Origin of the sequence: Ancrocorticia populi (assembly GCF_003123745.1) — a bacterium.
GTDB classification, from domain to species: domain Bacteria; phylum Actinomycetota; class Actinomycetes; order Actinomycetales; family Actinomycetaceae; genus Ancrocorticia; species Ancrocorticia populi.
This window is the reverse complement of record NZ_QETB01000004.1, coordinates 230686-346028: the sequence shown is the minus strand read 5'-3', so window position 1 is coordinate 346028 and position 115343 is coordinate 230686. Positions and strand designations below refer to the sequence as shown.

The window sequence follows — 115343 nt, the reverse complement described above, 5'->3', positions numbered from 1 at the left end:
AAGACGTCTTTGCCGGCGCACGCGTGTGAAGTGGGCCCGGTTCATGTTGATTCGCCATTCGATGTTGCCATCAACCATCACCGCAGGTGACTACAGTGGGGCGGGCAAATGCCCGGCCCCACTGTAGTGCGCCGCTCACGCATCCTCGTTCAATGCCTTAGAGCGGAAGATCCTTCTCCTTGAACACCTTGATTCCGATCCCGTACAGAACCAATCCGGTGGCTCCGAGGATCGCAAACTGTGGCCAGAACGTTCCAGAATGGATGATGTCTGTTGGCGAATACAAGGTATTGAGGGACACGTACTTCAGCTTCTCTAGCGAGTCCGAGGTTCCGGACATGATGTAGAAGATCAGGCTCGCAACCGGGATGCCAGCACCCAATGCAAGGGAGTTCTTCGACAAATTGAAAATGCAGGAGAACATGAAGGCGATGCCGCTATAGGCAACCATGAGCAGGAATGCACCAAGATTGATTTCTAGGTACTGCGGAACGTTGAAATCAACCGCCGCGTCTGCTGATACTTCGCTCGATGCAATTTCCTGATTCACGAGTCCAGTGAACGTATCTTCATCCATCCCTGATGCCTCAACGGCCGCCGACATTGCATCGGGATTATCCTTGAGAACACTGAGATCTGAAGATACATCCGCAGCGTCCATATCAAGAACCTCGGCCGCTGCGCTCATACCGGTGAGCATCTGCTCTTGGACCTGCTCAGCTTGATCCGCGCTGGCGGCCTGCTGTTCAAGTTGCTCGGTCAGCGTGGCCGAGAACGTGGCTGAGTCCATCCCAGTGGCATCGGCGGCAGCCTCAGTGGCCGCATCGCTGTTCAAGATGACGGAGGGATCGCTGCGTACATCATCCGCGTCCACATCAAGCTCATCTGCTGCCGCCACGTAGGCGTTGTCCATTGTCTTGAGCTGTAGGTAGGTGGCGTAGACGTCAGTATCAACGTCACGCTCTTCTGCCCCGGCAGCGAGCGCGTCTGGATCTTCGAGGATCTGATCAAGGTTCTCGTTGAGATCCTCAGGAGCAACGTCGAGCGTAGTGGCAGCTGCTTCGACGTCGTCGGTGTACTCATTCCCCCAAAGTGCGCTGTGGGAAATCTGTGCTACGGCCAAACCCGCCCCGACTACCACCGCGAACATGGCGAACAGGCTGAGGATCATGTAGATCGCCTGTGTGAAGACAACCTTGGTGCGCTTGATAGGTGTGGACAGGGTGTAGGCCATGGAGCCACGATCTACCTGTGAGGCAATGAGGCTGTTGGCCGTCATGATCACGAAGATCAACGGCAGGATGGCGCCGAGCAGACCGCCGTAGAAGTTCTCGCCGAGCATCCCCAAGATACTCGTGGCGTCGTCGAGGCGGTCACCGGCCATATCCGCGATCTCCGTATCGCCGATTGAATCCGTGAGCGTCTTGATTAGTTGAGGATCGAATACGGCAATAAACACGGCAGCGATCGCCGCGGTCAGGGCAGTGAAGATTGCCCAGAGCTTCCAGTTTTGCTTAAGAGTTTGCTTGAAAATCGTGCTACTGAACATTGTTTTCCTCGGTGTTGAGGTCTTTGAAGTACTGCTCGAGCGAGTATTTGACCTCTGTTATGAACTTGACGTTAACGGTGCCCAGCGCCGCCATAAATTGGTTGATCGCGTTGTCGTGGACGCGAATGAAGGCTTGATTCTGGTCTGGGCGTAACTGTTCGATGTACAGGGCCCCCTGCTGGGCCTGAAGCTGCCGTGCTTTGGTGCCAGGCTGGTCACCAGATTGAGTTTGTTGCGTCCCCTCCGCATCTCTACTCGCTGGAACTTGCGAGGTGAAGCGCTCGTAATCGGAGGCGGTTGAGAACTCCGCTTTATACAACTTGTTGGTGTTGTGCGCGATCTCCACGGTCCGTTTGATATCCATAATGGAGCCGTCGCGAATGAAGGCCACACGGTCGCAGCATTCCTCTACTTCTTCGAACATGTGGCTGGACATGAAGACGGTAGTGCCTTTGGCCTTTTCTTCGGCGATGAGATCGATGAAGTCACGGCGCATGAGTGGATCAAGGCCGGTGGTGGGCTCGTCAAGGAGAAGAATGGATGGAGAAGCCATGAAGGCCGCCACGATGGCGGTTTTCTGCTTCATTCCCTTACTCATGCGTTTGAGATTGGCCGTCGGATCAAGTTGAAGGAGCTTGGTGATCTCATCGGCGCGGCTCATATCCTTCAAATTGAGGAGATCTGCCTGCTTCTTGAGGAAGGCGGTACCGGTTGGAGAATCGGGAAACGCTATCTCACCGGGAACATAGCCAACATGGCGTTTGATAACTGAAGATTCGCCCCAGGCGTCTCGCCCTTCAATCGTGATCGAGCCAGAATCGGACTTGAGGAATCCCATCATCTGGCGGATAAGAGTGGTTTTACCCGCCCCATTAACGCCTACGAATCCGAACACTTCGCCTTCGTCCACGTCCAACTTCACGTCGAAATTGCCGCGGCCGTGGCCGTAGTCCTTCGTTACGGAATCGACACTAATTAGTGGCATCTTCCGCCTCCCTGTCATAGAACTTCATGAAATAGTCCTCGAGCGTGAAGGGGACTTCGCTGAAGAACTTGAGATCATAATCCGTCAGTGTGCGGATCAAATCGTTGACGGCGGCATCGTTGGCCACCACCTTGGCCTGGTTGTAATGGCGCTTAACCGAGGAAATCCCGAAGCCTTCGATAGCATCTGGCCCGGGGGCCGCTCCTTCGTTGGCTTCCACCTGCGGCACAGCGTCCCGGAATCGCGCGAGGCCCTCCGGATCCGTGAACTCGATCTTGAACGTCTTGTTTTCGTTATGCCGTAGGTCATCGGCCACGAACGTTGAGACGAGGCGGCCATCTTTAATGATGGCGATGCGATCACACGTGGCATCAACCTCTGTGAAGATGTGAGACGAGAGCAGGATGGTTTTCCCACGGGCCTTCTCTTCTTGGACGAACTCAATGAAGGTTTCTTGCATTACGGGATCCAGACCGCTCGTGGGTTCGTCTAGTACGAGGATTCGAGGATCGTGCATGAAAGCGGTCACCACCGCGAGCTTCCGCTTTATCCCGAGGCTCATACGCTTGAGTCCACCGCGAGGTTCTAGCTCAAACCGGTCTATGAGTCCTTCGGTGTAGGTCATATCTTTCATGCCCCGCAGGTCAGCCATCATTTGGATGAACTCGGTTCCCGTGAGGTTTTCGGGAAGGGCGATTTCCCCTGGCAGATATCCGATATCCTTCTGGTTCTCGTAGTAGGAGCTCCAGCTCGACTTACCGAGAACCTTGGCAGTTCCCTTCTGCGGCCGCGAAAAGCCCATGATGTGGCGAATTGTTGTTGTTTTGCCCGCTCCGTTTGGCCCAAGGAATCCGAAGACTTCGCCTTCCCGCACGCCAAAATCAACGTCAAAGACGCCTCGGCCGTGGCCGTAATCTTTGGTCAGGTTCTCAACTTCAATTAAGTCCATTGAACACCCCGCTCTCGTTTGTTTCGGAGGAATCGACGGCTGGTTCGCGCCGCCTCAATAACCGAACAGTTGATAATTAATTGACATATGTACGGCTTCATACAATAGTGAGCGGGGACCCCGTTCGCAAGGGCCCGTGTCCGGAAACACGTATAGTAATGGCGTGGGCCGCTGTTGGTCACAACGCCTTGGAATTATGAGAGAGATACAGTGGATCTTCGAACCCAAAAAACGTACGACGCGCTATTCAACGCGTTCACGGAGCTACTTTCGCAGAAGCCGTTCGAGGACATCACTGTGCATGAGCTGTGCGAGCGCGCGCGGATCCGCCGTGCCACCTTCTACAATCATTTCGCGGATAAGTACGCCTTCCTCGATTTCGTGATCCAGACGATTCGGAGGAAGCGGACGGCCGTGCTTCAGGAGCAAACAGCCGATGACGGGCCGGTAGTTTTCTTTACATCTCTGCTCAGCACAGCCCTCACATTCCTTGAGTCCAATGCGCCAACCGTCAAGAATCTGCGCACGTCCAACGTTGCCTTTCTTCTCACGAACCTAGGCCCTGAGGATCTCGTACAGCAGCTCCAGGAGAGTCTTGAGGGTTACCAAGAAGCGGGCTACCTCATGACCGGCGATCCGGAGATTCTGGCGGAGTTCCTGCTCGGTGGGATTGGGCAGATCGGCCGCTGGTGGCTTGAGCAGGACGGCCGCGTTTCGAAAGAAGAGGCGGTGGCCCGTTTAGAGCCGATTCTTGAGTCCGTTTTTCCGGACTAGTTTTTTTCCGACGACGACGAACCCCTAAACCAACACCAGCACGCCGGAGCGGAGGAGCTCAGGGAGCGCGCCCGCAATCTCTGCGCGCACCGATTCCTCGTCTTGCTCCAAAAGCTGGGCGATCGCGGGAATGACCTGCGCGGGGGCAATCTCCCCGTCGGACACTCCGATGAGGGCGGCCACCGCGGAGGTGACGGAGCGCTCGCGGCCTCCGGCTCGGCCTTGTGTTATTCGGATGAGTTCGGGATTTCCGCTGCCGGGTACGAAATAGCGAACTTCGCGAACGTCGGGCGCGCATAGGAATGGCTGTGATTCCCAATCCTCGGGAACGGCCAGATTATCTAGGGCCGTTTGGACGGCGAAGGCGTCCGCTGCTTTGCCCTCAGGAAGATATTCGCAGCACAGGTTGAGGGTGCTGGTAGCACCGGAAGACGCCGTGTTACTACCCACGCGGATCGCAAGAGATCCAAGCCCTACAAACCGCGTTCCGGCAAACGTGAAGTCCTCGATCCACCTCCGATACTCGGCCCGCCACTCGGCGGGTGTCACCTGCGCTCCAAGACCATCGCGGATCCACCATTCTGCATACTGAGAGATGTCCAGAAGATCGCGTTGGACAAGCCAGGCGTTCACGCTTTGCCCAGTTTCCACCGCGGGCTCGACCGCGCGCTTGATCCACTCGCTCGGCCGAGCGGCCCAGTCGGATTCTTCGCCCTTCACCTCCCAGTTCGCGAGCATCTGCAAAGTTCCGCCCGGCGCTAGGTGGCCAATACTCTCACGGATAATCCATGGGATCAGCTGGTCACGATCCATCCCGCCGTCCCGATACTCCAAGACACCCGTGCTGCGGGCGGCCCGCGGAGTAATGACGAACGGGGGGTTCGTGGTGATAAGGTCAAAGCGTTCGCCAGCCACCGGCTCAAAGAAACTACCTTGACGAACGTCAATTGGCGCCTCGTTGAGCAGTGCGTTGAAGCGGGTGAAGGCGCAGGCTCGCTCGGAGATATCAGTGGCCACCACCCGATCTGCGTGCCGCGTTAGCCCCAACGAAAGGATGCCGCAGCCGCAGCCAAGGTCCAGCGCGCTATCCACGGAATCCCTGAGCGTCAAGCTCTCAAGATTTGCGGAGGCCGATGCGATCCCAAGAACGTAATCCTCGCGCGGGGCCCGCCCGGTCTGAACTTGGGTGAGGTCGGAAGCCACCCACCATTCGTCGTGTGGGCGCAAGCTTACTGTCGCTCGGATGGGGGCGGCCTCAGTTGCCGCGGATTCCCGTATTAGGCCCAACGCTACGGCTCCTGCCACCGTTAGTTGCGGCAGTGCCGAATCGGCTTCGGAACGCTCCACGGCTTCTCCCAGCACGAAAAGGCGGGTCAGCACGGCGGCTGGTGCAGCGTTGCTTTCCAGCTCCATCGCGGCAGGCACAAACTGATCCCGGTCCAGCGCAGCCCGTGCCATGGGAGAAAGCATCCCCTCAATTGCCGAGGCGCTCCAGCCAGCCGCCGCGAGATCGGCGCGGAGCCTGCCGATCAGTACATCATCGAGCAACAGCGAGGGCGATTCTTGCGGTGAAGTCATTCCACGAGTTTATCGCGCCGCACCTTGCACCCTCACTCACTAGGGGTTACTCTTAAGTAACCTACTAACCACGTAGGTTACTACATTCGGTATGAATTACAGGAGCCCGCATGAATCGCGCATTCAAGGCCATGCCAGCCGCAGTCACTGCTGCCGCCTGCATGTGTATGATGCGCTGTCCGGGCATGGATCGATAAAGCTCCCGCGCAACGCATAAAGACGATGCGCTCAGGCCAATACTCGGCCAACCCGCGCTGATAGCGCAAGATCTAGGAAAATGACGCGCGAAAGCACTGCCGTTCGTCGCTGTCCCGAACAAAAATCCACTGAAGGATACTCATGTCTGAAAAAACAAAGGAAACTGTAGAGAAGCGTCGGCTGAGGCTGCCGTCGTTTTCTGTGCAGGTGATTATTGGTCTGGTGGCGGGCGTGCTGCTGGGCTGGCTCGCGCTGTCGATTGGGCCGGTGGGCGCGGAAGGTGCTGAAGAGCCCAATTGGCTCACCACCACGCTCGATACGATCGGGACGGCATTTGTCACCTTGCTGAAGGCCGTGGTGCCGCCGCTGGTGTTTACCGCGGTTGTGGCGTCTGTTGCGAATCTTCGTGGCGTGGCCAATGGTGCGCGGCTGGCCGCGAAGACGCTTATTTGGTTTGCGATTACGGCGCTCATTGCTGTGGTGATAGGTATTGTGCTGGGCGTTGTTCTCAAGCCCGGTGCCAACACGGGGGTGACGATTGATGCCGCGGCCGATCCGGGGAGTAGCGGATCGTGGCTGGACTTCCTCAATGGGATCATTCCGGCGAACTTCCTTGGCACGGGAGTTGGCGTGGAGACCGTGACGGACGCGGATGGCTTGATCACGGGTGCCACCGGGTCGCTGAGCCCCAACGTCCTCCAGATCATCGTGATCTCGCTGGCGATCGGCATCGCGGCGCTCAAGGTGGGGGGCAAAGCCGAACCGTTCCTGACATTCAACGCCTCCCTCCTGGCGATTGTTCAGAAGGTTCTGTGGTGGATCATTCGGCTGGCGCCGCTGGGCACCGTTGGGCTGATCGGCTACGCGATCGCGGATTACGGGTGGGGATCGCTCTCCTCGCTCGCATGGTTCGCCGCGGCGGTTTACATCGGGCTAGCGCTCGTGTTGTTCGTGGTGTATCCGATTCTGCTGCGAGTCAACGGCCTGTCCGTCAGCCGCTACTTCCGGGGCGCCTGGCCGGCGATTCAGCTCGGTTTCGTCTCCCGCTCCTCAATCGGGACGATGCCCGTGACCGAGCGCGTCACCAGCCGTAACCTCGGCGTCCCATCCTCATATGCCGGATTCGCCGTACCGTTGGGCGCTACCACCAAGATGGACGGCTGCGCATCCATTTACCCCGCTATCTCCGCGATCTTCGTGGCGCAGTTCTTCGGGGTGAACCTTGATATCACCGATTACCTGCTCATCGCGTTCGTCTCGGTGATCGGTTCAACCGCCACCGCTGGCATGACGGGCGCGGTCGTGATGCTCACCCTTACCCTGTCCACTCTGGGCCTGCCCCTCGAAGGCGTTGGCCTCCTGCTTGCGATCGATCCAATCCTCGATATGGGCCGCACCGCCGTGAACGTTGCCGGCCAGGCGCTGGTTCCGGTGATCGTGTCCAAGCGCGAGGGGATTTTGGATCAGGGCCAGTACGATTCGGCTACGGCTGAGAGTCTTTTTGCCAGCGACGACGTTGCCCACCCCGAACCCCAAACCTCCTCTCAGACCGGAGCGCAGGAGCCGGAGGCTGATCGCGAGCCCGCGGCAACGGGATTTATCTCCATTGATACCTCCGGGGAGGCGTGCCCTAAGTAGGACGTCAGCGGCCTAGGCTTTTGGCGTGAATATAAGGGCAGGTGCATTCCAATGCGGGATGCACCCGCCCTGTTGCATGAGTGCTTGGAGAGTTGAGCGTGTTACCGCATGCGTTGAGCGAGCACCATGGTCTCGCTGTGAGAGGTTTGAGGGAACATATCGAAGAGTCGGGCGGCGTGGGGCTGGTAACTCGGCATCGCCGTAAGGTCTTTCGCGAGTGTGTTCGCGTTGCAGCTTGAATATATGAGCCAGCGCGCGTCCGATTTCTCGATCCAATCTGACAGCGCACCGATTCCGCGGCGCGGTGGGTTAACGATGAGGATATCAAGCGAGCTCCCCTCCGCGCGTGCTGCAGCGTTCGCGTCTCCGACCATGAACCGTACTGTGGCGTTTTCGGGAGCTGTGGCCGCACCGAGCCTTGCGCTTTCCACTGCCTGTTCGCTGATCTCCACGCCAAGGACGTCGCGTCCCGAACCGGCGACGTTCAGTGCAAACCCGCCCACGCCGCAGTACAGATCCCAGATGTGAAGGGGTGCGATACCCACCGTGTTCGCAAGAGAGTTGACCCAATCGCGGGCCTGGCCATATAGGGCTTTGGCAACCGGGGTGTTCGTCTGGAAGAAGGACTGTGGGCGCAAGAAAAGCGTGACGTCATCCAGCTGCATCGGTAGGGAGTCCTGATCCGTCAGCACGATTTCTTCCCGCCCCTCGGGGACGGCCTTGCGCTCCGGGAGAAGATTGGCAGTTATTACTGCCGCCTGCGGTAGCTCCTCCTGAAGCCAGCCAAGATTCTTGCGGATTCGGGGGAGGGCCTCGGTTGAGCGCAACACGAAGCGGAGCATGAGGGTGCCGGAGGGTGACGTCGTTGCCAAAATGTTCTTCAACTCGCCACGGCCGGTGGCCACGTCAAACGGGGTGATCCTCGCGCGCTGGACAAACTGGGCAAGCGTCTCAAAGCTGGCAGCCAGGCACGGTTCGTACAGGCCACACTGGCGTAGGTCCACGCCGCGCATGTGTGAGTCGAGGATCCCTAGCGTCGGTTTGTCCGCCGTCCCGCCAACCACCAGCTTCGCCTTGTTCCGGAAATGGGACTGCCGTGAGCCGAACGCCGGCTCCCACACGAGATCAGGCCAATCGCTCAGGAGCGATGCGACCTGGCGCTGCTTGCGTGCGAGCTGATCCTCGTAGGGTTCGCCCATGAATGTGCACGAGTGGCACACACCAGCATCGAAATAGTCGCACTGCATGGGATAAGCCTACCTGCGTGGGATCTGGCCGAGCATACGTGGGGAGCGGGGACGTGCGAAGTGCGAGTGAGCAGAAGGGCGCGGCCGGGCCAAGGCGGCGATTCCTATGGCGGCGTGCCGCCCCATCACATAGGCTCGTGGCATGCATGATGGCGTACACAATGTTGTGGTGGTTCCGGATTCCTTCAAAGGAACACTGTCCGCGCGGGCTATCGCAAGTGCGATGCGGCGCGGTATTGAGCGAGCGGCAAGCGATTCCGGTGCTTTAGTCCAAGTCAACGAGCTGCCGTTTGCGGACGGGGGCGAGGGGACTCTCGAAGCGATACTCGATGCGTGGGGCACAAGCCCACGAGAGTGCGAAGCAACCGACTCCCTCGGGCGGCCAATCACATCCAGCTACGGCATTTCGCCGGATGGGAAGACCGGCCTGATCAAGGCGGCACAGGCCAACGGCCTTGATGCCGTATCGGACAAACCACTCCGGCCTCGTCAGGCAACGACCCGAGGAGTTGGTGAGATCGTTCGCAAGGCTCTCGATGACGGCGCCGAGCAAATCCTCCTGACCGCTGGGGGATCGGCCACCACGGATGGCGGTACGGGTATGCTCCGCCAGCTCGGAATGCGCTTCCTTGATTCCGAGGGTGCCGAGCTCCCAGACGGGGGAGGTGCGCTCAGTCAGCTCGATCGTATCGACCTCACCAATTTGGACCCGCGAGCCTACAAGATCACGTGGAAGATCGCCGCGGACGTCACAAATCCTCTGACCGGCCCCCACGGAGCTGCCGCGGTGTTCGGCCCGCAAAAGGGAGCAACGCCAGAGGACGTTGAGGTTCTCGATGAAGGTCTCGCCACGTTGGCCCGGGCCGCGGAGGCGGCTGGCGGCAAGCCCACTGAGGACATCCCGGGATTAGGCGCCGCAGGAGGCATCGCGGCTCTCCTCCATGCTTTCTTCACGGTGGAACTCGAGCCGGGCTGGCAGATGGTCTCCGAAGTGTTAGGGGCGACGGCCATTGTGGGTGAAGCCGATTTGGTTCTGACCGGCGAGGGCCGGTTTGATAGCCAATCCATTGACGGCAAGGTGATCTATGGAGTCCGCCAGCTCACGTCAGCTGATACTCCACTCGTTGTGCTCGCCGGCGAGGTTGGCGTCACGCCCGAGGATCTTGAGCGCAGTGGTGTGACGGCGGCGTTCACGATTTGTCGGGGGCCGTCGTCGTTAAAAGAAATCGCACCTCGTACCGCGGAGTATGTAGAACTAGCCGCGTACCAAGTAGCCCGTATCTATTTCCACCCGGGATTGCGTCGAGGCTTTGGGACGGGCGCCCGCTAAAACACCAATCCACCCAACACCTCAAAGGAGAGCTCATGTACGAGATTATTGTGTTGCTGCTACTCGTGATCGGCATCGTGCTGGTCACGGCGAAATGGAAGATCAATCCGTTCCTCGCTCTGATCGGTGCAGCGTTCATCGCAGCGTTCGCATACGGCGTGCCGATGGCAGAGGTGACAACGGCGATAGGCGAAGGATTCGGCGGGACGATCGGCAATATCGGCCTCGTGATCCTTGTGGGGACGATGCTGGGTGGCATCTTGGAGCGCTCGGGAGCAGCGATCTCTATGGCCGATTTCCTGGTGCGTGTTCTGGGGCCGAAGTTCCCGAATCTGACGATGTCGCTTGTAGGCTGGCTCGTGTCTATCCCAGTGTTCTGCGATTCGGGGTACGTGATTCTCAATTCGCTGCGTAAGGCGATCACGAAGCGCACGGGCGTTTCCCCGATCGGCACCGCGATCGCGCTGATGACCGGCCTGTACGCCACCCACACCCGGCCCGCTCGCAGCGGCCGAGAATATCGGGATCTCGCATAATCTCGGTTTCCTCATCGCAGTGGGCCTGCCGGTATCGCTGGTGGCGGCGTTCGCTGGCCTGCTGTACGCCCAGCGCTTCACGCACTCGGACTTGGAGCTCCTGCGGCCCACCACTGACGACGATCTGGACAATAAAACATACGAAGAACTCCGGGCCAGCTACGGCAAGCTCCCTTCCGCCGGTGCCTCGTTCCTGCCGATCGTGGTCCCGCTTCTTTTGATTTGTGTTTCCTCGATCGCGAACCTGCCGAGTCATCCGTTCGGCGAGGGAACCGCCACCGATCTGATCGCCTTCTTCGGCACGCCGCTCGTGGCCCTGTTTATCGGCCTCGCGGTGGCCGTGGCTCTCCTGCGTGGCAAGGGCAAGTTGGAGCAGTTCAACTCGGAAATCACCAGCGCGATTGAGATCGCTGGCCCGATCATCTTCATCACCGGTGCTGGCGCGGCGTTCGGCGGGATCCTCGGTGCCTCGGCCCTCACGGACATTCTGGCGGACTCGCTGAGCTCGCTCGGGCTAGGGCTGCTTGTGCCGTTCCTGATCTCCGCGGCCCTCAAGACGGCTCAAGGTTCCTCCACCGTGGCCCTTGTGACCACCTCGGCCATCCTCGCGCCGCTGCTCGATTCGATGGGGCTTGGTTCCGATATTGGCATGGTCCTGACCGTGCTGGCAATCGGCGCTGGCGCGATGGTGGTTTCCCACGCCAACGATTCCTTCTTCTGGGTGGTTTCGCGGCTGTCGCGCCTACCCGTGGGCGTTGCTTACCGCACGCTCACGGTGGCTTCCGGCATCGAGGGAGTGGCTGCCTTCGTGACCATTTGGATTATTGGCTTGGTCGTTTTGTAGGCGGGCGATCGGCTCATACTTCGCCCTTCCGCCGGCGAAGCCCCTTCCCACACCCTAAAGGTGACCTGCCCCGCGGCATGCCCAAGTGATTCCGAGTAGGCTGGCCGGGAGCTATTGGCGTACGTGGCCGGTACAACTGGCTGCAACCGCCACAAGCGGCACGCCGTAATGGGGAGAGGGGACGCATGAAGCAGCTGGGCCGGATTATGGCCTTCACCAAGAAGCTGACGCCGTACTACGTGATTATCCTAGTGACGTCGATATTCGTGACGGCTGCCAACATCGTGGTGCCGTTCATTATCGGCCAGGCCACGGACACCGCGGTAGCGGCTGCGAACGGTAACACCCCGGTTGGTCAGGCTGTCACAACGGCCCTCTGGCTAGCGGCAGCATTCCTCGCGATTGATGTCTTGTCCACGGTCACTTCCTCGATCGGCGGGTACTTCGGCGATGTGATGAGCCAAAAGATGCGGGCCATTCTCTCGGTGCGTTACTACGAGAAGTTGCTGACCCTCCCGCAGGGCTACTTTGATTCCGAGCTCACGGGCACGATCACCTCCCGCCTGAACCGCTCGATCGCGGAGGTCATTAACTTCGCAAAGTCCTTCGCAAACAGCTTCTTTACCACCCTCATGACGGTTGTAGCGGTCCTGATCGTCTCGGCGATCTATTCCCCGTGGCTCGCCCTTCTCCTGGCGATCGTGTTCCCGGTGTACCTCTGGCTCACAGCGCTGACGTCCAAGCGTTGGCAGCGCCTCGAAGGTGAAAAGAACGAGGAGATCGATCTGGCAGGCGGCCGTTTCACAGAGGTGGTCGGACAGATCCGCGTGGTGAAATCCTTCGTCCAGGAGCTGCGCGAGCTGAAGATTTTCTCCCATCGATACGTGAAGACGGTTGATGTCACGCGTGATCAGTCCAGGCATTGGCATTGGATGGATTTCATCCGACGCGCGTTCATGTCCCTCATCTTCTTCGCGATCTACGCGATCATCTTCGTGAACACGGCTCGCGGCAACTTCAGCGTGGGCGATATGGTCCTGCTTATTCAGCTGATTGCGCTGGCGCGCCAGCCGATCCAGTCGATGAGCTACATCGTGGATACGGCCCAGCACGCAATCGCTGGTTCGAAGGATTACTTCGATGTGATGGCGCTCGTTCCCTCCCGCCGTCCGGCGCTCGCGGACTCGATGAGTTCCGAGGGTGTGCCGGACGAGTTGGTGGATTTAATTTCCGACGACGACGAATCCCAACCTTCGCACCCCACCTCGCCAAGTTCCGTGGAGATCCGTGAGGAGGCTGCCGGGGATGTCGCGGTTTCGTTTGAGCACGTCACGTTCGGGTATGACGATGATCCCGACGTTCTTTCTGACGTGAGCTTCACGATTAGTCGGGGTGAGCGCGTCGCTTTCGTGGGTGAATCCGGCGGCGGGAAGACCACGCTCACATCGTTGCTCATGGGGCTCTACGCGCCGCGATCGGGTGAGATTCGCGTGTTCGGGCGGGATGTCTCGAACATGCATGTGGGAGACCTGCGCGAGGAAATCGGGGTGGTGTTTCAGGACGCCGCGTTGTTCTCGGGAACGATCCGCGAGAACATTTCCTACGCCCGCCCGCAGGCAACTGAGGAAGAAATCGTGGCCGCGGCGAAGCGCGCCAACGCACGGAAGTTTATCGAGGGCTTCCACTCTGGTTATGACACCTTGATCGGTGAACGCGGCCTCAAGCTGTCGGGTGGTCAGAAGCAGCGGATCTCGGTGGCCCGCGCCATCTTGAAGGATGCCCAGATCTTGGTGCTGGATGAGGCCACATCGGCGCTGGACACGCGCTCCGAACGTCAGGTTCAAGCCGGCCTCGAATCGCTGATGGAAGATCGCACCAGCCTCATCATCGCCCATAGGCTCTCCACGATTGCCACCGTAGACAGAATCATCACGCTCAAGGACGGGCGTATCGATGAGGTAGGAACGCCTGCTGAGCTGGCCCAAACCGACGGAATCTACGCCACCTTGCTTGCACTCCAGAACGAGGGGACGAAGAAGGCAAAGAAGAGCCTGAAGCGTTACGAGATCGAACACTAGATTTTCGGGTGGTTTCCGGGAGGTACCGGGTCTAAATCACGGAATATTCGTGGTTTTTAGGGGTGGTTTAGGGGGTGGTATACCCTGTTGGCCCCGATTAATAGTTGAAGCTGAAGGTACTCTGAAATTGGGCTCATTGAGAACAATATAATTCACGCAACTCTCAGTGAGCCCTTACAGCCGGTGCCCACCGAGCGTGCCGTGGCCCGGGCGATTGTATGGAGAGGGACGGGGCCGTGGGCGGTGTTCGGAGCTTTCAGCTTGAACGCCGGAATCTTGCTCAATTCCGGCGTCCAGTGATGCGATTTGAGACTCTTGATCGGCCACGATTGAACCATCAGGACGGCACGCCGCTGACAGTACTTCAGGCGCCTGCGGGCTACGGCAAGAGTGTGCTCCTCTCCCAGTGGGAAGAGAAGTGGCAGGCCCGGTCATTGAAATCCGTGTGGCTTGTCCTTTCTGGCGAGTATGTGTCGGAAGATGAGTTTTGGGGATTGCTAGCGTCGGCCCTCGGCATTCGTGAAGACGAAGATTCCCTCCAAACCATGGAGGATATTTCTGGGTTCCTCTCCGCGCTGACGGAACCATTGATAATTGTTATCGACAATTTTGAGTACGCGACAAAGCCGTCTCTGGATATTGAGTTGATGCAGTTGCTCGACTGTTCGCCGTTCGTACAGCTAGTGGTGAGCGGCCGCAGATCGAGCACAATGATGAGCCCGCTTGTGACAAGCCAGTACGCTGCATCAATCATGACGGCGGCTGATCTCTCCTTCACGTCAGAGGAGATGAGGGAGCTCGCTCAAGTTTATCGCCGTGACTCAAGTGGTGGAATCGAGAACTTTGGGCAATCTGTGGGCGGCTGGCCGCTTCCGATTCAAGTAGCATGCGCCAGCAGCGGGCCTGCCAGCGAAAAAATGTCCGCAATCGTAGCGGAGTACCTCGCATGGGCGGGTGAGGGTGCAGGCCTTAAGATCCTTCTGGAGATCGCCCTGTGTCCAGGGATCAGCCGGCGTGCGCTTGCGATCATCGAATGCGGTGGAGGTGAGGCGTCCCCGCAGGCGATCCGCGCCATGGACGCGAGCCTACGCGATGTGTGTGATGCGCTGGAAGATCAGGGCCTTCTCATTAAACTCACTACTCCCGATGCGGCGAGGTACACATGTCATCTAGGCCTCAAACAGCTTCTTATCAAGGTGGCAGAAGAGTACTTCTCGCAGTCGGAGCGGCAGCTCCTTCTGCGGACTTATGCGGCAAATGTTGAGGATCGCGATGCAATTTCATCCCTCCGGACTTGGCTCGCGCTTGACGCAATCCACGAGGCGGAGCAGGTTGCACGGCGGCATTTTGTGCAGCTAATTCTTGATACTGAGAAGATGCGGGAGGTCTTTGACGGTGTGCCGGACCGGGTGACGGAGAACTATGCGGCGTTGGATGGGCTTCGGTTCATGATCGATCAAGAGGACCCAAGGCTCGGGTGGGAGCTCAAGCGCGAACGCATGGCACGCCGCCGTATTTCAATGCGGGGACTCCTTAATAGCGATGATCCTGGTGGTGTGCTCATTGCGGAGGCTTCGCTGATGTCGGCCGAAGCGATGCTTGGAAACGTTGCTGAGGCCGGTCAACTGGCCCGCGATTTGGACCGTCGGATGTCTAACCTCGCGGAGAGTGGCGCATCGGAGCAGTTAGCGATGAGTGCGTTGCTGCGGACTCTGATCGCCTATGCCGCAACTGCTTGCGGCGATTTTGAGATCGCTGAGGAGAACAATCTCCACGCACTGGAACTAGCTAAGCGGGCGGGGAACCCATTTATGCACATGAGGGCGCTCCGCGGTTTGATTCTTATTCATGACTGCATAGGCAACGCCAAGCGCGCTCATTACTATCACGATCAACTGCGCGGCTTGCAGGAAGCTTGGGGAGATAACAGCGAGGATCGTTCCATCGTGATGCCCGACATGTATATTGCCGAGACCCTCATGCTCTATACGGCCTTCACTGGCTGGGGAGAAAGCATGGAAGCACAGCCAGTATCTCCGGAGCTCGTTAGGTCTGATGTCTGGACCGTCTCATACCCGATGTTGCTCATTACTGAAGCTGAGGGAGACCGGCGGCTCAATGGAGGCGAACACGCCCTGCGGCTGCTCAAACATCGGATTCGGATGTGGCCAGCTTTCGAGGAGGCGTCGGACGCGTACGCTTTGATGCTGCGGCGGTACATGGCAAAGCTGATGGCCGTTGCAGGTGACCTTGAGGGCTCTCGCAAGATAATAGACGCCATGCCCGATTCGGACGCGGGAACGAACACCGCTCTGGCGCGCATGTACCTGTTTCAGGGAGAAGGACAAAAGGCACTCAAGGAACTGCAATCCTGTGATCCTGATGATTTGATCCCCCGCCAGAAGTCGGAGCAAACTATCCTCTTGGCACTCACGTTGTGGCAGCAGGGATTGGAAGCTGAAGCCATGATGGCCGCGAGCGATGCCCTCCGGCAAATGGAGCAAGTATCTGGATATAGCGCACTGATATGGGTGCCCTATTCCGCCTTACTTGAACTGGCCGAGCACATGCGGGATCAAGGCGTGGATGCCCTTTACAAGATGGTTATCACCATGCCGGAGACTCTTCGCAGCAAACAATTTGGACACCTGAGCCGTGCGGAGCTGCGTTCTCTCGAAGAACTAGCGAATGGGGAGTCACTTGAGGCCACAGCCGATGCTCTCTTCATATCTATTAATACGCTGAAGTTCCATCTTCGGAGCATCTACAAGAAGCTCCAAGTCTCCCGCCGAAACGAGGCGATTCAACGCGCCTATACACTGGGGCTGATCAACTACTCCGCACGCAAAGCCAGAGTCTGAGGCAACTAATGTCTGATGGTTGGGTGCTGTTCCGGCCGGTACCGGTGCGAAGTAGTCTAATCACTCGCCCCCGCCTGCTGTCTCAAGAGCTGGTTCCACTTACCCTATTGGCTGCGCCGGCAGGCTTCGGCAAGAGTACTCTTCTGTCCGAGTGGGCCAGACAGTGGGAGAACCAGAGGATCGCCACATTCTGGCTCACGCTGGGTGAGCACCCCGTGAGCAAATCTGATTTATGGAGGCTCCTTTGCCGATCACTCTGCCTCGATCTCAGCAGCGATTCAGCTGTGAAGCCAACACCGCAGGCCATAAGTGATTATTTGTCGGAGTTGGAAAGGGAAGTCGTCGTCGTTATAGATAACTATGAAAACGCAACGTCCCCTTCGCTGGACTTCAAGCTAGCGGGTTTACTGGATTCGTCGCTCTACCTAAATCTTGTGATTAGTGGGCGGAGGCTGGCCTCGCTGGCTGGCCCACTGGTAACCAGCCGGTACACAACGCGGACAATAACGGCTGATGAGCTCGCCTTCACTGGACCCGAAGCGGGTGAACTGGCGCGTCTTCATAACCGTTCCGTGGCCCGAATATCCGAGTTTGCCGAAGCCGTTGCCGGGTGGCCCATCGCAGTTACCTCGGCCTGCGGGTCCCCGGACGATCCTCTCAAGACGCTTGCTTCCTTGGTAGCGCAACAGGTAGGTACCGCCGTGGAACAGGGAACCGCAGAGGTACTTTCGGTTATCGCACTCTGCCCAGGAATAAGCGTGACGGCGGTGAATGAGTATCTTTTGAACCACCCCGGAGCCAACCCGCTTTCGGCTCAGGAGGCATGCTCCAGCCTTGAGAGGCTAGGCCTCATCGTGAAACTCTCCACTCACGATGGAGATCGCTACGGATGCGAGCGTGGCGTTGCGCTAGCTATTGGGCGGCAGGCAAGAAGCTCTTTCACCGATGCTGAGATTGCGAGCTTACGCGGCCTCTACGCCCGCGACATTGAGCCCGACAATCCGATCCAAGCCTTCAAGGTGCTGCTGGATCTCGAGGATTTCGAGGCAGCGGAGCAACTTGCGCGCCGGAACTTCATCGGCCTGCTGACGGACGTCGGTGCAACTAGGACAGCACTGAACACCGTATCGCCAGATGCCACCAATACCTTTGTTGCTCTGGACGGATTGCGGCTCTTCGTGGATCAGAGTGATACCGCGATCAGCACGGATCTGCGTTGGGAGCGCATGCAAGAGCGCCGGGTCATGATGGCGCGATTGCTCAATGGTAGCGATACCGATTCGATGCTCTATATGGCGTGTTCACTTATGTCCGCGGACGTCATGCTGGGAAACGTTGATGCCGCCTACCGAATGGCCCAAGATCTGGATCGGCGATTGAATCAGCTGGGTGATGGCAGGCTGCCTGGGCAGAGGGAGCTGCGCGCCCTCGTACGCTCGCTCACTGGATTCAGTTGTGCCGCGGCTGGTGAATACACCACTGCTGAACACGATTATAGGGCCAGCCTGCAACTGGCCGAGCGAAGCGATGTCCTGCCCTTGAAGGTCCGCGCCCATCGGGGGTTAGCTCTGGTTGATTACTGCCTTGGGAAGCTCGCGGATGCGCAAGAGCACCTAACGGAGTGCCGAGAACTCGAGACTTCTTGGTTGGACAGCGGCGGAAGCGGGCCGCTAGACATCGCGGATGTGGATGTCCAGATGGAAGCGCTAATCGGCCCCCTATCCACCTCCGGGTGGCGGCCCGAGAGTGAGCTTCAGCCTGTATCCGGCGAGGTTATGGACTCTTTGAATCGAGCAGTCAGCTACCCGTTTCTTCTCATCGCCGAGGCGGAAGTGGATCGGCGGCTAAATGGGGACATTCATGCCTCCCGGCAACTCCTTCACCGTTTGCGCTACTGGCCCGATCGCAAGGCGGAAACGAGTGCCTTTCGCCGCCGGCTCCAGCGTTACACCGCGGATCTGTTAACCGTGATAGGCGACGTTGCTGGTGCAAAGCGGCAGTTGGCCGGGCTACCCGAGAATAGCCCGGCCAAACACCTTTCAGTGGCGCGGATAAACCTGTTCCAAGGAAACGCGCGCGCTGCCGTGGTTGAGCTAGGAATACACGAAGGGGAAAGCCTGATCCCTGGCTTGCAGTTGGATCGCCACTTATTGGCGGCCATCGCACTCTGGCAAATGGAGCAGCGTGATGCGGCGGCTGAAGTATTCCTCGAGGTGCAGCGCCGGATGCGTGACACGGCTGGGTTTAACTCACTCACGTGGGTTCCATACGCTCCGTTGCTTGCATTGGCTGAATTCACCCGCAGTGCCGGTGCCGAAGCCATCTACGAATGGGTGTGCGCGGTGCCTCAGAACCTCCGGTGCCTCCAATACGAGGCGCTCAGCAAGGCGGAACTGCGCTCGCTCGCGGGGCTTTCCGCCGGTAAGTCACTTGAGGAAACCGCGGGCACTCTGTACATCTCCATCAATACGCTAAAATTCCACCTCCGCAGCATCTACCGCAAGCTTCAGGTATCGAACCGCAATGAGGCAGTTCTACGTGGGCAAATGCTAGGGCTTATATCCTCGGTTCCACATCAGAATATATAGCTTATAGAGCTTTATCCTCTGGGTAGTTATAGGGGTGGGGAAAGGGTAGTTAAACCCATCCTCGATACATATTTCAGGGGGCTTGGGTGGCTAGTCGCAATTGTCTTAGCGCTAGTCAGCGCAAGATTCGCAAAAACGACCCCGCTTTTAGGAAGAGGAACCCTCAAAAAGCCGCGGTGTTCGCTGTGGCGTTATGAGGGCCTGATCCCTGATGTGCTGCCCGCCACCTTTCGGCGCCAAGATATCTAAACGCGGGTGGATTACCGGGCGGTAAAAGCGGCTATCGCATCTCGCTGATGATTTCCTGAACTAGATTCTGACTTAATCGCGCAGCAACTCTACTGAGCTATTTACGCCACCAAACGGGGGCTCAGTACTGCCTGTGCTGCAACACAGTCAAAGATGAAGTCAGATTTCGTTGGGGGCGTCGGTTCCATGCACGTTTCTAGATCAACGGCGCGACCACAGACGGTCGCGCAGCGGCGGGCCAAGCGGCGGCGCTTGGGCGGACGCCCGGCGTCCCTAATCGCTGCATTGGCGCTGATGTGTTCTAGCGCCGTGGCTTTGGCGCCGGCTTCTCTGGCAGAAGACGGCGATGATTCGGTCTCTGTTACGCAGGAAGCTACTCCCACGTCCACTCCAACGAAAGTAACGGAGTCAGTGGAATCAGTGGAGCCCACGGAGTCAGCGGAACCAACGGAATCTGAAGGTGGAGATTCTTCGCCGGTCATTACTCCTACTCTAACCGAGCAAACCGACACGGCAGCTGCTGAAGCAAGCGACGATGAGTCCGATAGTAGCGAGCAGTCGCACATGGCTGCGGAGCCACTTGATGCGGGTGTGCAGGCCCCGGTGTGTACCGCTGGCTATGTCTATGCGCTGAGTGCAAACGGCCAGATGCAACAGGTTGGCCCTAACGGAAGTGTGACTAATCTAGGATCTGCTGCTCCCCGCGTCTCGTCATTCAATGGACTCGGGATTGGCTCGGGTGGCGATTCTGTCTACGCATACGAGCGGTCTACAAGCTCTGGAAAAAGTGTCAGTAGTGCGGCAGTCTGGAAGTATGACACCGCGACAGGCACTTGGTCCTCAACTCGAGCGTCAGTCAACTCGAATAATTCCGGTGGAACGATTCAGTTTGTTGCTGGAGCCGTGAGTCTGGACAATGGCCGCTTCTATCTTGGTGGCTTTTCTTCGAACGGGAACCTATTCAGAATCTGGGAATACAATCCCAGCACGAACGGCATCACATACAAGGGCTATATCAACACGCCTGGGGGCAGCAGTAGAGGTACAAACAACGGTGATATGGCATTCGATTCAGCGGGCAACCTCTTCATCGTTCGAGGTGTCGATAACCAAACAACGGTATTCACGATCACCAAGAGCGATCTGGACGCGGCAAACGGCAGCGATAGAACCCCGATTACGTCGTCACAGTCTGCAACAGTCAGCACGACGTCGAACGTCAACGGCGTTGCGTTCGACGCCTCTGGTAAGGCTTACCTAGGTGCGAGTAGCGCCATCGAAAGTTTCAATATGCCCAATTGGACAGGGAAGCAGACCTTCACCACAGATGTCAGCAGTACCGACCTTGCGTCGTGTTCTTCCCCTCCAACGATTGAGATCGAGAAGGAAGTTATCGGTGGTCGAGTAAATTCTGGTGACCAGTTCAAGCTTGAGTTAAAGCAGGGCAATGCACTGATCGGCAATGCAACAACTACGGGTTCAGCAATTGGCGTTCAGGAGCAGAGGATCGGACCCTTGCCCACCGTCCGCAATGTTGAGTTGAGCTTTAGTGAAAGCGCAGCTGGCACGACGGACATGAGGAACTACGCTTCGGCGTACCAGTGCACGGTGACCCATCTTGATGGCACAGTTCAGAATTTGAACCAAGTCAACGGTACGTCGGGAACAATCACCATCCCAACCACAGGCGAAGCCGTAAAATGTGTGTTCCGAAACTCGCCACTGACTGCTCGTGTGACGATCCACAAGGATGTCACCGATCAGGAGGGTAAGAATCCTGTTGCTAAACAGGGATGGACAGTAGGTGAGTCCGCAACAGCCACAACAGGTACTGTGACCTCATCGCCTGCCAGTACAACACAACAGACTGATGTCGATGGAAATGCCTCTTGGAACCTGAACTTCTCCAAGTACACAGACCGGGCGACGATCAAGGTCAGCGAAGCGACGCAGGATGATTACGAGTTCCAGAGTGGTCAATGTACGGTGACCGGTTTAGACGGCGCTGTGAAGACAACGGAGCTGGAAGGCCCGGATTCCACGGACCTTAAGGGAATCGCTCCCGGTGATCAAGTGGATTGTAGTTACGTCAATAGGCTGCAGCCATCTGCAACGTTGACCCTCGTCAAAGAGGTCAACAACAAACATGGCGGACCTGCTGGTGTTAACGATTTCAACTTGGCTGCAACGCCTTCTGATGACGAGGCGATCAGCTTTAAGTCTGGCGAGAAACAAGATGTGGATCCTGGAACCTATGCGCTCAGCGAGGCCGATCTGGACGGTTACAAGCAAACGAGTCTGACTTGCGAAGCAGATGGCGAAGAACTGAACGTCACAGATGGCTCAATCAAGATAGCGAAGAGTCAGAACGTCACCTGCACATTCGTGAATGAAGATCAGCCAGGTTCCGTTGTTTGGAACAAGGTAGACGAAAACGGCAAGGCACTTGCTGGTTCGGAGTGGAAGATCACCGGACCTGAAGGCAGCGAATCGGCAGAGATCAAAGTCGAAGATTGCGTGGCTGATAACGCATCCGCCTGCACTGGAGACGATAAGGATCCCGTGGCAGGAGCGTTCAAGATCAATAACCTCGCCTGGGGCAGGCACACAGTGGTTGAAACAAAGGCTCCGGCCGGTTACAAGTTATCGACTACAGTGCACGAGTTCACGATTTCGGCTAAGGACCTTGATTACAAGTTCGCTGACGCTTTCGTCAACGAACCAAGTGATGGCCCAGTTCTGCCACTGACGGGCGGAATTGGCAGTGACTTCTACCTGATAGCAGGCGGAGGAATCCTGCTGCTGGGTGCTGGGGCCACCGCCTACGCCATCAAGCGCCGCAAGGCTACTAGCTGAGTCTCTGGAGCATTCCGGAGCACTACCAAGAATTTCGGTTACATGCCGAAAGCATCAACACGGGAGCCCATTGTGCCAAATCAGGCTAGGGCGAAAGGGAAAACGGGGAAATAACCATGAGCAACACGAAGAAGCGGTTTGCCGCGGGGCTGAGTGCTCTTGCGGTGACGCTGGGATCCTTCGGCCTCGGCACTGCCGCTAGTGCTGACGCGGGCACGGTCGGTCCAGATCAGCCTGACGCGCCGAAGGATGGCTCGCTAACTATTCACAAGCTCGTTGGCAATCAAGGATCTGCCGGAGACGGTACCGAGCTGGAGGCTTCGGGAAAGCCCCTCGCTGATGTCGAGTTCACGATCTGGCAGCTCGGCGAGTCAAGCGGAGGTACCTGCACGGCCATTGATCTGAAGGATTCGGCCGCATGGGACGGAATCCCAACCGGGAGTGCGCCGTCTACTTCTGGCGCGGTGTCAGATGATGGCTACTGCCTCGTCGATGCTGGAACAGCCAAGGCCACAAACGCTGCTGGTGAGTTGACGTTCGACGATTTGGATCTCGGTCTGTACTACGTGCAGGAAACTAAAGCTCCCTCCGAAGTAGTTAGCAAGTCGGCTCCGTTCTACGTGACGGTTCCCCTGCCCCACTCGGACGGTTCGTGGATCTATGATGTTCACGCCTACCCGAAGAATAAGGTAGTGGACGCGCCAACGAAGACGATCAACTCTGATGCTGAGCAGGGCGGTCTCGTAGTTGGCAGCACTGTCGAATACACGATTGACCAGACTGTCCCGGCCCTCAACGCTGGCGAAAAGTACGAGTCCGCCTCTATCTGGGACGTCTTGCCGGAGGGCCTCGCATACGCCGGAACCTCCTCGGTCACGCTTAACGATGCAGCTCTCGATGCCGCCGATTACACGATCGATCCGAACGGCGTCACGTGGACTCTCACGGATACAGGGCTTGCAAAGCTCAAGGCTGGCGAAACCCTTCAGGTAGTCTTCACCGCTACGGTCACCAAGGTGACGGAGAACGGCGTTATCGCCAACCCAGGTTCGGATGGTAATGAGCCCGGCTACGGCAGCGAGTTCAACGGCGGCAAGGTGCCTGGCGAAACGACGCCTTACACCTACTGGGGTCAACTGAAGGTCACCAAGGTTGACCAGAATGAGAAGACACTTGCCGGAGCTGAGTTCAAGGTGACCGCTAAGGGCAGCGGTGCGTGTGCGGATACCCTCGGAAACCAGACAGTTATCTCCGCTGGAAAGTCCGGCTCCGATGGTGTCGTGTTGTGGGACGCAACTGAGCCCGCTTCCTCCCCTCTCGGTCTGTTTGTTGCTAACAGCGATACTGCGCTGACCAACCCAACCAAGGCCTACTGCCTCTACGAAACCAAGGCACCTGCTGGCTACACCGGTGCTGGTGTTGAGACGGTCACCGTCAGTGCAGGCACCACTGCCACCACCAACGTGACTGTGAAAAACACCCAGACTGATGGCCCGGATCTACCTCTGACCGGTGCTCAGGGCACCCTGCTCATGGTTATTGGTGGACTGGTTCTGGTCGCAGTTGGAACCGGAGCTGTTGTGACCACCCGCAAGCGTCAAGCTGCGCAGGGCTGATCAACAATGCTGAAAGTTGTTAGTCCTTTCGACTAGCAGAACGCTCTGGCGGCGGTACCACTTGGTGCTGCCGCCAGAGCCATGCAATCTATCTTGGGAGGACCACAGGTATGAGCGGGACTCATCTCAAGGAACCAGGCGCACGTCACTGGGCTTCGCCAAAGGATCTTGGTGGATCAGGGCAAAGTGCCAGCGCGACGAAGCGGTGGAAGATGCCGTGGGCGCAGGCGTTCGCACTGCTCCTCATCTTTGCTGGCACGTGCGTTTTCCTGTATCCGCAAGTGGCCTCGTGGTTCTCTCAGAAGGAACAGTCCCGGGTTACGGAGCTAGGCCTGAGTTCCATGGAGGTTGCACCAAACTCCGATTTGGCCTACCAGAAGGAACAGCTGGATCTTGCACACGCCTATAACGCCGCTCTAGCCAGTGGTGCCGTGCTTGAAGCTAACGGCCATGTCCCTGTGGGTGATGGCTCTTCGGCAAACGAGACCCTCGCTTACCAGGATTTGCTGGACATTGATGGAACGGGGTTTATGGGGCGCCTGAAATATGACGCGCTGGATATTGATCTCCCCATCTATCACGGCACAGACGATGAAACCCTGCGTGAAGGAATAGGCCACCTCGAAGGGACCTCCCTACCTGTCGGCGGCGTCGGCACACGTTCGGTCCTCACGGCCCACCGCGGATTGCCCGAAGCCACGCTGTTCAGCAACCTCGATAAGGCTGAGGTTGGAGATCGCTTCACTGTGTCCGTCTACAGCCAGGTGCTCACCTACGAAGTTGTAGAATCCGAAGTGATAGAGCCATCCGAAACGCAGGAGATCGTGGCCGATCCGGATCGCGATCTCGTGACCCTCGTGACTTGCACACCCCTCGGCATCAACAGCCATAGAATTCTTGTCACCGCGGAGCGCGTAACTCCCACCCCAGAATCTGACATCGAGGCCGCGGGAGCCGTTCCGGATCTTCCCGGATTCCCGTGGTGGGCGGTGATCGTCGGCGTAGAGATCGTCCTTATTGGTATTGCGATCTGGAGGTTGGGCTACCCGCCCAAACCCCGTCCGAAAAAGGTAATCTCAGCGGCCGAGTAGGTTCAGGCCGCTGGTACCAGCCCCGCCCACTCGAACAGCGTCTCGCCGCCTGCCCCCGTAATCAGTACGGCCCGCCGCGGCTCCAGCGCGAGAGCTACGCGTACGAACTCCCGAGGACTGTCCGGATTGGTCACCGTATATTCGATGGTCTCGTTGGTTTTTTTGACCGCGGAGATTTCTCCCCTCGCCATCCACCCATGCCGCCTGCGAATGGAGATCAGAGCCTGATAAATGCGGAATAGGTCCTTACCCACTGGAGCCAAATCCTCGGGGAGGGGAGGAAGAGGAGGGCGGAGTTCGTCGTCGGCGGAAAAACCATCCAACTTGCGGCCCGTGAAACCCTGCTCATCCCCGTAGTAGATCGAGGGCATTCCCGGCACGGTGAGGAGAATGGCGGCGGCGAGCACCGCGCCTTCCTGACCCACGGTGGTGGCGATACGCTCAACATCGTGATTCGAGATGAATGTTTGCGGGGTGAACATTTCGCAGAATTCGGCGTGGCCGGCCAGCGCCCAGTCCAGCTCCCAGAAGTTCGTTTCCTTGATCGAGCTCCAGATGGCCTTCCAGAGGTTGTACTGGGTCACGGTGTCCAACGTGCTTTCGTGGACGAAGGTGGCGAAATTGCCGTGGATCATCTCGCCGAGGAACAGGGCATCCTGGAACTCCTCGCGCACCCGTGCGGTGACCGTGGCCCAGAACTCGGGTGGGACCTCGTATGCCACGTCTAGGCGCCAGCCCGCGATGCCGCGGCGCAGCCAGTAGAGCATGACGTCTGTGACCAGATCTTGGGTGGCCTGAAGGCTGTGGTCCAGCTTGGTGAGGCCGCCGTGGCCTTCCCAGGTTTGGGGGGTGCCGGTGGAATCGAGGTGGGCGAGTTCGGCCACGCGCGGGTGGGAGGCGGCAACGTGGTTAAAAACGCCGTCCAGCATCACGTTGATGCCGCGCTCTTGGCAGGCGGCGATGAGATGGTCAAAATCTTGGTTCGTGCCAAGGCGTTGGTCAATGGCGTAGTGATCCAGAGTGTCATATCCGTGGGATACGGATTCGAAGATCGGGCCGAGTAGCAGGCCGTTGCAACCCAGTTCGACCAAGTAATCCAGCCACGGGTCCAGCTTGCGCAGGCGGTGAGGGTTTGGCTGGGCGGCCTCCGCGGCGAGATCGCGATCCCTGATCGGGGCGCCGAGAGCGCCGAGCGGGAACACCTGCCACCAAATGGTGTGATCAAGCAGTGACACGGATACTCCATTCTTTGCACGGGGTCTTAACGGCCATCCTAACGGGCTGGGGTGCGCTATGGGGCTTAGCGGCGTCCACTCAAATTCTCTGGGAGATATCTGACTGTTGCGAGCGACGTGCGTAACCACCCGCGGCGGGAGGGTAGTGCGGGGATGGGGCTCCGTCGTCGTTCATTAAAGCATGAAAGTATTATTCAATAGTGCATACTTGGGGCACCTAAACGGCATGTTTACTAGAGATTAGGAATCTGTATTCTTCCAATATGACATTTATAGTGCGCAGTGGGGGAGGTATATCGTAAAGTCTGGAGTGCGCCTGCTCACATCTAGCAGGTTGCCAGTTTGCTCCCCACTCGGAGCGGAACGAAGGGAAACATGTGAATAAGAAAAAGGTGCGTCCAGTCGCGCTGGCAGCCACCGCTGCGATGCTGCTGACGCCTCTTGCAGCAATGCCCGCGGCGGCCACGCCCGAGGGCGACAATGTGGTCATCAACGAAGTGAGCCCCGGCGGGAAGTTCATGGAGCTTTACAATCCGACGGACGAGGATATCGATCTGGCGGATATGTACGCCTCGTACTATTCAAAGGCCGGAAATGCGCTGTGTCCTACTCAAGGTGCCTTATCGGGAACGATTGAGGCCGGTAGTTACTACCTCATTCATATGGCGAAGGACTCCGTAGCGGATCTGCCTGATGCTGACTCTGTATGGGGTTGCGGAAGTTCGGTCGGGCAGAATGGGGGATTCAGTCTCTCGGTTGGGGCTCCGCCCGAATTTAAGGGCAACGTAGATTACTCGGCCTCCAAGATCGTCGATTACGTAGGTCTCGGAACCCATGCGAACTTTGAGGCGGCCACGGCTACTTCTTCGGGCTCGGCTGCCAATAAATCGGTTGCACGAACCGGTGGCGTCGATACTGACAACAATAAGAACGACTTCACTGTTGGGGACATAACCCCGATGAACTCTGGGAATGATCCCGAGGAGCCAACGGACCCAGTGGACCCGAATGAGATCACCCCGATCGGTGATATCCAGGGTACCGGTCTTGCCTCGCCTCTTGTAGGCAAGACGGTTACTACTGAAGGATTCGTGACCGCCAAATATCCAACGGGTGGCAAGAACGGTATCTACATTCAGACTGAGGACACGGGTGGCACCACCTCGCATGAGGCTCCTTCGGTTGGACTGTTCGTCTATGACGGATCTGCTGCACTGCCCAAGGGTGTGGAGATTGGCGATTTTGTTCAGATTAAGGGCAAGGTCTCCGAATACTACGAATCCACTCAGGTCACCGTTTCCGGTAATAGCTGGAGCAAGATCGATGCTGAGGATCGTGTTAAGCCTAAGGCCGTGACGATGGATCGTCTGCCTACGGATGCGGCGGGCAAGGAATCCCTTGAAGGTATGCTCGTTGATTTCTCGGGTCCGATCACCGTCACGGATAACTACCAGAATGGCGTGAACTACGGGGAGATCGGCGCAGCGTTCGGCGATACGCCGCTGCGTCAGCCATCGGATGTGTACAACCCGACTCGCGATGGGCACGCCGCACTCGAGGCAATTGACGCTGATAACGCTGAGCGCCTGATTACCATCGATGACGGCCGCACTCAGAACTGGAACAACGGCAGTGCATCGATCAACAGTGTCCCGCTGCCCTACATCTCAAACACCGCCCCGGTCCGCACCGGAGCCGCCGTTGAGCTTGTCCAGCCTGCGATTGCTGAATACAGCAACAATAAGTGGAAGCTCCAGCCTGTTGAGCCGGCAACCACTGAGGCCGGAAATGTGGGGGATAAGTTCTTCGCGTTCGAGAACGATCGTCCGGCTGCTCCAGCTGAAGTGGGCGGCGATGTTTCTCTCTCCGGTTTCAACGTGTTGAACTACTTCACCACCACGGCCGAAGATGTGAACTGCAGCAGCACCTACAAGGATCGTCAGAATAACCCGATCACGGCCAATAGCTGTAACACGGTGCGCGGCGCAGCGAACGAAGAGAATCTTGATCGTCAGCAGGAGAAGATCGTTACTGCGATCAATACGTTGGATTCCGACGTGGTTTCACTTGAAGAGATCGAAAACTCGGCGAAGAATGGTAAGGATCGTGACGATGCTTTGGCTACGCTGACTGATGCGCTCAATAAGGCGGATTCCTCGAAGAATTGGGAGTACGTGAAGTCTCCGAACGATCTGCCGGACCTTGAGGATCAGGACGTGATCCGCACGGCGTTCATCTACAACGCGGACACGGTGCAGCCCGTTGGAGAGTCTAAGATTCTCGACGATCAGAAGGCCTTCTCGAATGCTCGCGAGCCACTCGCCCAGAAATTTGTGGCGATCGATTCTGACGGAGAGGAATATGGTGATTCGTTCGTTGCCGTTGTGAACCACTTCAAGTCGAAGGGATCTGGAACTGCTGCTCCGGATAAGTGGCAAGGGAATGCTAACGCGGATCGTATCAAGCAGGCTGATGCGCTTGGCAAGTGGGTCACGGCTGAATATCCTGACACGGCAATCTTCATCATTGGAGATCTCAACGCGTATTCGGCCGAGGATCCCATCCTCAAGCTGAATGACCACGGCTACACCCGAGTCATGGACTACATGGCCAAGCAGACTGGCGATCAGAGCTACCTAGATCTGACCACCTACCAGTACTCCAGCCTGCATGGCTCGCTGGATCAGGCGCTCGGTAATGAACTAGCGCTTGAGATGGTGACGGACGCAGAGGTTTACGCGATCAACGCGCCCGAGGCCATCGCACTCGAGTATTCGCGTTACAACAATTACCTGACCATCTACCATGACGATACTCAGTACCGTTCCTCCGATCATGACCCTGTAAAGATTGGTCTGGACGTGGATGATTCGGATCCGACGCCTTCGCCCGATCCTGATCCTGAACCGTCAGATCCTTCAGCATCGATCGAAGGTATCGAAGATGGCGTGGTTGTTGAGCGTGGCCAGACGGTCAAGGCTACGGTGAAGGATGCGCCGGAAGATTCTGTAGCTGAGCTCAGCTTCCATTCTGATCCCGTTGTCCTTGACTCCGAGACGGTGGACGATTCTGGTTCTGTTGATCTCGAAGGCACGGTTCCTGAAGATGCTGAAGATGGCGATCATGAGTTGGTTGTAACCCTTGATGGGGAAGCGTTGGCTAGCGTTAGCGTGACTATCGAGGCCGATGATCCATCGGATCCGGGTACTGACCCGTCAGATCCTGGTACGGATCCGAGCGACCCGGGAACAGATCCAAGTGGTGGAACCTCTGCGAACCCGTCTGATGGTGTCTCGTCGAGTTCTTCGGATTCGGGGAACAACGCGGCTGCTTCTGGTTCGGATAGTAATTCTGGTGGCGAAATGCCGAATACGGGTGCCAGTGTTGCTGGCGCAGCGGTGGCGGCGTTGCTGCTGACGGCTGCTGGCGTGGTGCTAGTAGTAAGGCGCAGATCGCAGGCATAACTTATAGCAACTGCTTGGGGCCCGACGTTTTGCTTCCAGAGCTTCGACACAATCTCTAAGTAGGGTTTTAAGCCCCGAGAGGGGAGCCTAAGAATAAGAGCGTAGTGCGGGGACCGAACGATGTATTTCGGGAACCTACCGCGTGAAACAACGGCTCCGAGGGCAATGCCCTCGGAGCCGTTGCGTTACCTCTGGTCAGATATCGTTGCCAGCGGTCGAGCGCCGACGAAAGCCAGAAGCTAATCGCAAACCGACCCCTGCAAGGAGGAAGACTAGGGAGAATCCTAGAATCGTGAGACCTAAACCAGTGAATGGCAGATCGGACTCATCGGTGTTATTACTGGCGTCCGAATCTGGATCGGTGGAATCACCCGGCGCATTTTCAGCCCCGGGCTTGTGAACAGAACCATCACCGGCTTCATCACCGCCGCCAGAACCCGGATCGGACTCAGAAGAGTCAGACTCGGAAGAGAATGTATGGCCCCATTCGGTGGTGATGCCCGGAGCGAAAACATATCCTTCAGCGGGCTGGGCAGTGATTGTCACGGTACCTTCAGCGGGATATGTTCCCGGATCGATGGGCTCGCCGTCAGATAGGAACTCTACACCCGTCACGTCATGGACTGTGAAGACGTCCTTATCCGTACCGGATTCGTCAGTGAAGGTGACATCAGGTATCTCGGTGATCTCGACTGGCTCTGACTCTGGATCTTCGACCTCACTAGTGGCGAATGTAAATACGTGAAGATCACCGTTGCTCGGGAACGTCACACTGGTAATGAGAGCACCTTCCGGTGCCTTGAATGGTTCAGTCGCAAATACAAAGACCTGATCCTTGTCACCATTACGGCGGTCCATCTGTGCGATTGTCGTGTTATCTGGAATCGCCTCAGTGCTGCCCTCGCCAGTGGGGAAGATCCAATCACCGAGTTCGAGAGACACCGGCTTCTCAGTGCCATCGTCCAAGTGCATGACCAGATCGCCGGTCTGGGTTCCATTAGTTGCCGCTCCCAGTACCGCGAGCGCGGATGCCGGTTCGTCAAGACTGACCGTCTGGCCGTCAGTGGTTACCGTGTTCGGTAAGCCGTCAGGGACATTGGGCCACCTGAATTCTAAGTCGTGAACCGAACCTTCGGAATCGGGGGACAAGCCCTGCTCGGCAAGTGCTTCGCTCGAGTAACTGTTACCAGAACCGTCGAAGTTGCCTGGACTGGGGTTACTTTCAGATGCACTTCCAACCGTGTTGTAGGCACCGTATAAGCTATCGGAGCTGACTGAACGTAGCATCATCGGAATTTCAGCAGTACCCCCATCGGCAGACAAAGTCAGTTCATAATAGCCTTGAGCTGTGTCTTGAGGCACCGAAACAGTTATTTCAGCTGTGGCGCGTCCGAATTCGTCAACCTCAAGCACCTCGGACCCCAGTACTTCACCATCTGAGTCGATGATATCAACCGTGACGGTTCCGCCGGTCTCGCCCAACTGCTGTATCGTCACCGGAATCTCTCCGAGCTTGCCTGGTTCAATAGAGACATCAGACTCTATGCTTCCGATGATGAGATCATTGCAGCCCTCGGTGAATGAGGGAGGTGCCGCCTCAAGGGTGCTCCCCCAATCTGTTGGAGCAGATGTGAGAGAGAATTCCACAACACCGCCCTCGTGCCACAGGTCGCCCGGCAGCCAGGTGTTCTCCCATTCTTGACCGTTGTACGAGACTCCGGCTACATATCGATTTCCATCTTGTGCACCAGGCGCAAGGATTTCTACTTCACGGTTACCTAAGTCAAAGACCATGCGGTCGAAACGCGGGGCGTTGATCGCAACGTGGTCCTCGCCCGGGGTTACCGGATACATTCCGGAAGAAGCCCACACGTACCATGCCGCCATTGCGCCGAGGTCATCATTACCTGGCTTTCCATCTGGGTGTGGCTGGAACGAACTGTCGATCACTGCATCAATCAGTTCGCTAGTTCGATAAGCCTGACCTATGTAGTTATAGAGCCATGGCACACCAAGCCCCGGCTGATTTCCAATCCATAGGTGGTCAGAGTTGCTTCCGGAATTATGTTCTGATGTGAAATCGTCCAGCAGCTCGCCCATGGCCCCTGGGCCACCTAGGATTTGAGTTAGCGCCTCAACATTGTGTGGAACTAGCCACGTGTATTGGAGGTCCGTACCTTCATCGAATCCAACCTGCCCAAACCCGCCATCGCTAGGGATCACGAACGCGCCATCTTCGGTTCGGGCTGCGGCACGCTGCGTTGCAGGATTGAAGACGTTTTGCCAGTACTGGCTACGCTGAACAAAGTTGGCTGCGGTGTTGTCATCCCCAAGACGCGCGGCAAACTGTCCGATTGCGAAGTCCGTGATCGAATACTCAAGTGTGGTCGAGGCGCCGACAATCTGGTGGTCACCGCGGAAAGGTTCTGTTTGTGGTCCATATTTCAGGTTGAGGTAGCTTTCGATACCGGGCCGTTGCTCATAGCCATTAGCGGCACTACCGGCCTCGTTGGCGCCCTTGATCATGTAGGTGAGAGCGGTATCAACGTCAAAATCAGTACCTCCAAAAGCATGGATACTAGAAATCAGCGCTGGGATAGGGTCGCCCGTCATCTGCCCCGTGTAATCATTAGCTACTGGCCACTTGGGTAGCCATCCCCCCTGCTCAGCATTGTTGACAAGAGTCTGCGCCTGATCCGAAGCAACCTCAGGATTCAGGATCGTTTGAAGGGCTGCGAGGGAACGGTAGGTGTCCCAACCTGCGAAGTTTGAATACTGTGTGTGTCCCTCCTGAACAGTATGTATCTCGCGATCGAAGCCGATATATTCACCATTGACGTCGTTAAACGTATTTGGATGAAGTTGTGCCTGATAAAGCTGCGTATAGAACATCCTAAGATCGTCAGGGTCTGAGTCCGCTGAAACCTTGACGCGGCTGAGTACCTCGTTCCACTCGGCCTTATTGTCTTCCACAACCTTCTCAAAATCCCACTGGGGAATCTCGGCGTCCAAGTTCGCTTGTGCGTTTTCGCGGCTGACGTAGGACATTCCAACTTTCATCTTGACTCGCGAATTGTCCTCATCTGAGTTGAAATCGAGCGAGGCACCAGTTCGATTGCCGTCCACCTCAGTTCGCAATTCTTCTTTAGCGCCATCGTTCCATGTCCCGAAGCTGGTGAAATCTTGGTCGAATTCCATTGTGAAGTACAGGGTGTGCTGATTGTTGTTGTCACAAAAGCTACCCGCGGTGACAGAACCTGTAACCGTATTGTTGCCAACGATTTCCACCTGTGAGTTCTGAACATCTGCCAACGAATCTCCAGCTTTGATGAGCACAGATCCGTGGTGGTCACCCTCGAAGTCGAACGTGAGCGCGCCAGCTCGAGTTGTGGCTGCCAACTCAACCTGAGTGATGCCGTTATCGCCGTCAAGTTGGACTTTATAGCGGCCGGCCTCCGCCGATTCATTGTCGTGAGAGAATGAGGCCGTGTAGTCCCATGGTTCATCGCCGGAGTCACCAACAACGGGTAAGATCGGCACGTCTCCGTAGGCCCAGCATCCCGCTGCCATATGGGTTAGTGAGAATCCTCGGATTCGATCATGTGAATACCGGTAACCAGCGTATGCGCCCGGCGTATCAGGCGAGAGTTGCATCATCCCGAACGGGGCGGAAACGCCAGGGAAGTTATTGACCTCTGCTACCGCTGGCGAGTTTCCGGCCTCGCCAGTACCGATCATCGGGTCCACATATTCGATTGGATATTCCACCATATCTAGGGTATCGGCCGAAGCAGGGGCGGGTGTTACTAAGCCTGCAACGCCTAATGTTGCAACGGCGCATGCGGCCATCCATCTACGGGACATAATTCTCAAGCTCATTCGTCGCTCCATCGTCGGAAAGTGAATTGGCGCCAATGTAAATGCCGGGGAGTACGTATTGGGGTGTGACGTACTCCGGCAAGGCATGACAGCGATGTCATCACACGCATATGTTATCAGTGTCAGGCGTCATGGTCAATGATTTAATCAGGCTCACTTATGGTGGCCCGCCTGACCGATGAGCCTGCCGATCTGTCCGCAGGAGAAAACTCGGGGATACTCCGCTATCCTCAGCCAGATATCCGACGCACTCCCGGGATTTTTGTTTATAGCCTGAACGCAGAAAGCTGGGTCTCTACCGACTTCTCAAAAAGAGTCGTCAAACCTTGCGAAATCTGTTGCAGACTCTGGTCGCCCAGCCGCTTCGCCCTCGCTTGCGTTCAAGACTTGATGACAAGAGGCAAACCTATCTATATGATTGGCAACAGCTAGGCACAGATGACTAGCTGACCAAACACCCCATGGTCCCATTTCAAACTGCCGATGTTGGCAGTACCACCCTGAGGGGAAGATGAATGTCCACACGTCAATCTCCACCCATATCTAGGCTCAAGTGTGCGCTTGGCGCCGCCGCGTCACTCGCGATTGTGCTCGGAGGAGCCGTCGCAACACCGGTACTCGCTGATGAGTCAGACGAAACCGATTCAACCATCGGGACGGAGCTGTACCGCCCTGGTTACCACTACACCCCCGCGAAGAACTGGGTGAACGACCCCAATGGGATGGTTTACTACAACGGCACTTATCACCTCTTCTACCAGCACAACCCGGAGTCCAAGGACTGGGGCAACATGTCCTGGGGCCACGCGACCTCCACGGACCTCATGAACTGGGAAGAGCAGCCGCTCGCTATCCCTCAGACCTTTAACGACGATGGGGAATCGATAGAGGATATATTCTCGGGGTCCGTCGTCGTCGATAAAAACAACACGGCCGGTTTCGCCAAAGAAGGTGAGACCGCACTAATCGCGATCTACACGAGCGCATACACGGACAAGCACCCCAAACACGCGGGAAAGCAGGCCCAGTCCATCGCCTACTCGGTTGACGATGGCCAGACATGGACCAAGTACGAGGGAAATCCCGTTTCTGACCGGGATTCCGCTAACTACCGTGACCCCAAGGTTTTTTGGTACGACGACGGGGAAGGCAATGCTTACTGGGTCATGGTTGCGGTGGAGGCAACCGATCACAAGATCGTCATGTACAAGTCCAGCGATTTGAAGGACTGGGAGCATCTCTCCGATTTCGGCCCGCATAACGCTGTTGGTGGCGTGTGGGAGTGCCCGGACCTGTTCCCGGTTGTGGCCGATGACGGCACGACCAAGTGGATCATGGTGCTGAATCTCAACCCCGGCTCAGTGGCCGGCGGCAGTGGAGGGCAGTACTTTATCGGTGACTTCGATGGTGAGACGTTCACTGCGGAGAACATCGTGGAGGATGGCGACCTGCCCGAAGTAACCGGTGACCTCATCGGTGATTTCGGTTTCGAGAGCGGCACGTACGGTGAGTGGACGATCGAGAACCTTCAGGGGGAGCCGTTTGGCGATGCGCCCGCGGCGGGCGCTCTGAATGGCCAGACCGAGGTATCCGGGTTTGAAGGTGAACGCTTGGTCAACTCTTTTAATGGGGGAGACTGGGGAATGGGGCGGATGACGTCGCCCTCGTTCGAGCTCGATACTGACTACTTGACCTTCAAGGTTGGCGGCGGAAACCTTCCCTACGAGGAAGGGACTTTCGGTAATGAACCACCAGAGGGTGAGTTGTTGTGGAACGGGTTTGAGCCTGACGGGGACAATGTTAGCCTCGAGGACTTTGGTTGGACCATGACAGGCGATTTCGACGGTGGAGTCAATCCGTCGGATAACGGTGGGAATTTTGCGATTGGCGACTGGCGCATCAACACCAACGAGGGTGGGCCGAATGCTGATGATAATACCGGCACGATGACTTCGCCCGAGTTCGAAGTGACGGGCAACTACATCAGCATGCTCGTTGGTGGAGGCGGCCGTGATGATCACAGCCAGCTTGGCGTTCAGGTGCTCGCGGACGGTGACGTTGTGGACTCGGTGACGGGGCCGCGCGACGGCCACCTTAACTGGGAATACCTCGATGTGAGCGACTATGTGGGCCAAGACGTCCAGCTCCGAATCGTTGATGACGTAACGGAGGATTGGGCCCACATTACGGTGGACCACGTCGTTATGGGCGATGTGGAGCCAACGCGGCACGCTGAGGGGGTGGCCGTAAACCTACTGGTAGAAGGCGAGGTTGTGAAGAGTACCAGCGGCAACGAGTCCGAGGCGCTCGAATGGGTTAGCTGGGATGTCTCTGAGTATGCAGGTCAGGAAGCTCAGATCCAGATCGTGGATTTTCAGGCTGAAGGGTGGGGTCACATCCTTGCCGATCACTTTATGAAGGCCGATTCGGCTGCACCCAAGGCGCTTGAGTCCTATGACTGGCTCGATTGGGGTCCTGACTACTACGCGGCCGTGTCCTACTCCAATATGGGAGCGAGCGATCTCGCGGCCGATGGCAAGCAGGTTATGCAGTCTTGGATGAACAATTGGCTCTATGCGGGCGTGACTCCTACCGATCCGTGGCGCTCCGGGTTCTCCCTCCCGCGCGAGATCGGGCTGACTAAAGTTGATGGGAAGTACGAACTGACCTCGACACCCGTTGCATCTGTTGCCGATTACGAGAATACGGCCAAGGCTTACGAGCTTCCAGACGGCCAGAAGGATCTTACTGAGGGGGTGACTGCGGTTGAGGGAATCTCTGGCGACATGCTGAAGATTGATCTGACGCTCAACGTCGGTGACGAAGGCAAGGCCGGTATCATCGTGAGGGCTCCGGAGGGGGCTGCTAGTACGCGCGCCATGCAAACTGCGAGCGAGACCGACGGAACCGAGATCGGCTACAACGCCTCGACTGGCCGCGTCTACGTTGATCGCACACGCTCCGGTGTTACTAACTTCAATGGGCAGTTCCCGTCTGTTCATACGATGCCGGTTGAGAAGCATGATGACGGTACCGTATCCATGTCGATCTACGTTGACCGCAGCTCTGTCGAGCTGTTCACGGCGGATGATACTCGGGCGATGACTCACGTCATTTACCCGGCTGCTGAAGATCAGTCTGTCCTGCTCTTCAATGAAGGTGGCGATGCTTCGGTAGAAGATCTGACCATCACACCAATGAATGCATCCGTATACACTTCCGACGATCCGGGAACTGACCCGAGTGAGCCGGGCACGGATCCAACGGATCCGGGAACTGACCCGACTAATGGAAGTTCCGCGGATCCTGGCAATAACCCCTCCGAGGGATCGAATGCTCAGCCCGGCGGTGACATGCCGAATACGGGCGCCAGTGTTGCTGGTGCAGTCTTGGCAGCTCTGTTGCTAACGGCGGCGGGTGTGGTGTTGGTAGCAAGGCGGCGTATGAACGGATAGTCACGGCAATAATCGGGGGAGGGTCTGGACCCAGCAACGTGCTGGGTTCGGGCCCTCCCTCTCGTTTTCTATCTCGCTCGTTTCTGAGCGTATGCGGTACTCCCTGAGAAGGACCGCTATACCGGGCGTTCTCAAGGTGGAACGGGTGTGCTCACCACTGAAATCCACATCTGTGCGCACCCCCAGCACCCCTGGTATGCCATGCGTCACATTCACGAAGTATCCCACATCACATGACAGCGCTGTCCTACACTGAAGAAGCACGACCACTCTGCGCGCAACGCTGCGCTGTGCCAATGAAGGGAACACGATGGCCAACACGAAACGGCGCCACTCCCGAATCCCCCATGCGTTAACGGCCGCGATGGCTGCCGTTGCCATGCTGGGATCCGGACTGGCGGTCACAGCCCCATCCACGGCGGATGGGGCAACCCCGCTGGCGGATTCAGTCAATCCGTTTATCGGCACTCAAGATGAGGGCAACACCTACCCGGGAGCAAGCACGCCGTTCGGGATGGTGCAGTTCTCCCCGGATAACGGCCATAACGTGGGATATGACTACACGCGGGATTCGATCCGCGGATTCTCCCTAGTCCATATCTCGGGTGTGGGATGTTCTCTGGGCGGCCCACAGCCTATGCTTCCCACAACGGGGGCGGTCACATCAACCGATAACGCAAAGTACGCCCTGAAGTATTCGCATGAGGCGGAGAGCGCTTCGGCGGGTCAATACTCGGTGGATTTGCAGGCACCGGAGGGTACTGTCACGGCGGACCTGACCGCCACGGCCCGCACGGGCGTGGCCCGCTACACCTATCCCGAGACGGATGAAGCGATGCTCATGGTCAATGTGGGGCAGGCGTTGAATGGGGTGACGTCGTCGTCGGTAAAAATTCTTGACGAACACACAATCGAAACCGAGATAACCACGGCCGGGTTCTGCCAGGACACCCCGGAGGTAACTTTCTATACAACCACGGTGTTCGACCGCGATATTGCGGAGGCGGGAACGTGGGAAGGTGATAAGGTAACGGACGCTCAGGAGTCCGCGGGCGAAGGCCGGCGCGGCGCGTGGGTCCAGTTTGATACCACGGACGGCGATACAACCGTTGAGGCGCAAACCTCCCTCAGCTACGTCGATTTGGATGGGGCGCGCGCGAACCTCGAAGCTGAGCGTGCAACGTACGAGGAGGCGCTCGCGGACACGAAGGCGGAGTGGGAAGAGCGCTTACACTCGATCGATATTGAGGGTGCGGACGAAACGACGGAGCGAGTTTTCAATTCCGCGCTCTACCGCAGCTTCTTGGCACCGAACCTCGGATCGGACGTTGATGGCCGGTACACGGGCTGGGATCAGAAGATCCACAAGGAGGACGATCCGGACTTTTTCTACTATCAGAACTTCTCTTTGTGGGACACCTACCGAACTCAGGAGCAGTTCGTAGCGCTGGTTGATCCGGACGTGGCGGCCGATCAGGCGCTCTCGCTTGTGCGCCAGGGCCAGCATTCTGGGTGGCTCCCGCGTTGGGGATTTGGAACGGTAGAAACCAATATTATGACGGGAGATCCCGGGACGATTTGGTTGGTTCAGGCGTGGGCGCAGGGCCTTTTGACGGGGCACGAGGAAGAGACTTATCAGCTTCTGATTGACAACGCAGATGGCGTCCCGCCCACCGAATGGTTCGCCAACGGGCGCGCCGGTAACGCCGAGTACCTCGCCGATGGCTACGTTCCACAAGACCCCTCCACCCGTAAGGGCCCGGGAGATTACGATTTGGACCATGGTGGTTCGGCCACGTTGGAATACGCTTTAGCCGATGCCTCCCTGTCCGTGATGGCTTCCACTTTGGGTTTTGACGACGACGCCGAACGCCTCGCCGCCCGAGGCACCTCCTACCGCAACCTCTTTGATCCCTCCACGGGCCACTTCAGGGCGCGCGACCGATCCGGGGCCTTCTACGGGAGCGAGGATCCCGCACAGGCGCGCGGCTTCCACGAGGCGACTGCTTCCCAGTACATGTGGCTGGTGCAGCAAAATCCGTACGATCTTATGGAAATGATCGGAGCGGCCGATGGTAAGGACGCGAAGGAGGCGACCATCGAGCGGTTGGACCACTTCTTTGCGTTCCCCGAGGTTGTGAGCGATCCGGCTGGGACCGCTCTGGAGACGTGGGTGAGTGGTGCCTATGATTACTACGGCTTCGATACCTACAATCCCAACAATGAGCCCGATTTCCATGCTCCGTGGATGTATCTGTGGGCTGGGCAGCCGTGGAAGACCAGCGACGTACTGGTTGCCGCTCGAACCTTGTTTACTGACGGGCCAACCGGCGTAACCGGCAACGATGATCTTGGGACCATGAGCTCGTGGTACGTATTCGCAAGTATCGGGTTGTTCCCCGCGGTTCCGGGGACGGACATGTGGACTCTGGCAACACCCGCATTTGAGAAGGTGACGATTCAGCGTCCCGACGGAAAGCCCCTTGTGATTACCGCCGATGGTGTGTCCGATTCCAACCGCTACATTGAGGGCGTTTCAGCCGATGGGAGCGCGTGGGACAAGGGATACATCGAGGATGCTGACCTGGATGGGGTCTCTACGCTCGCGTTTGATTTAGGGGCGGAAGCTGGTGCGTCTGATTGGGCGACCGGGGATGATGCCGCGCCCGCTGCGATGATCGAGGGGAGTGAAGGGCAGGAGCGGCTTGGCCTTGGGGTTGATCCCGAGCATCTGTGGGCGGTTCCTGGTGGCGAGATTTCCGCTAGCGCCTCCGTGATCGCGCAAGGGCCCGGGACGGTGTCGGGAGAGATCGCAGCCGCGTCGGACAGCCTGTGGGTGAGCCTCGCGGACTCGGAGTGGAGCGTGGAATCCGGCGGTTTCCCGGTTGGGACCTCCAGTGATGTGACTGTGGAGGTGCCTGAGTGGACGCCGTCGGGGGCGCACGAGGTTTCGCTTGAAGCCACGGCGGGGGATCTTGAATCTTCGCTTGACGTTGATGTTTCCGTGGGGCCCGAATCCTTCCTCAAAGAGCATCTCAACAACACCGCAATTGGTGATCTTGGCGGGGACGGGGCCGATTTCGACGGGCTCGGGTACTTCTACCCGCGTGATCTGTTGGCTCAAGCTGGTGTGCCTACGGGGGCGTTGGTGAACATTCCCGATAGTCAGCTTCAGTATTGGATCTCTGGGGATGCTGGCGAGCCAGATAACGTGCTCATGAAGGAGCAGACGATTGAGCTGCCCGAGGCACTGGCATCTTCCGGGCAGATCGCGCTGGTTGGTGCGGCTAACAACGGATCATTCAGCGAAGAGATCGTGCTTGGTCTCCAGGATGAGAAGACCGGTGACACGAGTGATGTGACTGCGGGAGTTGCCCTGCCAGACTGGTGCTCTGGCAAGAATCCAGAGGACGGGTCCACGGTTCTTGGTGTTCCCTCCCAGCGCGGAGGCAAGAACGGTGCCGAGGGTGCGAACTGCGGGCTATATGCCACGCAGCCAGTCGACATTCCAGAAGGTCAGAATCTGATTTCCATCCAGCTTCCGGATAACTCGAAGATGCATCTGTTTGCGATTGCAACAGATGCGCCCCAGTGGGTTGAACCTGAGCTCACCGCGGGAGTTGCCGCTGTAGCGGAGGTTGCTGAGGTCGCTGCAAACGAAGGTGCGGACGCAGATGTGGAAGCCGCAAGTGGCGAGCTGACCATTCAGGCTAAACTCGATCCCGAGGCCGCCGGCACCATCCGGGTCTACGAGGGCCGTGAGGCGTTGGCTGATTCCGCTGTCGATTCCGGTAGCGCTGAAGTCGTGGTGACCGGGCTGGATGCCGGCGAGCACGAATTGCGCGTTGCCTTTATCCCCGACGATTTCGTCGCATGGTCCGCAACGTCCGCTGATCTTATTGCAGTTGAGGTTGACGATGAGCAGGATCCGGGGACGGACCCAAGTGACCCGGGAACGGATCCGACTGAGCCGGGTACTGACCCGAGCGACCCGGGAACGGATCCAACGGATCCGAGTGAACCGGGAACGGATCCGTCTGATGGAACCGCGACGGACCCTTCAGGCTCTGAGAACGGAACGGCTGGCCCGGGCACTGATTCAAATGCTGGCGATCAGCCCGGTTCAGAGATGCCAAATACTGGTGCTCGCGTTGCTGCCATTGGTGCAGCGGCATTACTGCTGACGGCTGCTGGCGTAGTGCTAGTGGCAAGGCGACGTATGGACGGTTAGTTTCGCCGCTAACGGTGGGAGGGTCTGAATCCAGCCATGTGCTGGCTCGAGCCCTTCCTCTTGTTTTCTACTAACCACCCACCTCGGTAGGTCGGTGCGGAGGTGGGGATCCGTCGTCGTCGACAAAAATGGTTGTACTCAAGGATGGCGTACGGGTCGGTTAATTGTGAGGTATAACACAAATTGTAAACCCGGTGAGAATGCCCGTTTGGGAGGAAAAAGTGTGGGAGGTGCTCGATAGGCTTGTACCGAACAGAAGTTCTTCAGTTTGATGGATGGAGGTGAAACGATGACTACGCTGTTCGATGTTGTTGGTATCGAGGCCGAGGCTTCTGCTGGGCCGCGAGCTGGGCGGCCGTTGGGGAGCTCGCGAGCTAGCGGTCCTACGGCGGCACCTTCGGCTGGTAGTACGGCCGTCGGGGCTGCGGCGGGTCCGGGTGCTCGCGCGGCTGGGGGCGCACCAGCCAAAAATGAGTATGCTGCGCGATCTACTGGCGGAGCCGGAGGGAACGCGAAAGACGAATTGGTCGCCGTGCTTGATCGCATGGCGCGGCTTTGCCAGAGCATGAGCGTGTCGGAGCTTGGGCTGCCGGATGCGATCGAGGTGTTGACTGCGATGAAGCGCGCGACGCGCTTTTTGGATGGTGCCAAGCTTTCCGCGATTGGGCATATAGAGGAATTGCAGGCTATCCAGCAGGGCCAGTTCGATCAGCTACCAGAGGGCAATGGGCGGCCGTTGCCGCTGCCGGGCGAGGAGAAGAACCTGCGGGATGTGCTGACCTCTTCGGGTCAGCAGTCTCAGGCGCAGACGGGCCGTGAGATGTCACAGGCTAGGGCGGCCGTGGCTTTTCCGCTGTTTGGTGCGGCAATGAAGAAGGGGCTGTCGCGGTCCTATCTTGAGGCGTTGACGTCGCTGATTGGGAGGGACTTGACCAAGCAGGCGAAGGCGGATGAAGCGATGTTCGTCGAGGCTGCATGGAATGAGCCTGTCGAAAGATTCCGCAAGACGGTCTTGGCGTGGCGTGTGACCCATCGGCCGGAGCAAGCCGAGAAGGAAGCAGCGCGGGAAATTGAGTCCGAGAAGTTCTATGTCAGTCCGGATCGGGGCGGGTATCGGCTCTCGGGTTGGCTCACTGCGTCTGACGGCACGCTGCTCAAGCATACGTTGAACGAGATTGTGGGGGTGCCCAAGAAGGATGACCGCCGCACACCGCCCCAGCGAAATGCTGAGGCGCTGGTGCAGCTAGCGTCGGCAGCTTTGAGTGGCTCTGGTGGAACTGCCGGTCACGCGGGGCCGCGGCACGAGATCCTGGTTCATGTGCCGCTTGGGACGCTGGTTCAGACCGAAAAGGCGATCGCGAAGGGGTGTGCTGAGCTTCCCGAGGCGAGTCGGGCCGGGTCGCGGCACGGGCGGGATCCCGCCGGTGCGGCTGATTCGGGCGAGACGGGCGCTGGCTGCCCGACTTCGGGTGCGGGGCTCGGGCGCCGCGGTGCCTGTCTCGATGAGCGCGAGCAGCTTGAAGCAGATCTTGGCGGAGTGCTCGCGCGGATTCGGGCGGGTATAGATGTAACTCTCCTCGAAGGATGTGGGCCAGCGACTTTACCCGACGGGAGTGCGTTGCCGCCTTCGGAGCTAGCGCAGACGTTGTGCGATTCCGCCGTTACCCGAGTAGTGATGGGAGCGTATGGCGAGCCACTGGACGTCTCTCGAAAGCAGAGGCTCTTCAGCGCGCGGCAGGCGAAAGCGGTGATTGCGAGAGATCGGCATTGCCGGTATCCGGGGTGTGAGCGTGGAGCCGAGTATGCGGAGATTCATCATGCGCAGGAGTATGAGAGGGCGGGGCCCACAATTATTGATAATGCCGTGCTCTTTTGCCGTGCACACCACGGAGCGATCCATCGTGCCCAGATCACGATCACTCATCACCTCGGCGGGTTCGCGTTCACGAAGCCAGATGGGACGCTGATTGGAGTCACGAAGCATCGGAGCGCGGACCGCTAGATTCGCGCCAGACAACCTCGTTTGGGATGATGCGGCCGAAGCCTTGAAGGTCTTCGCCGTCGATTTGCCGGAGGACGACCTCCGCAAGTTCTTCGCCGATTCGGTAGGAGTCCTGGTGCACCGTGGTGAGCGGGGGGTGGGCACGTAGGGCCCAGTCGGAATCGTCGAATCCGGATACCGAGACGTCCTCGGGGACGCGCCGGCCTTGCTCGGCTAGAACGTCCAGTGCACCCGTGGCCAGCAGATCGGAGGAGGCAATGACTGCGTCGATCTCTGGCCCGGCGGCAAGGAGGCGACGCATGGAGGCACGGCCTGCTTCGAGCTCCCACTGATTGGCGAAGTCCACAAGCGCTGGATCATAGGCGGGGCCTAGGGCCTTCTTGTAACCGGCATGCCGGAGAATCGCGGCTGGTTCGTGTTCTGGGCCGCCGAGGTGAGCGATTGTGTGGAACCCACTTTCATGGAGAAGGCGAGTGAGCGTTTCGATCCCACCTGCATTGTCCGTGTCTACATGGGGTACAAGCGAATCGGGGAGGGGGACGCTGGCCGTAACCGCAGGTGTTGGTGTGTTGGCAATTGCCTGAGCCGCGGGGTCATTGAGGGACATGGCAACCAGAATCACCCCGTCCACAAAGCCGCCGCCGATCAGTTCCGTTATTCGCGCAGCCGATTGCTCACTGTCAATAATCATGAAGAGCATTTGGTAGTTTTGGGCAGAGAGTGCCGCGTTGGCGCCGATGGCCATCTTGCTCAAGTTAGGATCGGTAAAGAACAGGGTAGGGCTCTCGCGCACAACGAATGCCACCGCGCGGGTTTGGCGGTTCACTAGCGAGCGTGCGGTTCTGCTGGGCACATAGTTAACCTCGCGGATTGCCTGATCGATCGCGGTAGCCGCTTGTTCGGACACATACGCGCGCTTGTTTAGGTAACGCGACACCGTCGCGTGCGAAACGCCAGCTACCCGTGCAACATCCAGAATCGTTGGGCGCCCGACGGATAGTTGATTGTCCATGGTGCCTTCGTTGTTGATATAAGCCTGCTGTTCCCATAGTACTCAGGAACCATTGCCCCTCGATAAACCGTGTGTGTAGGATTGGATCTAGCCTGTATGTAAACGTGTACAGAATGTTTAGATGGTGATCCCAAAGGAGGGAACCTCATGAAGAGTTCGCCGCAAAGTCCCGTGCCACTTAAGGCCGATTCCATCTTTTACGGCGCAGATTATAATCCCGAGCAGTGGCCTGAGGGGACTGTTGAGCGCGATATCGAGTTGATGAAGGCTGCTGGAGTGAATCTCGTGACCGTAGGCGTCTTTTCGTGGGCGCTGTTGGAACCGGAGCCTGGGCGCTATGAGTTTGGGTGGCTTCGCGATGTCATGGACAAGATGTATGAGGCCGGGATTGGTGTTGATCTCGCCACGGGGACCGCTTCGCCGCCGCCGTGGCTGGGTTCGCTCTATCCTGAGACGCTGCCCATCAATGTTCATGGTGAGCATCTCTCTTGGGGATCGCGCCAGCAATACAATCCCAGCAGCCAGTTGTTCCGGGATAAGGTGGCTGCGCTGGTGAAGGCGATGGCTGCAGCCTTCGGTGATCATCCCGGACTGAAGATGTGGCACGTGAGCAATGAGTACGGGTGCCACATTGATGAGAGTTTCGATCACGAATCTGTGGAGCGTTTCCGGGCGTGGCTGGGGGAGCGCTACGGCTCGCTCGACGCACTGAATCAGGCGTGGGGAACCGCTTTTTGGTCCCAGCGGATGACTTCTTGGGATCAGGTTCTTCCGCCGGTTGTCACGCCCACGATTCCCAATCAGCATCAGCAGGTTGATTGGCGTATTTTTTGGTCAGAGAACATCCTCGACCTTTTCCTCATCGAGAAGGAGGCCCTCCGCACCGCCAACCCGGACATTCCCATTACCACGAATTTCATGGATCTCTGGGACTCGCTAGATTACTGGCGTTGGGCCGAGCATATGGACGTCATTAGCAATGACAGTTACCCCGATCCCGCAAATCCGAGGGCCGCGCGAGAGTATGCGTTGCATTGTGACCTCATGCGTTCCTTTGGCGGCGGCCGGCCATTCATCCAGATGGAGCAGACTCCGTCCGCCGTCCAGTGGCGGAGGCGCAACCCCGTCAAGCGCCCAGGGCAATACGGTTTGTGGAGCATGCAGGCCGTTGCGCGCGGGGCCAACGGCATCATGAACTTCCAGTGGCGGCAGTCGCTTGCGGGAGCCGAGACCTTCCACGGCGCCATGGTGCCTCACGGCGGCACGGAAACCCGGACTTGGCGGGAGGTTACCCAACTGGGCGAGGCATTGTCGGCGATTGAGCCACCCGAAGAAGGGGCTGCGCAGGCGGACGTTGTACTTTTGTGGGACTGGGAGAGCGCGTGGAATCAGCAATACGCGTGTGGTCCGGTGGATGAGCGGGTGCCAGAGAACGAATTGCGTGCGTGGCACGCCAGCCTCTTCGAGCGCCACCAGGTTGTGGATTTCGCTCATCCCGAGTCGGATTTGACCAGCTATCGCGTGATTATTGTTCCTGCGCTGTTTAGGCTGACCCCGGCGGCAGTGGCGCGGTTGCTCGAGGCTGTTGCCGGTAGGGCGAGCGTTATTGTCACATACCAGACGGGGTATGTGGGCCCGGATGGCCACGCGATCGAGGGCGGGTACCTCGGCAATCTCGCCAGCCTACTCGGTGTCCGCGTACAAGGGCTTTACCCCGTGTCCGTGGAGCCCACCGTTTTGGGGTTTGGGGAGGATTTGGACCACGATGTCGATCACATCTCCTCCTCTATCCATACCCCCGCAGCGAGTAATGATGTGGTGTTGCGTGCGGTGGACGGTGCGAGCTTCTCCGGAAAGGGCGCCGATTGGGGCGAGGTTCTTGCCGTTGATCCTGATGCCGGTGTTGAGGTTATCGCAGAGTTTGCAGCCGATGATCTTGCTGGTTTGCCCGTTGTTACCGTGCGGCGAGGTTCTGGCGCTGGTGAGGCTTGGTACGTCGCGACCCGGTTGGATTCCGCAGGTCGTGCCGCCGTTTTGGATCAAGTCTTGGGCGTGGCACCCGCTGTTCCGCGTGGCGTGGATATCACCGAGCGGGGCCAGTACATCTTCCTCCTCAACCACGGCGATCACGAAGCGATAGTTGAGGGCGACCATCATGTAGCCCCGCGCTCGTGTCGGGTCTTGCTGGCTGAGGGCTGACGGCTAGCGGACAGCGTACGATGATCTGGGAACATGCCGAAAAGGAGAAGTGAAATAATGACTGACCAGTCCTTGACGAGTGGATTGCTGGATCAATTCGCCGCCGAGTTTGCCGCAGATAAGACCGCGCGCATCGTTCAGAATGCCGTAACGGAGACGTCCATCAAGAAGGTGGCGATGGACCGGGAGATCGTTACGTCGATCGATCCTTCGATGTCCGTGCGTGTTGATAAGTGGCCGAATGCGAACCAGAAGAAATCGGGGCGCTGCTGGCTGTTCGCGGGCCTGAATTCGCTGAAGGCGGCAGTGTACGAGGAGACGGGACTAGAGAAGTTCGAATTCTCGCAGAATTTCCTGCACTTCTGGGACAAGCTGGAGAAGTCGAACTACTTCCTCAGTACGATGATCGAACTAGCCGATCGCGACGTTGATGATCGCACCATCCATTACCTCCTCTCTGATCCGGTGAGTGACGGCGGCCAGTGGAACATGTTCGTGGCCCTAATCGAGAAGTATGGCGTTGTACCCAAGTATGCGATGCCGGAAACGGAATCGTCCTCCAATACAGCCCTCATGAATCAGACGCTGGGGAACCTCCTGCGCCGGGGAGCCCGGGACGTTCGCGCCGCCGCCAACGCGGCCGCCGTGAAGAAAGACATCATGCGTGAGGTCTACCGTGTCCTCTGCATTCACCTCGGGACCCCTCCGCGCGAGTTCGTGTGGCAGTGGGAAGGTAAGGATCGCGAGTTCCACCGCGCCGGCACCTTCACCCCGATCCAGTTTGCGGCGAAGTATCTGCCTGCTCTTGAGGATTACGTGTGTCTGGTGAATGATCCTCGGGAGACCTCCCCGTACAACAACCTGTTCACTGTGGACCGTTTGGGCAACGTGGTGGGTGCTAGGCCAGTCACCTATCTCAATGTCCCGATCAGCGTGATTCGCGAGGCCACGCAGTCAACCCTCGAGGCTGGCGATCCAGTTTGGATGGGCTGCGACACTTCTAAGCAGTGTGACCGCGACCTAGGCATTTGGGACGGCAAGCTCTTCGATTACGAGGGCACCTACGGCATTGACCTAGAGATGACTAAGGCCGAGGAACTGCAGTACGGCCAGGCACAGATGACCCACGCTATGGTCTTCACCGGCGTGGATATCCTCGACGGCGCAACCCGCCGCTGGCGCGTGGAGAATTCGTGGGGCGATCAGATTGCCGATAAGGGCTTCTTCACGATGAACGATTCGTGGTTCGATCAGCACGTATTCGAGGTAGCGATCCGCCGCGATCGCCTACCGGAGGAACTCCTCCCAATCCTCGAAACCGAGCCACTTGTGCTGCCCGCGTGGGATCCGATGGGTTCGCTTGCCTAGTAACGGCCGATATGCGCCCTCGCCAACCGGAGATCTCCACCTCGGGAATCTCCGGACGGCGATGCTGGCGTGGGCTATTGCGCGTAGATCCGGGGCCGGTTTCGTCATGCGCATGGAGGACTTGGACGAACGCGTGCGCCCCGAGTTTTACGGTCGCCAGCTCGAAGATCTGGCGGCGCTCGGCATCGATTGGGATTCGCTCGTTTACCAGAGTGAGCGTCAAGCTGCCTACGATGCCGCCTTCGAATCGCTCCAAGCGCGCGGTCTACTTTACGAATGCTATTGCACCCGCAAAGAGTTGGCCCAAGTAGCCTCGGCCCCACACCGCCCACCCGGCTCGTACCCGGGAACCTGCCGGAACCTCACTGAGGCGGAGCGAGAAGCCGGACGCGCGAAACTAGCTGGCACGAATCGTGGACCCGCATTACGGGTGAAGACGGACGTGCGGGAGCTTACCGTCGTCGACGAAATAATGGGAATCTACACCGGCGCTGTCGATGATTTTGTGATTCGCCGTGGAGACGGGGTTTACAGTTACAACTTCGTGTCCGTTTTTGACGACGACGACGAATCCATCACCCAAATCACCCGTGGCAACGATTTGCTGCCCTCAACGCCGCGGCAGGTGTATCTGCAGCAGTTGATGGGAATGGCAACCCCGAAGTATTACCACGTGCCGATGGTGTTCAACGCTGAAGGCGTGCGGCTGGCAAAGCGCGATGGTGCGGTGACGATGCGGGCGCTCGCAGAGTTCGGATGGGAATCAGGGGACGTGGCGGAGCTTATCGGCCGATCGTTGAGGTTGGAAGGCGTGCGAAGCGCTTCTGACCTTCCCCCAGTGCAATCTCTGGGCAGTGAGCCGTGGCTCGTGGATCCGAAGGAACTGGAAGCAGGCCCTCGAGCGGTACTTAGACGCTAGCCTCGTCGCGCGCAGCGAGCTTAGCATCGAGGATAACTAGTACCATCACGGCCGCAAAGCCAATGGCGGCAAGCCCAATGCATCCCCAGAGATCCGAACCGGGAGCACTGAGATTGCGGGCGGCGTCCTGCCATGGCCAGAGTGAGCGAAGGCCGCCAATCATCACGCCGGTCAGCACGGCTAGCGTGGTGGTGTGATGATTATTCAGGAGCCACTGAAGGGACTTCACCACAAGGATTATCCCGATTAGGATGCCGAGGAGGAACGGCGCCAGATAGCCGAGGTCCAGCTCGGAGACGGCGCGCATCGTGGACTCGTATAGGCCGAAGGTGAGGAGCAGGAAGGAACCCGAGAGGCCGGGTAGCACTAGAGCGGATACGGCAATGGCGGCGGCAGGAACAACGATCCAGATGTTTGCCTCTGCGTTTGCGGGTGGCAGCGACACCAAGATGAAGGCTGTGATCGCGGCGACAATGCCGAAAACGATGTGGTGGGGTTTCACCCGGAAATCTGATGTGCCGCGTCCTAGAGCGGCAGCGTTTCGGCGCTGGATTTCAAGCCCCCTAAGCATCATTCGCACTGGAACAGACACAGAGGCTAGAACCATTCCGAAGAATATGGAGCGCATCTGGACCGGATGAGCTTCCATAAGGTTCGCCATAGGGCCAGCAACCGTGAACAGCGCCGCGACCATTCCGATGAGCACCGGGATAACAACGCTCCAGTACACCTTGCTGAGCTCCTGTTTGAACCCTTCCTTACGATCCGGGCCCGTGATGAGCCTACGGAGGGCGGAAATGACCGATCCAGCCGAATCAATGATCTGGTAATAGATTCCCACCACAAGTGCAACGGTTCCGCCCGAGGTTCCAGGGACGGTTTCCACTGCTCCCATCATGGCTCCTCGGACGAGGTTGCCGGGGATCGAAGTGCGGCGGTAGGTTTCGGTCATGGAATGAGTCTAAACGGGGAAATGCATCACGGTTAGTTTCTTGGTGCTTAAGCGAGCAATCCCACGTGATATGGGAGCGGGCGCCAACGTCAAAGTTGGCGCCCGCTCGGCCAAAGATTTATTCCTGTTGATACAGGTTGAAACGAGGAGTTACTTTGTGCCCTCGTTGCCGATCTTTTGATCTACAGCATCTCGGACTTTATCGACCTGGTCTGCCTTGTCATTTCCAAGCTTGTCCTTGGCGAACCCGGCAGTTTGATCCAGAATCTGATCCGACTTTTCTTCAGCCTGATCGCTATTCAGGAAGTCCTTGGCCTTATTAGCTAAATCCATAGAACTCTCCTTCCGTCGTCCAACGCCGATCTCTTGATCAGCTAAGCCCAATCTACCCTGCACTCGGCAAGTAGGAAAGGCCTAGAAGTGACGTTCGATATCGGCGATAGAAGCGAAGGCTGCGTCCACTAATGAACCGAGCGTTTCTGGGGCGATCGAGACGGACAGCGTGCGCTTTCCACCCGAGACGAGCATGGTTTCGTGATCGCGGGCGGAGGCATCGATGAACGTTGGTACCTTCGTTCGCTGGCCAAGAGGGGAGATTCCGCCGGTGACGTATCCGGTCTGTTTCTCAGCCTTCGCCGGTTCCATCATTTCGGCGCGTTTGCCGCTCGCAGCCTTCGCAAGGGCCTTGAGGTTAAGCATGCCCGTTGCCGGGACCACCGCGCATACCGGCTTGCCATCCACGAGGGCCATGAGCGTCTTGAAGATCGTTGCTGGATCACGCCCTAGCACCTCAGCAGTATCCAGCGCGTAACCATGATCTTGATGCTCAGAGTGTTCGTACTCCACGAGCTCATAGGCGGCGTCCGCCGCCTCAAGCACCTGAAGCGCGTGCGTGCCTTGCTGCTGCCGCTTCTTCTTCGCCATGCTGACCATCCTAGTGACTTGTATTCTGGACGAGTGAACATGATCTTGCGAGAAGCGAACGTTGCTGATGTGGATGAACTGATAGGGCTCCATCGGAGGGCGTGGCTGGCTGCCTACAACGAGGATATCTCACGGGAGCAGTTCCGCGAGGTGTTCTCAGGCAATAGCTCGGCAACGGTGTGGGTTGCGCTGCATGGCGGCGAACTCGTCGGCTTTTGCGAATGCGAGGCGAAGGGGCCTCACGAGGTTCGATCCCTCGAGGTAGCGATGCTGTACGTGGATCCGGACCGAACGGGTGAAGGAATCGGGAGTCTGCTCCTTCAACGAGCAATTGGGGACGCGCCAGCCTATGTGTGGACCCGCCCGGGTGGCTCACAACGTTTCTACGAGAAGCACGGTTTCGGCGCGGATGGAGAAGATGCGACGTTCGCCGGAATGCCGGTGCTTCGGCTGGTGCGCTAGATCTCCTCGGCCTCGAACGTGAAGATGTCCAAGAATCTCTTTGCACGTTCGGTCTGGGGCTCCTTGAAGAATTCGGCAGGGCGCCCCTCTTCGATAATCTTGCCGTCGTCCATGAACACCACGCGATCAGCTACCGCTTCGGCGAACTGCATTTCGTGCGTCACGATCAACATCGTCATTCCGGACTTTGCTAGCCCAGCAACCACATCGAGAACCTCGCGGACCATCTCCGGGTCCAGAGAGGCCGTGATTTCGTCCAGTAGGAGGACTTCAGGTTCCATCATGAGCGCGCGGACGATCGCCACGCGCTGCTTTTGCCCGCCGGAGAGCTGGCTCGGGTAAGAATCCGCGCGATCGGCAAGGCCCACGCGTGTGAGCAGTTCGGTGGCGCGCTTGGCCGCTACCGCCTTGTCCTCCTTGCGGACCTTGAGTGGGGCGAGCAGCAGGTTATCCAAGATGGTCAGGTGGGGGAACAGCTCGTAGCTCTGGAACACCATACCCACGCGCTGGCGGACCCTATCCCATGATTTTCCGTCCACAACCTGCCCATCAAGGGCGATGGTTCCGTCTTGGATCTCTTCTAGTCCGTTAATGCAGCGAAGCAGGGTAGATTTGCCGCACCCGGACGGGCCGATGATGGCCAGAACCTCGCTACGGTCAACGGATAGATCGATGCCACGAAGAACGAGGCGGTCCTGATCGTAAACCTTGACAATGTTTTGGAGATCAAGCATTAAGCCCACTTCTTTTCGAGTTTTCGCGCCGCCACTGAGAGCGGATAGCAGATGAGGAAATAGAGGATAAAGATGAGGCCATAAACCCACAGAGCGGCGTCCGGGAAATCAAATCGATTCGCATCGATAATCTGTTGGCCAACCTTGAGTGCCTCGACCACGCCTATGAGCGCGACCAGCGTGGTTGTCTTGATCATGCGCGTGGCCAGATTAATGGAGAGCGGGGCGAGCCGCCGGATTGTCTGCGGCAGGATTACGTAGCGATACTGCTGGGCCCGCGTGAGACCAAGCGCCGCTGCACTCTGGTACTGATGGGACGGGATTGAGGCAAGGGCACCGCGCACAAGGTCACCCATCTCCGCCGTGCCCCACAGAGTGAACACGATGATGGCAGAAATCTCGCCAGTCAAATTGATTCCAGTGCTGCGGGCCAGCCCAAAATACACGATGAACAACAGCACTAGTTGGGGCATGATCCGGATGAACTCTAGATAGACCCGCATGAGGAAGCGGAGCACCCGGTTCTGGGACGTCATCGCAATGCCCATGAACACGCCCAGAACCATGCTGAGAACCAGTGAGATTCCGGCGATCCGGATCGTGATCCATAGGCCATAGAGCAAACGAGCGAAGTTGGTGCCTTCGAACAGAACTGTCCAGTCAGACATGACGCATCCTCCGCTCAACCTTGCCGGCGATAAGGGAGATCGGGAGGAGGATGATCAGGTAGAACACTACAAGCATCCCCAGGGCAATCCACGTGTTGTAGTCGGTCCCGATGATGTCCTTGGTGACGAACATGAGGTCCGGTAGGGCGATAATGGATACAACGGAAGTTTCCTTGATGAGGAACACGATGTTCGCCGTGATTCCGGGCAATGCTACGGCCAGAGCCTGAGGCAGCAACACATAGCGAATTGCCGTGGAGGTCTTCATCCCAAGAGACCGTGCCGATTCCATCTGAATCTTTTCCACGGATTCGAATCCGGACCGGAAGGCCTCGGCCATATAGGACCCGCCAAGGAAGGTGAGCCCAATGATTGCGCAATTCTCTGAGGACCAGACAATCCCGAGCTTTGGCAGCCCAAAGTAGATGAAGAAAAGTTGGACCAGCAGTGGAGTATTCCGGGACAGCTCAACATAGGCGTTGACGATCTGCCGGGCTACAGGCACACGCAGATACTGGACCAAGCTGCACACTAGGCCCAGTATCAGCGCGTAGACCGTCCCGAAGAACGCAATCCGCAGGGTGAGGAGGGTAGCGTCGAAGTACCTCGGGAGGTATTCGGCGATGATGGAAAAATCCAACTACGCTTGACCGTTCTCAATCACGAGTTCGTCGGGGCTCACCTGATCGCCGTACACGGGCAGCAGGGTTTCCTCGTATAGACCGTGGAAGAAATCATCGGGCAGTTCGGTCAGTTCGCTGTTCAGCCATTCGAGCAGATCGGTGTTTCCCTTCTTCACGGCCGCCGCGATGGTATCGGGATCTCCCAGTGATGTGATGCCCGTGGTGAAGTCCTCGTGGTTCTGCGCCCAAGCAAGGCCCTCGGTGTTGTCCGTGACCCATGCATCGCCACGCCCGTCGATCAGGGCATTAGTCGCCTCGGTGTACTGTTCGTACTTCTGCACATCGGCATCGGGGTAGTTTGCGTCCAAGTAAGATTCGGCGGTTGTGCCACGCACGATGATCAGGCTTTGATCGGCAAGCTGATCGGTGTCGGTAATCTCTTCCGCCACGGGGCTCACCACGCCGAGCGAGACCTGCATATAAGGATTCGCGAAGTCCACCTTTTCAGCGCGCTCATCCGTCACGGTGAAGTTAGCGAGGATGACGTCTACCTTATCGGACTCTAGGAACTCAACTCGTGCGGATGCGTCAACGGGAACCCACTCGGGCTCAACACCAAGATCTTCGGCGATTTGCTCCCCGTACTCGATGTCATACCCCACGTAGTCTCCGTTCGAGTCTACGGAACCGAAGGGTGCCTTATCTGAGAATACTCCGAGGCGGATCTTGCCAGAGTCCTGAATTTCTTGGGCTGTCCGGCCTGTCGCTCCCGAAGCGGAAACAGATCCGGTAGCGTCCTCTTCCTCTGCGGCGCCGCATGCCGAAAGCGCGACCGCTGCGGCCGCGAGTCCGGCGCCAATCTTGGTAAATCGTGAAAATGACATGGTTATTCCTTTGAATGGATGGGAAAGTGAGGGATTTAGCGGCAACAACACATCGCGCAACACTGTGCGTTGCAAGCTGATGTGAGGAAGTCATGTGCCATACCGGCAGTTTAAACCCATATATCACACAGGGAATAGGACTTCAGTATGTGAGACGTGGTTATTGTGGCCGCGACGAAGCCTCACCTGCGTTCGGGAGTGTTTCGTCGTCGTCAGAATAAAGTTGAGTGGAATAGACTCAACTTTAAAGCGTTAAATTTAATGGTTAGAAACTTCCGAAAGGGGACGTGAATGGACAAGTTAACAACAAAGTCGCAGGAGGCTCTGGCGGCCGCAATCAGCGCGGCCTCGGAGGCTGGCAATCCACAAGTGGAGCCTCTGCACCTTCTGGAGGCGTTGCTCGGCCAGCAGGGTGGCGTGGCGGTGGCGCTTCTGGACGCAATGGGGATTGACCGTGCGGACGTGGCGAATCGGACGAGGGCGGCTATCACCGCGCTTCCGGGAGCTTCTGGCTCTTCGGTGAGCCAGCCGCAGGCCTCGCGCCCGCTCTCGCTGGTGATCTCGGACGCGGGTAAGGAAGCCACGGCGCTTGGCGATTCCTATGTTTCCACCGAGCATCTGCTGATGGGAATTGCTCAGTCGCAAAGTCAGGCTGGGGAGATTCTGCGCTCGGCTGGCGTGACGCGCGATCAGCTCGCTGCGGTTCTACCCAACGTGCGTGGGAGCGCCAAGGTGGATTCGCCGGATCCGGAGGGCACGTTTAAGGCGCTGGAGAAGTACGGGACGGATCTGACTCAGCTTGCTCGCGAGGGGAAGATGGACCCCGTGATCGGACGCGATTCGGAGATCCGCCGCGTGGTTCAGGTACTTTCGCGCCGAACCAAGAACAACCCGGTGCTGATCGGTGAACCCGGCGTTGGAAAGACTGCCGTGGTTGAGGGGCTCGCCCAGCGGATGGTGGACGGTGACGTTCCCGAATCCTTGCGTGGCAAGAAGCTGGTGCAGCTGGATGTGGCCTCGATGGTTGCCGGCGCGAAATACCGTGGCGAGTTCGAGGAGCGGCTCAAGGCCGTTCTGCAGGAGATCAAGGATTCGGCCGGGGAAGTCGTGACGTTTATCGATGAGCTCCACACCATCGTGGGGGCGGGCGGCGGTTCCGAGGGTGCCATGGATGCGGGCAACATGCTCAAGCCAATGCTGGCGCGCGGGGAGCTGCGGCTGATCGGCGCCACCACACTGGACGAATACCGCGAGAAGATCGAGAAGGATCCCGCCCTTGAGCGGCGTTTCCAGCAGGTCTATGTTGGCGAGCCCTCCGTTGAAGACACGGTGGCGATCCTGCGTGGCATCGCACCCAAGTACGAAGCGCACCACAAGGTAACCATCTCGGACGGCGCCCTCGTGGCGGCTGCCGAGCTGTCGAACCGCTACATTCCCGATCGCCAGCTGCCGGATAAGGCGATTGATCTTGTAGATGAGGCGGCCTCACGGCTGCGGATGGAGCTGGATTCCTCGCCTGAGAAGATCGACGTTCTCCAACGCCAAGTGGATCGCCTCAAGATGGAGGAATCCTATCTGGTGGATACGGACGTTGAGGACGATGCTGGCACAGCCGATCGCTTGGAGAAGTTGCGCGCCGAACTCGCGGACAAGTCCGAGGAGCTGGCCGCACTCAACGCTAAGTGGGAAGCCGAGAAGGCGGGCCGGAACCGCGTGGGTGATCTCCGCGTAAAGCTGGACGAGCTGCACACGGAGCTCGAGCTAGCCGTGCGCGAGAGCCGCTACGAGGATGCCGGGCGTATCCAGAACGGGGACATTCCACAGGTTGAGGCGGAGATTGCCGCGGCCGAGGCCGCGGAGGCGAGCGGCGGTAGCGCCGATACCGAGCCGATGATCGCCGATCACGTGGACGCGGATGAGATCGCCGAAGTTGTTTCGGCGTGGACCGGCGTGCCGGTTGGCCGGTTGATGCAGGGCGAAACCCAGAAGCTGCTTCAGATGGAGGATGTGCTGGGTGAGCGCCTCATCGGCCAGAAGACGGCCGTACGCTCCGTGTCCGATGCGGTTCGCCGGTCCCGCGCTGGCGTGGCAGATCCGAACCGCCCCACCGGGTCCTTTATGTTCTTGGGTCCCACCGGCGTGGGTAAGACAGAGCTCGCGAAGTCGTTGGCAGACTTTTTGTTCGACGACGAACGGGCCATGGTGCGAATCGACATGTCCGAGTATTCCGAGAAGCACACAGTGTCCCGGCTGGTCGGTGCCCCTCCTGGGTACGTGGGTTACGAAGAGGGCGGTCAGCTCACCGAAGCTGTGCGGCGCAGGCCCTACTCTGTGATTCTGCTGGACGAGGTGGAGAAGGCCCATCCGGACGTCTTCGACATCCTGCTTCAGGTGCTTGATGATGGCCGTTTGACCGATGGCCAAGGCCGAACCGTGGATTTCAAGAACACCATCTTGATCCTCACCTCGAACCTTGGGTCGCAGGCGCTTACCGATCCCATGTTGGACGATAATGCCCGCCACGAGGCCGTCATGGGGGCAGTTCGCGCCGCCTTCAAGCCGGAGTTCATCAACCGGTTGGACGATGTGATCGTGTTCGACGCTCTTTCGCTCGATGAGATTGGCAAGATCGTGGATCTGCAGGTGGCCGAGGTGGCCAAGCGGTTGGAGGGCCGCCGGATCACTCTGGAGGTTACGGGCGGCGCTCGCGATTACCTCGCGATGGACGGCTACGATCCGGCTTACGGAGCCCGGCCTTTGCGCCGGCTCATCCAGCGCGAGATCGGCGATCAACTGGCTCGCATGCTGCTGGGTGGCGAGGTTCAGGATGGCGATACCGTTCAGGCGGACGTGCGCGGGTTTGATGAATCTGGGCTGGAGCTCACCGTGACACATCGGGAGTGAGATCGAAATAGCGGGGTCTGAGTGAAACCAGACCCCGCTATTTCGAGTTAAATGCCGTTCAGGGCATGATTCCTAGGATATTGAACGGTCTTGTACATAATTGTACAATCTGAGCATGGTAACGATATCGGCTTCGGAGGCCCGGCAAACGCTCCCGGCCCAGCTTGACCGGGTGGAGGCTGGCGAGGAGGTAGCCATTTCGCGGCATGGCCGTGTGGTGGCGATCCTTGTGAGCCCTCAGCGCACGCAGCGTACACGCGATGCCTGGCAGCGTGCCGATCTCATCTCGAATAGGTTGGCCGCGGCCCGAGAACAGAACGTTCCTGCGGCCTCGATGAGTACAGAACGTGCCGAAGAGCTCATCGGCGATGCGTACAAAAACCGGTCCGCGCGATGATCTCAGCGTTTGACGCGGATGTTCTGATTTATGCTGCGGTACCGGGGCATCCTTTGGGTTCGCGAGTGCTGCCGCTGATCAAGAACTCGGACCCATCTGTGGGCTCGGTATTGCTGTTGCCGGAGATTCTCACGAAGCCATTGCGTGCTGATCCAGACTCGGAGGAAGTCGCGTTGCTTTTCGGGCTGGTCAGTCGGATCGAGCTGTTTCCCTTTGACCAGACAGCTGCTGAGTTTGCGGTGGGTCTCGGTTCGAAATATGGATTGAGGGCCGCGGATGCTGCACATCTAGCCACGGCGATTCTGGCCGGAGCTGATCAATTCATTACGAACAATCGTAAGGACTTCCCTAAGACGATCGCAGAGATCGAAGTGGTTTACCCTGATGAACTCAGCGTGCCCGCATTTCCTCAGTGAGTGCGGGCCACTTTTCCTTTTGTTCTGGGCCAAACGGCTCCGAGCCGAGGAAGATGCCAGCTTTGCGGACGGTGGGATCTACCCAAATGAAGGAACCCGATTGGCCGAAGTGGCCGAAGGTCCGGGCGGAGAACTTCTTGCCGGTCCAGTGAGGATTCTTGCGTCCACGGATTTCTAGTCCGAGCCCCCAACGGTTATCCGCCTGGCGTCCGTATCCGGGCAGAACCCCAGAAAGCCGGGGGTACTGAACGGATTCTGCCTCGCCGGCCATCATTGGGCTGATCAACGTAGGGTTCAGCAGTTCGCGAGCGAAAAGCGTCAGGTCCGCGACTGTGGATAGTCCGGACGTTGAGGGGGAGCCGGGCACGCTCGTATCGCTCATTCCAAGCGGCTCAAGAACGGATGAGGTAATCCATTCCTCCACGCTTACCCCGAGCCGTCCGGCAACCTCGTCGCTCACGGTCTCGATACCTAGATTTGAGTAGATCCGCCTCTCGCCGGGCTTCGCCAGGCGCGCTCCCTGCTCGAAAGGCAGGCCCGAGGCGTGCGCCAACAAATGCCGAACCGTGGAGCCGTTGGGGCCGCACGGCTCTTCCAACGCAATCACCTTGTTCTCAACTGCCATCAGGGTAGACCAAGCAGCGAACGTCTTCGTGACGGAAGCGAGCGGAAAAACGCGGTCTTGTTGTCCTTCGGAATAGGTGACTTCGCCGTTAGCCCCATCTACAACGGCCAGCGCGTGCTCAAAAGAAAATGATTCCACGGCACTAGTTTGCCACGTCGAAGCGATGGCAGTATTCGGTCTCAACAGGAAGGTTCTGAATTAGAAGTACTGGGGCACCGCTCTACTATTACCAGGCACTTAGCAACGCAACTGCCGCGAGGATGGAGAAACCACCAATAATGATGCCAGCCCAAGCAAAGCCCGTTCCTTTTTCGCCGGTTTGCTTAATGTTGTTTAGTGCAACAACTCCGAGGATAACCCCAACAATGGCGATGAAGAACGATGAAATGAAGGCCGCGATAGCCATTCCGTTAGTTTTTGTCCAGACAAGTACTGCTGCTGTGGGTAAGGGTACTGAGGTACGGCGTTATTCTGGTCTGGGTATTGCGGGAACGATGATTGCTTTGTCTCAGACCACGGGTTGTACCCGGTTCCGAAGCTTGATGAATTATCTGGTGCTGGCGTCGGGCCGTTGCTGAGCTGATCGTCCATACTGAATTCCCTTGCAATGCTCTAGTGGACCGAAAATGTGACTAGCTAACGCATGAAGCAACTCTGACCAAAGCTGGGAAGGGTATGCTTCACGAAATTGAGTAATCGTAGCAAGCTACTTATCGTTAGCATACCGCTAGTTAAGTGGAAGCCTAGGCCTTTAGTTCTAAGGCTCTGTGTAGAACGTTGATGATTATCTGACAAATGGAACGCCAAGGATTCTTTGTGTGGAACACGTTAGTTTATAAGGTGTGGGCTTTCGGTAGTTACCTGTCTACACACGACAGCCTCGAGTCCAGCTAAGCCGCATAATAGCTAGCTTGATTGAAGTAAACGATTCAGCAAGTTAGTTGAAGGATGATTTCAGGCTCTCTTCAGATATTGATAATGAGCGCAATCGTCTCCCGGACTTGCTGGAGGGTGGTCCCTATTGGAGCTTTTACACGCGATGAAGCTATTGCGCGGATGTGCTGACACTGCACTACGGACAGCGTGTCGAGCCCATTTTGTTCATCGGGCTGGATGTTGATCTCCGATCCGCTTTCGCGGATTGTACGAGTCAAGGGCACAACCTGAACAACGTTGAGGTTTCCCAAAAGAATCTGTCTAGCAGTGACGATGATGGCGCGCCCGCGACTTCCGGCTTCAGCCCCCGTTGGTGCGCCGAGGTCTAATTCGACAACATCACCCGGCGTTAGCATCGAGTCACTCCAGTTCGTCCTCGCGGAGTGGTGTGGAAAGTTTGATTCCGATGGCTTCCTGTTCGAGCAACTCAACGGCGCGATTCACAGTGGCCGCAACAGATTCGCCACGTCGGTCAGCCAACTCGTTGAGAGAATCGCACGTGGTTCTAGAGACTCGAATGGTTGTTGTTCCAGGCATGCTCACATCACGTCGTGTAGATAGGTGCATCTACACTTCCTAGTGACTCCTAAGCTCTGCGCGTATTTCCCTCGGAATTCACGACATAATGAGCCGCCAATCATATGTTTTCCTCGATAAGCCCCAGTAAGCTGAAGCCATGACTAGAGTAATTAAGAACTGGCTCACCGATATGGACGGCGTTCTCATCCACGAGGAGAATGCCCTACCGGGTGCGAAGGAGTTCCTGACCACTCTGCAAGAGAAGGAGATTCCCTTCCTTGTTCTCACCAATAATTCGATCTTCACTCCCCGCGACCTTTCGGCGCGCCTCGAAACGGCCGGCCTGAACGTCCCGGAAGAGAACATCTGGACCTCCGCGCTGGCAACAGCAACGTTCCTTGCCCCGCAAACGGAATCCCGCCGCGCCTATGTGGTGGGCGAAGCGGGCTTAACCACCGCCATGTATGAGGAGGGCTTCGTTATGACGAACGATCGCCCGGAGATCGTGGTGTTGGGGGAGACCCGCACGTATTCGATCGATGCCCTGACAACCGCGATCCGCCTCATCGATAACGGTGCCCGCTTCATTGCCACCAACCCGGATGTTACGGGCCCCTCCGCTCAGGGAGCGATCCCGGCAACGGGTGCGGTGGCAGCGATGATCACGGCGGCCACCGGAAAGGAGCCGTACTACGTGGGTAAGCCCAACCCTGTGATGCTCCGTATGGGGCTCAACAAGATTGATGCTCACTCCGAGGAGACGGCGTTGGTAGGCGACCGCATGGATACGGATATCCTCGCTGGTATGGAGTCTGGTCTCCAGACCCACCTCGTGCTCTCCGGCTCCACCAAGGAAAAGCACATCCGCAAGTATCCATTCCGCCCGGATTACATCCACAATGGAATCGGCAATATTGCAGAGCGGCTCTGGCTAGAGCAGATGGGTCACAAGCTCGATAAATAGTGAGCGCTGAGCAAGAGCACCTGTAGCTTGGCGCCGTTGGCGATCTGCTTTTGACGCCCGATTACCTCGAAGCCGGCCTCCTCGAACACGCGTAGCGCCCGGATATTGAACTCGGGGATCGAGGCGGTCACGGTGCTCACCTCGGGGTGTAGTTCGCGCAGTCGGTACAGGCACGAAATCACGAAGTTGGCCCCGAGTCCCTGATCCGTGAGTTCGGGTGCCAGCCCAACCGTGATGTCCGCCGTAATCCCGGAGCCATCGGCCGTTTCGGCCAGCTCCGAACGGAAATACCCGGCCACTTCGCCGTCCACCTTCGCGATCTGCGCTACGCCGGGCCACCGCTCGGGATTCGTGAACTCCTCATAATCGGCTGCCGGATTGAAAAAATCGTACGGTGCCTCGTACCGCCACCCGTCCGCGATCCGCGCTGCAGCGGGCGCGCTCATAGTGCTAAAAGAGTAGTTGGGCACGGGTCACCTACTTCCTAGATCGACGACGACGGGCACGTGGTCCGAAGCTCCCTTACCCTTGCGCTCATTACGATCAATGTGCGCTGCCTCGACTTGTGCGGCTACCTCAGGTGCGGCCCACGCGAAGTCGATGCGCATGCCCTCATTCCTTGGGAAGCGGAGCTTCTGGTAATCCCAGAAGGTGTAGTCCGCACCGTCGGCGTTCCTTGTGATCTCTTGAAGTCCGGCGGTACCAAACGCGTTGAAGGCGGCGCGTTCTGGAGCGGAGACGTACAACCCGCCTGAGAACACTTCGATATCCCACACGTCCGTGTCTAACGGAGCTACGTTCCAGTCCCCGGCGAGGAACAGCGGCCTGCCTTCGGCCAGCCATCCCGTGGCGGCGGCGTTGAGTTGGTTCAGGAACTCCAGCTTGTAGCTGTAGTGGGGATCGGTGACGTCGCGGCCGTTGGGGATGTATAGGCTCCATACGTCGATGCCGCCGCAGGTGGCACCGATGGCACGGGCTTCCACAACGGGTGTGCCTTCCTTAGCGAAACCGGGCTGCCCGGGGAAGGAAGTCTGAAGATTCTCGATACCCACCCGCGAGATGATCGCGGCGCCGTTCCACTGGTTTAGACCATGGGCGGCAACCTCGTAGCCGGCGGCCTCGAAGGGTGCCACCGGGAACTGTTCGGGCTTGCACTTAGTCTCCTGAAGCAGAAGGACATCGAGGTCCCAGCGGTCAAGGACGGCGAGCGCGCGCTCGGCACGGGCTCGGATGGAGTTGATGTTCCAGGTGGCAATCCTCATGAGGACAACTTTATCCCACCACCCCATCACCCCGGGTTTGCGTCAAGCCTCGGGAATTAGGTGAGCTAGGCTGGTGCATATGGGAACTGCACTCATTACAGGGGCCAGCTCGGGCCTTGGCCTCGAGATCGCTTGGGAGCTGGCCGCGGAGGGCAATGATCTGGTGCTCGTAGCGCGCAATGCTGAGCGGCTGGCGGCGATAGCCGAGCAGATGAAGCAAGTGGCGGACATTCAGGTGGAGATCCTCCCGTCAGACCTCTCCACGGAAGCGGGAGCGCTCGCGGTAGCAGATCGTGTTTCCAGCACCAACCGGCCTATCGGCCTACTGGTGAACAATGCTGGATTCGGGCTTGGACAAGACGTTGTGGGCGGCGATCTGGATCGAGAACTCGAAGGGCTGGACACGATGGTCCGTGCCATTCTCATCACCTGCCATGCCGCCGCGGCCGCCATGAAGCAGCGCGGATACGGAGGCATCCTCAACGTCGCCTCGATGTCAGCCTTGACGGCCCAAGGAACGTATTCCGCTCACAAGGCGTGGGTGCGCACGTTCACCGAGGGGCTGGCGGCTAGCCTAAAGGGCACTGGAGTCACCGTATCGGCACTGTGCCCAGGATTGATCTACTCGGAGTTCCATGAACGCTCGCATGTGGATTCATCACAGTGGCCATCCATCGCATTTTCGGAGCCGTCCACGATAGCTCGAATCGCGATAGACGGTGTGCGGCACGGCCGCGTCATCGTGACTCCAACGGTTCGCTACAAGGTGGCCGCGGCTATGTTGCGCGTGGCCCCACGATCGCTGGTGCGAGCATTTGCCGGACCTGGCCTCTCGGGACGGGAGTGAGATGACAGACGGCCCAGACCTGCGCCCACTCGGTACTGGGGGCGAAACGGCACCGCCGCTTGATTCGACTCCACTAGTTCAGCCGGACTCAGGAATTATCGGGGGTGGCCCGGCCGCTGCTGTAGAACCGAGTCGCCTCTTACCCGCCGCACCGTCTTACGCGGATCCAGCGAAAGCGCGGGCCGTCCGAAATCAACTGGACCCGGTTGGCCACTGGGACGCTGTGGTCGCCTGCGCGACCATGCCGGACGGCACCTTGCAGGTAGACGGCGCTGTCCACGTGTTCCTGAATTCCGCTGCCCTGGTGCGCCAACTGGGAGGCCCGGCTCACGCGGGCCTCGACATTCGGAAAGCACGCCTAGTCAGCCTGCTCAACGATGGCCTCAACCAAAGCTGTGCTGGCTTTTGGTTGTATGGTTTGGCGCCCACCCCACAGTTCCTGCCCGCCCAGATTCTCGCCCCGATGGCCGATACGCTGAGTGCGATCGTCACGCTGGCTAAGGCGGCCTCACGTGCTATTACTCCGGACGAAGCTGCTTCCCAGCTCTCATCCCACACTTTTTTCTACAGTGAACCGGCCGCTGAACCGCTGGAACTCTTCCTTTCCCCGGTCCACCTTCTCTCAGCGGGCAAGGCGGGAAACGCAGCAACGGCAACGCTGGACGAGGCGACGGATGGCCTATCCAAAGCGTTCGTTATTGAACCGGGCACGGGCTACGAACTAGCGCTCTAGCAGTGCGAAGATCCGATCAACGCGCATCTGGATGGTGGGCGCCATTTGCCGCACTAGCCGTTCCCGCGGCATGGTCGCGATCGGCTCAAGCTCCACGATGTAGCGCATGGTCGCAATCCCGTACATGGTGGCCATGGTGATCTCGATTTCCTCGGCCAGCCGCTCGGGATGTGAGGAAAACTGGGAGACACGTGCAATGACATCGTTGCGAATATAGCGCTTGAAGCGCTGATTGGTGGAGACGTCTGTCATGAGCGCACGCATAAGCGCCATCATCGTATCTTTGGTGAGCTGGCCCTCGTACAGGTCTAGGGCCGTGCTAATCAGCCGGGCTCCCGCCCCCTCCCGTCCCTCAAAAAGTGAGTTGATGACCAACTGTGCAGGGTCCTCAGGCAGGTTCATGCACTCCCGGAATAGCAGCTGCTTTGACCCGAAGTAATAGGAAACAAGAGCGGAGTCGCATCCCGCTTCTCGGGCGATCCCTCGCATGGTGGTTGAGTCGTATCCATGCTCCACGAATGCCTTGCGCGCGGCGGTGAGGATGTGTTCGCGGACGGCCCCGCGCCCGCCCTTCGGTCCCCTGATTTTCGCAACATGTTCATCACTTTTTTGCCTCGGGCCCTTAGTCCCGGCCAGCTCACCAGCTACTTTTCCTTGAGATTCCGCACCTTTTGCCACGTCATACCCCAATCACATGAATCAATTTCATCGCTGTAGAAATTCTATCAGAGCACACATACGATGAGAATGTCGCAAGAATGAGGAGTTGTCATGACTGACGAAGCCGCTCTCCACCTCGGAGTTGATATTGGCTCAACCACCGTGAAGGCAGTGCTGCTGGATGGACACAGGGTTCTGTTCTCCGATTATCGCCGCCACAACGCGGACGTTCGGGGAGAGCTCACTCGGCTACTGGAGGATATTGAAGCTGAGTTCCCAACCGCGCGGGTCAAGGCTGCAGTGACCGGTTCAGGTGGCTTTTCGGTTGCTAAGCGCATGGGAGTCTCCTTCGTCCAAGAAGTGATCGCTGCAACCGAGGCAACACGCAGGTTGCATCCGGAAGTTGACGTAGTTGTTGAGCTCGGCGGCGAAGATGCCAAAATTACGTACCTCCACCCAACTCCAGAACAACGGATGAATGGGACATGCGCTGGCGGTACCGGGGCTTTCATTGATCAGATGGCGACGCTGCTCAATACGGATGCCTCGGGGCTCAACGAACTCGCCGCGAACTCCACTCAGCTTTACCCGATTGCCTCACGCTGCGGCGTGTTTGCGAAGTCTGATCTGCAGCCGCTCCTCAATCAGGGTGCCGCGCACGAGGATCTGGCCGCCTCCATCTTCACAGCCGTGGCCACCCAGACCATCGCGGGCCTCGCGAATGGCCGCCCGATTCGTGGAAATGTCATGTTCCTAGGCGGTCCCCTCCACTTCCTCCCACAACTTCGCAAGGCTTACGAGGATCTGCTGCCTAAGGCCGAATCCTTCGTAACCCCCGAGAATGCTCAGCTTTACGTTGCCGCCGGCGCGGCCCTGCTGGCTGAGGATAATAACCGGTACGCCCGCAGGCTCCCGGAGTTGATTGACGCGTTGGATTCCGGTGAGATTCTGGCTGAAACGGCCCGGATGCGGCCCCTTTTTGCCGACGACGACGAACGCCAAGAATTCCTCACGCGCCATGCCCAGGAGACCGTGCCAACAGTGCCTATCTCTGAGGCAAAGGGGCGCTGCTGGCTGGGGATCGATGCGGGTTCTACCACGATCAAGGCCGTGATTATTGATCAGGATGATCGCATTGTCTTCGATCACTACGCATCTAACGAGGGAGACCCCGTTGGTGCGGCGGTGGAAATCGTCAAGCGCGTGCGTACTGAGCTTCCCGACGATGCGGTGATCGGGAGAGCATGTGCCACCGGATACGGCGAAGGCCTCATCACAGCGGCGCTGCACATGGACGAAGGCCTCGTTGAAACCATGGCTCACTTCCGGGCTGCCGATCATCTGATGCCTGGCGTAACGTCCGTCATTGATATTGGCGGCCAAGATATGAAGTACTTGCAGATCCGTGACCACGCAGTGGATTCGATCTCCGTGAATGAAGCGTGCTCCTCGGGATGTGGATCCTTCCTCCAGACGTTCGCGGCAACGATGGGCACCGACGTTCAGACCTTTGCCAAGGCGGCCATGGGATCTACAGATCCCGTGGATCTGGGCACACGATGCACGGTGTTCATGAACTCCTCGGTAAAATCGGCACAAAAGGAGGGCGCGAATGTTCGCGATATCTCCGCCGGACTGTCCTACTCCGTGGTGCGCAATGCCCTCTACAAGGTGATCAAGCTGAAGGATCCCTCGGATCTGGGTGAGCGCGTGGTTGTTCAGGGCGGGACATTCCTGAACGATTCGGTGTTGCGGGCCTTCGAGCTATTGACTGGACGCAATGTTGTGCGCCCCCAAATCGCCGGGCTCATGGGAGCCTTCGGTGCCGCCCTCACGGCCAAGATGGGGGATACCGGGGCGGAGACCACACTCGCGAAGCTGGCAGATCTTGAAGATTTCGAGGTTGAGACTACCCGTAAGACGTGCAGGCTGTGCCAGAACCACTGCCAGATGACGATCTCCACGTTCTCCAATGGGGAACGGCACGTTTCCGGAAACCGGTGCGAGCGCGGAGCCTCACTGGAGAAGGTACCGAAGAAATCCGAGCTACCCAACATGTTTGATTGGAAGTACAAGCGCATGTTCGGGTACCGCCGACTCACCGAAAAGAAGGCCTTCCGTGGTGATATCGGGATTCCACGGGTACTCAACATGTACGAGAATTACCCGTTCTGGTTCACGATGCTCACCCAGCTTGGGTTCCGTGTGATGATCTCTGGACGTTCCGATCATGACGTATTCGAGAAGGGTATGGAGTCCATCCCTTCAGAGAACGTGTGCTATCCAGCCAAGCTGGTACACGGTCATATCGAGACTCTGCTGGATAAGGGGATCAAGACAATCTTCTATCCGTCCGTGAGCTTCGAGCAGCAGGAGTACGAAGGTTCAGATAACCACTTCAACTGCCCCGTGGTGGCCACCTACCCCGAGGTGATTCGCAATAACTTGGAGCGCGGCAACGATCCCGAGCTCAAGCTCCTCACCCCGTTCGTCAATCTGGGGAACCGGGAGTATCTGCCCAAGCATCTGTGTGATGCGTTCTCCGATTGGGAGATCCCAGAGGATGAAATGCGGGCGGCGCTGGATGCGGCGTGGGAGGAGGATGCCTCCGTGAAGCGCGAAATCAAGGAAAAGGGCGCCGAATACATCGAGTGGATGCGCGAACGCGGTGTGCGTGGCATCGTGCTGGCGGGCAGGCCATACCATCTTGATCCCGAGATCAACCACGGTATCCCCGAGGTGATAAACGGGCTCGGGATGGGGGTCCTTACCGAGGATTCTGTGTGCGATGGCCGGCTGGAGAGGCCGCTACGCGTGCGCGATCAGTGGTCCTACCATTCGAGGCTGTACGAAGCTGCCGCGCGCGTGGGAGATGAGCCGGATCTCGAGATGGTGCAGCTCAATTCGTTCGGCTGCGGCGTGGATGCCATTACGGCCGATCAGGTCCAAGAAATTCTTGAGGGCCGGGGCGATGTGCATACCGTGCTGAAGATTGATGAGGTGTCCAATCTGGGTGCCGCCAAGATTAGGTTGCGTTCGCTGGACGCGGCAATCGAGGAACGCAGGGGCGCAGCGGCCAGTGGGCTTAGCCGCGAGCTGATGCCACAAGGTGCCAGGGCCGAAGAGCGGAAGCTTCCGGCATTCTCCGAACACCTGGATACCAGCCTGATTGATCCGGCGGAGCGCGCCGCGGCCGAGGAGGTCCAGTCAGTTAAGGCAGGCCATATCAAGCCGCGCGTGGCCTTCACGAAGGAGATGCGCGAAGAGGGCTGGGAGATCTTGGCACCTCAGATGGCGCCCATCCAGTTTAAGTTGCTGGAGCCCGTGCTGCGTCATGCGGGACTGAACGTCCGGGTGCTGGAGCATTCGAATCGCGAGTCTATGGAGACCGGCCTGAAGTTCGTCAATAATGATGCCTGTTACCCCGCCATCGTGGTGATTGGGCAACTGATCGATGAGTTTGTGGCCGGACGCTCGAATCCGGATCGGACCGCCGTTGCCATCACCCAGACGGGCGGCATGTGCCGCGCCACAAACTACGCGGCATTGCTGCGTAAGGGGCTGCGCGATGCTGGTTATCCGCAGGTCCCAGTGATTGCGGCTTCCTTACAGGGTATCGAGGATAATCCGGGCTTCGAGATCACCATGCCGATGGCGCATAAGGCAATTCAGGCCGCTGTGCTGGGAGATATGCTTCAGGCCATGCTGCTGCGCGTGCGGCCCTACGAGCTTGTGCCGGGATCGGCTCAGGAACTATACGAGCGCTGGAATGAGATCTGCACCCAGTGGCTCACGGGTGGCGGAACCTCGAAGCTTTGGGGCGGGCACCTGTCCTATAAGCGCCTAATCAAGAACTGCGTCAAGGAGTTTGACGCCCTAGAGTTGCGCGACATTCCGCGTAAGCCGCGTGTGGGGCTGGTGGGCGAGATCCTCGTGAAGTTCCATCCTGATGCCAACAATCACGCCGTTGATGTGATTGAGGCAGAAGGTTGCGAAGCCGAGCTTCCCGGCCTCATGCAGTTCTTCCATAACGCGATGGCATCTTCGAAGTGGAACAGCGAGAATCTGGGAATCGACGGATCAGTGCGCTGGACCAAGCCGCTCGGGCTGTGGGCCATGAAGCGCTACGAGGTGGCGGTCAAGGACGCGTTCGAGAAGACGGATGGAAAGTTTGAGTTCCACCGGGACATCCACGAGATGGCCGAACGTTCCACCGATATTGCCTCGATGGGCAACCAGGCCGGTGAGGGATGGTACCTCACGGCCGAGATGGTGGACATGATCGAACACGGATGCCCGAACATCATCTGCGCTCAGCCATTCGCCTGCCTCCCGAACCATATTGTGGGCAAGGGCATGTTTAGGGCGCTACGGAACCGCTATCCAGAGGCCAACATTGTGGCCGTTGATTTCGATCCGGGTGCCTCGGAAGTGAACCAGCTCAACCGCATCAAGCTCATGATTTCCACCGCGATTATGCAGCAGAATGAGACTGACACTGATCGCTATGAGCAGGAGTTGACGGGCCTTGTGTGGGATGATGACGATCCTCGCACGGAGTTCGATCCTGAGGCGAATGCGGAGTGTCCGCTCATTCCGCTGATGTCTGGAGCTCCTCACACCGGAGCAAAGCGTCTAGTCTAGGGGAGTGAACGATTCTCAGCGCGAGCGCCTCATCGAACTAGTCAGTGAACTGGCCATCCAGCGTGGCCAGTTCACCCTTGCCTCCGGCCGCACCTCCTCCTATTACGTTGATATGCGGCAGGCTACCCTCCACCATGAGGCTGGTCCCCTCATTGGCCACGTTATGTTGGACATGCTGGAGGAGGCGGGATTTGGTGCCGGAGTGGCCGAAGCCGTTGGTGGGCTGACGATGGGAGCTGATCCGGTGGCTGCGGCTATTCTGCACGCGGCGGCATCCCGTGGTCTCAATATCGATGCGTTTGTTGTGCGTAAGGCCGCCAAGGATCATGGCATGAAGCGTCAGGTGGAAGGGCCGAGCATTGAGGGCCGCGATGTCGTGGTCCTCGAGGACACATCCACAACAGGTGGTTCACCGATTCAGGCTCTCGAGGCCGCGCGTGCGGCTGGTGCTAACGTTTTGGCAGTTGCCGTGATCGTGGATAGAGCCACCGGCGCGAAAGAGAAGATTGAAGCCTACGGGGTGCCCTACCTTGCGGCGCTGGGGCTTGATGATCTTGGGCTTGATCCCCAATAGTGTCGAAAGGTAAGAGATGCCGGTTGCTGCAATCGTAGCCATTGTTGTTGTTCTGGCGGTTCTGGCGGGATGGGTAGCGCTCACTTATAGGAGCTTCGTGACCCTACGAAACCTTGTCCAAGAAGGCCGGCGGCGTATTGACCTTGAGCTCAACGCGCGTTACGGCCTGATCTCTAGCTTTGTCGAGGTAGTGGCAACACACGCGAAAGATACAGAGGCTTTGGAGGCGGTAATCGAGGCTCGAACGCTCGCCACCGAACCAGGTACCTCGATGACAGTTCGCGGCCAACGCGAGGATCACCTCACTCAGGCGATTTCACGCGTGATCGTGCTGTCGGAGCAGAACGCCGCCCTTTGGGCGGATCAGTCCTTTGGTTCCATCCGCGGCGAGTTGGAAGCCATCCACACGCGGATCACTGAGGCCAGCCGTTTCTACAACGCTAATGCGCGCGATCTCAACGCGAAGCGGGAATCCTTCCCTTCAAACATCGTGGCTAGTGTTTTTCACTTCGGCCATGCCGAATACTTCCAGGCTGACCCCACGCGCATGGTGCTCGCCAGCGATCAGGGAGATGCCGCGTGAGCGAGCAGACGTTCCTCACCGCTGACGGTGAGAATACGCGAGACGATGCCGCCTACCAGCCTCGGCCTGGCAGCCGTGTGGTGGGCGTGGGCCCTCTGCCTGAGCCGTGGCCCGAAGATCCCCGCCTTGACCCGGCTCTCCTAGCTGAGGGAGATCACCGCAACGTTCTAGATAAGTATCGCTACTGGAGTGTGGACGCGATCAAGGCGGACCTGGCTAAATCCCGCTCCGCCCTCCACATTGCCATTGAGAACCTCGAACACGATCTCAATATCGGCTCGATCGTTCGTTCCGGAAATGCTTTCAACGTGGGTGGCGTGCACATCGTAGGCCGTCACCGCTGGAATAAGCGCGGAGCTTTGGTCACGGATCGATACGTGGATATTCACTATCATCCAGACCCGCAGAACCTCGCTGAGTGGGCGAGCGAGAATGGATACGTCGTCGTCGGTATTGATAATCCGCCAAACTCCACTCGTATTGAAGAAACCAAGCTGCCGGAAAACTGTCTACTTGTTTTCGGTCAGGAATCCACTGGTATCTCCCAAGCACTCCAAGATGTATGTGAGCAGGCGGTGCGCATAGAACAGTACGGTTCCACCCGCTCACTCAACGTGGCGGCCGCCGCCGCGATCGCGATGCATTGGTGGATGGCCCAACATCGAACCGCATAATCGCACGATTGCCTGCGTAGTTTTTCTCAGTATGCGAATAATGGGCCTTTAGGGGCACCAAAGCGGGTGCGCGAGTGAGATAATAGGTCTGTCCTAGAACAAATCGAAGGAGAGTTCCTGTGCCTATCGCAACTCCTGAGGTCTACAACGAGATGCTAGACCGCGCGAAGGAAGGCAAGTTCGCCTACCCCGCAATTAACGTGACGTCCTCCCAGACCCTCACAGCCGCCATTCAGGGCTTTGCTGAGGCAGAGTCAGACGGCATCATTCAGATTTCCGTGGGTGGCGCTGAGTACGCCTCCGGTTCCACCATTAAGGACCGTGTTGCGGGATCCCTCGCCATGGCCGCATATGCCCGCGAGATCGCCAAGAACTACCCGGTGACCGTTGCGCTGCACACCGATCACTGCGCCAAGCAGAACATTGATTCGTGGGTACGCCCGCTGCTTGAGCTGGAGGCCGAGGAAGTAAAGGCTGGCCGCCTTCCGTTCTTCCAGTCTCACATGTGGGATGGTTCTGCCATTGATCTGGAAGAGAACCTCGTGATTGCTCAGGAACTCCTTGAGCTCTCCCAGAAGGCCAACACCATTCTTGAGGTTGAGATTGGTGCTGTTGGTGGCGAAGAGGACGGCGTTGTTGGCGAAATCAACGAGAAGCTGTACACCTCCGCCGCAGATGGAATCAAGACGGTAGAAGCCCTCGGATTGGGCGAGAAGGGCCGTTACATCACGGCTCTGACCTTCGGAAACGTACACGGAGCCTACAAGCCCGGCCACGTGAAGCTGCGTCCTGAGCTGCTCGGCACCATTCAGGAAGAAGTTGGCGCCAAGTTCGGCGTGGGCAACCGCCCATTTGATCTGGTGATGCACGGCGGCTCCGGCTCCACCGATGAGGAAATCGCCACGGCCGTTGCCAACGGCGTCATCAAGATGAACGTTGACACGGATACCCAGTACGCATTCACCCGCCCCGTCGCGGACTGGATGTACAAGAACTACGATGGCGTCCTCAAGATTGACGGCGAGGTTGGCATCAAGAAGACGTACGATCCTCGAGCGTGGGGCAAGGCTGCCGAAGCTGGCATGGCTGCTCGCGTTGTTGAGGCGTGCGATCGCCTCGGCGCCGTGGGCACCAAGATGAAGTAAGTCTTCCGAGACTAGTTTCTGGGGCCGGCCCTTCGGGGTTGGCCCCAGTTTTTTGAACGACGACGAATCTACGCCAGCAACTCGAGAATCCCCGCACGGGCAGCTTCGCGTGCGGCAGCAATCGCTCCGATGGACACAACGTCGTGGCCTAGGGTCGAGGCGATGATGGTAGGCGGTGGAACGTGAGATCTTGCTTGGAGTTCGGCGTTGGCTCGGCTCAAAATGGGACCAATTTGCGTGGCGATCCCGCCGGAGATCACGATGATTTCAGGATCGTACATGTACGCCAGAAGCTCGCCAACGGAGGCCAGATGCAGGCTGGCGCGGTCGATAAGGGGTTTGAGCGCTGGATCGTTGGCCGTCACGTAGCTGAACTCTAAGTCCGGTGTGAGTTGATCGGCCCGTGCGAGCGGATGGCTCGCAGGAATGGTCCCGTCCGCCAGATACTCCTTCATCCACTTGTCCGTCAGGTGAACCAGACCCTTGGAACCCCCAGCCCCGCGCAGATGTTTGAGGATCCCAAGTTCGCCCACTCCGCCGTGTGCACCGTAGGCGAGCTTGCCGCCCAGAACCACGCCGGCTCCCATTCGATCACCGGCTAACATGGCCACGAAGTTGTTCCGCGTTCGGGCCGGTCCCTGAGAGAGTTCTGCAAGGGCGGCCAATCCGGCATCATTCTCAATTCGAACAATCGGAAACTGGGCTGCGAAAAAGTCTTGGAATCCGGGATTCATGTTCTCCCAGAACCCCTCGTAGTGGCTGGGGGAGACCCCGTGCGACACGGGGGCGGGAATCCCGATGGCGAGTGCCACAACGTCTTTCGGGGCCTTGCCGGCGGACTCGATCGTACGTGCGATGGTATCCGAGGTGGCGCTGCGGCGGCCCTCTGCGTCATCTTGATCGATTACGCGGTGCGAACTGGAGAGAATCTTGCCCTTGAGGTCAGATGCGAGTGTGGTGATATGGGTGCGCCCAGCATCCATTCCAACGAGTATCCCGGCATCCACGTTGAGCTCAAAGCGGCGTGCTGGCCGTCCGAAACGGTAGCTGCCATCTTCCAGGGTGTTGGGAAGCTCGATTACTAGTCCGGCATCGATCAACGCGTCTATCGCCCGGATGGCGGTGGATTTTGTGAGGCCCTTGGCGCGGGAGACATCCTCCGCGAGGAACGGCCCGGCATCCCACGCGTAGTCCAGCGCGGCCGATGTGCTGGCGCGCAGCAGTGGTGATGCCTCAGACATGCGTGAACCTCCCTTGTCCGCAGCAATCTTATCGCGACTATGGTCCCGAGGAGGTGCCGGATCAGAGCGACGGCGTGATGTGATGTAGCACCACTTTTTGAGCCGGGGTTGACGGCCTTGCCCTAGGGTATTAGATTCTCTTTAACACTTGATTTTATCAAGATATAAAGTGTCTACGTCTAATGAAGGACGGAAAGTGACGTGTTATGAGAGGGAGAAGAAGGTCCCTACTTGCCGCCGGACTCAGCTTGCTGCTGGCTTCATCGGTGCTCGCTGGGTGCGGAAGCGATAGCGGTGCGCAAGTAATTCGTTTCACACTGAACAAGCGCGAGGCCATCCCGTACATGAGGGAGGTTATCGCTGATTACGAAGCCTCTCAGGATGATGTGAGGGTAGTGCTCGATACTTCGGGTGTGGACCCCGTATCAGCGAGCTTCGTCCGCGGAAATCCGCCAGACCTCATGATGGCGAACTACAACATGGAGGTATCTCGGTTCGTTGAGCGCTGTACGGTGTCAGATCTTTCGGGCCTTGACGCTGCGAGCCAATATAACCCCGATCTGCAGCCGCTATTAGATCAGTACGGTGTGTGCGAAGGGCAAACCAGCGCCATTCCATACTCCATCATGGCCGCAGGCATCATCTACAACAAGGACATTTTCGAGGAATACGGGCTCGAAGTGCCCGAAACCTGGGATGAACTGATCGAGGTGTGTGAAGCGCTGCAGGCTGAAGGTATCACTCCGATTTACCTCACCGGGGCATCAGCGGACAATTGGACGATTGGCCAGGGGCCATTTGATTATGCGGTGGGCGGTTCCATCGATGTTCTCCAGTTCTTCGAGGATTTGGAGGCGGAGGGCACGGATGTAGGGGCGGATTCAAAAGTCTCCTTCCAAAAGGATTTTGCCGAGCCGGTGGAGAAAATGCGCCTGCTTGCCGATGAATACTCGAATCAGGATTCGCTCAACCGTTCCTACGGTGATGGCAATACGGCTTTCGCGAATGGCGAGGCGGCCATGTATATGCAGGGGCCATGGGCCTTTAGTGAGATCGCCAAGACGGATCCGGATTTAAACCTAGGGACTTTCCCGCTGCCCATGACGAACGATCCAGCCGATCTTAAAGTCCGAGTGAACGTGGATCTGGCCCTTATGATTCCCAACGAGGCCGCGAATCCCGAGGCAGCCAAAGAGTTCCTTGAGTTCCTATACCAGCCTGACGTGATTGCCGCCTACAACGAATCGCAATTGGGTATCAATCCTCTGACGGGTGGGGAGCAGACCGATGATCCCCGCATTCAAGGCGCCCTGAAGTACTACAACGAGGCGCAGTTCTACCAAGGGCCATCGGTGCTGGTTCCCAAGACCATTCCGGTGTTCAACTACAACCAGTCAATGTTGATTAACAGTGATCCCACGGCGTCCCTTAAGACGATGGACGAGGATTGGGTCCGCCTCGCAGAGCGGCGATAGGAGGAGAAACATGTCTGTACCACTAACTAAGACCCCACCCCTTCCGAAGCCGAAGGTAACGAATAAGCGCCGGCGCGTAGAGCCCATCTATTACTTCTTCACAGTTCCAACTCTGATTCTTCTGACAATCGGAATCACCCTTCCGGCCGTCGTGGGAATCTTCTTCAGCTTCACCAACTACATCGGTGTGGGTGATTGGGAGTTCATCGGGCTGTCCAACTACAAGGTGTTGTTCTCCGATCCCGCAATCCTGCAGAGCTACCTGTTTACCATGGGCTTTGCGTTGGTCACGGTGATCCTTGTGAACATCATTTCGTTCCTGCTGGCCGTGGGATTGACCGCGCGGATTCGCTTCAAGGTAGCCCTCCGAGCGGTCTTCGTGATCCCCATGGTGATCTCCGGGATCATCATCGCCTACGTGTTCAACTTCCTTTTCTCTAATTCGCTCCCATCCCTTGGCGAATCCCTTGGGATAGGTTGGCTATCGGAGAGCTTCTTGGGGAATCCGGACCTCGCGTGGGTTGCGGTGGTGATCGTGACAGCATGGCAGGCCATTCCTTCTACGCTTCTGATCTACATCGCAGGCATCCTCTCCATCCCGGGGGATGTGTACGAGGCTGCGGACATTGACGGTGCGAGCAAGTTCCAACAGCTCACCCGGATTACGGTGCCACTTGTATTCGGGTACGTGGTGATCAATATCGTGCTGGGATTCAAGAACTTCATTAATGCGTATGACATCATCGTTGGTTTGACCAACGGTGGGCCGGGGACATCAACACGGTCTGTTGCAATGTCTATTATCCAGGGCTTCTTTGGCGGCGATTATGCCTACCAGATGGCGAATGCAACCATCTTCTTCATTGTTGCCATCCTCATCGCCTTGCTTCAGTTGTCCCTCAATCGTGGAAAGAACTCACTGTGATGTCTGCTCCAACTACTTCTACCCAGCGCGTGGAGAGTCCCAAGAAGGTCAAGGCCTCAAAAGAGCGGTCGAGTTGGCCTACCACTATCACCTTGATCGTGTGCTCGTTGGCGGTCCTCATTCCCTTGTACGTCACGATCTCCATGGCGTTCAAGACAACCAAGCAAGCGGTTGATGGTAATGCGTTCTCGCTACCTAATCCGTTCAGTACGGAAGGCTTTGTCGAGGCGTGGAACCTGACCAATTTCCCCAAGGGTGCGGCTATTTCCTTCGTGGTAACAGCGTGCACGGTACTGTTCACAGTTCTCCTGTCCGCCATGCTCTCCTACGCCGTGATTCGGAACTGGGATCGTCGGTTCTTCCGTTACACCTTCTTCTACCTCATGGCCGTCATGTTCATCCCGTTCCCGGTGGTTGCTCTTCCGCAGATTCAGCTAACTGGCCGGCTCAGCTTGGATAATCCTGTGGGCGTTATATGGCTTGCCACCATGTTCCAGATGGCTTTCTCGGTGATGCTGTTTACGGCCTTCCTGCGTTCGATCCCTCTGGAGTTGGAGGAGGCGGCGCGAATCGATGGAGCCTCCACGTGGCAGACGTTCTGGAAGCTGATCTTCCCACTCCTGATGCCGATGGCAGCAACGGTTGGGATCTTCGCCTTCCTGTACGCCTGGAACGATTTCATGATGCCGTCGCTGATGATTTCAGACCCGGACCTGCAAACATTGCCCGTTAGGCAGAATCAGTTCCAAACACAGTTCTCTAACAACTACAATATTTCCTTTGCCTCCTATCTCATGGCTATGGCTCCGGCCATCGTCGCCTACCTGTTCTCGCAGCGCTGGGTGATGGAGTCCGTGACACAGGGCGCTGTGAAGGGATAACCAACACAAAGAAAGGGGCACATCGTTGTCTGTTCTTCCACTCACCGATGCAAACTGGTGGCGTCAAGCCGTCGTCTATCAGATCTATCCCCGGAGTTTCGCTGATGCGAACGGGGATGGCCTAGGCGATATCCCCGGCATTACCTCTCGGGCCGATTACCTTCGGGACCTTGGGATTGATGCCGTGTGGCTCAGTCCGTTCTATCCCTCGGCCCTTGCGGACGGCGGATATGACGTAGCCGATTACCGGAACGTGGATCCGCGGCTCGGGACGCTGGAAGATTTTGATGCGATGTTGGATGCCCTGCACCAGCGGGGCATCCGGGTGATCGTGGATATCGTCCCCAATCACACCTCTAACCTCCACGAGTGGTTCCAGGCCGCGCTCAAGGCCGCTCCCGGAAGCCCCGAGCGCGATCGCTACATCTTCCGCGATAGCGAGAAGATTCCGACTGATTGGGTGTCCAACTTTGGCGGAACGGCATGGACTCAGGTTCCGGATGGCCAGTGGTACCTCCACAACTTCGCCCCGGAACAACCCGATCTGAACTGGGCCAACCCGGATGTTCGCGAGGATTTCCTGAAGACTATCCGCTTCTGGTCAGATCGAGGAGTTGATGGCTTCCGGATCGATGTGGCACATATGCTGACGAAGGATCTCTCCATGGATCCGCTTCCCACTTGGGAGGAGCTAGGCGCATTGCCTCAGGACGGGACTCACCCGATCTGGGACCGCGACGATGTTCAGGATGTCTACGCCGAATGGCGCAAGGTGTTCAACGAATACGATCCGCCTAAGATGGCTGTGGCCGAAGCTTGGGTGCAGTCCGATCGCGTTCCACGCTATGCCAATCCCGCCAGCTTGGGCCAGTCCTTTAACTTCGATCTCCTTGAGGCCGATTTTGAGGCGGACCAGTTCCGCAGGATCGTGACGCACAACCTCGATCTGTCCAAGGTGTCAGACTCTTCCAGCACGTGGGTTCTGTCCAACCATGACGTGGTCCGCCACCCTACGCGGTACGGCCTACCCGATGCCCAGCGCCGCCCCGACGGCAAGCCTCTGATCAAGCACGGTCAGGAGTGGCTGTTCGGAGGGGAGGGTGCGCCGGAGTTGGATCGCGAGCGCGGATCCCGCCGCGCTAGGGCCGCCACCATGTTCATCCTTGGCCTTCCTGGTTCTACCTACCTGTTCCAGGGTGAGGAGCTTGGCCTGCACGAGGTGAGCGAGTTGACCCCAGAGGATCGCCAAGATCCAACGTTCTTCCGTACGCACGGCCTTGAGCCGGGCCGCGATGGTTGTCGCGTCCCGCTTCCGTGGAAGGCTTCCGGTACGTCGCTCGGTTTTGGGGCCGACGACGAAGCTCAGCCCCACTTCCCCCAGCCCGACTGGTTCGCGAAGTTCTCAGTGGAAACTGAGGAGGGCGATCTGGACTCCTCTCTGACGATGTACCGCAACGCGCTTCATCTGAGGCAGAAGCTCGAAACGGCTGAGGAACTCGAATGGGTGGAGACCGGCAGGGATGACGTGTTGGCTTTCCGCCGCCCGAATGGGTGGACTATTGTTACCAACTTCGGCACCGAGCCGTTTGCCTACAACACGAATTCGATGGTTCTGAGCTCAGAACCAGTCGAACCGGGTGAGGTTCCGGGTGAAACCACGGTGTGGTTGGCCGAGTAACAACAACTGAAATCCAAAGAGTTGGCGCAATCTCCGGAAACGACTCCGGGATTGCGTCAGATCCCGGGATGAAGAGCGGGGGCCAGATACGCATTGTATCCGGCCCCCGCTCAATCTTTTTGGTGCAAGGCCTGCACGGCTGGGCGGGATGGGAGATTTCGTCGTCGTAAAAACTGCAACGGGAGAATTGACGCAAACGCGCGAAGGTAGGCCTACGAACTCGCAGAAGCTCGCAAAAGGCCGCTGATAACGGGCTTCTGGATAAGGGCGTTGAGGTAGTTAACGAACGCGACGCCAAGGACAACCATGAACCACGCCGCCGCAGTCCGGGCACCCGGGAGCGCCACGAAAATGAGGGCCGGAGCAAAGGTCACCACGAGGCAGAGCACCGTGCGCCCCGGATACCGCATGCTCAACGTGGCGGCGTTTCCCAAGTGTCCGAGTGCCGAATTCGTGAAGAAAGCAGTCAGCGGCAGAATCCAGACCAGCAGTGCGGTGATGATTAAGATCGCCACAAGAATGAGCGCCGTGAGTGCGCCTGCGGTGCTGGCGTTCGTGGTGCCGCCCAGCATCCAATTCTGTAGCCAGGCCCCAGCCAGCAGGAGGGCCGCTGGGACCCACCACACGAGAGACTGGCGGAGGTTTGTTTTGAAGGACCGCCACCACGTGCGAATCACGTAGCTCTCCGCGTCCCGTACCATTTCGCTCATGACGCGGTTCGCCGCGGTCAGTGCGGCGCCGGCGGTGACGATAGGTAGGCATCCGATCAGCGTCACGATGTTAATCAGGACCACATCAGTGAGCGAGCTGAGGCCGCGATAGAAAGATGATTGCGGACCCATGTGGGCTAGCCTTTCACGGCTCCGGCTGCGACTCCCTCAATGATGTACTTCTGGCAGAACAGGTAGAACACCACGATCGGGACAATCGCCAGAACTAGCATGGCCATCTGGGCACCCATGTCGCGGTTACCGTTGGAGCCCACCAGCATCTGGATGACGATCGGGATGGTCTTGTATCGCTCATCTTGGCCAATCACAAGGTTGGGGAGCAGGTAATCGTTCCACACCCACATCGCGTTGAGGATTGCCACCGTCACCGCGATGGGCTTGAGCAGGGGGAGTACCACGCGGAAATAGTTCTGAATGGGGGAGCAACCGTCAATGAGGGCGGCCTCCTCGATTTCAAGCGGAATGGACTTGACGAATCCCGAGTACAGGAACACGGAGAGGCCAGAACCGAAGCCGAGGTACAGGACGATCATGCCCCAAGGTGACGCCAAATGGAGGGCGTCCGCAATTCCCACAGTGGGGAACATGACCATCTGGAAGGGCGCCACCATGGAGAAGGCGAACAGGTAGTACAGGGCGCTGGTCCACCACGTCTTGACGCGCGTGATGTAGTAGGCGGTCATGGCGCAGAAGAACACGATCACGATCACCGAAAACACGGTAATAAAGAGTGACCAGCCGATCGCGCGAGCAAAGCCTGAGAGGGCAAGGCCCGTCTCGAAGTTCTCCAACCCCACAAACGTTTCACCGGTCGGGATAGAGAATGGACTATCCGAGATGAAGAACTTGCCCTTGAACGAGTTAATCAGAATGAAGGCAAGAGGGATCATGTAGATGATCGCGAAAATGGAGAGAAGGCCGGTCAGGACGGTTCGCCCAGCGCCCTTCTTCGGGCGTGCACCAATCGCTGGCATCTCCTGCTTATCCAGAACCTGCGGACTAGCTTGAGGATCAATATCGGAGGTGGGTTCGATTGCTCCACCCGGAATTTGGATGCTCACTGGTCAACCTCCCTTGAGCGCGTTGCTCGAAGTTGGAGAAAGGCGATAATGGAAACAAGGAGGAAGAAGATCACGGCTTTCGCCTGAGCGATCCCCTCCATCGATACCTTGTCATACATAGTCTTGACGATATTTAGCGCTGCCATCTCGGTGTTTCCCAGTGGGGCACCGGCCGTGAGGGCCAAGTTTTGGTCATACATCTTGAACGTGTTCGCCAAGGTGAGGAATAGGCAGATGGTAATGGATGGCATCACCATGGGGAGCGTTACGTTACGGAGAACCTGCCACCGCGAGGCGCCATCAATCTGGGCCGCTTCTACCAGCTCCGGGGGAACGTTCTGCAAACCGGCAATGTAGATGATCATCATGTAGCCCATAAGCTGCCAGTTGATGAGCATCACGAGGCCTATGAAGCCTAGATGCCAATCCGCCACAATCGTGGTTTGCCATTTTGCGAGTATCGCGTTGAGCATGGCCTGCCACGTGTAGCCCAAAACGATGCCGCCGATGAGGTTTGGCATGAAGAAGATTGTGCGGAAAAAGTTGGTGCCACGCAGTTTCTGGGTGAGCAGGTAAGCGAGGAAAAATGCTCCGATGTTCACGGTGACGATGGCAACGATTGCCACGAGCGCCGTGAAGAGGAGGGCCGATCCGAATCCCTGTGAATCGTCGAATGCGGCCTTGTAGTTGTCAAAACCTACCCACTCGGAGTTCGTAAGCGTGGTGAACTGTGTGAACGAGAGATACAGACCCACAAAGAATGGCAACAGGAATGCGATGATAAACGCGATGAGCGTGGGTCCAGTGAATACCGGGCCATATTTCTTGAGAGCTTGGATCATGATGTTCTCTCGGGGTTGCGGGGAGGGAGGGCTGCGGCCCCCAGAGTCGGAGCCCTCCCTACTGCGTTGTTAGTTAGCTGCCTTTTCGGCGTTCCACTGATCGGTCATGTACGTCATAACGTCTGACCACTCAACGTTGCCCGCCGCATACTGAGCGAGGTGCTCGCCAAGGCCATTCTTGAAGTCTTGGCTCGGGAAAACGGTGAAGACCCAGTTCACGGTGTAGAGATCATCATTGTTCATGTACTCCACAACTTCTTTGCCCAATGGATCGGAGGGTGCAAGGTCTGTGAACGTATCGAACGGAGCAATGAAGCCTAGGTCCTCAGAAGCCATCTTGGTGCCGGCTTCCGAAGTGAAGAGCCAGTTAGCGAAATCGATTGAGGCCTGTTGATCGGCCTCGGACGCCTGCGAATTCACCGAAAGGAAGTTCTCGGTTCCGATGGCAATCCCTGCGTCTTCTTCGCCATCAACGCCCATGTAGATTGGGAGGAAATGAACGTCTTCCTCGGCAACGGTGTTCCCGCTTACCTCAGAAATCTGGCTCCAGCCCCAGTTGCCGTTCTGCACCATGGCTGCCTTACCCATGGCGAACTCCGCCATCGAATCTGTGACAGTGACCGAGCTAGTCAGGCTCGGATCAACCGTGGAGTTCGTCAGGTAAAGATCGAAGATGTCCTGGTAGTTGTCACCGTAAGTGCCCTTGAGGTCGGTCGCGTCATCCACACCTTCGTCACGGAACTCATAGAACACGGGGTAGTTTGCTAGGTGAGTCTGGAATCGCCATTCCTCGCCTGGCGCCAGTGAGGTGGAGGCGAACACGCCGTCAAGACCTAGCTCGTCCTTCTTGGCCTGCATATCATCTGTGACGGCCTTGAGCGTATCGAAGTTGTTGATCTCCTCAATGGCGGAGGCCTTCGCGCCATCCATCTCAAAGTACTGCTGCATGATGGCATCGTTGTAGATGATGCCATAGCCCTCAGTGGCAAATGGGACGCCGTAGATCTTGTCATCTTCACCGGTTACGGCCATCGTGGGATCGGATAGATGCTGAGTAAACTCCTCATCCGTTAGGTCCAGCGTGTAGTCCTGCCAAGTCCGGTACCCAATTGGTCCATTGATGTTGAACAGAGTGGGACCGTCCGACTTGGCGAGTTCTGTCTTTAAGACCTGCTCGTATGTTCCCGAAGCGGCCGTCACGATCTTGACGTCAACGCCAGTTTCTTCCTTGTACGCGGCTGCAACGTCCTTCCAGACGTCCTCTTGCTCCGGTTTGAAGTTGAGGTAGTAGACGCTCCCTTCGCTTGAATCGCCGCTTCCTGAATCGTCGCTACCGCAAGCAGCGAGCCCTCCGAGTGCGAGAGTTGATACTGCACCGATTGCAGCAATCTTCCTCAGTCCGCGCATGATTGCCCTCCTTTGGACACGTAGTTGCCACTGTGTGTGAGTGGCTTTAACCCATAACCCGATTGAATCACATTGCGTAATGCGGTGCAAACTGTTGCAAACCGTGATCGTCCACACCCATTCCATGTCACCTAGGGTTCTGACTCAATTTTTGAGAACGACGACGGATTCGCACTTCCGCACCTACTTGCCGAAGTGGGTGAGCCAGATAGACAGCGAGAGGGGCAGCCGAAGCTGCCCCTCTCGCTGTATGTGATTGTCTCAGGCTCAGATGGCCGCAGGCTCGATCTTCCAGACCTGCTGGGCGTAATCGTTGATGGTGCGGTCAGACGAAAAGCGTCCGGACTTTACAATGTTGACCCAACACATCTTGGCCCACTTGTCTTGATCCTTGTAGTCTTCGGCCATACGATCACGAACATCGCGGTAATCGGCGAAATCGCCTAGTAGGTAATAGACGTCAGCATCCTCCCAAGAGGAGCCGTCCAGCAACGACGTGAGGAGATCGTAGAAGTCTCCCGATCCGCCGTCGTCCAAAACACCGTTCACGAAGGAATCCAGAACTCGCTTGAGGCCCGGAACCGTCTCGTAGGCCTCGCGCGGGTTGTAACGCTTCCGGAGTTCGGGTAGATCCTCCTCGCGGGCTCCAAAGATGTAGGCGTTATCATCCCCAACAGCCTCGTGGATCTCGACGTTCGCGCCGTCCATCGTACCCAGCGTGAGTGCCCCGTTCATCATGAATTTCATGTTCGAGGTGCCCGAAGCCTCTTTGCCGGCGGTGGAAATCTGTTCGGAAACATCGGCCGCAGGAATGATGTATTCGGCGGGCGTGACGTTGTAGTTTTCCACCCAGAGCACAGTGAGGCGGCCGGCCATATCGGGATCGTTGTTAACAACACGCCCGATCTCGTTAATGAGCTTAATGATAGCCTTCGCGCGCTTGTAGCCCGGGGCTGCCTTCGCGCCAAAGATGAACACGCGGGGGGCAATGTCCAAGCTCGGATCATCCTTCAAGCGGTAATACAAATCAAGGATGTACATTCCGTTGAGGAGCTGGCGCTTGTATTCGTGCAGCCGCTTGATCTGAACGTCGTAGATCGCATCGATCGGGATGTCCACGCCCTGGCGTCCCTTAACCCAAGAAGCGAAGCGTTCCTTGTTGGACCGTTTGATCTCAATGAGGCGGCGGTGCAGCGCGGGATCATCGGCGCGGTCAATCAGCTGCTCAAGCTGAGCAAGATCGGTTACCCACGCATCGGAGCCGAGTTCCTCGGTCAAGAGATTAGCGAGCGGAATGTTGCAGGAGTTCAGCCAGCGGCGCTGAGTGACGCCATTGGTCTTGTTATTGAACTTCTCGGGCCAGATGTCGTGCCAATCGTGGAGCGTTTCACGCTTGATGATCTCCGTGTGTAGTGCAGCAACGCCATTGATGGAGAAAGCCGCGTAGCAGGCGATCCAAGCCATGTGGACGCTTCCGCCTGAGACGGGCGCCATGTACTCGATCTTGCCGGGGTGCCAGCCAGCCGTGGCCAACTCCTCGCGGAAGCGGCGGTCAATCTCCTGAACAATCGCGAGGATGCGTGGGAAAAGCTTTTTGAAGATGGACACTTCCCATGTCTCAAGGGCTTCGGCCAGAACCGTGTGGTTCGTGTAGGCGAATGTTTGCTGGACAACTGCCCATGCATCGTCCCATGACAGCCCGTTATCGTCCATGAGAAGACGCATGAGCTCGGGGATGGCAAGCACAGGGTGCGTGTCATTGAGCTGGACCGAGTTGTATTTGCCGAAATCACGCAGATCATTGCCGTGCTCGCGCTTGTATACATCGATCATGGTTTGGAGGGAGGCTGAAACGAAGAAGTATTGCTGGCGAACGCGCAGCACCTTGCCCTCATAAGTTGTGTCATTGGGGTAGAGCACGCGGCAGAGATCGGCTACGTGCTCGCGCTCCACGATGGCGTCCGTGAATCGCTGAGAGTTGAACGCATCGTAATCAAACTCTTCGATCGGTTCGGACTTCCACAGGCGAAGCGTGTTGACGTTCTTCGTGTTGTAGCCGGTAATCGGCATGTCATAGGGGATTGCGCGGACATCCATGTCCGAGAACCGAACGTAGCGAGCCTCTTCTTCGCGACGGATCACGAAGGGGTAGCCCTCCTCCATCCACGGATCTGGGTGTTCATTCTGGAAGCCGCTATCGATGGTCTGCTTGAACAGACCGTAGCGATAGAGAATGCCATACCCCGTGACGGGAAGATTCATCGTTGCGCATGAATCGAGGAAGCAGGCGGCTAGGCGCCCGAGGCCACCGTTTCCGAGGGCAGCATCGTGCTCAGCCTCCAGCACATCTGCTAGATCAGCTCCCTCCGCGGCCACCGCAGCCTGAGCCTCTTCAAGAAGGCCGAGGTTCGAGAGGTTGTTGAGCAGTGCGCGGCCCATGAGAAACTCAGCAGAGAAGTAGTGCTCTTGGCGGCCAGTCTGGTATGTGCCCGTTGTGGTTTCCCAGCTGTCAGCGATCTGGTTAACGATCTGGCTGGCCATACCGGCCCAGAATTCGGCATTGCTGGAGCTGGTAGTTGTTTTACCTGAAGCAGAGCGAACGAATGAGCCGAGTGATTGGGTCAGATCCGATGTCATAAGTGTATCTCCTTGCGAAAGAACTTGCACGAATAGCCTAACCGACCGTCGAACTGTTTGTAGCCACCTAGGGAAGTTGGCTTGCCGTTAGCGTTGCAGAGTGCGTGCGATTGTGCACACAGATCTCGCCCAGTGGATCTCTGTATGATCTCGGCATGTGGCCCTCTGGACGCGGTATGCGTCTCACCTGACGTTTGGCCCCCACGTGGGCCCGCATCATCAGTATGCTGAGGAGGTAAAGCGGCACGGCCTCTTTACGAAGCGAAAGCAATGAAGGAGAGCAGTATGCCTGCGGTCATCGTCCTTGGCGCCCAATGGGGAGACGAAGGAAAAGGAAAGGCCACCGATCAGCTCGGTACCCGCGCTGACTATGTTGTGAAGTACAACGGTGGAAACAATGCGGGCCACACCGTTGTGGTTGATGGAGAGAAGTTTGCGCTGCATCTACTGCCGGGTGGAATCCTATCCCCAGCCTGTACGCCAGTTATCGGTAATGGTGTAGTTGTAGATCTCAAGGTCCTCTTCGAGGAGATTAACGATCTGGCATCGCGCGGGGTTGACACCTCCCGTCTGAAGGTTTCGGCAAACGCCCACATCATCACGTCTTACACCCGGAAGATGGACTCGCTATCCGAGACAACTCTTGGTGATAAGAAGATCGGAACCACCGGGCGTGGCATCGGCCCCACATACTCCGATAAGGTATCGCGCTCCGGTTTGCGCATTCAGGACCTCTTCAATGAGGTGGAGCTGCGCGCCAAGGTGGCAAGCTCGCTCTCCCAGAAGAATATCCTCTTCAAGGCTTACGGCGTTGATCCGTTTGACCCCGAGGAGGTGGCCGACGAGCTGCTCTCCTACGCGGAGCGCGTGCGCCCCATGGTTATTGACACAACTCTCGAGCTTAACAACGGTCTAGACGCTGGCAGAACCATCGTGTTCGAAGGCGGCCAGTCCACGATGCTCGATATCGATCACGGTACGTATCCTTACGTCACCTCCTCGAACCCCACCGCTGGCGGTGCCTGCACCGGAACCGGTGTTGGCCCCACCAACATCCAGCGCGTCATCGGCGTTGCCAAGGCATATGTGACCCGCGTGGGCGAAGGTCCATTCCCCACCGAGCTTCTGGATGAATCGGGCGAATGGCTTCGCGAGCAGGGCCACGAGTATGGCGTGACCACCGGGCGTCCGCGCCGCTGTGGATGGTATGACTCCCCGGTAGTCCGTTATTCGTCACGAGTAAATGGCCTCACGGACATCGCCCTGACCAAGCTGGACGTGCTGGGTGGACTTGAGGAAATCCCTGTGTGCGTTGCCTACGAGGTAAACGGCGAGCGAGTTGACGAGGTGCCAGCCTTCGCCGCAGATTTCGCAGCGGCCAAGCCCATCTACGAGTACCGTCCCGGCTGGAGCGAGGACATCTCTGGCTGTCGCACGTTTGAGGAGCTGCCGCAAGCGGCCCAAGACTACGTGTTGTACCTCGAAGAGGTGTCACGCTGCCGCATGAGCGTGATTGGCGTTGGCCCAGGGCGCGAAGCCACGATCGTTCGTCATGACCTTCTGGACTAGATTGTTCTGTTAACGCGACGAGGGGGAGCCGGCCGGCTCCCCCTCATTTCTCTGCTTCACTTAGTTTTGCGGTGTCCAGCCCTGCTGGCCCTGCTGACCGAACTGTTGAGTCGGGTCTTGACCTTGTTCAGGCTGGCCGTACTGTTGGGTTGGCTGGCCACCGTACTGTTGGCCTTGTTGGCCGAACTGTTGAGTCGGGTTCTGGCCCTGCCCGGGCTGGCCGTACTGTTGGGTTGGCTGGCCACCGTACTGCTGGCCCTGCCCGGGCTGACCGTACTGTTGGGTTGGCTGGCCGCCGTACTGCTGGCCCTGTCCGTAGCCTTGCGGCTGACCATAGCCGGGCTGCCCGCCATACGGGTTATTGGGGTCGTAGCCGCCGGGGTAGCCGTCGCCGCCCTTATTCTTCTTACCTCGCGTCAACAGGTAGACAATAACGCCAATTAGAAGGAGCGCGCCCACACCAATCAGGATCATCGCCCAGATGGGGAAGCCGTCAGAATCTTCGTCGGCTGCCTGAGTTCCCGTGTCAGTCTGCTCGCTGCCTGGGTCTGCTGTTGCGCCGTCGGTTGGCTGTGTGGTTGGCTGCGGAGACGGGTCAGTACCTCCCCCGCTGCCCGCGGCCTTATATCCGGTCACTTCGATACCAGAGCTCATTGTCTGCAGATCGGTGTAAGTGACTGTATTTCCGCTAACGTCACCGCCCGCTGTGGCATCGGTGATGTCACCCGGCATCGTGACGGAGAAGGTGAAGTCCATCGTGCCAATCTCGGACATGTCCTCCTCGGTGAAGTCCTCCATGTCATCCGAAGTCATGACCAAAGTGTAGGAGTCGCCATTGTCGATGAGTGCCTCATTGTCCACGGCATAAGGGGCGGACATAATGAACCGGCAACCGAGGTTAGACCCCTCGCTGATATCTTCAATTTCGAAGCTGCCACCAGGGATGATGTCATCCGTTTCATCGCCCAATTCCTGCTGCATCATGTCGCAGGTGATTCCGGCTCCGGACATGAGCCCTTCGTCGTCGACCATATCCATCGTCATGTTCAAGCCACCGGATTCGGTAACCTCGATGGAATTGTCGGACTTACAGGCCGAAAGCATGAGCGCAACGGGGAGCAAAAGCGCTGCTACCACCCTCGTCCGCCTGGATTTTACTGACGTCATTTTGTTTCCTGTCCTTGTTGTGGTGGGCAAAGGCAATTAATTGGATTGTGGGGGATTCGGGTACTGGCCAGAATCGCCCTGTTGATCGGTTTCACCCTGCTGTGGCGGCTGGCCCTGCTGCGGGGACTGACCGTATTGCAGCGGCTCCTGTCCACCGGCTTCGGGGTGACCGAACTGCTGGGGCGGCTGCCCCGGCTGCTGGAACTGCGTGGGTTGGGCATAAGGTACGCCACCCTGCGCTGGGCTGGCTGGAGCACCGTAAGGTGTGCGACCGTCTGGTACGTATCCGCCGGGTACGCGGGGATCACCTTCGCCAGCTCCGCCCTTGTCCCGCGAACGCATAGCGATAACTACGGCCACGATCACTCCAACAACGCCTACGCCGATCAGGATCCAGACCCATACGGGGATTCCTGAATCTTCGTCTGCGTCTGCGGGGGCGGCGTCTTCCGTGGGTGCCGTAATGTCAGTGGGTGCGTCGCTCGTTGGTGCGGGAGCTGGTTCGGTCGTGGTTGTATCACCGCCACCTCCGCCAGCGCCTCCGGTTGCAGAGACACCCTGGCTCAGAGTGTCATAGTCATTCCACGTCACAGAATTGCCATTAATCTGCCCGCCGTTGCTGGCGTCAGTGACCTCTCCGGGGAATTCAATGGTGAAGGTGGAATCGATCGTGCCGAATTGCTCGATCTGGGCCGATTCGTTGAATGATGACCAGAAGTCTTCGGGGATATCGACCGTGTAGGAATCGCCGGACTTGGAAACGGCCATGTCGTACATGGTCTGGTCAAACGTTGCGGTGAAACGGCAGGTAAGTGGGTCCGATCCTACGTCTTCCACGGAGAATTCGTCCGCGTAGGGGAATTCCCCGCCGAGGTTGTCCTCCACATCAGAGCAGGTCATTCCCGCTGCCAATCCCTCGTCGTCGGTTATGTTCATGACTGCGGTGAGCGTCTCGTCTTCTGTCACGTTCATCGTTGTGTCAACCTGGCACGCGCCGAGCAGCATCGCTGCGGGCACAACGGCCAGAATGAGCTTCCTTCGTTTCGAGATCATGTCTATACAGTACTGACGGACGTAAGTCCTGTCACTATTGCCACACTTTGTGAGAAGCGTGAGAGAAAAATTGAGAGTACCCGAAGTACAGAAACCCCTATTTCGCTCACAGTAAAGAACTGGTCAGATGTGCAGATCTATGAAAAGCCCTGTGAGATTCGTGCAAATGGCGTAATATCGGGGTTTCCGGTGGTTTCGTAGATGTGGCCGCGTATCTATAAAGTCCGAAGTAGGACGAAATACTGTGATCTTCGAGCTTTTCGTCGGGAACAATTGAACGTGTTCACGCCGAGGTGCTTGAAGTACCACGGCACTGCACATCGCACTCTCTAAGGAAGGAAACGCGATGACCGACAAGACATATTCCGTCGAGGAAGTTCGCGCCGGTGCTCCGGCAGAAGCTCCCGAGAAGCTCATTGAGTGGGTTACCGAGAAGGCTAACCTCACGAAGCCGGATTCGATCTACTGGGCCGATGGCTCGGAAGAAGAATGGACCCGCCTCTCCGATGAAATGGTAGAAGCAGGCACCTTCACTCGTCTGAACCCTGAGAAGCGCCCGAACAGTTTCCTTGCTCGCTCACTTCCGTCCGACGTGGCTCGCGTTGAGTCCCGTACGTTCATCTGCTCCGAGAAGGAAGAGGACGCTGGCCCCACGAACCACTGGGCAGATCCGGTGGAGATGAAGGCAACCCTCAAGGGCGTATTCGACGGCTCCATGCGCGGCCGCACGATGTACGTTGTTCCATTCTCCATGGGTCCCGTTGGCGGCCCGATCTCTCAGGTGGGCATCGAGCTCTCTGACTCCGCCTACGTTGTGCTCAACATGAAGATCATGACCCGCATGGGCAAGGCTGCGCTCAACGAGATCGCCAATGGTGCCGAGTGGGTTCCCGCCCTGCACTCCGTTGGCTACCCGTTGCGCGATGCAGAAGGCAACGAGCGTCCAGATGTTTTGTGGCCCTGCAACGATGAAAAGTACATCACGCACTTCCCCGAGACCAACGAGATCTTCTCCTACGGTTCCGGCTACGGCGGCAACGCCCTCCTTGGCAAGAAGTGCTTCGCGCTGCGTATCGCCTCCACGATGGCTCGCCGCGATGGCTGGATGGCCGAGCACATGCTCATCCTCCGCCTAACCGATGAGAAGACTGGCAAGCAGTACCACGTAACCGCGGCATTCCCCTCGGCTTGTGGCAAGACCAACCTGGCCATGCTTCAGCCCACCATCCCCGGCTACAAGGTATCCACCGTTGGCGACGATATCGCTTGGATGCGCCCAGGCCCCGATGGCCGCCTCTACGCCATCAATCCCGAGGCTGGCTTCTTCGGCGTGGCACCGGGTACGTCCTACAAGACCAACCCGATGGCCATGGAGACGGCTCGCGCCAACTCCATCTTCACCAACGTTGCTCTGACCGACGATGGCGATGTCTGGTGGGAGGGGATCGACGACCCGATGCCCGATCATCTCATCGACTGGCACGGCAATGACTTCACCCCTGCTGATGCAGCAGAGGGCAAGGTTGCAGCACACGGCAACTCCCGCTTCACGGTTCCGGCTTCGCAGTGCCCAATCATCTGCGAGGATTGGGAAGCTCCTCAGGGTGTTCCGATCGACGCCATCCTGTTCGGCGGACGCCGTGCAACGAACGTTCCGCTGGTTGCCGAGCAGTACGAGCCGGCACACGGCGTGTTCATTGGAGCTTCGGTTGCTTCCGAGGCCACCTCGGCAGCAACGGACGTCAAGGCTGGCGCCCTGCGTCACGATCCATTCGCAATGCTCCCGTTCTGCGGCTACAACATGGCCGACTACTGGGGCCACTGGCTGGAGATGCAGGACAAGCTTGGGGACAAGTTCCCGAAGGTATACCAGGTCAACTGGTTCCGTAAGGACGATGACGGCCACATCATCTGGCCAGGATTCGGCGACAACTCCCGCGTACTGGACTGGATAGTCCGCCGCACCGCTGGTGAGGTCGAGGCAACGGACGGCATCACCGGCCGCTACCCGAAGTTCGAGGACTTCAACTTGGACGGCATTGATGTGGACAAGGCTACTTGGGACCAGCTCTTCGAAGTTGATCCCGATGCATGGGCAGCTGAGATGGACGACACGGAGGAGTACTTCTCCCAGTTCGGCGATAAGCTCCCAGCTGAGGTCACGGCGCAGCTCGAGAAGTTCCGTGAGCGCATCGCTGCGGCAAAGTAGTTTGCGCAACAGCTGAGTAATTCTTAGCAACTAGACGTGGGGTCCGGTTTTCCGGGCCCCACGTCTAGTTTTCGTAGTCCTTCTTCAGGCTCGTTAACCCGAGTCTTGACGCAATCTCGGTCTTTTCGGGTTCTGTAATCCGAAGAATTGACGCAAGATTTGGAACGCTGGCGTTCTTTACAACACCACAACTGGGGCGCTGGGACCACATAGGACCAGCAGGGCCGCCGCGTTGAAGGCCGCAGCTACAGCCGTGATCTGCTCATTGTCATACGTCAGAATCCCGGCGCCTTTTCGGGCAAGGAAGTGCCCGATAGCGGGCAGTGCCCATAGGTCCACGCAGAAGGCTTGGGCGCCCGGCACCGTGGCGAGCTCGCGTGAGAGCGCTGCCCTCCCAACTACGTGTTCCTGGCGCGTGTTCGCGATGATGGCAACCTCGCAGTGGGCTCCCGTTACGGTGGGGATGTCCCCATGAATATCGAAAATGTTGATGAGTTCGGCACCCGCGGGAAGCTCTGTGGAGAGGCGTCTGGCTTCGGCAAAGACAGAGCCGGGAACGAGGCCGGCATCGATACCCCAATATTCGAGCAGTCCCCTGACGCCCGACGGATTACGGGCGAGCATCTCCAGCACGGGCCCAAGGCTATCGGCGGCCCCGCATCCGGAAGCGCCTTCGCCGTGGCTATCAGCGCGATGCCCGGACACGGGAAGATTAGATTGGTCTAGCGCTTCGCAGGCGTGCGTGAGCCACTCGATCAGGCTCCTAGTCTGGAATTGCTTGGTTAGCAGCAGGTCTACGGCCCATGTGGTCAGAGTTCCGCCGGCGGACTGGGGGAGAAGTCCCGGTTCGGTGCGGTATGGCCGCCCGTCTATGCATACGGCAGGGTAAGAGAGTTCGGCTTTGACCAACACACGTCCGGGATCTTCAGCGATGTTCTTCAGCACCGAAGTGACATCGGAGAGTTGGGCTTGGGGTGGTTCGAGGGGACCAGTTGCGCCATGAAGTACCATGGCGCAACTATATAGCTAGCGAATGAGTGTGGGCGAGGGCCTGTGCATGAACACGGGCATGATCCGCGGCTCCCATTGGGAACGGGGATTTGAGCGGCGGTGCGCCGCGAGGAAATGGTAGATGCGCTTCATGGTGGTTCGCATGAGAGTAATCGCCTTCCGCTTGTGACAGATAACCGATCTAGTCCAACCATCCTAGCATGTTATTTCGCTTAATACATTACCTTGTGCAGTCTTCTACACACCCTCGTTCCACCCTCTCCACCTTCGAAGTGTCGCAATCGACGGCACGAGAGTTTCACCCTAACTGCCAGTGTTGCGTGCGCACTGCTCACTCTTGAATATCCGCATATCTTCCGGTTACTATCCCCATAAGGAATGTGCGTTCCTCATAGCATAACTATCACTTAAGGTTCTACTCCATGTTGGTCCGCCATCTTTCTGTCTCTTTCTCCCTTCTCGGATGCAAAGACAAATCGCCTCAACTCGCATCCAAATCTTGAAACAGATGATGGAACAATGCGGCCTCGCATAGGCTTGGGGTGTGAAGATCCTTTTGATTGGTTCCGGCGGCCGTGAGCACGCGTTGGCAGTTGCCCTGAACCGCGATCCAAACCTCACTGAACTTCTTATTGCACCGGGAAACCCGGGAACGTCCCAGCTGGGTGAGAACCTGCCCGTGGATATTCTGGACGGAGAGGCGATCGCCGAACTGGCTCAGGAGCGCGGCGTAGACCTTGTGGTGATCGGCCCTGAGGCTCCGCTGGTTGCGGGCGTGGCCGATGCGGTGCGGGCCGCGGGTATTCCGGTGTTTGGCCCTGGTGAAGAAGCTGCCCGCCTTGAAGGATCGAAGGCTTTTGCCAAGGAGATTATGGCGGTAGCTGAAGTCCCCACGGCTATGGCACGTGTATGCACCATGATGGAGCACGTGGCTGATGCACTTGATACTTTCGGCCCGCCCTATGTAGTCAAGGATGATGGCCTCGCCGCTGGTAAGGGAGTGGTGGTCACCTCTGATCGCGAAGAGGCTGTGTCGCACGCAGCGGCCTGCCTTGCCAAAGAGGAAGGCGATCGCTCCACTAAGGGGCAACCTGCCGTGGTGATCGAGGAATACCTTGACGGCCCCGAGATCTCACTGTTTTGTGTATGCGACGGCCGAAACGTGGTTCCACTTGCCCCTGCTCAGGATTTTAAACGTGCATTCGATGGCCATCAGGGGCCCAATACCGGAGGGATGGGCGCCTACGCCCCGCTGCCTTGGGCGCCAGACGGGCTGGTGGAAGACGTTGTTGCCAGAGTTGCCCAGCCGGTTGTTGATGAGTTGGCCCATCGCGGAACTCCTTTCATTGGGCTGCTCTACTGCGGCCTTGCGCTGACTTCGCGTGGCCTACGTGTGGTGGAATTCAACGTGCGATTCGGCGATCCCGAGACGCAGGTGGTGCTGCCCCTCCTGAAGACTCCTCTTGGCGGACTTCTTCTCAGTGCTGCGAAAGGCCGCCTCACCGGATCGCCCCTGAGGTGGAGTGATGGCGCCGCCGTTGCAGTAGTGCTGGCCGCTAACGGGTACCCCGGCAAGATTCGCACAGGGGATGTCATCACAGGCCTTGACACGGCCTCGGCACTGCCCGGCATAGACATCATCCACGCCGGCACGAGGGCGCGCGGTGCCAATGGGGACAGTATCGTTTCCGCCGGCGGGCGAGTTTTAGCAGTTGTGGCGCACGCGGATCAGCCAGAAGAGGCACGTACTAAAGCTTACGAGGCGATGGGAAAGATCGGCCTCGAAGGATCTCACTACCGAACAGATATTGGCGCATAACGCCGAAAGGGAAAGTGACAGCGATGAGTGAGCACACAGGCACTAGGCAGATCGCTTCGTGGACGCACGTGTATTCAGGGAAGGTGCGTGACGTCTACGTTCCGGCCAACGCCTCGAGCCACCGAGGTGCGGACACCTATCTTATGGTGGCCTCCGATCGAATCAGTGCCTACGATTACGTGCTACCTACTCAGATTCCGGACAAGGGCAAGATCCTCACGCAGCTCTCCGTGTGGTGGTTCGAGCAGCTTTCGGAGCTTGCCTATAACCATCTGATCTCCACGGACGTCCCGGAAGAGGTTGCTGGCCGCGGGATGATCACTAAAACTCTCAATATGTTCCCGGTAGAGTGTGTGGCGCGCGGCTACCTCTCCGGCTCGGGCCTTTCCGAATACAAGGACACCGGCGAAGTCTGCGGTATTCCCCTGCCTGACGGCCTCACGGAGGCCTCCCGCCTCAATTCCCCGATCTTTACGCCCGCGGCCAAGGCGCAGCTGGGTGAACACGATGAGAACATCACCTTTGAGGAGATGAGCAAGCGGATCGGCGAATCGGACGCCCGCAAGCTTCGCCTCCAGACCATCCAGCTCTACACGCGCGCCCACGAAATCGCCGCCGAACGCGGCATCATCATCGCGGATACGAAGTTCGAGTTCGGGCGCTCCACCGATTCCGGCGAACCGGATATTATTCTGGCGGACGAGGTACTCACCCCCGATTCCTCCCGTTTCTGGTCCATGGAAAAGTACGAACCCGGCCGCGTCCAGCCTTCGCTTGATAAGCAGTTCGTGCGCGATTGGCTCACATCCCCGGCCTCTGGTTGGGACCGCAATTCAGGTGAACAGCCCCCTGAGCTGCCCGAGGAAGTTGTTGCCAAGACTCGGGATCGCTACATCGAAGCGTACGAGACCTTGACCGGGCGCCATTGGCAATAGTTTTTTAACGACGACGACGAACAGTGGCCATCCTCGCACTCGAAAAAGGCGAGCAGAGTGGTCTCAGACCACATATGTTTCATAAAATGGACATGTTAGCGGCGATCTTCGCCCAAATAGCGAGATGAGGAGTTCCCGAGTGGGGCGCATCATTGTAGAAGTCATGCCAAAGCCAGAGATTCTTGATCCGCAGGGGAAGGCCGTGCGCGGCGCCTTGCCGCGTCAGGGAATCGAGACGTTCACTGACGTTCGTCAGGGGAAGCGATTCGAGCTGACCGTGGACGGGCCCGTGAGCGAGCAGGCGCTCGAAGACGCTGCGAAAGCCGCTGAATCGGTCCTCTCGAACCCGATCATTGAGGACGTTGTGGCTGTCTACGATGCGGAGGCTGGCCGGTGAAGATCGGAGTTGTGACCTTCCCGGGAACGCTAGACGATGACGATGCCGCACGCGCTATCCGCCTAGCGGGCGGCGAACCCGTCTCCCTTTGGCACGCCTCGGATGAGCTTCGCGGCGTGGATGCCGTAGTGCTGCCCGGCGGATTCTCCTACGGCGATTACCTACGCTGTGGCGCGATCGCCGCACTGGCCCCCGTGATGAATTCCGTGGTGAACGCGGCGAATCAGGGGCTTCCCGTGCTGGGCATCTGCAACGGCTTCCAAGTACTTTGCGAGTCTCATCTACTGCCCGGCGCGCTGATTCGCAATTCGCAGCAGAGGTTTATTTGCCGGGATCAGGAGCTCGCAGTCGTTAATAACTCCACCTCGTGGACGCGGAACTTTAGCGAAAACGAAACCATCACGATCCCCCTGAAAAACGGGGAGGGCAACTTTCAGGCCAGTGAAGAAGCGGTGGCGGAGCTGGAGGGCGAAGGGCACGTGGTTTTCCGCTACGCGGGACTGAACCCCAACGGCTCGATGAACAACATTGCCGGAATCACGAACGCGCGCGGCAACGTGGTTGGCCTCATGCCGCACCCGGAGCATGCTGTAGAAGCCGGATTCGGCGTCCGATCGGCATCCGGTCCTCGCGCGGGCACCGACGGTCTCAAGTTTTTCATGAGCGTGCTCACATCCGCTCTAGCCGCGTAAAGGGAGTATTCATGGAACAGTTCTACGATACGATCACGGATGCTGCCGCAACGCCAGATCAGGAGATGCCGTTTGCGGAACTGGGTCTCAAGCCCGAAGAATACGAGCGGATCTGCGAGCTTCTGGGCCGCCGCCCCACCAACGCGGAGCTGGCGATGTACTCCGTTATGTGGTCCGAACACTGCTCATACAAGTCCTCGAAGAAGCACCTGAAGGAGCAGTTCGGGGCCAAAACTACCGACCAGATGCGCGAGCACCTGCTGGTTGGCATGGGACAGAACGCCGGGGTTGTGGACATCGGGGACGGCTGGGCCGTCACGTTCAAGGTGGAATCGCATAACCACCCCAGCTTTGTGGAGCCCTATCAGGGTGCGGCCACGGGCGTGGGCGGGATCGTACGTGACATCATCGCGATGGGTGCACGGCCGGTAGCCGTCATGGACGGGCTTCGGTTTGGCGCGGTGGATCATGCGGATACTGCGCGCGTCGTGCACGGCGTGGTGGCTGGCGTGGGCGGCTACGGCAACTGCCTCGGCCTACCGAATATTGGTGGTGAGGCGGAGTTTGACCCGTCCTATCAGGGAAATCCGCTGGTCAATGCACTGTGCATCGGCGTGATGCGCCACGAGGATATTCATCTGGCTAACGCCGAGGGTGTGGGCAACCTCGTGGTGTTGTTCGGAGCGCGCACCGGCGGTGATGGAATCGGCGGTGCCTCCATCCTTGCTTCCGAGACCTTCGAAGAGGGCATGCCCACCAAGCGTCCCTCCGTGCAGGTGGGCGACCCCTTCATGGAGAAGGTGCTCATCGAATGCTGCTTGGAGCTGTTCCACGCTGGTGTTGTGGAGGCCATCCAGGATCTGGGTGCGGCGGGCATTTCGTGTGCCACGAGCGAGCTTGCCGCGAACGGTGGAACGGGCATGCGTGTGGATCTGGAAAACGTGCTGCTGCGCGATCCCTCGCTTACCGCCGGTGAGATCCTTATGTCAGAGTCCCAAGAGCGGATGATGGCTATCGTGACTCCGGCTCAGCTGGAAGCGTTCATGGCTATCACGGGCAAGTGGGATGTGGAGACCTCGGTGATCGGCGAGGTCACTGGCGATGGCCGGCTCGTGATTGATCATCACGGTCAGCGCATCGTAGACGTTGATCCCGCGACTGTTGCCGTGGACAGCCCGGTTTATGATCGGCCCTTCGCCCGGCCAGACTGGCAGGACGAACTGGTAGAAAACGGGACGGGCGAGCTGGAAAGCGCCAAGTCCGTGGAGGAACTGACCGAGCTGATCCGCAAGGTGGTTCTGGATCCGAACCAGACCAGCAAGGGGTGGATCACCGATCAGTACGATCGGTTCGTGCGCGGGAATACGGCACTTTCGCAGCCTGATGATGCCGGAGTGGTTCGCGTAGACGAAACCACTGGGCGTGGCATCGCCCTATCCACGGACGCGAACGGCTGGTACACCAAGCTCAATCCGTATGAGGGAGCGCGGCAGGCGCTCGCGGAGTCGTACCGGAACGTGTGCACCGTGGGTGCGCGCCCGCTGGCCGTGACCGACTGCCTGAACTTCGGCAATCCTGAGGATCCCGATGCGATGTGGCAGTTAGTTGAAGCCATGACCGGGCTGGCCGACGGATGCAAGGAGATGGGTGTTCCCGTCACCGGCGGCAACGTTTCGCTCTACAATTCCTCTGGGACTGTTAAGGGCCAGCCTGATTCCTCGATCAATCCGACTCCCGTTGTGGGCGTGCTGGGCGTGATGGAAGACGTGCGCAAGGCCGCTCCCTCCGGGTTCCAGCGTGAGGATTCCGCCGTGGTTCTTCTGGGCAAGACGTATGAGGAGCTTGATGGCTCCGCGTGGGCGCGCGTTGTTCACGGCCATCTGGGAGGGGTTCCGCCGAAGGTGGATCTGCAGGAGGAAATGGCGCTCGGGCGGGTGCTCTTAGCTCTGCATGAGGCGGAGACGGGGGAGCTTGGGCGTGTGATCGAATCCGCGCACGATCTCTCATCAGGAGGATTGGCACAAGGCCTCGTGGACATGGCAGTAAACGGAGGGATCGGTGGATCGATTGATCTGCGGCCACTGTGCGATCGCGACGGTCTCGATTCCTTCACCGCGTTGTTCTCCGAATCTCAGGCACGCGTGCTGCTGGAAGTGCCCGAGCACCTGCTTGGAGTGGTGAGTGCTGCCGCGGAGGCCGAGGCCGTTGAGATGGTCCGTGTGGGGACCACCGGCGGGGAGCTGCTGACGATTAGTCCGGCTGAACCGGCCGGATGGTCGGGCAGCGACACCATTCTATTCGATGTGGAGGAGCTAGCCGGAGAGTCGGATTCTGTGCTGCGCGACATCTTCGATTAGTGACGGAAAGGTAGCGGAGCCCTAGGCGCGTTCCTTATTCTGGACAGGGTTACATCTGAATTTGACACTGATGTAGAAAAATACCCGTAACGTGTGCGCAATTTGGCGTTCACGCGGTAACTGAGGGAGACATCCATGGATCACCATCTAGAACGCGTTTATGAAACAGTGGTTGCGCGCAACCCCGTGGAGCCTGAGTTTCACCAAGCCGTTCATGAAGTGATCGAATCGCTGGGCAAGGTTATTACCTCGCGCCCGGAATACGGGGACTACGCGGTGCTGGAGCGTCTAGTCGAACCCGAGCGTCAAATCATGTTCCGTGTGCCGTGGGTAGATGATAAGGGTCAGGTTCGCGTAAACCGGGGCTTCCGCGTGGAGTTCAACTCCGCGCTTGGGCCGTACAAGGGCGGCCTTCGTTTCCACCCGTCCGTCAATTTGGGCATCATCAAGTTTTTGGGCTTCGAGCAGGTGTTTAAGAACGCCCTGACTGGCCAGCAGATTGGGGGCGGCAAGGGTGGTTCAGACTTCAACCCGCACGGTAAGAGCGACGGCGAGGTCATGCGCTTTTGCCAGTCCTTCATGACGGAGCTATACCGCCACATCGGTCCTAACACCGATGTGCCGGCTGGAGATATCGGTGTGGGTGGCCGCGAGATCGGCTACCTGTTCGGCCAGTACAAGCGAATCACGAACCGTTTCGATGCCGGTGTGCTCACCGGTAAGTCGCTTGGATGGGGCGGTTCACTCGCTCGCCCCGAAGCCACCGGGTATGGCACTGTGCGTTTCGCACAGTCAATGCTGGAGAACAAGGGCGAATCGCTCGAAGGAAAGTCCGTGCTCGTGTCCGGTTCGGGCAACGTGGCGATCTACGCGATCGAACGCGCCCAGTCTTTGGGCGCCAAGGTCGTATCCATTTCCGATTCATCTGGCGCCGTGTACGATCCGGACGGCATCGATCTTGAGCTACTCAAGGACATCAAGGAAGTCCGCCGCGGGCGCGTATCCGATTACGTATCACGCCGCCGCAGTGCCGATTTCCGCTCCGGCAAGAAGGTCTGGGCCATCGAAGAAGGCGAGGTGGCGTTGCCATGCGCCACCCAGAATGAGATCACCAGCCACGATGCTCGCAAGCTTGCGAATAACGGCGTCCAGCTGGTCGCCGAGGGCGCGAACATGCCTTCCACGCCTGAGGCAATCGACATTTACAATACCGCCGGAATCATGTACGCCCCTGGCAAGGCGGCCAACGCCGGCGGCGTGGCAACCTCTGCACTGGAGATGCAGCAGAACAGCGCACGTCAGCAGTGGACCTTCGAGAAGACGGCTGACAAGCTGGACGAGATCATGATCAACATTCATGACACCTGCTTGCAGGCCGCAGAAGAGATGGGGGAGCCAGGCGATTACGTGCTTGGTGCCAACGTCGCTTCGTTCCGCCTCGTGGCCGACGCCATGGTGGAGCAGGGCATCTGCTAATTCTTCAAACTCAGAGAGTGTGCCAAATCTCTGATTGGAAGTTTTCCGACGACGGAGCCTCCCTTACGTACGTACCCACTTCGGTAGGTTTGTGCGGAGGTGGGGCTCCGTCGTCGTTTTCAAGATTGTGCCATGCCTCTAGTAATAGAACCGGGTTGGCGTCAAACATTTGGGTGAAGTGACTCGGCAAGCCACCTTGCTTGGACCCTCACTGTAGCATCGTGAAACCTTAACGAAATCTGAGATACGGTACAACCTATGCTGGGTGCCGATTTTGATGCTTGTCTGAACCGCGAATTTACGCGGAAAAGTAGCTGAGTTATCCGCGGTTTATCAGATGTTAGTGAGCCGTTATGCTCCCACATAGCAAATTGATATGGCGCAGAACACGTGGACGGGTTAGCCTTAGATGGTCCGTAATTTTTCACGTGAAGGAACCATATGTCCCGCGCAAGAATGCGTGCGGGCGGTTCGGTCAGTGCCGTTGCTGCGCTTGCGCTCAGTGCAATGGGACTGGCGGCACTGCCTGCTTCCGCCGATGAGGAGCCAACGCCGGCTCCGACAGAAGTTGTAACCGCCGATCCCGCAGAAAACCAAACGACTGCACCGGCAGAACCCACCGAATCGCCAGAGCCTTCACCTTCCACCGATGCCGATGACGCCAATACTGGTGAAGACGCATCTGGCGACGATGCAGTAGCTGGCGATCCAGAATCCACCGAAACCACTGATGAAGATGCTGATGCTGCCAAGGCCACAGGTTCTAGCAAGTCTTTAGCATCTAGGAATGCCAAGGTCGGTCCACAAGCGGATGACGATCCGATCACGCTAGATATCGTGGCAATCTCCGATTTCCATGGGCATATCGAAAATGCTCCTCAGCTCGACAACATGGTCAAGGCAATCGAGGCAGGTAATCCTGACTACACAGGATTTGTTGGTAACGGTGACCTAGTTGGCGGTTCCGCATACGTTTCCGCCATTGCCGAAGATGAACCGACCATGGCAATCTTGAGTAAAATGGGCCTTGAGATGTCTTCGGCCGGAAACCATGAATTCGATAAAGGCTACCGCGATTTCGAGGATCGAATCACGGGTCTTTCTAAGTATCCGTATGCCGCAGCAAATGTTCAGGGCATGGATGAAGACACAGCGATTAAACCTTACGTTATTGAGACCTATGGCTCTGGAGAATCAGAAGTTAAGGTCGCTTACGTCGGGGCTGTGACTGATCAGCTGTCCACGCTCGTTTCACCTGGGGGGATTGCCGGGCTGACCATCGAAGAACCGGTATCTGCAGTTGATAAGCAAGCTAAGGAACTCAAGGAGAGTGGCGAAGCTGACGTTGTAGTTGCGCTTATCCATGAAACAGTGGGGGTTTCAAAAGGTGTAGGCGAACACGTTGATGCGGTGGTGGGCGGTCATACTCACCACATCGCAGATACGGATGAAACCGATTCAGGAGCTCCGGCAATCGAAACCGGTGAATTTGGGCAATCTTTTGGACATATTGAAGTAACGGTTGATGGAGACAATGTAACGGCCACTGCGAAGGTGGTCGACGTTCCAGAGATGTACTGCAAGGGCGACCCTGCGTGGGATGAATCAGAGCCTCCTACATCAGATCAGCTAGTGGTAAATGACGATATCTGTGATGACTACCTGACCGCTCTCAAGGATGCTGACGAACTAGGTAAGGAACCAGTGGGGGCGATCGTCGGTGGTGCGGACCGCGCGACCAACAATGGAACTGACCTTGGTGCCAACCGTGGCAGTGAGATGACTGCGGGTAACCTTATTGCGCAGAGCTTCTATGAGTACTCACAGGCTATGGCCAAGCCAGCAGATTTCGGAATCATGAATCCGGGTGGCGTTCGTGCGGAGATTGATCCGAATAACGATGGCAAAGTTACTAAGGGAGAATCGTTCTCTGCTCAACCATTTGGAAATACCTATGGCACAGTCGAGATCTCCGGTGCGCAGATTTATACGATGCTCGAACAGCAATGGAAGAGCCCATGTACTCAGACTTCCCGTGACATGCTGGCGCTCGGACTGTCTGATTCCATCAGCTATACATACGATGCAGATGGCTACAAGACTGATGAAGATCTATGTGCCCCCTATGAGAACGTTGAGGGAGTTGACCCTGACGCAGCAAACTACGTGAAGCATGTTAAAGATGTATATGTCAATAATGAGCTTGTCCCGAACGACACTTCTAAGAAGTACACGGTGGCGTCCAATGCATTCCTGCTTGAGGGAGCTGATGGTTTCCAAACTCTCAAGGATGGGGAGAACCACGCGGATACGGGCATTATTGATAACGATGTTTTTAACATTTTCCTAGGGGATAATCCAGGCTACGTCGTTGACTACATGCAGCGTGGCGTAGCTATCAGCGGCGACGAGGAAATCGCTGCAGGCGAGGTTGCAAAACTTGACCTTGGTTCACTTTCCATGACATATCAGGGCAACAAGCAACCACTGCCTGAGTCGGTTCAAGTTGCTCTAGTACCAACGGATGAGGCACCACTTGAGACTCAGGAATATCCTGAGGTTACGGAGTGGGCCTCAGTTGAACTGGACAACACGGTGACTCCGAACCTCAATGAGACGGGTCAAGCCTCTATTGAACTGACAGTTCCTGACGACTATGGGCAGTCCGATGCAGGTGAACTCGCACGGGCAGCCGTATCTGACGATGAAGATTATGCAATGGTGATTGTTGCGGGTCCGACAGTTTTCCAGATTCCTGGTGGTCTCGTGCCTTTGGCCCAGCCAGAGCCTGACCCTGAGCCTACGGAGGAGCCCACTGATGGGCCGACCACTGGTCAGCCAACCACGGGTCCTTCTGATGGGGCCTCTGACGGAAGCTCTGGTCAGCCATCCGACGGCTCCACAACGCAGCCCGGTGAGGATCTTCCGAACACCGGTGCAAATGTTGCCGGCTTCGTGGTTGTGGCGCTCCTGCTCGTGACTGCTGGTGGCGTGCTGGTTGCCCGCCGCAAGACCGATCAGGTGTAACCGAGAATAGCCATAACTGAATAGTTGAAGCCTGAGGGCGGCGGATCCATATCGGCCGCCCTCTCGCATGTCACCCGCGGTAGGCTGGAGGCCATGGCTCGGCGAATTAGCGTAGATGATGGAATGCCCCTCCTCGGGAAGGCAGCGCGAGACGGTGTTGCCGTTCTAACGCGCTCCGACGCCAAGGTCGCGGCCCGCTTCTGCCTCGAAGAGATGGCTGAGCGCCATCCAGGCCACAGCGTGGAGATTCGTGTGCCGTTCGCCGGCGCGGTCCAAGCGATTGAGGGGCCGAAGCACCGGCGTGGAACACCGCCGAATGTGGTGGAGATGAAGACTGCGACGTGGCTTGGGCTCTGTATCGGCGAAATGACATGGGAGCAGGCAGAGGATGACGCGAGTATCTCGGCCTCGGGGATCCGCGCCGATCTGCACGAATTCTTGCCTCTGTTCAATGCTGCGACGCTTGCCCGCTGGTGAGATCGCAGGCTGCCATCCGGTGAGGCCGCAACTCTCAGGCGCTCGTGAGAGCGAGCTGGTGAGACTGTGTTGGGGAAAGTGCAGGTGAGATAATGCCAGGCCCAACGGAATTCAGTAGCGCTTCCACATAGTGGATGGACAGATCTCGAAAAACACCCGCGATGTGAGAACATGGATGAGTGATTGCTGATGGGCGCCTAAGCGCTGAGCTCTTCCCGCAGGACAAGCCGCAAGATGAATGCGGCGTATTCGGAGTGATTGCGCCGGGCCAACAGGTCAGTCAGTTGGCCTACTACGGTCTGTACTCACTGCAGCACCGCGGCCAAGAGGCGGCGGGCATCGCGGTATCGGATACGAAGCAGATCCTTGTGTATAAGGAGCTTGGCCTCGTTTCTCAGGTGTTCCACGATCAGAATCTCGCAACGTTGCGCGGGGACCTGGCAATCGGCCATGTCCGTTACGCCACCTCGGGCATAGGATCCTGGCAGAATGCCCAACCAACGCTTGGGCCAACGCCGTTCGGCACTGTCGCCTTAGCCCATAACGGCAATTTAACGAATACCGAAGATCTCATGGCTGGCGTGCGCGCCGCATCGGGCACGGACCTGCGCGACGCACTCGGCAACGGCAGCTCCACTGACACAGCCGTCATCACGTCAATGTTTGGCTTGCCCACAGAGGCATCCTCACTCGAAGAGCGAGCTCTTGAAGTATGTCCTCAGCTCAAGGGCGCCTTCTCCCTCACCTTCATGGACGAATCCACGCTATATGCGGCGCGGGATCACCACGGCTTCCGCCCGCTCGTATTGGGTCGGCTGGTCACACCCGAGAAAGCGAGCAATGACGCGAACGGGGCCGCGGGCAGTAATGGGAGCGCGGAAACAAACGAAGCCGCGAACGGCAATGGGGGCGAAAAGGCGAATGGCGGCGGCGCTGCCACAGCGGTCGCGGGTTGGGTTGTTGCATCCGAGACTGCTGCACTGGACATCGTGGGAGCAGAGTTCGTCCGCGAGATAGAACCCGGCGAGCTGGTGATTATCACGGCGGACGGACAAGTGCGCTCTCGCCGCTGGGCTCCCACCACGCGTGCTGGCTGCGTGTTCGAGTACGTGTATCTGGCACGCCCAGACACCACGATCAACGGCACGATGGTGAACTCGGCACGCACGCAGATGGGCCGCGTGCTGGCCCGTGAACACCCTGTGGAGGCGGACCTCGTGATGCCCACGCCCGAATCTGGCACGCCGGCCGCTATCGGGTATGCGCAGGCCTCGGGTATTCCCTACGGTCAGGGTCTCGTCAAGAACGCTTATGTGGGGCGCACATTCATCCAGCCCACTCAATTGGCACGCCAGCGCGGGATCCGCCTCAAACTCAACCCGATGCGGGAGGTGATTGAGGGGAAGAGGCTCGTCGTCGTCGACGATTCTATTGTCCGTGGAAATACGCAACGGGCCCTCGTGGCAATGTTGCGCAGTGCCGGAGCCAAGGAAGTCCACGTGCGGATTTCGGCGCCGCCCGTGCGCTGGCCATGCTTCTTCGGTATCGATTTCCCAACGCGCCAAGAACTGATCGCCAATGATCTCACTATGGAAGGCATCCGCGAATCCATCGGCGCTGATTCGCTGGGCTACATCAGCCTTGATGGCATGGTCGAAGCGACGGGACAGAGCCCGGACAGCATGTGCATCGGTTGCTTTACCGGCAGCTACCCCGCGGGATCGGCCCCCGCATCCAACAACGAAACGGTGAACTTGTGAACACAGAGCCTAACGCATACGCCAAAGCCGGAGTGGATACTCAGGCCGGAGACCGCGCCGTGGAACTCATGACGGCCGCGGTTGCGCGCACCATGACGCCTAACGTCTTCGGGGGAGTGGGCGGGTTCGCCGGGATGGTGGACGTTTCCGAGCTGAAGAACTACCGCAAGCCGCTGCTGGCCACGTCCACGGACGGCGTGGGGACCAAGGTTGCGATCGCTCGGGCGCTCGATATCCACGACACTATCGGTCAGGATCTTGTGGCGATGGTGGTAGATGACATCGTGGTGGTTGGCGCTACGCCGCTCCTCATGACCGATTACATTGCGTGCGGCAAGGTTGTTCCCGAACGCATCGCAGCCATTGTGCGCGGGATCGCCGAGGCCTGCGAATACGTGGGCGTGCCGTTGCTGGGAGGGGAGACGGCCGAGCATCCCGGCCTCATGGGGCCCGAAGATTACGACGTTGCTGGCGCGGCCACCGGCGTGGTCGAGGCGGATCACATGCTCGGCGCCCACCGTGTCCGGCGCGGGGACGCCCTTGTGGCTATAGCTTCCTCCGGGCTGCACTCCAACGGGTACTCGCTCGTGCGCAAGATTGTGGCTGACGCCGGAATCGGCCTGGAAGATCACGTGGAGGAGTTTGCCCGGACCATGGGCGAGGAGCTCCTTGAGCCAACCGCCCTCTACACCACGGCCTGCCTCGCGCTTGCCGAGGCTACAGACGTCCACGCTTACTGCCACGTGACCGGTGGCGGACTCGCGGCCAATCTTGCGCGCGTGATTCCAGAAGGACTCCAGGCGCGCGTGGACCGTTCCAGTATCCGCGTCCCCGTCACGTTCCAAGTGCTTGGTCGGCTGGGTAGCGCTTCGTGGGAGGATCTTGAGGACACCTTGAATCTAGGAGTCGGCATGATCGCCGTTGTGCCCGAGCACGCGGTTGATCGCGCGCTTCGCTCCTGCCAAGAGTCCGGTGTGAAGGCTTGGGTTATTGGGGATGTTGTAGATAATAACGACGACGTTCTCCCCGTTCACGCCCACACCACCACAAGAACCGTATCTGGCACCAAGGGCGTGAGCGCTGGGTCAGTGCGGATCTCGGGGGATTACGCCCTTGCCTGATGCGGGCAACTATCGAACCCGTGTCTGCACCCGGCCAGGTTGTGGTGAGCACGCCCATTGTGCCGTGAGCACGTTCGATTTTCCGGGTGTGCTCACGGTGGAACACACGTGCTCGTTGAATTGGGTACGAAAGTGGGGATTCGTCGTCGTTGCCCGAGATTGCGTCTAATCTCTGAGCGCTAGGGACGTACAACGAAATGTGGGAGCAACTCCAGTTGCTCCCACACATCACAAATCGTTGTCACGAGGGTTTCGACGAACCATCCTCGTCTTCATCCCAGGCATCTTCTGCCGAAGGGACGTCATAGTAGTCCTCGTAATCCTCGTCTTCCTCAGAAGCCTTCTGACCTCTGAGCTCACGCTCCAAGGCCTGATAATCAGTCTCCGGAGTGTAATACTTGAGATTTCGGGCTACCTTGCGCTGTTTAGCCTTTTGACGGCCGCGCCCCATGGCTCGACCCCCTTCATCTCTTCGTGGGGTAATCGTAAAGATCCCCCATGGACATATCCGTTCTCGCGTATACCTTACCGCGAATATAGCGGCTGACGCTACGCGGCCCGTCATGGTACAGACAACATCTTGCATGTTCCATGTGTTGAGACGGAAGCGTTCAAACCGTGTGGGCGCGCAGTTTACGCCCACCCATCGCTTACTTGCTGCGGCGCGCCTTTCGGATCACAACTCCGAGGCAGGCCGCCGCTGATCCGGCAAGAACTGCGATGTTGAGAAGGTTGCCCTTCTTCGCTTCCTCAAGGAAGTCCTTCGCTGCGCCGGCTGCTTCGGTTGCCTTCTCCTTGGCCTGCTCCTGCGCATCTTGAGCGAGGTTCTTGGGATCAAGCCGCCCGGCCAGTTCGTTAACCGTCTGCTCTAGATCCTCACGCTGTCTCTTGATGTCATTCTCAATCTGCTGAGCGGACCGGATCTCGTCTCCTGATTTGGCGGGGCTCACTTGTCTAATCCTTTCTTAATGGTCGCGATGTCTTGATCGATCGCGCCCTTAGGGTCAACAACATCCTTCTGGGACTTCTTGAAGAAGATCGCTCCGATGCCCACGAGGATGAGCGTGATCAGCAGAAGGATACCCGCAACGATGAGGAATGCGGCCCACCATGGGACGATGTTCGCGAATCCAGCCACTCCGGCGAACAGGAGCAGGTTGAACGCAAAGACCGCCAGAACAAGCCCAACGATCATGAGGACGCCGCCCAAGCCGAGCTTCTTCACTTTCGCCTTGAGATTGAGAACGGTGAACTCTACTTCATCGCGCACAATCGAAGAGATCTGTTCTGAAACCTTCGAGATCAGTTCCCCGATCGTTCGTTCAGATTTTGCTGATTCGGATGGTGTCTGGTTCTCCACGCTCAGCAACTCCTTTTCAATTCATCTGCGCCGCTTGATGCAGCTTGTGGCTTAATACGCTCATTGTCCCTGAAATTGGCTACGAATTGCGACTATTCGGGAAAAACGGTCCCAACCTTTCGCCCACGGCATGCCAACTCTTGTTCTTACGAGATCTACGTTACACAATAGGGGCATGGCTACGACTGCATTTAAGGGTGAACTTGTCCATACCGTAGGTGAACTACCAGGCGTGGGCACCCACGCCCCTGACTTTATTCTTGTTGGCTCCGATCTGTCGGACGTAACGAGCGCTGGCTTTGCTGGCAAACCGATCGTTCTCAATATCTTCCCTAGTCTCGACACCGGGGTGTGCGCGAACACCGTTCGAGAGTTCAATAAGCGAGCCGCGGGGCTCGAGAACGCAGTTGTTATCTGTGTGTCTGATGATCTCCCCTTTGCTGCGGAGCGCTTCTGCGTAGCTGAAGGGATCGAGAACGTTGTAACCGGATCGGCCTTTCGCTCTCGTTTTGGATCGGTGTACGGAGTCACCATGGCTGATGGGCCGCTCGCTGGGCTGTTGGCACGCTCCGTGGTGGTGATCGATGCGGATGGCACGGTGGTCTACACGGAACTAGTGCCCGAGATTGCGACGGAACCAGATTACGATTCTGCTCTTCGGGCATTGGACTAATACGGGCGTTATTCCAATTGCGCTTAGGGCAAGGAAAGCAAGTTAAATACTCGCATTTGTCCTAGAATAGAAGACGTGATGATCAAGGGCGCCAGCTAAAGAGCGCCCTCCAGGATGTAGAGAGGAAACGCAAGTGGCAAATCAAAATCCTGACCTCAATGTTGAAAATGAAGGCGAAGTAGGTACGAATTTACAGCAGGCGGAGAATGGTTTTGTAGCCTCCTCCAAGCTGCGCGAATCGTTGCAGGAAGTGCTCGTCGATTTCATCGATCTGAGCTTGGTAGCAAAGCAGGCGCATTGGAATATCGTTGGGCCGAACTTCCGCGATCTTCACCTGAATCTTGATGAGATCGTAACGATCGCCCGTACGGGTAGTGACGATTTCGCAGAGCGCATGCGTGCACTTCACGCCGCGCCGGATGGCCGCCCGAAGGAAGTAGCGGCACATTCGAACTTGCCGGAGTTCGCAGCGGGGGAGATCTCCACTCACGATGCTATTCGGCTCATGGTTCAGTCCATCGAAGCCACAGTGGCGACGATGCGCCGTGTTCATGATGGTATCGATGCCGAGGATCCGACCAGCGCGGATGTGCTCCACGGCTATATCTCTCAGCTCGAGCAGCAGGCATGGTTCCTGAGCGCCGAGCTTCGTACCCCGAGTGGTATCTAAGCAGCACATAGTTGAGCCGAGGGCCCGAAACAGCGAAAGCTGTTTCGGGCCCTCGTGCCGTCGTCGGCAAAAAACTATGCCCGGTAGTTACGGAACTGCGGGACTGCTAGCGCGCACAGGGCAACTCCCGCAATAACTAGCAAGCCGCCGCCGAATACGGTCCACGCCGCGCCGATCGAGCCGCTCACCGCGCCGTGCAGCATGTCAGCCAGCCGCGGCCCGCCAACCACCACAACGAGGAACACACCTTGGAGGCGCCCGCGAACCTCGTCGGTTGCGGCGGACTGAAGAATCGACTGGCGGAAGGCAGAGGACGCCATGTCCGCGGCGCCGCCAATGGCGAGGAAGACGATGGCGATCGCAAGGAAGGGAAGCGCGCGCCCGTTAGCGGCCCCTACTGCAATACCGCAGCCAACAACCGCAATCCCCCACACGCCACGGCCATCAAGACGGCCATTCCGTGGCGATGTACCCGCGAAACCCAGCCGGAGAAGACTCCGCCGATTACTGCGCCGGCAGCCATGCCCGCGGACAAGAGGGCGAACTCCATACCGCCACCAGCCGGGCCGCCGAAGTTGATATTCGCAATCTCCGGGTAGAGCGCTCGCGGCATTCCAAACACCATAGCGATCAAATCCACCACGAAGCTCATGAGCAGAATCTTGTGGGCCCACGTGTATCTAAAGCCGTCAACGATGCTGCCGATTCCGATCACTTGGCGGCGCGAGGGTTTGGATGGGGAGGCAGAACCGTCCCGCGCGGTGCTGGTGCCGTTGGAAGTGGAAGGCTCGCCGGAATGGACAGGGCGTTGGCGGCCGGTAGCTGATCTTTGGGGATCAGCATCGGGATGATCGCGTTGCGTGCGGGCTGGTTCAGGGCGAAGAAGGATTGCTGGACAGCAAAGATCCCTAGGATAAGCCACACATTATGGAACTGAAGGAGGGCTTGAACGGCGAAGGCGCTGGTGGTGGCGATCAAGCCGATCGTGCTCACTAGTAGCACCTTGCGGCGGTCGAAAGCATCCGCGATCGCTCCGCCCCATAGGCCAAAGAGGATGAGCGGAACTAGGCCAAACAGTCCAGTAAGTCCCACGTACATCGAATCGCGCGATATCGCCCAGAGTTGGGCGGGCACGGTGACCACCGTTAGCTGGGCGCCGATTACCGTAACGATGTTCGCGTACCACAGCCGTGCAAAATCAGGATAGGCGAGCGGGCGGGTATCAGCTAGCGCGCGGAGAAAACGCTCTTTCGTGGGGGCTCCTTAAGACATGCCGGAAGCGCGGCGGGCGGGTTCAAGGAGTGATCCTACGCGCCCGTAACGTGCTGCGGGACGTGTCTCAGAGGTGGCGATATGGGAAGTGGCAGAATCCGAGCCTCCTGCCAAAGCCTGCCTTAATCCTGCTCGGTGGAAAGAACCTCACCGGTTTCCGAATCGATGTCTAGCTCCCATTCGGAGCCATCGTCTGCGGTGATGTCGAGCTGCCAAATGATTATGCCAGCCTCACGTTCAAGTTCGAGGCTCGTGATGGTGCCGGGCTTGGCCTCCAGCCCACTGTTTGCAGCGTCCTGCGCGGAAACGCTTGGGGCGGCCATCTGCTCTTCGTCCAGATTCGTGGGCATGCGCCCAAGCTCCTCGCCCGTTTGGGCATCTACGAGCAGTTCGATGCCCTCGCCCGACTCAGTCAGTATCTCGACTTCCCATGCCGATTGGTCGCGCTCATAGTCCACGGACACTACCGTGCCGCCAGGCTCCAAATCCTCAGCAGCAGTAATGGCGTCTACCGCGAGTAGTTCGCCGGTGTCCGATGGCCCAGTCTGGGTGGCATCAGCATCTTGAGATGTTGAGGTGGAGGAATCAGGTTCTGAGGTGGTTGGCCCCACCTCGGCGGTAGGTGCGGTTGTTGGCGCTGATGAGTCCTGCGCATTGGAATCAGCGTCCGTACTGCACGCCGTTGCGAATATGATCGCCCCGGCGGCTAGAAGCGCTGCGGGAATTCTTGATCTCGTTGCCATGATGCCTCCAAAACTGGTGGTGTGTGGAAATGACAAATTCTGACGTTCATGAGGTGGCTCATGAAGCTCTTCCTCCACACTACGGGGAATCCGTACGCGAGCCAAGGGGTGTTGCACGCCACATCGTGGTACTAGACTCGACAGTGCTTGTCAGAGTTCTATCTACAAGGAGTGATCATGGCAGCAGCGAAGAAGGCCAGTAAGTCAGGGACCTCGGGGAAAGCCGGCAAAACTCCTCCGTCTCCTGACCCCTCGCGCCCCTCACTCAAGGATCCGGACTACTTCGACGAACTCGAGGACCGTGGCATGAGCGAGCAGAAGGCCGCCCGTATCTCGAATGCGGCTGCGCGCGAAGGCAAAAAGAAGGTAGGCGAACGCGGCGGCAAGGCGGAGAATCTACCCGATCGCACGGTCCCAGAGCTGCGTCAGCGCGCTAAGGAGCTCGGCCTGAGCGGCTACTCAAAGCTACGCAAGGACGAATTGATCGATCTGATCCGCAATAGCTAGGCACTTTCCGCCGAAGTTCCACTGCCCGCCGTTGCCATTCTGGGTTACGCTTGAGGTCCAGTCCTGCGCTGGCGCTGCTAGCGCAAAAGCACAGAATGGAGTCCGATGATGAGCGTTCCCCACATTGACTATCCGGTTGATTTCGATCAGGATCCGGGCCTACTGACGTTTACTTTTGGTGGCAAGGATGCGGTGGCAGAAGTTCCGGCCCCGGGAACCTTGTCCACATCCACACTTGATGCGTTCGCTGGGAGGCTCAATCGCCCGGATATGCTCCCGAGTGATGCAGACCTTCAGGGCTACCTGAATCCCCAAACCGGCCCGTTCTTCATTCCTCAGGCGCATCCCGGTGACACACTGGCGGTCCATTTCAAGTCCATTGTTCCCCACTTCGATTTCGGTGTGAGTACGCTGATCCACTTCTTCGGTGCCCTCACATCTACGCCACAAACCCCCACGCTGCAGGATCCGCTTCCTGAGCGCCTGTGGTACTACGGGATCGATACGGCGAAGGGAACGGTCACGCTGAACGCCAAGGAGTCTGCGCATTCCTTCGATTTTGCACTGGACCCAATGCACGGGACGGTTGGTGTGGCACCAGCGAAGAACGAGGTCCATTCCTCGCTTACTCCGGGCGCGTGGGGCGGCAACATGGATACCCCTGAGCTTCGGGCTGGGGCCACGTGCTATCTGGGTGTTAACGTCGAGGGAGCCCTGTTCAACTTCGGTGATGGGCACGCCCGTCAGGGCGAGGGTGAATCATGCGGGACTGCGGTGGAGACCGCGATGGATTCCACTGTTGCCTTCGATGTGGTGTCCAACTACTACACGCCGTGGCCGCGAATTGAGACGGACGAGTTCATCATGACCACCGGGTCCATGCGCCCGATGGAAGATGCCTACCGGATCGCCCACACTGAAATGGTGCACTGGATCAGCGAAATCACGGGCATGTCCAAGCTGGATTCCTACCAGTTTGTATCTCAGGCCGCGCTTACCCCTGTTGCCAACGCCGTGGACACCGTTTACACCGTGGTGTGCAAGATCCCGAAGGCTCTCCTTGGCGGGGCTGACGTTTACGGCGGGATTCACGAGAAGTTGAAGACTTACTGAGTTTTTTAACGACGACGACGGATTTCTCCTCGCTCGTTTGTCCCTTCCACAATGTTTTTGATGAAAGTGGAGATGGCCTTCGGGCCACCTCCACTTTCTTATGTGCGTTGGCTTTGGGTCTTGCATGGACTGAACGAATGTTTAATAATAGAAACATGCGTTCAGTAAACGAATCCCGTGACCTGACCGCCCGAGCGCGCATTCGCAACGCGGCTGTTGGCCTCTTCGGGCGGCAGGGCATCGCTGCAACGAGCGTGCGGGCAATCGCCGAGGAATCCGGGGTGAGCCCGGGCCTCGTTATCCACCACTTTGGTACGAAAGATGGTCTCAGAAAGGCGTGCGACGCCTATGTCATTGAGCTGTTCGGTACGGGCATGACCGAAGGTGTTGGCGACAGTGTTTCAGGCGGAGGCGACACGAACGATGAAGGCAGAAATCGGGCAGCCTTCGAATCGCTGACGATTGAGGCAGTGCAGAGCGCGCTCGCGGAAACGGACACGTACGGGCCCGCGCTCGATTACTTGAGGCGGATGCTCACCGAAGATCCCAGCATGGCCGAGCAGATCTTCGACGGGTTTATGACAACTACCTTGGAGGGGCTCCAGGCACAAAGTGTTGCGGGCATGATCCGCCCGCAGGAGGATCTTGAGGCAACAGCGGCCCTCCTTGTGGTGTTTGGATTAGCTCCGTTTGTCTTGGAGGCGCCGTTTGCAAAGGTGTTGGGGCGTGAGCATATTGACGGCGAGTTGCTCCGCCGAATCACCCTGCCCACCCTGGAGATGTTCACTCACGGGCTCTACGCGGACGATTCCATTTTGAAGGCATTGCGAGACGGGGAGGAGAAGTGATGAGTCCGGCAGTCGAGTGCAACAACCTCACGAAGAAGTTTGGATCATTCACTGCGGTAGACGATCTCAGTTTGAACGTAAGCCCAGGCAGTGTTGTTGGGTTCCTAGGGCCAAACGGTGCGGGAAAGAGTACGAGCATCCGCATGATGGTGGGGCTTTCGATCCCGAGCGCGGGAACGGTCAGATTATTCGGGGCGGATCCACGGGCCCAGAAAACCCGGGAGTGTCTCGGTTACGTTCCCGGCGAGCTTCGGCTGGACGAACGCCCAACGGTTCGCGAAACGTTGGCGAGCTGGGGGAGGCTACGGAGTGGGGTGAACTCTGCCTATCGGGATGAGCTCATTGAGCGCCTCTCAGTTGACCCGAGCAAGAAAGTGGGAAGCCTCTCTACAGGCAATCGGCGAAAGGTTGCTTTGGTTGGCGCCCTGATGGCGCGCCCAGACCTTCTGATTCTGGATGAGCCGACTAGCGGGCTCGATCCCCTCGTCCAACACGAGTTCCTGACCATATTGGCGGAAGCTGCAAGCGAAGGTGCCACAATCTTCCTGTCGTCACACATTCTGAGCGAGGTAGAGCGAATTGCCGATTCGGCGGTGGTGATCCGAGCTGGTGAGATCGTCGCTGATGGGCCTATCGGTGATCTGCGCCGGGGAGCAGCCCAAGAGTTTCGAGTGGCCTTTTCGGACCGATCGCCTAGTGCCGGGGAGCTCCGCAGGCTCGAAGGTTGCCGAAGTCTTGAAGCTGAAATCCCCGGGGAGATGCGAATTGAATGGGTTGGCCCGCCCGGGCCGCTTCTGGAACTTTTGTCCCGCTATGGCATCTCAGCCATCACGGCTCCTGAACCTGATCTTGAAACCGCATTCCTCTCCTATTATTCAACGTCAGAAACAAAGCGAACCTCCAGCGCGCAGAGGAGAGGCGGAGATCCCCGTGAATCGTGAAGTATTTGCTAGGGCATTCGGTAGCCTGAAGCGTTCGGGATCCATCTGGACTGGCCTGCTGGTTCTCTTTGCCGGATCCGTGATCGCGCTATGGCCATCGATGAGTGGCTCAGGTTCGCTCGACACTATGATGGATGGCCTGTCCCCGGAGCTGCTTGTGGCTTTCGGCCTAGAGGACTACGGATCCGCCGTCGGCTTTCTCAATGGGAATCTTTACGCAGTGTTCCTTCCCGCTCTACTAGCCGTCATGGCCATCACCCACACGAATTCGCTGACTGCAGGCGATGAGGATTCGGGACGTCTGGAATTGCTTATGGTGCTCCCGGTGAGCCGCACACGGATCTATCTCAGCAGGTTTGCGGCAGTTGCCGCGTGGCTGGCCATTGCTTCCGTGGCCGTGGGGCTCGTGGTGGGGCTGGGCGGCCTTGCCGTGGACATGTCCCTTAATGGAACAGGCGTGGCAGCCATAACCCTCGCATTGTTCCTCTTCGCCCTTACACATGCGGCTGTGGTCTTTGCGATTGCGGGCATCGGCTGGAGAGCCCCTCTGGCGTCAGGGATTGCCTTCGGGGTGCTCGGTCTGGGCTATATCCTCCACGCCCTCCTGCCGCTCGCCGGCAGCACAGGAATCGCTAAGATTTCGCCGTGGCACTGGGCTTTGAGTACCGAGCCGCTGACCTCAGGATTTGACGGTGCAGGCACGGGAATCATGGTCGGATGCGCGGTTGTTCTCACGGTAGTAGGTATTGCCAGCTTGAACCGGCGAACAATCCGCAGTTCGTAACCAGTACTGAACTCTCCCAAGGATGAGGGCCAACCGTGAAGGTACGGAACCGATTGGGTGCCATTCCAAATGGGTCATAAGACAGACCGCGAGTTTCGCTACCGGCGCGGTGACTGAATGTAGCGCGAGCCATGTTGGGCCACGTATTGTTATCTACGACACGCTGAGAATGAAGTGTCTTGGGAGCGGCGAAAGCCGCATGTCGACAACAACGAGGTAGTCATGGCAAAGGTACATAAGATCATCAACGATCCGGAGAACATTGTTGACGAAGTGCTAGACGGGCTGGTCGCCATTTCACGTGGGCTGCTTGCGCGAGATCCAGGTTCGCGAGTTATCCGGCGTACCGAGATCGATGAAGGAAAGGTAGGCCTAGTAGTTGGTGGAGGCTCGGGACACGAGCCCATGTATGGGGCGTTCGTGGGTCCGGGACTCGCGGCCGCAAGCGTATCCGGAGATATTTTTGCGGCCCCGGCACCGCCGCACGTTCAAGAGGCTGTCGAGGCCGCCGATTCAGGTGCGGGAGTTCTGCTGGTTTACGGTAACTACGCCGGCGATGTCATGAACTTCGATATGGGCGCCGAGGATGCCGCAGATGATAGCGACATTGAAACGAAGACCGT

89 protein-coding genes and 2 pseudogenes (1 of these 91 running past the window's edge) are annotated in these 115343 nt (G+C 58.0%); 53 read left to right on the top strand and 38 right to left on the bottom strand.

The genetic code is table 11. The annotated features are described in order from the left end of the window. Nucleotides 1-157: 157 nt before the first annotated feature. From DD236_RS08640 to DD236_RS08630, 3 genes are read right to left on the bottom strand one after another with little or no spacing between them, the layout of a single operon-like run. Nucleotides 158-1549, bottom strand: coding sequence for an ABC-2 transporter permease (locus tag DD236_RS08640; protein ID WP_109093966.1), 1392 nt, complete (start codon nucleotides 1547-1549; stop codon nucleotides 158-160). Further along, a complete protein-coding gene (locus tag DD236_RS08635; RefSeq protein WP_109093965.1) occupies nucleotides 1539-2534 on the bottom strand; it encodes an ABC transporter ATP-binding protein in 996 nt (331 codons plus the stop codon). The genes DD236_RS08640 and DD236_RS08635 overlap by 11 nt, the downstream gene beginning before the upstream one ends. Further along, on the bottom strand, nucleotides 2521-3483 hold the full coding sequence (locus DD236_RS08630) for an ABC transporter ATP-binding protein (protein WP_109093964.1): 963 nt from the start codon (nucleotides 3481-3483) through the stop codon (nucleotides 2521-2523). The genes DD236_RS08635 and DD236_RS08630 overlap by 14 nt, the downstream gene beginning before the upstream one ends. Nucleotides 3484-3693: 210 nt before the next feature. Here DD236_RS08630 and DD236_RS08625 point away from each other — a divergent pair, with 210 nt between their 5' ends. Further along, nucleotides 3694-4257, top strand: a complete 564-nt coding sequence (locus DD236_RS08625; protein WP_165819875.1) for a TetR/AcrR family transcriptional regulator — start codon at nucleotides 3694-3696, stop codon at nucleotides 4255-4257. Nucleotides 4258-4281: 24 nt separating this feature from the next. Here the strand turns inward: DD236_RS08625 and DD236_RS08620 are convergent, their stop codons facing one another. Beyond that, complete coding sequence (locus tag DD236_RS08620) at nucleotides 4282-5835, bottom strand: DUF7059 domain-containing protein (protein ID WP_109093962.1); 1554 nt, start codon at nucleotides 5833-5835, stop codon at nucleotides 4282-4284. A 339-nt stretch (nucleotides 5836-6174) separates the two neighbouring features. Here DD236_RS08620 and DD236_RS08615 point away from each other — a divergent pair, with 339 nt between their 5' ends. Further along, entirely contained in the window at nucleotides 6175-7671 is a 1497-nt protein-coding gene (locus tag DD236_RS08615; protein ID WP_109093961.1) for a dicarboxylate/amino acid:cation symporter, read from the top strand. Nucleotides 7672-7772: 101 nt separating this feature from the next. Here the strand turns inward: DD236_RS08615 and DD236_RS08610 are convergent, their stop codons facing one another. Then, entirely contained in the window at nucleotides 7773-8918 is a 1146-nt protein-coding gene (locus DD236_RS08610) for a methyltransferase domain-containing protein (protein ID WP_109093960.1), read from the bottom strand. A 142-nt stretch (nucleotides 8919-9060) separates the two neighbouring features. On the opposite strand from DD236_RS08610, the gene DD236_RS08605 reads away from it, so the two are divergent. From DD236_RS08605 to DD236_RS08570, 8 genes and pseudogenes are all read left to right on the top strand, one after another. Next, complete coding sequence (locus tag DD236_RS08605; protein WP_109093959.1) at nucleotides 9061-10248, top strand: glycerate kinase family protein; 1188 nt, start codon at nucleotides 9061-9063, stop codon at nucleotides 10246-10248. Nucleotides 10249-10283: 35 nt separating this feature from the next. Continuing rightward, a pseudogene (locus DD236_RS12320) lies at nucleotides 10284-11628 on the top strand (GntP family permease). 185 nt (nucleotides 11629-11813) lie between these two features. Next, entirely contained in the window at nucleotides 11814-13706 is a 1893-nt protein-coding gene (locus DD236_RS08595) for an ABC transporter ATP-binding protein (protein ID WP_109093958.1), read from the top strand. A gap of 299 nt (nucleotides 13707-14005) precedes the next feature. After that, entirely contained in the window at nucleotides 14006-16567 is a 2562-nt protein-coding gene (locus DD236_RS08590; RefSeq protein ID WP_165819874.1) for a LuxR C-terminal-related transcriptional regulator, read from the top strand. Between the two features lie 8 nt (nucleotides 16568-16575). Then, on the top strand, nucleotides 16576-19155 hold the full coding sequence (locus DD236_RS08585; RefSeq protein ID WP_109093956.1) for a LuxR C-terminal-related transcriptional regulator: 2580 nt from the start codon (nucleotides 16576-16578) through the stop codon (nucleotides 19153-19155). Nucleotides 19156-19713: 558 nt separating this feature from the next. After that, entirely contained in the window at nucleotides 19714-22260 is a 2547-nt protein-coding gene (locus DD236_RS08580) for a SpaA isopeptide-forming pilin-related protein (RefSeq protein ID WP_165819873.1), read from the top strand. Nucleotides 22261-22376: 116 nt separating this feature from the next. Next, on the top strand, nucleotides 22377-23876 hold the full coding sequence (locus DD236_RS08575; protein WP_109093954.1) for a SpaH/EbpB family LPXTG-anchored major pilin: 1500 nt from the start codon (nucleotides 22377-22379) through the stop codon (nucleotides 23874-23876). A 110-nt stretch (nucleotides 23877-23986) separates the two neighbouring features. Next, nucleotides 23987-24967, top strand: a complete 981-nt coding sequence (locus tag DD236_RS08570) for a class C sortase (protein ID WP_109093953.1) — start codon at nucleotides 23987-23989, stop codon at nucleotides 24965-24967. A gap of 2 nt (nucleotides 24968-24969) precedes the next feature. On the opposite strand, the gene DD236_RS08565 is transcribed toward DD236_RS08570, so the two are convergent. Beyond that, nucleotides 24970-26202, bottom strand: coding sequence for an alpha-amylase family glycosyl hydrolase (locus tag DD236_RS08565; protein ID WP_109093952.1), 1233 nt, complete (start codon nucleotides 26200-26202; stop codon nucleotides 24970-24972). 377 nt (nucleotides 26203-26579) lie between these two features. Here DD236_RS08565 and DD236_RS08560 point away from each other — a divergent pair, with 377 nt between their 5' ends. Further along, nucleotides 26580-29666 (top strand): ExeM/NucH family extracellular endonuclease, encoded by a 3087-nt coding sequence (locus DD236_RS08560; RefSeq protein WP_109093951.1) that lies wholly within the window; start codon nucleotides 26580-26582, stop codon nucleotides 29664-29666. 195 nt (nucleotides 29667-29861) lie between these two features. Here DD236_RS08560 and DD236_RS08555 read toward each other — a convergent pair whose 3' ends face one another. Next, entirely contained in the window at nucleotides 29862-33545 is a 3684-nt protein-coding gene (locus tag DD236_RS08555) for a GH92 family glycosyl hydrolase (protein ID WP_165819872.1), read from the bottom strand. Nucleotides 33546-34060: 515 nt separating this feature from the next. Between DD236_RS08555 and DD236_RS08550 the strand changes: the two genes are divergently transcribed. The 3 genes from DD236_RS08550 (at nucleotide 34061) to DD236_RS08540 (ending at nucleotide 43233) form a co-directional block, all read left to right on the top strand. Then, nucleotides 34061-37000 (top strand): glycoside hydrolase family 32 protein, encoded by a 2940-nt coding sequence (locus DD236_RS08550; RefSeq protein ID WP_109093949.1) that lies wholly within the window; start codon nucleotides 34061-34063, stop codon nucleotides 36998-37000. 310 nt (nucleotides 37001-37310) lie between these two features. After that, a complete protein-coding gene (locus DD236_RS12375; RefSeq protein WP_123072371.1) occupies nucleotides 37311-41231 on the top strand; it encodes a GH92 family glycosyl hydrolase in 3921 nt (1306 codons plus the stop codon). A 289-nt stretch (nucleotides 41232-41520) separates the two neighbouring features. Beyond that, nucleotides 41521-43233, top strand: coding sequence for an HNH endonuclease signature motif containing protein (locus DD236_RS08540; protein ID WP_165819871.1), 1713 nt, complete (start codon nucleotides 41521-41523; stop codon nucleotides 43231-43233). Here DD236_RS08540 and DD236_RS08535 read toward each other — a convergent pair. Then, on the bottom strand, nucleotides 43205-44245 hold the full coding sequence (locus DD236_RS08535; protein WP_109093947.1) for a LacI family DNA-binding transcriptional regulator: 1041 nt from the start codon (nucleotides 44243-44245) through the stop codon (nucleotides 43205-43207). The two genes, DD236_RS08540 and DD236_RS08535, sit on opposite strands and share 29 nt — an antisense overlap. 147 nt (nucleotides 44246-44392) lie before the next feature. Between DD236_RS08535 and DD236_RS08530 the strand changes: the two genes are divergently transcribed. From DD236_RS08530 to gluQRS, 3 genes are read left to right on the top strand one after another with little or no spacing between them, the layout of a single operon-like run. After that, a complete protein-coding gene (locus DD236_RS08530) occupies nucleotides 44393-46444 on the top strand; it encodes a beta-galactosidase (protein ID WP_109093946.1) in 2052 nt (683 codons plus the stop codon). A 57-nt stretch (nucleotides 46445-46501) separates the two neighbouring features. Then, nucleotides 46502-47812: a C1 family peptidase gene (locus DD236_RS08525; RefSeq protein WP_109093945.1), complete on the top strand. Its 1311-nt coding sequence runs from the start codon at nucleotides 46502-46504 to the stop codon at nucleotides 47810-47812. Beyond that, nucleotides 47805-48731: a tRNA glutamyl-Q(34) synthetase GluQRS gene (gluQRS, locus tag DD236_RS08520; RefSeq protein ID WP_207785758.1), complete on the top strand. Its 927-nt coding sequence runs from the start codon at nucleotides 47805-47807 to the stop codon at nucleotides 48729-48731. Before DD236_RS08525 ends, gluQRS begins: the two co-directional genes overlap by 8 nt. On the opposite strand, the gene DD236_RS08515 is transcribed toward gluQRS, so the two are convergent. The 3 genes from DD236_RS08515 to ybaK all read right to left on the bottom strand — a co-directional run bounded on the left by DD236_RS08515 (nucleotide 48721) and on the right by ybaK (nucleotide 50607). After that, the gene (locus DD236_RS08515; RefSeq protein ID WP_109093944.1) at nucleotides 48721-49683 is read right to left on the bottom strand and encodes a DUF368 domain-containing protein; all 963 of its coding nucleotides are present in this window, start codon (nucleotides 49681-49683) and stop codon (nucleotides 48721-48723) included. The genes gluQRS and DD236_RS08515 overlap by 11 nt on opposite strands. 150 nt (nucleotides 49684-49833) lie before the next feature. Next, nucleotides 49834-50016 (bottom strand): antitoxin, encoded by a 183-nt coding sequence (locus tag DD236_RS08510; protein ID WP_109093943.1) that lies wholly within the window; start codon nucleotides 50014-50016, stop codon nucleotides 49834-49836. Nucleotides 50017-50097: 81 nt separating this feature from the next. Beyond that, entirely contained in the window at nucleotides 50098-50607 is a 510-nt protein-coding gene (gene ybaK, locus DD236_RS08505) for a Cys-tRNA(Pro) deacylase (protein WP_109093942.1), read from the bottom strand. Between the two features lie 39 nt (nucleotides 50608-50646). On the opposite strand from ybaK, the gene DD236_RS08500 reads away from it, so the two are divergent. Further along, on the top strand, nucleotides 50647-51069 hold the full coding sequence (locus DD236_RS08500) for a GNAT family N-acetyltransferase (protein ID WP_165819870.1): 423 nt from the start codon (nucleotides 50647-50649) through the stop codon (nucleotides 51067-51069). Here DD236_RS08500 and DD236_RS08495 read toward each other — a convergent pair. From DD236_RS08495 to DD236_RS08480, 4 genes are read right to left on the bottom strand one after another with little or no spacing between them, the layout of a single operon-like run. Further along, entirely contained in the window at nucleotides 51066-51803 is a 738-nt protein-coding gene (locus DD236_RS08495; protein WP_109093940.1) for an amino acid ABC transporter ATP-binding protein, read from the bottom strand. The genes DD236_RS08500 and DD236_RS08495 overlap by 4 nt on opposite strands. Continuing rightward, the gene (locus DD236_RS08490; protein ID WP_109093939.1) at nucleotides 51803-52471 is read right to left on the bottom strand and encodes an amino acid ABC transporter permease; all 669 of its coding nucleotides are present in this window, start codon (nucleotides 52469-52471) and stop codon (nucleotides 51803-51805) included. The genes DD236_RS08495 and DD236_RS08490 overlap by 1 nt, the downstream gene beginning before the upstream one ends. Continuing rightward, nucleotides 52464-53111: an amino acid ABC transporter permease gene (locus DD236_RS08485; protein WP_109093938.1), complete on the bottom strand. Its 648-nt coding sequence runs from the start codon at nucleotides 53109-53111 to the stop codon at nucleotides 52464-52466. The genes DD236_RS08490 and DD236_RS08485 overlap by 8 nt, the downstream gene beginning before the upstream one ends. Then, complete coding sequence (locus DD236_RS08480) at nucleotides 53112-53978, bottom strand: transporter substrate-binding domain-containing protein (RefSeq protein WP_109093937.1); 867 nt, start codon at nucleotides 53976-53978, stop codon at nucleotides 53112-53114. 291 nt (nucleotides 53979-54269) lie between these two features. Here DD236_RS08480 and clpB point away from each other — a divergent pair, with 291 nt between their 5' ends. The 3 genes from clpB to DD236_RS08465 all read left to right on the top strand — a co-directional run bounded on the left by clpB (nucleotide 54270) and on the right by DD236_RS08465 (nucleotide 57695). After that, nucleotides 54270-56882, top strand: coding sequence for an ATP-dependent chaperone ClpB (clpB, locus tag DD236_RS08475; protein WP_109093936.1), 2613 nt, complete (start codon nucleotides 54270-54272; stop codon nucleotides 56880-56882). A gap of 115 nt (nucleotides 56883-56997) precedes the next feature. Next, complete coding sequence (locus tag DD236_RS08470) at nucleotides 56998-57279, top strand: type II toxin-antitoxin system Phd/YefM family antitoxin (protein WP_109093935.1); 282 nt, start codon at nucleotides 56998-57000, stop codon at nucleotides 57277-57279. Next, the gene (locus DD236_RS08465; RefSeq protein WP_109093934.1) at nucleotides 57276-57695 is read left to right on the top strand and encodes a type II toxin-antitoxin system VapC family toxin; all 420 of its coding nucleotides are present in this window, start codon (nucleotides 57276-57278) and stop codon (nucleotides 57693-57695) included. Before DD236_RS08470 ends, DD236_RS08465 begins: the two co-directional genes overlap by 4 nt. On the opposite strand, the gene DD236_RS08460 is transcribed toward DD236_RS08465, so the two are convergent. From DD236_RS08460 to DD236_RS12070, 4 genes are all read right to left on the bottom strand, one after another. Further along, nucleotides 57670-58458, bottom strand: coding sequence for a serine hydrolase domain-containing protein (locus DD236_RS08460; RefSeq protein ID WP_243410160.1), 789 nt, complete (start codon nucleotides 58456-58458; stop codon nucleotides 57670-57672). The two genes, DD236_RS08465 and DD236_RS08460, sit on opposite strands and share 26 nt — an antisense overlap. Before the next feature lie 88 nt (nucleotides 58459-58546). Further along, entirely contained in the window at nucleotides 58547-58726 is a 180-nt protein-coding gene (locus DD236_RS08455) for a DUF4190 domain-containing protein (RefSeq protein WP_109093932.1), read from the bottom strand. A gap of 559 nt (nucleotides 58727-59285) precedes the next feature. Next, nucleotides 59286-59612 carry a type II toxin-antitoxin system PemK/MazF family toxin gene (locus DD236_RS08450; RefSeq protein WP_109093931.1) on the bottom strand — a complete coding sequence of 109 codons (327 nt, stop codon included), beginning with the start codon at nucleotides 59610-59612 and terminating at the stop codon, nucleotides 59286-59288. Between the two features lie 4 nt (nucleotides 59613-59616). Next, the gene (locus DD236_RS12070) at nucleotides 59617-59793 is read right to left on the bottom strand and encodes a hypothetical protein (protein WP_165819869.1); all 177 of its coding nucleotides are present in this window, start codon (nucleotides 59791-59793) and stop codon (nucleotides 59617-59619) included. Between the two features lie 139 nt (nucleotides 59794-59932). Between DD236_RS12070 and DD236_RS08440 the strand changes: the two genes are divergently transcribed. Beyond that, the gene (locus tag DD236_RS08440) at nucleotides 59933-60739 is read left to right on the top strand and encodes an HAD-IIA family hydrolase (protein ID WP_109093929.1); all 807 of its coding nucleotides are present in this window, start codon (nucleotides 59933-59935) and stop codon (nucleotides 60737-60739) included. Here the strand turns inward: DD236_RS08440 and DD236_RS08435 are convergent. Then, on the bottom strand, nucleotides 60721-61185 hold the full coding sequence (locus tag DD236_RS08435) for a GNAT family N-acetyltransferase (RefSeq protein WP_133246084.1): 465 nt from the start codon (nucleotides 61183-61185) through the stop codon (nucleotides 60721-60723). The genes DD236_RS08440 and DD236_RS08435 overlap by 19 nt on opposite strands. A gap of 27 nt (nucleotides 61186-61212) precedes the next feature. Continuing rightward, nucleotides 61213-62001: an exodeoxyribonuclease III gene (locus DD236_RS08430; protein WP_109093927.1), complete on the bottom strand. Its 789-nt coding sequence runs from the start codon at nucleotides 61999-62001 to the stop codon at nucleotides 61213-61215. Nucleotides 62002-62080: 79 nt separating this feature from the next. Between DD236_RS08430 and DD236_RS08425 the strand changes: the two genes are divergently transcribed. Together DD236_RS08425 and DD236_RS08420 are read left to right on the top strand one after the other, a co-directional pair. Continuing rightward, a complete protein-coding gene (locus DD236_RS08425) occupies nucleotides 62081-62848 on the top strand; it encodes an SDR family NAD(P)-dependent oxidoreductase (protein WP_109093926.1) in 768 nt (255 codons plus the stop codon). Between the two features lies 1 nt (nucleotide 62849). Then, complete coding sequence (locus DD236_RS08420) at nucleotides 62850-63581, top strand: hypothetical protein (protein ID WP_109093925.1); 732 nt, start codon at nucleotides 62850-62852, stop codon at nucleotides 63579-63581. Here the strand turns inward: DD236_RS08420 and DD236_RS08415 are convergent. After that, nucleotides 63570-64259 (bottom strand): TetR/AcrR family transcriptional regulator, encoded by a 690-nt coding sequence (locus tag DD236_RS08415; RefSeq protein ID WP_243410153.1) that lies wholly within the window; start codon nucleotides 64257-64259, stop codon nucleotides 63570-63572. The genes DD236_RS08420 and DD236_RS08415 overlap by 12 nt on opposite strands. A gap of 93 nt (nucleotides 64260-64352) precedes the next feature. Here DD236_RS08415 and DD236_RS08410 point away from each other — a divergent pair, with 93 nt between their 5' ends. The 5 genes from DD236_RS08410 to fbaA all read left to right on the top strand — a co-directional run bounded on the left by DD236_RS08410 (nucleotide 64353) and on the right by fbaA (nucleotide 71861). Next, nucleotides 64353-68885, top strand: coding sequence for an acyl-CoA dehydratase activase-related protein (locus DD236_RS08410; RefSeq protein ID WP_109093924.1), 4533 nt, complete (start codon nucleotides 64353-64355; stop codon nucleotides 68883-68885). 4 nt (nucleotides 68886-68889) lie between these two features. Then, a complete protein-coding gene (gene pyrE, locus DD236_RS08405) occupies nucleotides 68890-69459 on the top strand; it encodes an orotate phosphoribosyltransferase (RefSeq protein WP_109093923.1) in 570 nt (189 codons plus the stop codon). A gap of 16 nt (nucleotides 69460-69475) precedes the next feature. Beyond that, a complete protein-coding gene (locus tag DD236_RS08400) occupies nucleotides 69476-70042 on the top strand; it encodes a LemA family protein (RefSeq protein ID WP_109093922.1) in 567 nt (188 codons plus the stop codon). Then, nucleotides 70039-70716 carry a TrmH family RNA methyltransferase gene (locus tag DD236_RS08395; protein ID WP_109093921.1) on the top strand — a complete coding sequence of 226 codons (678 nt, stop codon included), beginning with the start codon at nucleotides 70039-70041 and terminating at the stop codon, nucleotides 70714-70716. The genes DD236_RS08400 and DD236_RS08395 overlap by 4 nt, the downstream gene beginning before the upstream one ends. A 119-nt stretch (nucleotides 70717-70835) precedes the next feature. Continuing rightward, on the top strand, nucleotides 70836-71861 hold the full coding sequence (gene fbaA, locus DD236_RS08390; protein WP_109093920.1) for a class II fructose-bisphosphate aldolase: 1026 nt from the start codon (nucleotides 70836-70838) through the stop codon (nucleotides 71859-71861). A 68-nt stretch (nucleotides 71862-71929) separates the two neighbouring features. Here the strand turns inward: fbaA and DD236_RS08385 are convergent, their stop codons facing one another. After that, on the bottom strand, nucleotides 71930-73102 hold the full coding sequence (locus DD236_RS08385; protein WP_109093919.1) for an ROK family transcriptional regulator: 1173 nt from the start codon (nucleotides 73100-73102) through the stop codon (nucleotides 71930-71932). Between the two features lie 206 nt (nucleotides 73103-73308). On the opposite strand from DD236_RS08385, the gene DD236_RS08380 reads away from it, so the two are divergent. The 4 genes from DD236_RS08380 to DD236_RS08365 are packed head-to-tail and all read left to right on the top strand — an operon-like array spanning nucleotide 73309 to nucleotide 78061. Next, nucleotides 73309-74577: an ABC transporter substrate-binding protein gene (locus DD236_RS08380; RefSeq protein ID WP_109093918.1), complete on the top strand. Its 1269-nt coding sequence runs from the start codon at nucleotides 73309-73311 to the stop codon at nucleotides 74575-74577. Between the two features lie 10 nt (nucleotides 74578-74587). After that, nucleotides 74588-75502: a carbohydrate ABC transporter permease gene (locus tag DD236_RS08375; RefSeq protein ID WP_109093917.1), complete on the top strand. Its 915-nt coding sequence runs from the start codon at nucleotides 74588-74590 to the stop codon at nucleotides 75500-75502. After that, on the top strand, nucleotides 75502-76383 hold the full coding sequence (locus tag DD236_RS08370) for a carbohydrate ABC transporter permease (protein ID WP_109093916.1): 882 nt from the start codon (nucleotides 75502-75504) through the stop codon (nucleotides 76381-76383). Before DD236_RS08375 ends, DD236_RS08370 begins: the two co-directional genes overlap by 1 nt. Before the next feature lie 25 nt (nucleotides 76384-76408). After that, nucleotides 76409-78061: a glycoside hydrolase family 13 protein gene (locus DD236_RS08365; protein ID WP_109093915.1), complete on the top strand. Its 1653-nt coding sequence runs from the start codon at nucleotides 76409-76411 to the stop codon at nucleotides 78059-78061. 212 nt (nucleotides 78062-78273) lie between these two features. Here DD236_RS08365 and DD236_RS08360 read toward each other — a convergent pair whose 3' ends face one another. The 5 genes from DD236_RS08360 to DD236_RS08340 all read right to left on the bottom strand — a co-directional run bounded on the left by DD236_RS08360 (nucleotide 78274) and on the right by DD236_RS08340 (nucleotide 84739). Next, a complete protein-coding gene (locus DD236_RS08360; protein WP_109093914.1) occupies nucleotides 78274-78903 on the bottom strand; it encodes a MusI family membrane protein in 630 nt (209 codons plus the stop codon). 5 nt (nucleotides 78904-78908) lie between these two features. After that, a complete protein-coding gene (locus DD236_RS08355) occupies nucleotides 78909-79766 on the bottom strand; it encodes a carbohydrate ABC transporter permease (protein WP_109094099.1) in 858 nt (285 codons plus the stop codon). A gap of 83 nt (nucleotides 79767-79849) precedes the next feature. Continuing rightward, a complete protein-coding gene (locus DD236_RS08350; RefSeq protein ID WP_109093913.1) occupies nucleotides 79850-80695 on the bottom strand; it encodes a carbohydrate ABC transporter permease in 846 nt (281 codons plus the stop codon). 69 nt (nucleotides 80696-80764) lie between these two features. Then, the gene (locus tag DD236_RS08345) at nucleotides 80765-82102 is read right to left on the bottom strand and encodes an ABC transporter substrate-binding protein (protein ID WP_109093912.1); all 1338 of its coding nucleotides are present in this window, start codon (nucleotides 82100-82102) and stop codon (nucleotides 80765-80767) included. 267 nt (nucleotides 82103-82369) lie between these two features. Further along, nucleotides 82370-84739: a glycogen/starch/alpha-glucan phosphorylase gene (locus DD236_RS08340; RefSeq protein ID WP_109093911.1), complete on the bottom strand. Its 2370-nt coding sequence runs from the start codon at nucleotides 84737-84739 to the stop codon at nucleotides 82370-82372. Between the two features lie 285 nt (nucleotides 84740-85024). Between DD236_RS08340 and DD236_RS08335 the strand changes: the two genes are divergently transcribed. Then, nucleotides 85025-86308 (top strand): adenylosuccinate synthase, encoded by a 1284-nt coding sequence (locus DD236_RS08335; protein ID WP_109093910.1) that lies wholly within the window; start codon nucleotides 85025-85027, stop codon nucleotides 86306-86308. 60 nt (nucleotides 86309-86368) lie between these two features. On the opposite strand, the gene DD236_RS08330 is transcribed toward DD236_RS08335, so the two are convergent. Beyond that, nucleotides 86369-87445, bottom strand: a complete 1077-nt coding sequence (locus DD236_RS08330) for a hypothetical protein (RefSeq protein WP_207785757.1) — start codon at nucleotides 87443-87445, stop codon at nucleotides 86369-86371. A 66-nt stretch (nucleotides 87446-87511) separates the two neighbouring features. Further along, nucleotides 87512-88528, bottom strand: a complete 1017-nt coding sequence (locus DD236_RS08325) for an LppM family (lipo)protein (protein WP_133246083.1) — start codon at nucleotides 88526-88528, stop codon at nucleotides 87512-87514. Nucleotides 88529-88874: 346 nt separating this feature from the next. On the opposite strand from DD236_RS08325, the gene DD236_RS08320 reads away from it, so the two are divergent. Next, nucleotides 88875-90737: a phosphoenolpyruvate carboxykinase (GTP) gene (locus DD236_RS08320; RefSeq protein ID WP_109093907.1), complete on the top strand. Its 1863-nt coding sequence runs from the start codon at nucleotides 88875-88877 to the stop codon at nucleotides 90735-90737. Nucleotides 90738-90914: 177 nt separating this feature from the next. Here the strand turns inward: DD236_RS08320 and DD236_RS08315 are convergent, their stop codons facing one another. Beyond that, the gene (locus DD236_RS08315; protein ID WP_109093906.1) at nucleotides 90915-91748 is read right to left on the bottom strand and encodes a hypothetical protein; all 834 of its coding nucleotides are present in this window, start codon (nucleotides 91746-91748) and stop codon (nucleotides 90915-90917) included. A gap of 544 nt (nucleotides 91749-92292) precedes the next feature. On the opposite strand from DD236_RS08315, the gene purD reads away from it, so the two are divergent. From purD to purM, 10 genes are all read left to right on the top strand, one after another. Continuing rightward, nucleotides 92293-93567 carry a phosphoribosylamine--glycine ligase gene (purD, locus tag DD236_RS08310; protein ID WP_109093905.1) on the top strand — a complete coding sequence of 425 codons (1275 nt, stop codon included), beginning with the start codon at nucleotides 92293-92295 and terminating at the stop codon, nucleotides 93565-93567. 23 nt (nucleotides 93568-93590) lie between these two features. Continuing rightward, nucleotides 93591-94502, top strand: a complete 912-nt coding sequence (locus DD236_RS08305; RefSeq protein WP_109093904.1) for a phosphoribosylaminoimidazolesuccinocarboxamide synthase — start codon at nucleotides 93591-93593, stop codon at nucleotides 94500-94502. A gap of 139 nt (nucleotides 94503-94641) precedes the next feature. Continuing rightward, nucleotides 94642-94899, top strand: coding sequence for a phosphoribosylformylglycinamidine synthase subunit PurS (purS, locus tag DD236_RS08300; RefSeq protein WP_109093903.1), 258 nt, complete (start codon nucleotides 94642-94644; stop codon nucleotides 94897-94899). Then, a complete protein-coding gene (gene purQ, locus DD236_RS08295) occupies nucleotides 94896-95591 on the top strand; it encodes a phosphoribosylformylglycinamidine synthase subunit PurQ (RefSeq protein WP_109093902.1) in 696 nt (231 codons plus the stop codon). Before purS ends, purQ begins: the two co-directional genes overlap by 4 nt. A gap of 11 nt (nucleotides 95592-95602) precedes the next feature. Next, a complete protein-coding gene (gene purL, locus DD236_RS08290) occupies nucleotides 95603-97948 on the top strand; it encodes a phosphoribosylformylglycinamidine synthase subunit PurL (protein WP_109093901.1) in 2346 nt (781 codons plus the stop codon). A 135-nt stretch (nucleotides 97949-98083) separates the two neighbouring features. Next, complete coding sequence (gene gdhA / locus DD236_RS08285; protein ID WP_109093900.1) at nucleotides 98084-99424, top strand: NADP-specific glutamate dehydrogenase; 1341 nt, start codon at nucleotides 98084-98086, stop codon at nucleotides 99422-99424. Between the two features lie 441 nt (nucleotides 99425-99865). Continuing rightward, nucleotides 99866-102451 (top strand): 5'-nucleotidase C-terminal domain-containing protein, encoded by a 2586-nt coding sequence (locus tag DD236_RS08280; RefSeq protein WP_109093899.1) that lies wholly within the window; start codon nucleotides 99866-99868, stop codon nucleotides 102449-102451. Nucleotides 102452-102544: 93 nt separating this feature from the next. Further along, complete coding sequence (locus tag DD236_RS08275) at nucleotides 102545-102928, top strand: sterol carrier family protein (protein ID WP_165819868.1); 384 nt, start codon at nucleotides 102545-102547, stop codon at nucleotides 102926-102928. 182 nt (nucleotides 102929-103110) lie between these two features. After that, on the top strand, nucleotides 103111-104688 hold the full coding sequence (locus DD236_RS08270; protein ID WP_109094097.1) for an amidophosphoribosyltransferase: 1578 nt from the start codon (nucleotides 103111-103113) through the stop codon (nucleotides 104686-104688). Continuing rightward, entirely contained in the window at nucleotides 104685-105809 is a 1125-nt protein-coding gene (gene purM / locus DD236_RS08265; RefSeq protein ID WP_279322860.1) for a phosphoribosylformylglycinamidine cyclo-ligase, read from the top strand. Before DD236_RS08270 ends, purM begins: the two co-directional genes overlap by 4 nt. A 241-nt stretch (nucleotides 105810-106050) precedes the next feature. Here purM and DD236_RS08260 read toward each other — a convergent pair whose 3' ends face one another. From DD236_RS08260 to DD236_RS08250, 3 genes are all read right to left on the bottom strand, one after another. Then, entirely contained in the window at nucleotides 106051-106260 is a 210-nt protein-coding gene (locus DD236_RS08260; RefSeq protein WP_109093898.1) for a DUF3073 domain-containing protein, read from the bottom strand. Between the two features lie 199 nt (nucleotides 106261-106459). Continuing rightward, the gene (locus DD236_RS08255) at nucleotides 106460-106759 is read right to left on the bottom strand and encodes a DUF3618 domain-containing protein (RefSeq protein ID WP_165819867.1); all 300 of its coding nucleotides are present in this window, start codon (nucleotides 106757-106759) and stop codon (nucleotides 106460-106462) included. Continuing rightward, complete coding sequence (locus tag DD236_RS08250; RefSeq protein ID WP_165819866.1) at nucleotides 106756-107169, bottom strand: phage holin family protein; 414 nt, start codon at nucleotides 107167-107169, stop codon at nucleotides 106756-106758. Before DD236_RS08250 ends, DD236_RS08255 begins: the two co-directional genes overlap by 4 nt. Before the next feature lie 175 nt (nucleotides 107170-107344). Here DD236_RS08250 and tpx point away from each other — a divergent pair, with 175 nt between their 5' ends. Both tpx and DD236_RS08240 read left to right on the top strand, forming a co-directional pair. Further along, nucleotides 107345-107842 carry a thiol peroxidase gene (tpx, locus tag DD236_RS08245; RefSeq protein WP_109093895.1) on the top strand — a complete coding sequence of 166 codons (498 nt, stop codon included), beginning with the start codon at nucleotides 107345-107347 and terminating at the stop codon, nucleotides 107840-107842. 229 nt (nucleotides 107843-108071) lie between these two features. Next, nucleotides 108072-108512: a Dps family protein gene (locus DD236_RS08240; RefSeq protein ID WP_243410214.1), complete on the top strand. Its 441-nt coding sequence runs from the start codon at nucleotides 108072-108074 to the stop codon at nucleotides 108510-108512. Nucleotides 108513-108586: 74 nt separating this feature from the next. Here DD236_RS08240 and DD236_RS12205 read toward each other — a convergent pair whose 3' ends face one another. The 4 genes and pseudogenes from DD236_RS12205 to DD236_RS08230 all read right to left on the bottom strand — a co-directional run bounded on the left by DD236_RS12205 (nucleotide 108587) and on the right by DD236_RS08230 (nucleotide 110527). Continuing rightward, nucleotides 108587-108946, bottom strand: coding sequence for an MFS transporter (locus tag DD236_RS12205; protein ID WP_207785756.1), 360 nt, complete (start codon nucleotides 108944-108946; stop codon nucleotides 108587-108589). Beyond that, complete coding sequence (locus tag DD236_RS12200; RefSeq protein WP_207785755.1) at nucleotides 108907-109227, bottom strand: hypothetical protein; 321 nt, start codon at nucleotides 109225-109227, stop codon at nucleotides 108907-108909. The genes DD236_RS12205 and DD236_RS12200 overlap by 40 nt, the downstream gene beginning before the upstream one ends. Beyond that, nucleotides 109224-109715: pseudogene (locus tag DD236_RS12195) on the bottom strand (MFS transporter); the annotation flags it as partial. The pseudogene DD236_RS12195 and the gene DD236_RS12200, both read right to left, overlap by 4 nt. A gap of 191 nt (nucleotides 109716-109906) precedes the next feature. Continuing rightward, nucleotides 109907-110527 (bottom strand): PepSY domain-containing protein, encoded by a 621-nt coding sequence (locus DD236_RS08230; RefSeq protein ID WP_109093893.1) that lies wholly within the window; start codon nucleotides 110525-110527, stop codon nucleotides 109907-109909. 177 nt (nucleotides 110528-110704) lie between these two features. On the opposite strand from DD236_RS08230, the gene DD236_RS08225 reads away from it, so the two are divergent. From DD236_RS08225 to DD236_RS08200, 6 genes are all read left to right on the top strand, one after another. After that, nucleotides 110705-111034, top strand: a complete 330-nt coding sequence (locus DD236_RS08225; RefSeq protein ID WP_109093892.1) for a DUF7218 family protein — start codon at nucleotides 110705-110707, stop codon at nucleotides 111032-111034. A 105-nt stretch (nucleotides 111035-111139) separates the two neighbouring features. Continuing rightward, on the top strand, nucleotides 111140-112147 hold the full coding sequence (locus DD236_RS08220; protein WP_243410151.1) for an acetamidase/formamidase family protein: 1008 nt from the start codon (nucleotides 111140-111142) through the stop codon (nucleotides 112145-112147). Nucleotides 112148-112302: 155 nt separating this feature from the next. Further along, entirely contained in the window at nucleotides 112303-112995 is a 693-nt protein-coding gene (locus DD236_RS08215; protein WP_165819865.1) for a TetR family transcriptional regulator, read from the top strand. Beyond that, nucleotides 112995-113936 (top strand): ABC transporter ATP-binding protein, encoded by a 942-nt coding sequence (locus DD236_RS08210; protein ID WP_109093890.1) that lies wholly within the window; start codon nucleotides 112995-112997, stop codon nucleotides 113934-113936. The genes DD236_RS08215 and DD236_RS08210 overlap by 1 nt, the downstream gene beginning before the upstream one ends. Then, the gene (locus DD236_RS08205) at nucleotides 113926-114720 is read left to right on the top strand and encodes an ABC transporter permease (protein ID WP_165819864.1); all 795 of its coding nucleotides are present in this window, start codon (nucleotides 113926-113928) and stop codon (nucleotides 114718-114720) included. Before DD236_RS08210 ends, DD236_RS08205 begins: the two co-directional genes overlap by 11 nt. 222 nt (nucleotides 114721-114942) lie before the next feature. Further along, nucleotides 114943-115343, top strand: partial view of a dihydroxyacetone kinase subunit DhaK gene (locus DD236_RS08200; protein WP_109093888.1) — the 5' end (the start) only. 604 nt of this gene lie beyond the right edge of the window; only the first 401 of its 1005 coding nucleotides appear in the window; it begins with the start codon at nucleotides 114943-114945; the stop codon falls past the right edge of the window.

Excerpts from the sequence above, each read along its gene's own strand:
- DD236_RS08630 (WP_109093964.1), bottom strand. The coding sequence starts at position 3,483 with ATGGACTTAATTGAAGTTGAGAACCTGACCAAAGATTACGGCCACGGC.
- purL (WP_109093901.1), top strand. The coding sequence starts at position 95,603 with ATGGAACAGTTCTACGATACGATCACGGATGCTGCCGCAACGCCAGAT.
- DD236_RS08335 (WP_109093910.1), top strand. The coding sequence starts at position 85,025 with ATGCCTGCGGTCATCGTCCTTGGCGCCCAATGGGGAGACGAAGGAAAA.
- ybaK (WP_109093942.1), bottom strand. The coding sequence starts at position 50,607 with ATGGCGAAGAAGAAGCGGCAGCAGCAAGGCACGCACGCGCTTCAGGTG.
- DD236_RS08305 (WP_109093904.1), top strand. The coding sequence starts at position 93,591 with ATGAGTGAGCACACAGGCACTAGGCAGATCGCTTCGTGGACGCACGTG.
- DD236_RS08515 (WP_109093944.1), bottom strand. The coding sequence starts at position 49,683 with ATGACCGAAACCTACCGCCGCACTTCGATCCCCGGCAACCTCGTCCGA.
- DD236_RS08470 (WP_109093935.1), top strand. The coding sequence starts at position 56,998 with ATGGTAACGATATCGGCTTCGGAGGCCCGGCAAACGCTCCCGGCCCAG.
- DD236_RS12070 (WP_165819869.1), bottom strand. The coding sequence starts at position 59,793 with ATGCCTGGAACAACAACCATTCGAGTCTCTAGAACCACGTGCGATTCT.
- DD236_RS08425 (WP_109093926.1), top strand. The coding sequence starts at position 62,081 with ATGGGAACTGCACTCATTACAGGGGCCAGCTCGGGCCTTGGCCTCGAG.
- DD236_RS08620 (WP_109093962.1), bottom strand. The coding sequence starts at position 5,835 with ATGACTTCACCGCAAGAATCGCCCTCGCTGTTGCTCGATGATGTACTG.
- DD236_RS08355 (WP_109094099.1), bottom strand. The coding sequence starts at position 79,766 with ATGCCAGCGATTGGTGCACGCCCGAAGAAGGGCGCTGGGCGAACCGTC.
- DD236_RS08260 (WP_109093898.1), bottom strand. The coding sequence starts at position 106,260 with ATGGGGCGCGGCCGTCAAAAGGCTAAACAGCGCAAGGTAGCCCGAAAT.
- DD236_RS08345 (WP_109093912.1), bottom strand. The coding sequence starts at position 82,102 with ATGCGCGGACTGAGGAAGATTGCTGCAATCGGTGCAGTATCAACTCTC.
- DD236_RS08610 (WP_109093960.1), bottom strand. The coding sequence starts at position 8,918 with ATGCAGTGCGACTATTTCGATGCTGGTGTGTGCCACTCGTGCACATTC.
- DD236_RS08635 (WP_109093965.1), bottom strand. The coding sequence starts at position 2,534 with ATGCCACTAATTAGTGTCGATTCCGTAACGAAGGACTACGGCCACGGC.
- DD236_RS08280 (WP_109093899.1), top strand. The coding sequence starts at position 99,866 with ATGTCCCGCGCAAGAATGCGTGCGGGCGGTTCGGTCAGTGCCGTTGCT.
- DD236_RS08215 (WP_165819865.1), top strand. The coding sequence starts at position 112,303 with ATGCGTTCAGTAAACGAATCCCGTGACCTGACCGCCCGAGCGCGCATT.
- DD236_RS08420 (WP_109093925.1), top strand. The coding sequence starts at position 62,850 with ATGACAGACGGCCCAGACCTGCGCCCACTCGGTACTGGGGGCGAAACG.
- DD236_RS08350 (WP_109093913.1), bottom strand. The coding sequence starts at position 80,695 with ATGATCCAAGCTCTCAAGAAATATGGCCCGGTATTCACTGGACCCACG.
- DD236_RS08595 (WP_109093958.1), top strand. The coding sequence starts at position 11,814 with ATGAAGCAGCTGGGCCGGATTATGGCCTTCACCAAGAAGCTGACGCCG.
- DD236_RS08530 (WP_109093946.1), top strand. The coding sequence starts at position 44,393 with ATGAAGAGTTCGCCGCAAAGTCCCGTGCCACTTAAGGCCGATTCCATC.
- DD236_RS08230 (WP_109093893.1), bottom strand. The coding sequence starts at position 110,527 with ATGGCAACGAGATCAAGAATTCCCGCAGCGCTTCTAGCCGCCGGGGCG.
- DD236_RS08575 (WP_109093954.1), top strand. The coding sequence starts at position 22,377 with ATGAGCAACACGAAGAAGCGGTTTGCCGCGGGGCTGAGTGCTCTTGCG.
- DD236_RS08525 (WP_109093945.1), top strand. The coding sequence starts at position 46,502 with ATGACTGACCAGTCCTTGACGAGTGGATTGCTGGATCAATTCGCCGCC.
- DD236_RS08550 (WP_109093949.1), top strand. The coding sequence starts at position 34,061 with ATGTCCACACGTCAATCTCCACCCATATCTAGGCTCAAGTGTGCGCTT.
- DD236_RS08590 (WP_165819874.1), top strand. The coding sequence starts at position 14,006 with ATGCGATTTGAGACTCTTGATCGGCCACGATTGAACCATCAGGACGGC.
- DD236_RS08370 (WP_109093916.1), top strand. The coding sequence starts at position 75,502 with ATGTCTGCTCCAACTACTTCTACCCAGCGCGTGGAGAGTCCCAAGAAG.
- DD236_RS08340 (WP_109093911.1), bottom strand. The coding sequence starts at position 84,739 with ATGACATCGGATCTGACCCAATCACTCGGCTCATTCGTTCGCTCTGCT.
- DD236_RS08585 (WP_109093956.1), top strand. The coding sequence starts at position 16,576 with ATGTCTGATGGTTGGGTGCTGTTCCGGCCGGTACCGGTGCGAAGTAGT.
- DD236_RS08495 (WP_109093940.1), bottom strand. The coding sequence starts at position 51,803 with ATGCTTGATCTCCAAAACATTGTCAAGGTTTACGATCAGGACCGCCTC.
- DD236_RS08225 (WP_109093892.1), top strand. The coding sequence starts at position 110,705 with ATGGCAGCAGCGAAGAAGGCCAGTAAGTCAGGGACCTCGGGGAAAGCC.
- DD236_RS08555 (WP_165819872.1), bottom strand. The coding sequence starts at position 33,545 with ATGAGCTTGAGAATTATGTCCCGTAGATGGATGGCCGCATGCGCCGTT.
- DD236_RS08220 (WP_243410151.1), top strand. The coding sequence starts at position 111,140 with ATGATGAGCGTTCCCCACATTGACTATCCGGTTGATTTCGATCAGGAT.
- gdhA (WP_109093900.1), top strand. The coding sequence starts at position 98,084 with ATGGATCACCATCTAGAACGCGTTTATGAAACAGTGGTTGCGCGCAAC.
- DD236_RS08320 (WP_109093907.1), top strand. The coding sequence starts at position 88,875 with ATGACCGACAAGACATATTCCGTCGAGGAAGTTCGCGCCGGTGCTCCG.
- DD236_RS08480 (WP_109093937.1), bottom strand. The coding sequence starts at position 53,978 with ATGTCATTTTCACGATTTACCAAGATTGGCGCCGGACTCGCGGCCGCA.
- DD236_RS08510 (WP_109093943.1), bottom strand. The coding sequence starts at position 50,016 with ATGGATTTAGCTAATAAGGCCAAGGACTTCCTGAATAGCGATCAGGCT.
- DD236_RS08430 (WP_109093927.1), bottom strand. The coding sequence starts at position 62,001 with ATGAGGATTGCCACCTGGAACATCAACTCCATCCGAGCCCGTGCCGAG.
- DD236_RS08450 (WP_109093931.1), bottom strand. The coding sequence starts at position 59,612 with ATGCTAACGCCGGGTGATGTTGTCGAATTAGACCTCGGCGCACCAACG.
- clpB (WP_109093936.1), top strand. The coding sequence starts at position 54,270 with ATGGACAAGTTAACAACAAAGTCGCAGGAGGCTCTGGCGGCCGCAATC.
- DD236_RS08360 (WP_109093914.1), bottom strand. The coding sequence starts at position 78,903 with ATGGGTCCGCAATCATCTTTCTATCGCGGCCTCAGCTCGCTCACTGAT.
- DD236_RS08615 (WP_109093961.1), top strand. The coding sequence starts at position 6,175 with ATGTCTGAAAAAACAAAGGAAACTGTAGAGAAGCGTCGGCTGAGGCTG.
- DD236_RS08400 (WP_109093922.1), top strand. The coding sequence starts at position 69,476 with ATGCCGGTTGCTGCAATCGTAGCCATTGTTGTTGTTCTGGCGGTTCTG.
- DD236_RS08605 (WP_109093959.1), top strand. The coding sequence starts at position 9,061 with ATGCATGATGGCGTACACAATGTTGTGGTGGTTCCGGATTCCTTCAAA.
- tpx (WP_109093895.1), top strand. The coding sequence starts at position 107,345 with ATGGCTACGACTGCATTTAAGGGTGAACTTGTCCATACCGTAGGTGAA.
- DD236_RS08540 (WP_165819871.1), top strand. The coding sequence starts at position 41,521 with ATGACTACGCTGTTCGATGTTGTTGGTATCGAGGCCGAGGCTTCTGCT.
- DD236_RS08465 (WP_109093934.1), top strand. The coding sequence starts at position 57,276 with ATGATCTCAGCGTTTGACGCGGATGTTCTGATTTATGCTGCGGTACCG.
- DD236_RS08490 (WP_109093939.1), bottom strand. The coding sequence starts at position 52,471 with ATGTCTGACTGGACAGTTCTGTTCGAAGGCACCAACTTCGCTCGTTTG.
- DD236_RS08500 (WP_165819870.1), top strand. The coding sequence starts at position 50,647 with ATGATCTTGCGAGAAGCGAACGTTGCTGATGTGGATGAACTGATAGGG.
- DD236_RS08455 (WP_109093932.1), bottom strand. The coding sequence starts at position 58,726 with ATGGCTATCGCGGCCTTCATTTCATCGTTCTTCATCGCCATTGTTGGG.
- DD236_RS08375 (WP_109093917.1), top strand. The coding sequence starts at position 74,588 with ATGTCTGTACCACTAACTAAGACCCCACCCCTTCCGAAGCCGAAGGTA.
- DD236_RS08570 (WP_109093953.1), top strand. The coding sequence starts at position 23,987 with ATGAGCGGGACTCATCTCAAGGAACCAGGCGCACGTCACTGGGCTTCG.
- DD236_RS12375 (WP_123072371.1), top strand. The coding sequence starts at position 37,311 with ATGGCCAACACGAAACGGCGCCACTCCCGAATCCCCCATGCGTTAACG.
- DD236_RS08275 (WP_165819868.1), top strand. The coding sequence starts at position 102,545 with ATGGCTCGGCGAATTAGCGTAGATGATGGAATGCCCCTCCTCGGGAAG.
- DD236_RS08380 (WP_109093918.1), top strand. The coding sequence starts at position 73,309 with ATGAGAGGGAGAAGAAGGTCCCTACTTGCCGCCGGACTCAGCTTGCTG.
- DD236_RS08640 (WP_109093966.1), bottom strand. The coding sequence starts at position 1,549 with ATGTTCAGTAGCACGATTTTCAAGCAAACTCTTAAGCAAAACTGGAAG.
- DD236_RS08325 (WP_133246083.1), bottom strand. The coding sequence starts at position 88,528 with ATGATCTCGAAACGAAGGAAGCTCATTCTGGCCGTTGTGCCCGCAGCG.
- DD236_RS08315 (WP_109093906.1), bottom strand. The coding sequence starts at position 91,748 with ATGGTACTTCATGGCGCAACTGGTCCCCTCGAACCACCCCAAGCCCAA.
- DD236_RS08435 (WP_133246084.1), bottom strand. The coding sequence starts at position 61,185 with ATGAGCGCGCCCGCTGCAGCGCGGATCGCGGACGGGTGGCGGTACGAG.
- DD236_RS08440 (WP_109093929.1), top strand. The coding sequence starts at position 59,933 with ATGACTAGAGTAATTAAGAACTGGCTCACCGATATGGACGGCGTTCTC.
- DD236_RS08210 (WP_109093890.1), top strand. The coding sequence starts at position 112,995 with ATGAGTCCGGCAGTCGAGTGCAACAACCTCACGAAGAAGTTTGGATCA.
- DD236_RS08535 (WP_109093947.1), bottom strand. The coding sequence starts at position 44,245 with ATGGACAATCAACTATCCGTCGGGCGCCCAACGATTCTGGATGTTGCA.
- DD236_RS08410 (WP_109093924.1), top strand. The coding sequence starts at position 64,353 with ATGACTGACGAAGCCGCTCTCCACCTCGGAGTTGATATTGGCTCAACC.
- DD236_RS08385 (WP_109093919.1), bottom strand. The coding sequence starts at position 73,102 with ATGTCTGAGGCATCACCACTGCTGCGCGCCAGCACATCGGCCGCGCTG.